Genomic DNA, 115011 nt, shown 5'->3' with positions numbered 1-115011 from the left:
CAAGTTCAGCAAGCAGCCGGTGCCATGGCTAGGGAATTGGCCCGGGGCGAAGACGGATCCACTGCACGAGCCAGCGGTGAACGATTAGCAGGGAACAAGGCCAGTTTTACAGTCTCTAACGGAGGCGGATTTTCTAAAGTTACCGTCCGCAAAGCGATGCAGATTCCCATTGTTGGAAACGTGCAAATACATGGCGAGGCAAGTGTCGCTATGGAAAGAAGCGACAAATGAAATCGTTGAGGGAGGACCGAGGCAGCGGCACGGTCATGACTACAGCGTTAGTGATCGTTGCTCTGCTTCTGACAGGGGCACTGCTAGCGTGGGCAGCTGCAGTGCGTGCGGCTATGACCGCCGCATCGGCTGCAGACTTAGCTGCGTTAGCGGCAGCAGATACCGCTCGTGGACTGCGCCCAGGAGATCCTTGTGGAGTGGCAGCAGAACTGGCCGCGGCCAACAAAGCTCATCTAGATTCGTGTCTAGTTGAAGCAGACGGGCAAACAGCAGCGGTCACCGCAAGAGTCGGAATCGCCTCTGAAATCATGGGGTTCGAAATCTACTCTGCGACGGCTAGGGCACGTGCCGGAGCGCCACCATTAGATCAGCCCTAGCTTGGACGGGCGCAGGTTACTTACCCAGGGGACTACCGATGATGTCTTGGCTCGACATCATCAAGGACGGCGGTGAGTAGCAAGATGGCTCCGGCCTTGTCCAGCGGATTATTGCGGTTGCCACATTTGGGGGATTGCACGCAGCTAGGGCAGCCGTACTGGCATTCGCACGCCTGGATCGCGTCTCGGGTTGCACGCACCCAATCGATGAACCGTTCGAATCCGCGTTCGGCAAATCCGGCACCGCCGGGCTGTGCATCATAAACAAAAATGGTTGGTTCACCGGTGTCCATATGCAGCGCGGTAGAAACCCCTCCAATATCCCAGCGATCGCTGGTGGCCACCAACGGAAGTAGCCCAATCATCGCATGCTCGGCTGCGTGTAGTGCCCCAGGAAATTGATCTACCATCAGACCAGCGCGCAACAATCGTTGTTCGGTCAGTGTGAACCAAACAGACTTGGTATTTAGGTCTCTGGCCTCTAGCTCAAGAGGTTCTTCGGAAAGTACTTCGTTAGAAGCCACAGATTTTCTTTGAAACGAAACGACTTGAGTGGTCACGGTGACTTCGCCAAAGAAGATGTTCAGTTCTCGGTGGCTGCTCTTACGTTCTTCAGCATCGATGGCAACCGTGGTTAGGTCTCGGGCAGTGGTGTAGTAATCGGGGTTGACTCTGCTCACGACGACCACGTGGTTCTGCTCATCGAGTTCTTCTACAAAGTAGCTGGCACCTTGATGGACGTAGATGGCTCCCGGATGAGCCTGATAGTGCGTTTGAGGTGAGTCCATGGTTCCAAGCAGGGCGCCGGTCTGGGCGTCAATGATATCTACGGGGCCTCCGCCGTCCGCACGGATTGAGAACATCGCTGCCGCGTGCTGGGGATGGGTCCAGAACCAGCCGGCCGGACGACGGCGCAGGTATCCTCTCTGAACTAGAGACTCAAGTAGCTGTTCGGTGTGCGGGCCAAACAGGTCAAGTTCTTCCGGGCGTAGGGGAGACTCTTGGGCAGCAGCACACAAATGTCCGCTGAGCACATACTTATTGTGAGGATCAAAAACAGTGGCTTCCACACCCAGATCGAAAATGGCTTCCGGATGATGAGCAAGGTAAGTATCTAAAGGATCTTCGGCTGCGACAAAAATAGCCAACGCATCTTGCCCGGAACGACCGGCTCGACCAATTTGCTGGAAGAACGAAGCACGAGTACCTGGCCAACCGGCTACGACCACGGCATCTAGCCCTGCAATATCGATGCCCAGCTCGAGGGCAGAAGTTGAGGTAACCCCCAGCAGTTCGCCGCTACGCAATTGTCGTTCAACTTCGCGACGCTCCGTGGGCAGATAGCCAGAACGGTAAGCTGCCAAACGTACTGAGAGCTCGGGGGCGAATCGTTCTAAATGTTTGCGTGTGAGCGTTGCAATGGTTTCAGCTCCACGGCGAGACTTGATGAAAACTATGGTGCGAACGTGATCCGCCATCAGATCAGTCAGAATTGATGCGCTCTCAGCAATCGCCGTGCGGCGAACAGGTGCACCGTTTTCCCCCTTGTGTTCCGTTAATGGTGGTTCCCATAGCCCAATGACTAACTCACCACTGGCAGAAAAATCATGAACGACGGCTTTGGCCTCAGCACCGATAAGGCGACCAAAGGACTCTTCTGGATCCGAACTGGTAGCCGAGGCGCCAATAAAAATCGGCGTGTTGCCATAGTGTTCGCAGATTCGCCGCAAGCGGCGCATCAAATTGGCGACATGGGCACCAAAAACACCTCTATAAGAATGCGCTTCATCTATAACGATGTATCGCAAGCGCTTAAAGAATCTTGACCATGCGGGATGGTTTGGCATGATACCCCGGTGCAACATATCCGGGTTCGTGAAAACAAAGTTGGCGTGCTGGCGGACCCATGTACGCGTTGCCTGATCCGTGTCGCCGTCATAGGGTGCGGCGCGAACACCAGGAACGTTCAGTGCCTCAACGGCAGCGAGCTGGTCGGCAGCCAGGGCTTTGGTGGGGCAAATATAAAGCACAGATGCGGCAGACCCTGCGTCATTAAATCCGCTGTCCCGGGCTTTGAAAAGCACGTCTAAACTCGGCATCAGGTAAGCCATCGACTTTCCTGATGCAGTGCCGGTAGACACGATGGTGTGCTGTCCCTCGTGGATGAGATTAGCTGCTTGAGACTGATGCAGCCAAGGCTTCTGAATTCCTAGGCCCTGAAAGATCTCGATCAGTTCCGGGCTGAGCCACGAAGGCCAGTCGCTGGTGACTTCATCTTTTGCTGGGCGTGAGCGACGATGCAAAACCGCATCCGGATCGTTCGTCCGGTCGTATGGATCCAGCAGGGAACGCACTGATTTCACGTGAACGCCTTTCGGAACCAAGAATTGCTGAGGTTAAAGACTATCGCCGCACCCTACACTTTCATGCGTTGGGTGCGGCGATAGAAAAGTATGTGGTGGTTTATGCCTTGAACATGACAACTTTGCCCAGCGAGGTCCAACCCAGAGATGCATAGAGTTGCTGACCGTCCACGGAGGCAATCAAGAGTCCTTCGTCGACATCATGTTCCTGAGCCAAGGAAGCGAGGGCGCGCATGATCAGGGTTCCTAGACCCCTGCGACGGAAGTCCGCACCGGTGATAATACGGTCAAAAATTGCCACACCCTCAACGGCCGATACATGACCGGAAGCGGCGACGATCTCTTGGTTCTCCTCGGGATGCAAGGAGACATAAGCATGGGTGCCATCGCGCTCGATCTGGAAGACAAAACCGTCCAGTGGCAGAGGTACCTCAACGTCATGCACTGCCAATTCCGTGACCATTAGTGCTTCGTCGTCAGCGGTAACTTGTAGACCGACTTCACTGGCGAATGCGACTAGATTTTCGGCCGAATCATCAAACGCCGTAAGACGACGGTTTGGGTGCTTTTTTAAGGTTTCAGCGACCGCGGCCAGTTCCTCTTTTGAGGGACCGTAGATGACGTATTCCCAGTCTTCGGTGGTGTCGTGACGCAGGGCAGCATGGACTCGTCCCTCGTTACGAGTTTCGTAGCCTCGAGCTCCAGCCCAGCCGGTGACCCAGGTGCCGATCAGTTCATCGCTTGCGTTTGATGCCATAATTTGACCCTACCTTGTCTTTACTAGGAATTTGCTGACATCGACCTAATCGTTGCCTAGTTGAAACCATTGGACCACCGGACCACTGGAAAATTCGCGACGAATCAGTGTGACGTTGCTCTTCTACTCGGCGTTTCGCGGCCAAAAGCTACTAATATTATATGGTGGCCATTCATCGCATTGTTCTGTATTACGCATTTACCCCGCTTCCCGACCCAGAGGCTATTCGCCTGTGGCAACGCTCTTTGCTGGAACGTTGGGGACTACGCGGACGTATCATCATCTCCAAAGACGGCATCAACGGTACTGTCGGTGGCGAGATCTCGGCAGTTAAAGCTTACGTCAAAGCTACCCGCGAACTTCCTGCCTTCAAGAAAATGGACATCAAATGGTCCGAAGGCTCCGCTGAAGACTTCCCACGTATCTCGGTCAAGGTCCGCGACGAGATCGTCACCTTTGGTGCCCCTGGCGAACTTGAGGTCGACGAAAACGGTGTTGTTGGCGGCGGAACCCACTTGCGCCCCGAAGAACTTCACGAGTTGGTAGATGAGAAGAAAAAGTCCGGCGAGAAGGTTCACTTCTTTGATGGCCGCAACGCGTTTGAAGCGCAGATCGGCAAGTTCAAGGACGCCATCGTTCCGGATGTGGACACCACCCGTGACTTCGTCGCTGAACTAGATTCTGGCAAGTACGACCATCTGAAAGACCAGCCAGTGGTTACCTACTGCACCGGTGGTATCCGTTGTGAAGTACTCTCCGCATTGATGGTGAAGCGTGGCTTCCAAGAGGTGTACCAGATGCAGGGCGGCATCGTCCGCTACGGCGAAAAGTACGCTGATGAAGGTCTCTGGGAAGGCTCGCTCTACGTCTTCGACAAGCGCATGCACACTGAGTTCTCGGAAGATGCCGTGACCATCGGTAAGTGCGTTGGCTGTGAAGGCCCAACGAATAAGTTTGAAAACTGTTCTAACCCAACCTGTCGCAACCTGCGCTTGTTCTGCGAGGACTGCGCCCACGACGATCAGCTACGTCGTTGCCCAGATTGCAGCAGCGTAGAGGCATAATCGTTTTCGGCTGACTTTGCTCGGCAACAACTTCCATGTGAGGTTGTTGCCGAGTTTTTTTATTTCGCGTTCTCTGGCCACAGCCCGACCGAAGCATCCGAGATCTCGGAGTCTTCAACCTCGGTTCGGTACACCTTGAGCCCCCGGGCAAGATAATTAGGAAGTGCAGCGTCCGAGTCCAAGGAGCAGGTGTGCAGCCAGACCCGACTGACCTCGGGCAGCGAAGGCCATCGTCGTGTTAGGTTCCATGCTTGAGTGAGTGCCTCGGTGAGCAATGCCCCTCCAAGACCTTGACCGGTAGCTTCAGGGAAGAGACCGAAATAAAAGATCTCCACTTCGCTCTTACCCGTTGCCGTTTCCGTGACTAGCTCAAAGTACCCACGTGGGGCGCCGGCTTGGTAGAGAACCCACGTTTCGGATCCATGACGTTCCAGAACTTCTTTCCATTGATCTCTGGTTGAAGTAAGACGATCCGTCCAGTTCAAGTCACTGCCAACACTTTGATACAAAAAGCGCGAGTACTCCGGGGAGATGTGCTCAACCAATTCAATGCTTGCCGTTGCCGGAAGGGGCTTGGACGAGCTGATGAGCTCTTGTGCAGACAGCTGTTGCAGGAAAGTAACGGTCACGTGAGTCATGCCCACATCTTATGCGTACTGGTTGGTGCAACCTATCTGCGCACAGTTGCATGACTAGGTAGACTTGAAGGTGTGAATGCCGCTGAATTTTCTGCCCTGGACGATACCCCTCAAAGCTCTAAACAGTCATTGATTGACTTGTTAGCTGCTGACTTAGCTGCAGTCGGTTATGGCTATGAAAACGTGGCTGAATTGCTCGGGGATGAAGCGGCTGCAGCATTTGCACGGGATCAGATTCATCCGGCTCTTCGAATCCTAGATCGTCAAAAGCCTGATACTGCTCTAGTGACTGTGGTGCGCCTCTTCCAGTTGGGTCAGACAGTAGCTGAAGCTGCCATCAATCAGGCATTTAGCGATGTGAAGACCGAGGGACTAATCAAGTTGGGTCTCATAGAATCTTGGGCCGCTGGATACCGTGCCACTATCGCCTTGGCGCTACATTCCTCTGATGCTGATGGCGAGCTGTGGGTAGCCCACGATCTAGGTGCTCATCAGCGACCGGGCGTCTTGCGCACCGACCATGTGCTGGGTATTGGGCAGGCGTCGCGGACTCTGGCGCAGCTAACCATTCGTGCTGATGTCCAGCGAGCCTTAGATCTTGGAACTGGTTGTGGAATCCAACTGTTTCATTTGCTCTCGCATGCTGAACATGTCACCGCCACCGACCTCTCTGCCCGCGCCTTGGGGTTCGCTCGCTTTAACTTGTTGTTGAACCACCGCACGCTGAACTTAGATCCAAACAATCTTGAAGCGCGCGTGACCTTGTTGCAAGGCAGCTTATTTGAGCCGGTGGCATCTGAGCGATTCGATCTGATTGCCAGCAATCCACCGTTCGTTATTACTCCTCGTAGCTCCAACGAGCGTGCCAAGGATCGTTTCACCTATCGTGACGGTGGAATGGCAGGAGACAACTTGGTCAGTACCCTGATCAGTCAGGCGCCTGAGTTCCTGACCCCGGGTGGGTCGATGCAGATGCTCTCAAACTGGGAGATTCATCGCTTAGGTGAGGAATCTGATACTGCCTGGGATCACCGCGTCCGGCAATGGTTTGGCGATGGCCTGGACGTGTGGGTTATTGAACGAGAGCAGACCACTCCTAGCGGATACGCTGAGACGTGGTTACGCGACTCTTCGCAAACTGAAGACACCAGCTCCTACATTTCCGCCTACAACGCATATCTTGATGATTTTGAGTCCCGCTCGGTGGCTGCTGTCGGGTTTGGTTTGGTTTACTTCCGCAAGCCAGTTGATGGCCGACCGGTCATGCAAAGTTTTGAGCAGATCACGCACCAAGTGGAGCAGCCACTGGCGCCGACCTTGCAGCGTGACATCGCCATGGCTGATCAGCTGGCTGCCGCGGGGGAGGACTTCAAAAATTGGCACCTCCTAGTGGCTGACGATGTTACCGAAGAGCGCCATCAGCGCCCGGGCGCGGAGCATCCAGGGGTGATCTTGTTGCGCCAAGGTGCAGGTCTGCGTAGGACTGAACTTCTTGATACTGCCCAAGCCGGTTTTGTTTCCGCATGCGACGGTGATTTGTCTGTAAATCAGCTAGTCAATGCCCTAGATTCATTAATCGGTGAGGAGGAGGAGGACTTCGCGGAACGACTTTATGAAGCAGTGAAGCGCCTCTTACTACACGGCATGCTTCGTAAAATGTGAAACAAGCGCTAAAGTTTTTCCCTATGACACGCAACACAACGCAGGAGCAGGCTTCGGAAGCCTCGAGCGCGACCGGCGAATATCCGCAGGTTGTCTCCATTACGGACCCACAGGCTATTCGCGCTTTGGCCCACGACGCACGACTCATCGTTTTAGATGAGCTCTTTGCCTCGCAAACAACTCGAACGGCAACCGAGCTTGCTTCGCTTTGTGACCTGACGCCTAGCGCCATGAGTTATCACTTACGGGCGCTTGAAAAATACGGATATGTGATTCGTGCGGCAAGCGAAGGCGATGCACGCGAACGCCGGTGGCGTGCTGCCGGAGAACGTTTGGAACTGAACACTCAGATCGACTCGTCCAATGCAAAGACTGCCTATCTCAACGTGCAATTAAACGCATTTAGAACTCGGTTGAATGCTGAAGTGCAGCGACGTCAAAATGAAGCCGCCGCAGGAATCACCCCAGATCCTGACCGACCGCCCATGCTAACAAGCGGTTTGGTGTTCCTCTCAGAGGACAAGCAGCGTGAGTTCAACCGCAGAATGTTGGACTTGGTCTATGAGTACGAGGCGAAAGCTACTGCCGAGGAACGAAGCATTGACTCCCGTCGTATGTTCTACTTAATCTCGTTGCTTCCTGAATATCAGAGTTCCGGAGAAGCAGCCCTGTAATAAGCTTGGCTCAAACCACAACGATCCTTCGGTGTAAGATCATCGGGAAATGTGGCTATAGAGTAGGCACAAAGAACGAAGTTGCGATGGCGGACTGATAAAGGGTCATAATCTGACTCCAATAGTCCGGACTGTTTAAAAGGAGTGCTGTGCCCCCGAAGGCCAAAGAAAAGACTGGTAAGAAACTCGTTATCGTGGAGTCTCCTGCCAAGGTGAAGTCGATCGCCAAGTATTTGGGCGAGGGCTTTGACGTTGATGCTTCGGTGGGGCACATTCGCGATCTTCCACAGCCATCTGAACTACCAACCGAGTTAAAGAAGACTTCGGTTGGCAAGTTTGCTGTTGATCTGGATAACGACTTTGAGCCGTATTACATGGTCTATCCAGACAAGAAAAAGCGTGTTTCTGAGCTGAAAGCCAAGCTCAAAGAAGCCGACGAACTTTACCTCGCAACCGATGCGGACCGCGAAGGTGAAGCCATCGCGTGGCACCTGTTGCAGGTCCTGAAGCCAAAGGTCCCGGTACGCCGTCTGGCCTTTACCGAAATCACCAAGGAAGGTATTTCTCGCGCGCTGGATAACATGCGCGAACTGGATACCGACCTAGTTGATGCCCAGGAAACCCGACGCGTCCTGGACCGCCTTTACGGCTATGAAATCTCACCAGTGCTGTGGCGCAAGGTAGCTCGCGGTCTGTCTGCAGGTCGAGTGCAGTCCGTGGCGACCCGTCTGGTTGTTGAGCGTGAGCGCGAGCGTATGGCGTTCATCCCTGCCGGATATTGGGATGTGAAGGGTAACTTCGCAACCAAGGAAGGGGAAGCTTTTGAAGCGAAGCTGGCATCTGTTGACGGTGCACGCGTCGCCTCGGGACGTGACTTTGACGACCGCGGTGTCCTGAAGACCTCGCGCAACAAGCTTGTTCACCTAGATCAGGAATCAGCGCAGTCGCTGGTCACTAATCTTGCTGACACTGACTTTGCCGTGACCTCGGTTGAAGACAAGCCTTACACCCGTCGACCGGCCGCGCCATTCACCACTTCAACCTTGCAGCAGGAAGCCTCACGCAAGTTGCGTTGGAGCTCCAAGCTGACCATGCAGATCGCTCAGCGACTGTATGAAAACGGTTATATCACCTACATGCGTACGGACTCGGTCTTCCTCTCCCAGGAAGCAACCAACGCTGCGCGTAAACAGGCTACCGAACTTTACGGTGCCGACTCGGTTCCAGCTAAGCCACGTGTTTACAAGGCAAAGTCTGATGCTGCTCAGGAAGCGCACGAAGCGATCCGTCCAGCCGGTGACATGTTCCGTCGCCCCAAAGATGTGCGCTCGTCGCTGTCCAAGGATGAAAACGCCCTATACGAGCTGATCTGGAAGCGCACAGTTGCTTCGCAGATGGCTGACGCCAAGGGTTTCACTGCCACAATCAAATTGCAGGGCACGGCCAGTGATAGCCGCGTGGCTGAGTTCTCGGCCTCCGGCACCGTCATCACCTTCCGCGGTTTCCTTTCTGCCTATGAAGAAGGCAAGGATGAGCAGGCTGTAGAAGCTGCTGCAGCGGACGCTGAGGCTCGCTTGCCACAGCTGAGCGTCGGACAGTACCTCGCTGGAGACGAATTGTTGGCTTTGGGTCACGAGACCACACCGCCAGCACGCTACACCGAAGCTTCGATTGTTGCTGAGTTGGAAAAGCGCGAAATCGGTCGCCCCTCGACCTATGCGCCGACCATCTCGACCATCATGGATCGTGGGTATGTCACCAAGCGTGGCGGAGCCCTGGTGCCAAGCTGGATTGCGTTCTCCGTGATCCGCCTGCTCGAAGAGCACTTCGCCAAGTACGTTGACTACGACTTCACTGCCCGGTTGGAAGATGACCTAGATGAGATCGCTAAGGGCCACCGAGCTCGTACCGACTGGTTGAACCTTTTCTACTTTGGCAAGGGTGCAGAGTCTGAGGCTGAAGGCTTGAAGCATGTTGTCGATAACCTCGGCGACATCGACGCACGTGCCATCAACTCCATCCCGGTCACCGACGACATCACCTTGCGTGTGGGCAAGTTTGGTCCGTACCTGGAGCGTGCCATCCCAGAAGGCGCAGAGGAAGGCACCGAACCACAACGTGCCAACGTCCCTGAGGACTTGGCACCGGATGAGCTGACTGCGCAGAAGGCGGAAGAGCTTTTTGCCACCTCGCAGGTCTCAGAAAATGAACTAGGTACCGATCCGGAAACTGGTCGCAAAATCGTGGCCAAGGATGGTCGTTACGGCGCCTACGTCACCGAGATCATTCCAGAGCCTACTGCCGAAGAACTGGCCGCTCAGCCGGTGGAATACTACAAGAACGGCAAGCCGAAGCCACCTAAAAAGCCGGTCAAGGTTAAGCCTCGTACTGCTTCTTTGTTCAAGAACATGAGCGTTGAAACGGTGACCCTTGACGAAGCGTTGAAGCTGATGAGCCTTCCGCGCGTTGTGGGTGCCGATGCTGAGGGTGAAGAGATTACCGTGCAGAACGGTCGCTTTGGCCCGTACCTGAAGAAGGGGAGCGACTCGCGCTCCATCGAGAGCGAAGAGCAGATCTTCACTATCACTCTTGAAGAGGCCCTAGAGATCTACTCGCAGCCTAAACAACGAGGACGTCGTGCAGCCGTTCCACCGTTGGCGGAGTTTGGCGTAGATCCAACCAGCGAAAAAAACATCGTGGTCAAGGATGGTCGCTTCGGTCCGTACATTACTGATGGCATCACCAACATCACTGTTCCGCGAGCAACTTCCCTAGAAGAGCTCACTCGTGAACAAGCCATCGAATTGCTGGCCGACAAGCGAGCCCGCGGACCGGTAAAGCGAACTGCCAAGAAAGCCCCTGCGAAGAAGGCAGCTGCAAAAAAGGCTCCGGCCAAGAAAGCACCTGCCAAAAAGACTACGACCAAAAAGACGACCGCAAAAAAGACTGACTAGTAGATTTTGCCAGGCCAAATGAGGAGCGCACCATGAGACTAGGTGTACTGGATATCGGTTCGAATACCGTTCACCTTTTGCTCGTCGATGCATATCCAGGAGCCCGCCCGGTTCCCTACGCGTCGCACAAGCGTCCACTGTCCTTGGTGCGCTACCTCAACGAATACGGTGCCATCACCGAAGAGGGCCAGCAGGAACTGATTTCATTCATTGATGAAGCAGTGAAGTTTGCCGGGAGTCACCAGGTAGAAGACTTTATGGCCTTCTGCACTTCGGCGATCCGCGAATCTTCAAATGGTGCCAGTGTGCTGGACCGGGTGAAAAGCGAAACTGGCGTGAGCCTGATGGAACTGTCCGGCGAAGAAGAAGCAGGCATGACCTTCTATTCAGTTCGTCGTTGGTTCGGTTGGTCTTCTGAATCGATCTTGAATTTGGATATGGGTGGCGGCTCTTTGGAGCTTGCCTGGGGGACAGACGAATTCCCACAAGCCGCATTTTCGGTTCCCCTTGGCGCTGGACGCTTGACCCGTGAATGGTTGCCCAACGACTTGCCATCCATCAAGGAAGTCAAAGAACTGCGTACCTACGTTCGCGACGTTCTCAATGATCCAGCCACCGAACTCCGGCAATATGGAAAACCAACCCTAGCCACGGCAACGTCAAAAACTTTTCGCTCTCTTGCCCGGATTACCGGAGCTGCTCCGAGCGATGAAGGCCCGTATGTTAAGCGGGTACTGAACCGCGATGCTCTGAAGTTGTGGACCAATCGATTGACCGCGATGAGCTGGTCCGAACGTGCTGAACTGCCGGGTGTTTCAGAGATTCGTGCACCTCAACTACTCGCTGGTGCCATCGTGGCTCACGAAGCGATGAGCGCATTGAAGCTGAAGTCAATCCGAATCTGCCCTTGGGCTATTCGCGAAGGTTTGATGTTGCGCCGTTTTGATCATGTGATGTTTGCTTCTGCGACACCGCTCAGTAGTAGCGTGGGTGTGGGAGAAGTACCCTTGGCTTACGAGAAGGATCAGTTTCTAACTGAGCCGAGTAGCTAGAGTTTCTCAGTGATACAGGTGCCATTGACTGGGGCACCGTAACAGGAGGCAGAGGCATGGAAGAACAAAAGAGTACTCACCGGGTGCCGGTTACCCTCTCCAGCGCGTCGGTCTACCCGCTATCGGTTCATGACGCGTTCGCAATGGCTAAAGACGTGGGCTATGACGGGATTGAAGTCCTGATCACGGGAAATGCCGCTAGTCAGTCAGCTGACGCGCTTAAGGCGCTGATGGATAAGTACCAATTGCCCATTATGGCTATCCATGCGCCCACCTTATTATTGACCCAACAGGTATGGGGCTCGGCCTGGGCCAAAGTGGAACGCTCGGTGATTCTTGCCCAAGCAGTAGGTGCCAGCGTGGTCGTGGCACACCCACCGTTTCGTTGGCAGGGCACCTACGCGGAAGAATTCGCCGACGGGGTGCAGCGACTCATTGATTCGACCGGGATGAAAATCGCTGTGGAGAATATGTACCCATGGCGTGCTCGCGGACGTGAGGCAAAAATGTATTTGCCACATTGGAACCCGGTTCCGCAAAATTACCAACACGTCACCTGGGACTTTTCCCACGCGGCCATCGCCAATACCGACTCGCGCCAAGCTGTGGAAGATCTCGGACAGCGGTTGACTCACGTTCATCTGTGCGACGGTCTTGATAACGGCAAGGATGAGCACTTAGTCCCTGGCCTAGGCACTCAACGGGTGGCGGAAACGCTGCAATATTTGCGCGACGTTCAATGGTCGGGAACTATGGCTGTCGAAGTCTCAACCCGTAAGGCAAAAAACGCCGGTCAAAAAGAAGAATGGCTGGCAAAGACCCTAGAATTTGCTCGTGAGCACTTAACTGCAAGCTCTGAGCACGACTCAATGAAACAATGAACTTATGAGTGAAGCTACAAAAAACCTTAAACTGTCCTTCCTCGGCACCGGATCCATGAATGGTGCCATCCTTCGTGGCATCGTTGCTTCGGGCCACGATCCCAAGCTGATCACGGCAACCATCCGCAGTGATAAGCGCGCTGCAGAACTTCGCGAACTAGGCATCAATGTCTTGATCGGTGAAGAAGTTGCGGAGGCCAACGCGAAGGCCGCTGCTGCCACGGACATCATTTTCCTAGGTGTGAAACCAGTTGGCATCACTGAGCTGTGTGAGGAGATTTCAGGATCCCTTACCGCCGACAAGGTCGTTGTTTCTGTCGCCGCCGCCATCACCTTGGCCAGCATGCAGGCACATTTGCCAGCCAACCAGCCAGTGATTCGTTCCATGCCCAACACCCCCCTGATGGTCGGCGCCGGCGTGGTTGGTCTGAGCCCAGCAACGAGTGTTAGCGACGAGCAGACCAAGCTGGTCAGCGACCTACTTTCTGGCTCCGGCGACGTGCACGTTATTGACGAGTCCCAGCAGAATGCGCTGTCTGCCATTTCAGGATCAGGTCCTGCCTACGCGTTCTACCTGGCAGAAGCTATGGCTAACGCTGGTGTCGCGATGGGACTCGATGAGAAGCTTGCGGTTGACCTAGCCCGTGCCACCGTCGCAGGGGCTGGAAAAATGCTCTCGGATCCTGCAGCTAACCCGGGCGAACTGCGCAAGGCTGTGACCAGCCCCAAGGGTACCACCGAGCAGGCTATCTTGACCTTTGATGAGCAGGGTATCCCAAAGATTATTGCGGCCGGCACTCAGGCTGCCGCAGCCCGTGCAGCCAAGCTGAGCGAAGAACTGGGCTAGTCACCGCTAGAAAATACGACTAATAAAATTTGGCCGGTATCCGTGAGGATACCGGCCAAAACTTTGCCCACAGCGTACTTCCATGAGCCGAGCTATGGACGGGCCGCAAATCTTTCGAGCAGGTCCACATGGCCCGAAACGATCAGCACGTCTCTGCGCGTCACGATGGTATCGGGAACCGCGTACGTGAAATCTTCGCCCGGCGCCTTCACACCAACGATGGTGACACCGTACTTTGAACGAACTTGAGATTGGGCGAGCGTGAATCCCTGAGTTTCCTTGGGCGGATACATCTTCACGATCGCGAAGCCATCTTCAAATTCAATGAAGTCCAGCATTCGTCCGCCGACCAAGTGAGCAGCGCGCACTCCAGCGTCAGCTTCCGGATAGATCACGTGATTGGCACCGATACGCGTGAGGATTTTGCCGTGGGAGGGCGTAATTGCCTTGACCCAAAGGTGTTCAATACCCAGGTCCACCAGATTCACGGTGATCAGCACGGAGGACTCAATCGAGGTACCTACACCGACCACGGCCGAAGAGAACTCTTGAGCACCCAGCTGGCGTAGCGCATCAATGTTTGTGGCGTCGGCGGCCACTACGTGGGTGAGTGTACTGGCCCACTGCTGAACGAGTTCGGGACTACGTTCAATTGCCAGTACTTCACGGCCCTGTTTGACCAACGTCTCGGCGACTGAGGCGCCAAATCGTCCCAGACCGATCACCAATACGGGGGCATTGTGGTCAATATTCTTATCAGCCAATGAGCGGCCTCTCTTCTGGAAGTCTGAACAGGGAATTACGGTGACGCATGGTCAGTGCGCTGGCCAGGGTAATACTGCCGATTCGTCCGGCAAACATCAGGATACTCAGTACATATTTACCGGCCGGCGGCATCTCTTGGGACACGCCGGTACTCAGGCCAACGGTGGCGAAAGCAGAGATCGATTCGAACAGGGCACGCGAGATGCCGACCGACTCATCGATGCTTACCAAGACGCCTGTGGCCACCATAACCAACGAACCACCCATGGCGACCACGGAGATCGCAACGCGCATGGTTCCTTGCGGGATTTGACGACCAAAGGCCGTCACCTCCGTATCGCCTCGGACTTCGGCCATAATGGCCAAGAACATGACAGCAATAGTGGTGACCTTAATACCGCCGGCTGTGGACGCTGAGCCACCACCGGCGAACATCAAGGCATCGGTGAGCAAAACGGTTACCTGGTGGATGTCATTTTGATCCACCAAGTTGAAGCCGCCGGATCGAGTCATTGTTGAAGCAAAGAGCGCATGGATGACCTTATCGCCGACGGACATTTCGCCTAAGGTGCGCGGGTTGGACCACTCAAAAACTAACCACAATAGTGCACCAGCAAAGAGTAGCAATGTGGTGACCAGCATGGTCAGCTTCGTGTGGAGGTTCCATTTTCTGACGTTGAACTTATGCGCCAGCAACACCATGATCACTGGGAAGCCCAATGATCCGGCGTAAACGCCGACCATCAAAGGAATCAAAATCCACAGGTCGGTTTCATACGGCACTAAACCATCAGAGTGCGGAGTGAAGCCGGCGTTGTTGAAGGCCGAAACGGCGTAGAAGATCCCGTGCCAGATGGAAGACAAGAAGCTTTCACCCAAGATGAAGAAGCGGGGGATCAAAAATAGTGCAATCAGTGCCTGAAGGCCGATTGCTGTGGTGATCACGATGCGCAACAGCGAACTGATTTCACCTAAGGCCGAGGCGCCGGAGCTGTCCATGGACTGCTGAGCCATCAATTTGGCTCGCACGCCCAGTTTGCGGGAAACCGCCAAGGACATGATCGAGGCCAACGTCAGAATGCCCAAGCCGCCCATGAAGGAAGCGATGAGCATGATGAGCTGACCGGTAAAAGACCAGTGTACGGCGGTAGAAACAGTGGTCAAGCCGGTGACGCAGACCGCTGATACGGCAGTGAACAAGGCATCATGCAAAGGCGTAATTTCGCCGCTCGCGGAAGAGAATGGGGCAGCAAGCAATGAGGTAAAAAGTGCGATCGCCAAGAGGAAGACGCTGAGCGTTAGACGCGCAGGGGAGCGGACGGTGATGTCGGCGATGCGCGTTCGAAACTGTAATCGTTTCTTGCGACGCCTTTCACGCAATTCGGCTGCCCGGGCGTGGGGGCCCAGCTCACTGCCAATGCTCATCAATAACTCGCCGTTTCTTCTGGACCGGTGGAATAAGAGTGCGGAAGTTGAAGTCCTCCTAGTAATTTACGCGTTCTGAGCGCTAAACGCTTGTCTACTCGACCTAAAGAATCGCTAGCTTGGCAAATACGCCATATATACATGAGTTGGATCACCATCCGGTAGCCTGAAAAAGTGTTAGATCCGCAACAAGCTCCGCGCCCAACCATGCTCATGTGGGATGAACAGTATCTGAAGTATAAATTCAGTGACTGGCACCCAATGCACCCTTCGCGCCTTGAGCTGACGTACCGTTTGAGTCAAGAACTTGAAGTTCTTAGCGAAGAGAACATCCAGATTCATGCACCAGAAATTGCCAGCGACGAGTTAGTGCAGACAGTGCACGACCAGGCTTACATCGATCAAGTGCGTCGCGTGAGCGAGGACCCGAGCCTGATAGCTGTAGAGTTTGGGTTGGGGACCGAAGATGATCCTGTCTTCGCCGGGATGCATGATGCATCGGCACGGATTGTTGGTGGCTCCGTTATCGCTGCACAGGCCATCATGGACCAAGACGTGGTGCGGGCGGTCAACTTCGCTGGCGGGATGCACCATGCGGCACGAAATAAAGCTAGTGGCTTCTGTATTTACAATGACGCGGCGGCCGCGATCCAACGCATGCTCGATCAAGGAGCGCAACGGGTGGTGTACATCGATGTTGATGCACACCACGGGGATGGCACCGAGTCGATTTTTTGGGATGACGAGCGGGTATTGACTATCTCGATCCACGAATCCGGGCTCTCGTTATTTCCTGGAACCGGATTTGCCAACGACATTGGAGGCAAAAAAGCCGAGGGTAGCGCAGTGAACGTGGCACTACCGGCGATGACGGGGGACTCGGGATGGATGAGAGCCTTCCACGCGATCGTGCCTCAGCTGGTTCATGCGTTCAAGCCAGAAATCATCGTTTCTCAGCACGGCTGCGATGCACACCGAGATGATGACATGACCAACCTCAAGCTTTCGGTTGATGCCCAGCGTCAAGTTGCCTTGGATATTTCCCAGTTGGCGGATGAGGTTTGTGAGGGACGCTGGTTAGCTACCGGTGGCGGAGGTTACAACGTCCATGCCGTGGTACCGCGGACCTGGACGCACCTGACCGCGATTGTGGCGGGAAAGCCTGTGCCGTTGCGAACATATGTCCCGGAGACTTTCCGACGATATGTCCTAGAGCGTTACGGCCGTGCCACCCCGTACTTGATGGGTGATGACGCACAGCTGTGGTGGCGCAACTGGGAAGTTGGTTATGACCCAGCTGATCCGATTGACCGCACCGTGATCGCTACGCGCAAGGAAGTTTTCCCGCTCTTTGGCCTCGACCCGTGGTTCGATTAGACGTGGCGGGGCGCCCGATACATCCGTAGCCGCGAACTTCACTAACGATAAGCACGTGAAATCAATGGTGTGAAGGTCATATGCCGTTAGGGTTATGTGTGTGGCAATTGATGAAGTATTTTCGGCTTTGGCAGAACCAACCCGACGCAAAATAATTGAAGCTCTCAAAAGCGAACCGAAAGCGGTAGGCGCCTTGGTGACTGAGCTGGAAATTTCCCAGCCCACGGTATCTAAGCACCTCAAAGTCTTACGTGAGGCGCAATTGGTGAGTATGGCTGCTGCCGGGCAGCGCCGTATCTACAGCATTGACACCGCTGCCTTGGAACAGCTTGTCGGTTGGTGCGCAGATTTGCTACCTGAACAAGAGCTCGAAGAACAACATGATCTTCAGGAGCCGGAAGCAGGTTCCGAGATGGCGATGAATGCCAATCCGACTGCGCAACAAATCGGTCGAAGCGTGGGCCGTGGCCTAGAACAAGTAACTGGGCGTGCTCAAGAATTCTTGGAGAGACTTCCCCGCTTTGGCCGTCGCCGCTAATTGATCTCGCGGTACTTCACGTTACGACGGTGTTTCTGATTTTTAACGCAGAATTTTATCCCGGTGTGTTCTCCGTGACATTCTCGACAGTGGGTTAGTGGCGCCTAGTGTGAGTTTCCTAGTGCGCATGTTCCTGGCCCACATGATGAGGAGAGAAACTTGGATACGCACTTAGCGACAATTCGCGATGAAGTTTTCCGACGTAACCCCGGCGAAGCAGAATTTCACCAAGCGGTCACTGAAGTATTTGAAAGCCTAGAAGCAGTATCGGTGAAAAATCCCGAATACGCTGAAGCGGCTATTTTGCAACGCCTGTGCGAGCCTGAGCGTCAGATCATCTTCCGTGTGCCTTGGGTCGATGACCAGGGCCGGGTCCAAATCAATCGTGGCTTCCGTGTCGAGTTCAACTCCGCGTTGGGCCCATACAAGGGCGGACTGCGTTTCCATCCTTCCGTGTACTTGGGCATCGTTAAGTTCCTTGGGTTTGAACAGATCTTCAAGAATTCCCTGACCGGTATGCCTATCGGCGGCGGTAAGGGAGGATCCGACTTTGATCCACGCGGCAAGTCCAACGGTGAAGTCATGCGCTTCTGCCAGTCCTTCATGACTGAGCTTTACCGCCACATTGGTGAGTACACCGATGTGCCGGCCGGCGATATTGGTGTAGGTGGCCGAGAAATCGGCTACCTCTTTGGACAGTACAAGCGCATCACCAACCGTTACGAGTCAGGTGTCTTGACCGGCAAGGGCTTGAGCTGGGGAGGATCGCTGGTTCGTCCAGAGGCCACCGGTTACGGTGCGGTGATCTTCACCCAAGAAATGCTCAAAACCCGCGGGCAATCCTTTGACGGCCAGCGCGTTCTTGTGTCGGGCTCGGGCAATGTCGCGATCCACGCCATTGAAAAGGCTCAGTCGTTGGGCGCGAAGGTCGTGACCGCTTCCGACTCGGCAGGCTTCATCGTTGATGAGGACGGCATTGATCTTGAGCTGTTGCGCCAGATTAAAGAAGTAGAGCGCGGACGAATCTCTGAGTACGCGCAACGTCGTGGCACCGACCGAGTCAACTACGTTGAATCTGGCAGTGTGTGGGATGTTGCTGGAACCGTTGCACTGCCATGTGCAACCCAAAACGAGCTGGATGACAAGGCTGCTAAGAAACTGGTGGAAGCCGGAATCATTGCGGTGGCTGAGGGTGCGAACATGCCAACCACGGCTGAAGCGACCTCGCTCTTCCAAGAGGCTGGAGTTCTCTTTGGTCCGGGTAAGGCAGCCAATGCTGGTGGCGTTGCTACCTCGGCCTTGGAAATGCAGCAGAACGCTAGCCGTGACTCCTGGAGCTTCGAGCACACCGAACAGCGGTTGACCGAGATTATGGTGGGTATACACGACCGTTGCGCAGCGACAGCTGACGAATACGGCACCCCAGGCAATTACGTTGCGGGCGCCAACATCGCCGGTTTCGTTAAGGTTGCTGACGCCATGCTGGCCCAAGGGGTCATCTAGTCAATCGCTACGTTTCAATCCGTGCCAGGCTCCATGAATAACGGGAGCTGACGCGCGGATTGTCTCGTTTTGACAACAAAATTTTTGATTCGGGAGACACCCAAAGTGTTTCGTGATGCAAAAGTTACTTGAGTGCGATTAGACTAGGACAAAGCGAACGTGAACCTGATCGCCGATGTTGATCCAAAGTCGTGTAAGTTCACCTTCGCTAGTAACGCGACGAAATAGAGATCAGCGTCAGGAGACTATCCCGCATGACGGATAAACAGAATTTTGCAGGAGCCCGTTTCATGACGGTAGCCGAGGTGGCTGACATGATGCGTGTTTCCAAAATGACGGTTTATCGGCTGATTCACGCCGGCGATTTGCCTGCCGTTCAATTCGGTCGCTCCTATCGTGTTCCAGAGAACGCTGTGGAATCCTACCTAAGCGCCGCGGCTATCGATCCGCAGCACGGTACCGGTTCTTACGGTCGTTAGTCCGCACGATGGTCAGAGCATGACCGAAAAGCGGGTAATCTATTAAGGAACGTTTAACGTCCGGTCAACCCTGTGCTTGCACTTAGGTGCAAGCAGTTATTTTGGGTTGACGCATTTATTAGTTTGTGAGGAACCATTATGGGCTCTGTTATCAAGAAGCGCCGCAAGCGTATGTCCAAGAAGAAGCACCGCAAATTGCTTCGTAAGACTCGCCACCAGCGTCGCAATAAGAAGTAAATCTACTTCGAGCACTTTGCCGTTAGGCAATCATCGCCACCGATATGCAGTTGAACTGCAAACGGTGGCGATTGCTTTATGTGGAAGTACTCTCAGTCTCGCTAGGAGCCGGAACGGCGCAGAATAGAGCGTCTGGCCGCCCACAAGGCACCGAAGACACCAGCAGCTCTTAGGCTGAGTTTTGCCGCTCGCTGACCGGTTCGGAAATCGTAGACCTGCCAGCCTCGACGCTTGGCATAGGCACGCAACCGAGCATCGGGATTGATGCACACCGGGTGACCGACTGCCTCCAACAACGGAACGTCGTTATAAGAATCTGAGTATGCCCAGGAGCGTGAGAGGGAGATCCCGCGAGCCTTGGCCAGAGACCGAACAGCCTGAGCTTTTTCAGCCGCGTGAAGAATTGGGCTGGCCAATGCGCCGGTGTATAAACCGTCCCGACTTTCCACCACGGTGCCCAAAGCACCGGAAAGACCGAGCCGATCCGAGATGACATTCGCCACTTCTAAGGGAGTGGCAGTCACCAGCCATACCTCTCTGCCAACATGAAGGTGCTGACGAGCGATGGCGACGGTCCCGGCCCAGAGCTTGGGCTCGATGAACTCGTCGTAAATCTCGTTGCCGATTTCTTCAATCTCTGCCACTGAAATTCCGCGAACCATCATGAGCGCACGATCACGAATCTGATGAATATCACCCAAATGCTCACCACGAGCAGCAAAACGAAGTTGCTTCAGCGCGAACCAAATGATTTCACGGAACTGAAAGAATTTGTGCTCACGCATTTTGCGCGCCAGCAGGTAGAGCGAAGCGCCACGGACCAAAGTATTGTCCACATCAAAAAAGGCAGCGACAGTGTCAGGTGCCACAGATGCTGGCTGCGTGGAATCAAGTTCTGAAGAAGACATTTGAATCAGTTTATTTCATCGTAAAGTTCAAGCGTGGTTACGGCTCGTGAGATTATAGATACGTGAGTACTTTGCATGAAGTTCAGCTGTTGGTCCGAAAAGATTGCCATCTTTGCCACGCCGCTCGGGCAACGGTGTCCGAGGTGACGAGCCGGCTGAAGATGGAATTTACTGAGGTTGATATTGACCAGAACCCGGAGCTCCTGGCAAAGCACAACGAAGAAGTTCCAGTGCTCTTCATTGATGGGCAGGTCCGAGATTTCTGGACCATAGATCCCCAACGGCTTGAGCGTCTGCTGACCAACTAGCGGTTGTATTAAACATGACGAGGCGCCCGTACTCGCCTAGATCATTTGAAAGTGCAGGAATAGAAGATGTCTGAGCTAGAGGCCCGTGTCCTGCCTGAGGCCACCTTGGCTCGTTTGACTCAATATCTGCGCGCACTAAACACCCTGGAATCGCAAGGACGCGAACGTACCAGTTCAGGTGTGCTGGCTAAAGAAGCGGGCGTGAACCCTGCGATCCTACGCAAGGATCTGTCGTGGCTTGGCTCCTACGGCACTCGGGGAGTGGGCTATGTGGTGCGTGAACTGGCCGAACACATCAGCCGGACACTGGGACTGAACCAAGACTGGAAAGTCGCAATCATCGGTGCAGGTAACCTCGGCCGTGCGCTGAGCGGCTACGCCGGTTTCACTTCGCGTGGGTTCAACGTCAAAGCCATTTTGGATGTTGACCCGGGGTTGATAGGTGAAGCTGTAGGTAACTTGAAAGTCGAAGCCATCGCGGATCTGGCGCAGGTGGTCAGCCGGGAAGAAATCAACATCGCGGTCTTGGCTGTGCCCGGTGAAGCCGCTCAGGATCTCGTCTACGAGCTGGCAGAGAACTCTGTGAGATCAGTGTTGTCGTTCGCACCAAAGCCGCTAAAGGTACCGTCCGGAATGAACCTTCGGCGCGTTGATCTGTCTACAGAACTACAGATTCTGGCGTACCTCGCAGTTCAGGGCTAGTGCGCTTTCAGGTACGCAAAAGGCGTTGTCGCTTCAGTCTGTGAAGACGGAAGCGACAACGCCTTTATCGTTGCCCCGATTCCGGTGATTACTGGTGTTTACCGGTAACCTGCGCGGCGTGCCATGCGGCGTGCAGCGATGTATTCCGAAGATGGGCGAAGCCAAGCGAAGACCACGCCGGCGATGCCCAGCAATACACCGATGATGTAGACCGCGCTTAAGGCACCAGCCTGAGAGTCACCGAACATGCCAATCATGGTCACGGTGGAGAACATACCGAACAGCGACAGTACTGCCAGAATTGTCGCGATAATACGCATCGCGCCGACCCCTCGTCCGACAAAGAAACCGACCAGGAAGTACAAGATCACCGAGATGATCGCGCCAACCACGGCAATGCCCGTAATCATTGAGCTGGCTTGTTCCATGAACGCTTCAGGACTGTTCATCATTTGCTGCAGGGTTGGATCATTGGCCATCTCGGGCGAAGCTTCCATCTGCGTCTGCAACTCTTGCTGCACGGCTGCCCACTGCGATGACATCATGTTGGCGACCATATTGGAGGTAGACATCATGTAGCTAGCGATGGCACCAACAATTCCGGAAAGCAGAATCATAATAAACGCGATCTGCAAAGTCTTTGGACGAGTTGCTGGTGGCTGGACCGCAGCGTAGCCACCCTGATTAGGGAACTGGTTGTAGCCAGGAGTTACTGGAGCCTGACCGTACGGCGCCTGTTGAGTCCCAGGCGCTTGTCCATAAGGATTCTCTCCATACGGTGAAGGCTGCTGAGCGTAAGGGTTTTCGCCGTATGGTGTGGGATTTGCTCCCGACGCACCAGATTCTGGATTGTAGGGTTGGCCCGGTTGATTCGGATCGTAGTTACTCAAGAATCATCATCCTTTGGGTCGAACGGTCGTTGTATCTAAGACTAATGCTTAGCCTTTGTGAGACACCCCATCCGAAAGGATGGTTTTTCTATATGGGAATCCCATGCGTGTGCTGTGAATAGTTGATGGTGGACACAATATGCCTAATTTGCACTGAACATTTGAGACACTGGAAGCATGCCTTTAACGACCGTCCATTTGTTGCGCCACGGGGAAGTTTTCAACCCTGACCGTATTCTCTACGGACGGATCCCCGGTTACGGGCTCTCCGAGCTGGGATTCACCATGGCTGATGCGGCAGGCGAATTCTTCGCCCAGCGTCAGGCCGAGGGAGCCAAGGTAGTACGTCTGGTCGCCTCTCCCTTGATCCGTGCTCAGCAAACCGCCGCTCCAACAAGCCAGGCATTGAACTTGCCGATCCATACCGACGACAGGGTCATCGAAGCCGGAAACAAACTTCAAGGCCTATCTAAGGTCGCCCAACATTTGCGCCAGCCAAAGTACTGGCCACTGTTGACCAATCCGCTAAAGCCCTCCTGGGGCGAGCCTTATGCGGAGCAAGTCGCGCGCATGCGTGAGGCCATGGATGATCATCGCCGGGCCGCGGTGGCTGAGCATGGCGAAGGGGCCGAAATAATTATTGTCAGCCATCAGCTGCCGATCTGGGTGACCCGTAGGGCTGCCGAGAACAAACCGTTGTGGCATGATCCTCGTCAACGCGAGTGCACCTTGGCATCGGTGACCAGCTTTGATTTTGAGGGGGACGAACTAGTCTCCGTGCGATACACCGAACCAAACCCCGAGCTACTGGCCGGCGCAGCAAACATTCCTGGAGCATAAGTAAATGACTGGTCCTTTGCCTACCCCAAAGAATCTAAGCCGACGCACGATGTTGCGTTCGTTGATGGTTGCTGCCGCAATTGTTCCGTTGGCCGCTTGCGCCAAAGAAGATACCTTGACCGCTCAAGCCAATAATGGTGATGGCAAAAACTACATCGCTGGCGACGGAGCAGTTCAAGAATATGAGGTAGCCAAGCGCACTGAACCGGTTCAGATCCAGGCAGAAACCTACCACGGCACGAAAATCGATTTCAGCCAGTGGGAAGGCAAACCGATCGTCTTGAACTTCTGGTACGCAGCCTGTGCACCATGCCGTATTGAAGCGCCTGATTTGAAGAAGCTCGCAGACCACTTTGGCAACAAGGTGGAGTTCCTTGGCGTCAACGTGCGTGATGAAGCAGAAGCCGCCAAGGCATTCGAGCGCACCTTTGATCTTCCATACGAGTCGATTCAGGACACCTCAGGGGATATCCAACTGGCGATGACCAAGTACGTGCCATTGCAGGCGGTTCCTTCCACTTTGGTATTGGACCGTAAGGGACGGGTGCGCGCTCGCGTGATTGGTGCCGCTGATCCGAGCACTTTGAAGTCGTTGATCAATACCGCGTTGACTGAGAAGTTGAGCTAGGCGTTGACCTCTAATCCTTTTGCCGACATAGTCCTTGACGGGTCGTTACTTCTGGCCTCACCGGTTGCGGTACTGGCGGGACTGGTGTCCTTCCTTTCACCCTGCGTATTGCCACTAGTTCCGGGCTTCCTTGGCTATGTCACCGGGTTGACCGGAGCGGATTTGAAAGATCACCGTCGGGGACGGGTAGTAGCTGGAATTCTGCTGTTCGTTTTGGGCTTCTCCGTCGTTTTTATCGCCGCCGGAGTGCTCTTTAGCCAGGCCACCGCATGGCTGAGGTTTAACGGCTCCTGGGTCACCCAGCTATTGGGCGTTGTAGTCATCTTCATGGGTGTGGTCTTCATGGGTGGCTTCTCTTGGATGCAGCGCGACCGCAAGATCCACAAGAAACCACCTGCAGGACTGTGGGGTGCACCAATCTTGGGCCTGACCTTCGGGCTGGGCTGGGCACCGTGCATCGGCCCAACACTGAGCGCCGTGCTGATCATGTCCACCGGCAGCGGAGCCAACGTCGCACGAGGCACGGTGCTCACCGCGTTCTATTGCCTAGGCCTGGGGCTGCCGTTCATCCTGATTGCTTTGGGACTGCAACGCGGCATGCAAGCACTAGCGTTCTTCCGCAAACATCAGGTATTCATCATGCGCTTTGGCGGGGCCATGCTCATGGTGTTGGGCCTGGTCATGGTGACCGGCCTGTGGGGCACGTGGGTATCGGAACTGCAAAACTGGTTTGCCAATGAAGTGAGGTTGCCAATTTAATGGCGAAAAAACAACGGAAGTCCAAAGAGATCCAAGACGCTCCAGCCCTGGGGTTCGTAGGATCCCTGCGCTGGATCTGGACTCAGCTCACCTCGATGCCAACAGCACTATTCCTGTTGCTGTTGCTGGCGGTGGCCGCTGTGCCGGGGTCGATTTTCCCGCAGCGCCCGTCAGGTCCGGAGAATGTCGTGGCCTACCTGGATCAGCATCCAGTGGCAGGTCCGTGGCTCGACCGCTTCCAGATGTTCGACGTCTATTCCTCGGTCTGGTTCTCAGCAATTTACATTTTGCTGTTCGTATCGTTGGTTGGCTGCATCATTCCGCGTGTGAAGAAGCATGCTCAAGCTTTGCGCACGCCGCCTCCACGTACCCCAGCGCGTCTGGATCGCCTGCCGCAGTACGCTTCGCACGAGATTCTCGAAGGCGAATCCGATACTCCGGATGATGATCAGATCATCGAAGACTCGTGCAAGATTCTGAAGAAGCGTGGCTACCGCGTTGAACGACGCGACGATGCTACCGGACGCTCCGTAGCAGCAGAACGTGGCTACTTCCGCGAAATCGGTAATCTTGTCTTCCACATTTCATTGATTGGTGTGTTGGTTTCGGCCGCAGTGGGTGGGGCCTTCGGTTACACCGGTCAGCGCGTGGTGGTTGAGGGAGAGACCTTCGTGAACTCGTTGGTCGCCTATGATTCCTTCACTCCGGGTACTGCCTTTGACGCTGATAAGCTGCCTGGCTATTCGGTGAAGCTGGATAAGTTCGACATTGTTTTTGATCGTGAATCAGAATCGCACTTCGGCCAACCACTAGATTTCACGGCTCACGTGCAGGTTCGCAAGACCGCACAGTCAGATCCCGTGAAACAGGAATTGAAGGTGAACCATCCACTACGAATCAACGGGGCGGATGTTTACCTGGTAGGTAATGGCTATGCACCGGTGATCACCGTGCGAGATGGCAATGGCAAGGTTTCCTATTCTGGACCGGTCGCTTCGATTCCGCAGGACTCGGTTTTCACCTCCATCTTTGTTCTGAAGGTCCCTGATGCCAAGCCTGATCAACTAGGCTTCCAAGGCTTCTTGCTACCGACCGCGCTGGTGGACGAAAACGGTTTTGGCATTTCCGGTGACCCTAACGCGATCAACCCGCAGCTTCACCTGAACTCGTTCTACGGCGACTTGGGTCTGGACAACGGCGAATCACAAAACGTATTTGTCTTGGATACCGCAAAGATGAAGGCACTGAACAGTCGCGATCTGGATGCCGGGGGTATTCGCCTCGAAGCAGGCCAGACCTATCAGCTACCGGATGGCAAGGGAAGCATCACCTTTGACGATCTCAAGCGTTACGTAGCCCTGGACGTAAACTACGACCCGGGCAAGCTTCCGATCGGTATCTTTGCCGCATTGGCGCTGATTGGATTGGCGATTTCGCTCTTTACCCCGCGTCGTCGTGTTTGGGTCAAGCTGAAGCATGAAGACGGCAAGCGTAGTATCGAATATGCGCTGTTGGCCCGTGGCGAAGATCCACGACTTGAACGCGAAGCTGGCGAACTACAAAAAATCTTTGACAAGGCTTGGCCATTGGCCAGCGAAGAGCAGAACCAAGGAGCAGTAAATGGGTAACGCTGGGGCATTAGCACCAATCAATGAATCGCTGGGTGAATACAGCCAGCTGTTCATGCTGCTGGCAGCCATGGTCTATGGTGTTGTCTTCGTCATCTTCGCTCTCGACTTGGCCAAGACCAACAAATCCATTTCTGAGATGGATTCCGCTGCGCTCAAGCGCGACGAAGAAATGCTTGTTGGAACCGGTGCCGCTGTCGCAGGCGGCAACCGCAAACGCCGTGGCGAGGCCGGCCGAGCCGATAACATCAGTGAAGAGATCGTCACCGACAAGATGACCTACACGAGCTTCTCGGCAAAGCGTCCGATGGCGCGAGTTGCCGTGATCCTGATGTGGATGGCAGCTGCCCTGCATGGTTTCGGTGTGGTCTCCCGCGCACTGGCGGCACACCGTGTGCCGTGGGGCAATATGTATGAGTTCTTGACTACCGGCGCTTTCCTGGTCGCTCTGGTCTACCTGATCGTATTGATCATCAAGGACCTGCGCTTCATGGGCTCATTCATCTCCGGTCTGGTGACCTTGATGCTGTGTGCAGCAACCATTGGTTTCCCAACTCCCGTAGGTCACCTGGTTCCTGCCCTGCAGTCTCCTTGGATCATCATTCACGTTTCTATCGCGGTGCTGGCTTCTTCGCTCTTTGCCATCAGCTTTGCAATGAACGTCTTGCAGTTGCTGCAGCATTCGCGGATGAACCGTCTGGCTGAGGGCTTGAGCGACAAGCTGCCGTTTATGCGCGTGGTTCCTGGAGCAGGTGCCCTAGAAAACTTTGCTTACCGTATCAACACCATCGCCTTCGTGATGTGGACCTTCACCGTAATTGCCGGCGCGATCTGGGCTGAAGCTGCCTGGGGACGCTACTGGGGCTGGGATCCTAAGGAAGTCTGGTCATTCGTGATCTGGGTTGTTTACGCAGGTTACCTGCACGCCCGAGCCACCGGTGGCTGGACTGGCCCGCGCTCAGCATGGCTGTCGATCATCGGCTTCCTCTGTGTAGTCTTCAATTTCACCATCGTGAACATTTTCTTCAACGGTCTGCACTCCTACGCGGGAGTATAAGCAACTAGTTCACTTCATAAAGCAGCGTGCGGTACCCCCGATTGGGTATCGCACGCTGCTTTTCTGTTGGGCATAGTTTCGGACCAGCAACAGCGCAGGTACGAAAAAAGCCCCGGTTTCCCGTAACTGGCCGTTTGGCGGGTTCTTTGTGGGAGAAAACGGGGCTGGAAGTTTTCGGAGGTTCTAGGGGCGCTGGTGGCTTCTAAGCCTTGGTATCTGGGGTATCGCTGTCGGTGTCGTCAGCGTCCGGCTTCTTCTTGGCCTGATCTTTGAGTTCTTGCTCACGAGCTTTGGCATCGGTTTCACGTTGTTGCTGACGTCGCCAGACTTCGAGCTGACGCAAAAAGTCTTCATCGTCGTCGGGGGCTTTTTGCTGCCCGGTGCTCTGGGAGGTTGAGCTTTGTGGGCGTCCCAAAACGAACCACAATACTGCGCCGATCAGTGGTAAGAGGATAATCACCACGACCCAAGCCGACTTCGGCAAAGAGCGCACTTGGTGCTTCTCTGCGCGGCTGCATTCGATCAAGGTATAGATCATGAGTGCGACCGAAACGACTGCTGCGAATATTATGAAGCGAACCATGAATCCATTCTAGTGATAATCGAGTTCACAGGTTCACCGGTAGAATTAGAACTATGCAGTTTTTGAAATATACAGTTCTTCGCCTGGGCATTTTCTGCGCAGTATTTCTAGGCCTCTGGTGGGGTCTGAACTGGCCAATCTTCGTTTCTGGAATCATCGGTCTGATTTTTGCCTTCGCCGTGGCGTACCTGTTCTTCAACAAACTTCGCCTACAAGCGAACGAGGACGTGCGTAAAGCTTTCGCTAAGACTTCGGCTAGCAAGACTAAAAAGCAGCTGGACGATGAGGCTGTGGAAGACAATTTTGATGAAGCGCAACGTCAAAATCACCGGAGCGCTGAATAACTTTCCCAGATCTTTCTGGGCAACAACAAAGCCTTGGCTGGTCTTTCCTGAAAGGAATGATCCGCCAAGGCTTTCTTTTGTATGAAACTACCGTGCTGTCAGGCGAGGTATTAGAACCAAACTTGAAGCACGATGGCCAACGCGAAGAGTACCGCGTAAACCATATTCAAGATGCCCGTTTGCTTCAAGACCTTGACGAGTTTTGGAAGCTCGTGCTCTCGCAACATCAACAACGATGGGGCGATGGCGGGAACGAAAGTTAGCAGGACCAACCATAACCATGGGAAGGTTCCGGTAGCTAGTAGCGGTAGCAGGATCGCCACAGCCAACATCAAGACGTAGCTCAGGCGGGCATTGTGCTCTCCGAGACGCACGGCCAGAGTAATCTTGCCAACCTCTTTGTCGGTAGGGATATCACGCACGTTATTGGCCATAAGCAACGCACAGCCAATGAGGCCTGTACCAATGGCACCAAGGACTGAAGCGAGCGTCAGTTCATTGATCTGCGTGAAGGTAGTACCTAGGGTGGCGACCAGGCCGAAGAAGATGAAGACATAGATATCACCCAGTCCGCGATAGCCGTACGGGTTCTTACCGCCCGTGTAGCCCCAGGCCGCGAAAATTGCTGCCACGCCAACAAGCAACAACGGCCATGAAGCGGAGACGACTACCAAGGTCAGACCGGCGATTGCTGCCAGAGCGAAGCAGGCAAAGGCGACGTTGCGGACGTTTTTTGGTGCAGTGAGTTTTGAGCCTGTCAGGCGCAAAGGACCAACACGATCGTCATCGGTGCCGCGGATTCCGTCGGAGTAATCGTTGGAGTAGTTCACGCCAACCTGCAGTAGCAAACCGACGATCAACGCCAAAACAAAACGGACCCAGTGAAGGGTTCCGGTTTCGCCCACCGCGGCAGCGGTGCCAATGACTACGGGAGCGATGACGATAGGCAAGGTGCGCAAACGTGCACCGGAGACCCATTGGGAAAGTGTGGCCACTTTCAGTCCTTTCAGGGCAAAAGAAAAACTCGTACCCTTTAGTTTCCCGCGAATCGTCGGGCAAGGCGAATCGAGCTAGTCTCGCAAGCTAAGTTCACTGATAATCAGTTGGCGGTCGAACTTGCCGTTAGGCAGCTGTGGAAGCCCGTTGGGGTAGTGACGAACATGTTTCGGCACCGCTTCTTTGCCCAAAGTTCGACGGACCGCTTCAAATGCGTCCTCGGTCCGGGTAGGGCCAGAATAGGCGAACCCAACGCTTTGACCCCACTGTGAATCTGGGACGGAGAGCACCAGGGTCTGGGTGAAGAATTCTTCAAGTATCCCGTCGATTTTTGAGGCCGAAAGTTTGATGCCACCTGAATTGATCACGTCATCCACCCGGCCAATGATGCTCAGGCGATGACCTGTTACCGTTCCTAGATCGTCGGTAACGTACCAGCGTCGAGAATCGTGGTGAACAAAATGTTCCGCGGTGGCTTCGGGGGAGTCGAGGTAACCGTCCGAGAGCATCGGGCCCGAGACCCAAATGCGTGAGTCGTGTTCCGCTAAGTGCACCCCTGGCAAAGCCGTTCCGTTGTACACCAGCCCGCCGGAGGTTTCCGAAGAGCCGTAGGTTTGGAAAATTTTCAGCCCATGGTGACGAGCATTGGCCAGCAAGTCTTTGCTGGCTCGGGCGCCTCCCAGCAGAATCGCGTCAAAGCGTTTCAGCGCGTTGAGAGTGGCTGGATCAGCGTCATCAAGTAGGCGGGCTAGCTGGGTGGGGACCAACGAGGTCAAGCGATGTTTTTCAACCATCTGCTCGGCAGCTTGGGTGAATGCGGTGGCAGAAAAACTCCCGGTAAGATCCATGGCCACCGGCTTGGTGCCAGCGAAGAGCGAACGAGTCAGCACGCTCAGTCCTGCGACATAATGCACCGGCAACGCTAACAGCCACTGTCCTTCAAACCCTAGGTACTCGGCCGTCGCCTGAGCGCTGGAAGCCAGTGCCTCAACGCTCAGGACAGTACGCTTAGCGCGTCCGGTGGACCCCGAGGTGCGCACAACAACCATTGGTTGCTCGAAGCCGGGCAGGTCCTGATCGTTCAGGTACGTGATACGCCAGCCGTTGCTGTTGTTCTCATCGATGATGACTTCTACTGCTGGACCTTCATCGTTAGCAGCATTGGCCAGAGCGGCGAGAAGTTCCTGAAGTTGTGCGTCCATGAAATTCCTTGGGCTGGTGCCGGTGATTAGAAGTAGTAAGGGTAGTTGGACCAGTCAGGATCCCGCTTACCCAAGAAGGCGTCACGTCCTTCGACAGCCTCATCGGTCATGTAGGCCATGCGGGTCGCCTCACCTGCGAAGACTTGCTGGCCTGCCAACCCATCATCGGCCAAGTTGAAAGCAAATTTGAGCATTCGAATGGCTTGCGGAGACTGGCGTGCAATGTCTGCTGCGTATTCCAAGGCAACTTCTTCGAGGCGTTCGTGCTCTACAGACTCGTTGACAGCGCCCATGCGGACCATGTCATCGGCAGAGTATTCGCGGGCGAGGAAGAAGATCTCACGGGCGGTCTTTTGACCTACCTGGCGGGCCAAGAGCGCTGAACCGTATCCGGCATCAAAGGAGCCGACGGTAGCGTCGGTCTGCTTGAATTTACCGTTTTCCTTGGAGGCGATGGTCAGGTCGGAAACCACATGCAGGGAGTGTCCGCCTCCGGCAGCCCACCCGTTGACTACGCAGAGCACCACCTTGGGCATGGTGCGCATCAGGCGCTGAACTTCCAAGATGTGTAGGCGCCCGGCGCGGGCCGGATCAATCGATTCGCGAGTCTCGCCCTCGGCGTAGCGGTAGCCGTCGCGGCCACGGATTCGCTGGTCGCCACCCGAGCAGAAGGCGTGTCCGCCGTCCTTGGGCGATGGGCCATTTCCGGTGAGGATCACGGTGGCGACGTCGCTGGTCATTCGGGCATGGTCCATCGCACGGTAGAGCTCGTCTACGGTGTGCGGACGGAAGGCATTGCGTACCTCTGGGCGGTCAAAGGCAATGCGCACCGTAGGAAGGTCGCGCACGATCGCGCCTTGTTCATCGCGTTCTACCTGTCGGTGGTAGGTGACGTCGGTGAAATCAAAGCCTTCAACCACGCGCCAACGCGTTGGGTCAAAGACATCGGAAACCTTCGGGGGCAATGCGGAATTATTCAGGCTACTCACCCTATGAATGCTAGTCGGTTTGGTACGGATCTCTAAGAATCTGAAATCTTCGAAGCCTATGACTTTATTATTGAACGAATGGTCGGTAAGTTTAGGTGTTGAGGATCACTTAGTACTTTGGCGCAAGGAGCAAGAAGATGACCGAGGCATTTCTCGTTGGCGGAACTCGCACACCCGTGGGTCGATACGGTGGAGCACTCAGCGCGGTACGTCCAGATGATCTGGCGGCCCTGACCATCAAAAAGCTGGTTGAGGATTCGGGAATTGACCCGGCGGCTATCGATGAAGTCATCCTGGGCAATGCCAACGGTGCCGGGGAAGAAAACCGCAACGTGGCGCGCATGGCAGCACTGCTGGCAGGTCTGCCGGTGAGCATTCCGGGCATTACCGTCAATCGCTTGTGCGCCTCGGGAATGAGCGCCATCACCATGGCCAGCCACATGATTAAAGCTGGTGCAGCAGACGTTGTGATCGCCGGCGGAGTCGAATCTATGTCGCGAGCACCATGGGTAATGGAAAAGCCGGATAAGGCCTTTGCTAAACCGGGCACGGTGTTTGACACCTCGATTGGCTGGCGTTTCACCAATCCGCAGTTCCTCTCCGGCGAACTGTCCCGTGAGGGCAAAGCTACCTATTCCATGCCTGAAACGGCTGAAGAAGTCGCTCGGGTATATGGCGTCAGCCGTGAAGACTGCGACCAGTTTGCTGTGCAGTCTCACCAGAAGGCTATCGCTGCCATCCAAGCAGGGAACTTTGTTGACGAAATCGTTCCGGTGACCGTCAAGCACCGCAAGGGTGAAACTATCGTGGACACCGACGAAGGCCCACGCCCGGGAACCAGCATGGACGTGCTCTCTGGGCTACGCCCAGTGGTCAAGTCAGGCAGTGTTGTTACCGCGGGTAATGCCTCCTCGCTCAATGACGGGGCCTCAGCCATCCTTGTAGTTTCGGAACGCGCCATCAAGAAGTTTGGCCTGACACCACGTGCTCGCATCATCGATGGACAGGCCACCGGCCTAGAACCCGAAATCATGGGCATGGGTCCGGTCTCCTCCACCCGTAAGGTATTGGATCGTGCGGGGCTGAACATCGGGCAGATCGGCGCCATGGAAATCAATGAAGCCTTCGCCAGCCAATCCTTGGCCAGCATCCGTGAACTGGCGGTAGACCCGCAGATCGTCAACCGTGATGGAGGGGCTATCGCGCTGGGTCATCCACTGGGATCTAGTGGCTCACGCATCGTGATCTCCTTGCTAGGCCGCATGGAACGTGAACTGACTTCGCCTAGCCGCAAATTTGGTGTGGCCACCATGTGTGTGGGTGTTGGTCAGGGCTCGGCCATTCTCTTGGAAGGGGCCTAAGCGTGGAAAATATCAGCGAGCATTTCGAAACCCTACTGGTGGATGAAAGCACGGACCGGATTTGGGTTCGCCTGCACCGGCCAGAGGTACGTAATGCCATTGATCAGGCGATGGTCGATGAACTACACGCGGTGTGCTCATATTTGGAGCGTAACCCAAAGATCCTGATCCTGGCTGGCACACCGGGCCAAGCACCTACCGATGAACATCCGAAAGGTGTCAAAGGGATTTTCGCCTCCGGGGCTGATATCTCCCAATTACGCGAACGGCGACGTGATGACGCGTTGGCTGGAATCAATTCAGGGATCTTTGAGCGTATCGCCAAGCTCCCCATGCCGGTTATTGCCGCCTTGGATGGCTTTGCCCTAGGCGGCGGAGCTGAATTGGCCTATGCAGCCGACTTCCGAATCGGCACACCGGAGCTTCGTATGGGTAATCCAGAGACCAACCTAGGGATTATCGCTGCGGCCGGTGCGACCTGGCGGCTCAAGGAACTCGTGGGCGAACCGCTGGCTAAGGAAATACTCATGGCCGGTAAAGTGCTCACCGGACAGCAGTGCTTGGACGCTGGATTGATCACCGAATTACATGATGCCGCTGAGTTGGACACCGCGGCGCAAGCGTTGGCTGATCGAATCGCAGCCCAAGATCCATTGGCAGTCCGCATCACCAAGTCGGTGTTCCACACCCCGCGCCAGGCACACCCGGTTATCGATACCTTGGCACAAGGAATGCTCTTTGAATCCCAAGCCAAGTTTGATCGCATGCAGGCATTTCTTGATCGAAAGAAGAAGTAAGAATGAACGCAGAAAACAGCATGATTCTCACCGGCGACTTACCGCAACGTAGCGGAGTGCTTGGCGGCGGTCGAATGGGAGCTGGCATTGCTCACGCACTGCTCATTAGTGGCAGCAGCGTTGTCGTCGTGGAACGCGACGAGGCATCCGCGCAAGCAGCCTTCGAACGAGTATCGCAGTCAGTGGACAAATCCATTGAGCGCGCCGTAGTCAGTGAATCCAAGAATGAACTGATGCAGCGTTTTAGCGTCAGCACGGACTATGAGCAGTTCTCCGAAACAGGACTCGTTATTGAAGCGGTTCCCGAAATTTGGGAATTAAAAGTCGCCTCATTGCAGGCAGTGGAAAGAGTACTCGATACGCAGGCCGTCCTAGCATCGAATACTTCCTCCCTGTCCGTCAGCGGGCTGGCCAAAGAGCTTAGCCGACCAGAGAAGTTCCTCGGGCTGCACTTCTTCAATCCAGTTCCTGCCTCAACTTTGATCGAGGTAGTCATTGGTGAGCAGACGGACAAGGCGTTGATCGAGGCTTCGCGTGGCTGGGTTCAAGCGCTGAGCAAGACTGCAGTGGTGGTCAATGACGCTCCGGGTTTTGCCTCCTCACGGCTCGGGGTAGCTATCGCCCTAGAAGCTATGCGCATGGTGGAAGAAGGCGTGGCCAGTGCAGAAGATATCGATAACGCTATGGTGCTGGGTTACAAACATCCAACCGGACCGCTAAAGACTACCGACATTGTTGGACTAGATGTACGACTTGGAATTGCCCAGTACCTACACGAGACCTTAGGGGAGCGTTTTGCCCCGCCACAGATCCTCAAAGACCTGGTAGCCGAAGGCAAACTGGGACGAAAAAGTGGCCAAGGCTTCTATAGCTGGTAAACCCTGAGCAGCTGAACCCAAAAATTTCAGTCCCGTCGATCGCTGGAGATCGACGGGACTGAAATCTTATTCTCTGCTAAAACAGATGCCCCAGAAGCGAGGCAAATAGCTCATCAGGATCATGCTCCAAGCCCTTGGAGGCGAACCATTCGCACAGATTCACACAGTCGCGATGCAAGAAGTCCATGCCGTTGGGGTTGCCTGCCAAATCCACGCACTGTGGAACATCGATGACCACTAAGCGCTCGCCGGAGACCAAAAGATTGTAGGCCGATAAGTCGCCGTGTGCCACTCCTAGTTGCGCAAACTTTTCCAAGGCATCAACTAGCTGATCCCACAGGGACGGTAGGCGTGGGTCAAAACGAGAAAGCTGTTGCAGCCGGGGTGCGGCCGCAAATTGATCATCTGGGTCGGCAATGAATTCCATCAGGATTTCGGTACCGTCAATCTGCACCGGATAAGGTACCGGGATGCCTGCTTCGTAACAGCGCAACAAATATGTCCACTCGGCGTTGGCCCATTGCAAGGCAGCGATGTCTCGCCCGTAGGCCGAGTTGTTGCGGATTGCTCGATTGTCACGAGAACGGCGTGCAGAACGACCATCGCTGTAGGCCTGTGAACGACTGAACTGCAGGTGGTCGCGACTGCGGTAGCGTTTGGCTGCCAGTAGGCTCTGCCGCTGCCCGATGGCTCGTTCCAGCAAGAAGACGTCGCCTTCCTTGCCCGTTTTGAGGATGCCTAATTCGGTATCGATTGCCCCGGCATCTTCAATCAGCCACAAAGGATAGGGGCGTGGTCCACGTAAACCCTTCTCAACGAAGGGCCAGGTGGAGAAGCGCTGGCCAGCCGGAGGTTCATCGGTGTGCGATTCATTCCAGACCGGTTTGTGCTTGCGGAACTTGAGTTGTGTTTCGGAATCAGTGCTGGCTGAACGTGTCAGCTGCGCGCTGGTAGAAGATTCTCCCTCAGGAAAATGCATTGGGTGGAGTCCTTAGAAAAAGAGATAAATGACTGGGAACGGCGGTAAACAATCATCGTTACCCCTCCTTCGATAGACTGATTGACTTTTGTCAATGACTAGAACTCTACAACAGGGGATCAATATGTTGCAATGGGAACATGAGCCAGCGTCTGAACTATCGCAAGCAAGTAGGAGACCTGTCGTGGCAAGGGGCGGTGAATGCCCGAGAAATTTGCGGAAACTTTTATCGCATGGGCCGACATGAGTGGGTGAGTGCGCTTGGCTGGCAACAGATGCATGAAGATGGGGTACGCAAAGTTGTCGACTTGCGTAATCCCGCAGAGATCCAGCGGCGTGAACATGATCCAGCTGTCCCCGCGGCGAGTTTGGCCCAAATTGAAATGGTGAACCTTCCGCTAGAAACTTCGGGCAATGAACGCTTTGAGGCTGTTGCCGTGCCCTATATGAACCATACGAACATGTATCAGTTGGTCTGTGAGGAGTTCGGTGATCAACTTCGAGCCGTGTTCGAAAATTTGGCAAACTCGCACGGATCTACGGTGATTCATTGCTCGGCAGGTAGGGACCGCTCGGGGCTGGTTGCCACACTTTTACTAGACCTAGCCGGTTGTGGCGACCAGATTCTGAGACATGACGAACTAGCGGTGCGTGGCATCAATGAGTGGCACCGAGTCTCACCTCGTAAGCATCCCTATGAGCGCTTTCACGAAGCTCGGGAACTGCAAGGCATTATTGACGAACGGGCACAAGCGCTGCGCGAATTCTGCGCTTGGATGGGATCGACGCAGGCGTATTTGGAGCGTCAAGGTATGGACCCGAAGGTGATCGAACGCGTGCGTGATTTGGCTCAAAACTCTAGTTGAGTGTACCGAGCTGATGGTGTCACAGATCACTGTCTTCCTGCTATGGTTGATATTAATACTGACCGACCGTTCAGGAAGGAATTCTGTCAATGTCGACAAAACAGATTAGCGCGGTACCCAGCTTTATCGCTGGCCAATGGTGGACTCCCGAATCTGCTGAAGGCACCGAAGTTCGTGATGCCAACACCGGAGAGGTGCTTGCATCGGTAACCAATCAGAAGCTTGATGTCGCCTCAGCTGTTGCCTATGGGCGCGGTACCGGGCACCGTGAGCTAGCTAAGCTCACCTTGCATGAGAGGGCACTTAAGCTCAAAGAACTAGCGCTGTATCTCAATGAGCGACGGAAGGACCTTTACGAGGTCTCCTTCAAGACCGGTGCTACCAAAACTGACTCCATGGTCGACATCGATGGCGGTATTGGGGTGCTCTTTACTTTCTCTTCCAAAGGACGCAGAGAGCTGCCTAATAACAATGTCATTCTTGATGGTCCTACCGAGCCGCTGAGCAAAGATGGCTCTTTTATCGGAACGCACATTTACACCGCAATGAGCGGTGTCGTAGTACAGGTGAATGCCTTTAATTTCCCGGTGTGGGGCATGCTGGAAAAGTTTGCCCCCGCCTTTATTGCCGGCGTTCCAACGATCGTCAAGCCAGCAACCCCTACCGGTTATCTCACCGAGGCTGCGGTGCGAATCATGTTGGACTCTGGCATTCTGCCCGAAGGATCCCTACAGCTTCTCTCGGGACCTGCTCGCGACATCATGGACCACCTGGATTACCGGGACATGTTTGCCTTTACCGGATCGGCCGCGACGGCGAACAAACTGAAGTCCCATCCAAATGTCATTGACGGTGCTGTGCGTTTTGCGGCCGAAACGGATTCGCTCAACGCGGCCATTCTCGGTCCAGACGCTGAAGAAGGAAGCGCAGAATTCGACGCTTTCGTCAAAACTGTTGTCACCGAAATGACCAGCAAGGCCGGTCAAAAGTGCACGGCGATTCGCCGCAACATCGTTCCCTCACACCTGGTGGATCCGGTAATTAATGCTATCGGTCAACGTATCGAAGACCGTGTAGTCATCGGTGATCCGCGCGTGGATGGCGTGACAATGGGAGCCTTGGCCTCACTTGAGCAACTGGCCGATGTGCGTGCCGCTGTTGAAGACATGTTGGCTGCTGGCGGCGAACTGGGCTATGGACGACTGGACGTACCTGCTGTGCGAGTTGCCCCGGAAAAGGATGCTGTCGCTGAATCGGGGGCGTTCATGTCACCCGTGGTGCTTCGCTGGAATGATGCGCGTAATCCATTGGTACATTCGCGCGAAGCTTTCGGGCCAGTGAGTTCGGTCATCGGCTACGAAAACCTCGAAGAAGCCATCGAATTGGCGGCCATGGGTGCGGGCTCCTTGGTCGCCACCGTGTGTAGTAATGATGCAGAAACGGTGCGTGAACTAACTTTGGGTATCGCCGCCCATCACGGCCGCGTCCACATTCTTAATCGCGAAACAGCACGCTCAACTACGGGGCACGGTTCGCCGGTGCCACACCTTGTTCACGGTGGCCCAGGGCGCGCTGGCGGCGGTGAGGAGCTGGGCGGAATTCGTTCGGTGAAGCACCACATGCAACGTACAGCGGTGCAGGGATCACCGAATATGCTCACCGCACTCAGTGGCGTCTGGCACACAGGAGCACAGCAGCGGTTGGCCGGCAGTGAAAAATTCGGTGGCCAACCACAGCATGTTCACCCCTTCCGGAAATCACTTGAGCAGCTTCGTGTGGGTGACGGATTTGCCTCTGACCTGCGCATGGTCAGTTTGGAAGAGATCAGCGAATTCGCGGAAAAGACCGGCGATACGTTCTACGCCCACACCGACTCCAAGGCCGCAGAAGCTAACCCGTTTTTCCCGGGGATCGTTGCACACGGATACCTCCTGGTGTCGTGGGCGGCCGGGCTATTTGTGGAACCAGCACCGGGGCCAGTGCTGGCTAACTATGGGCTGGAAAATCTACGCTTCATCACTCCGGTCGCTTCAGGGGATTCAATCCGGGTCACGCTAACTGCAAAGAAGATCACCCCGCGTGTGACCGATGAATACGGTGAAGTTGCCTGGGATGCGATCTTGCATAATCAGAATGATGAGATCGTGGCAACCTATGATGTGTTGACATTGGTCGAGAAGCAGAATATTACTTACGCGAACTTCGGAAACTAGCTCCTCGCGTTCCCGAAGGTGGGCGTCGCAGATGCGACGCCCACCTATTTGCGTCGCGTAGATTCGTTATAAGCAATAATGGAAACGTTTCCAATCTTGATGCGCTCAAGGGGCGCTTTGAAAAAATTTAAGGTCATTTAGGCGTGAAATATTGCTGATTTAAGGTGTTTACAAAAATTGATCTCTTGGCGAAAGTGAAGAAAGCGTTTACAGTTATGTCGCAGGTCACACATTGATGGGGGGGATGCGTGGCTGACTGCTCCGGTGCACAAAAGTTGCACGGTCGGAGCGTAATCATCACATCAAAGGAGCATTTCTGTGGGACTCTTTTCAACACATGCCAAACTAAAACGACGACGTGACAGAGCCTCAGCGGCCAAACCCGGTCTCGCACTCTGCGCTTCGCTAGCGTTGTTGGCTGCCCCATTGTTCGCCGCACCCGCCCAAGGTGCTACACCATCCAACGATGGCAAGGATGTCATCCTTAACCTGTTCCAATGGAACTGGAAATCTGTAGCGCAGGAGTGCAAGTCAAGCATTGCGCCAGCGGGATTTGGCTACGTTCAAGTTTCGCCGCCGGCCGAGCACCTCCGGGGCGCAGCATGGTGGACTTCCTATCAACCCGTGAGCTACAAAGTGGACTCCAAACTGGGCAACCGAGACGACTTCTCAGCCATGGTCAAAAGCTGCAACGACGCTGGCGTAAAAGTCATTGCTGACGCCGTGGTCAACCACATGGCCGGAGCTGGACAATCAGGAACTGGAACTGCTGGCTCAGCATTTTCGGAGGACAATTTCCCGGAATATTCTGCACAGGACTTCAACGATTGCCGAACCAACATCTCCAATTACTCTGACCGCTGGCAAGTACAGAACTGTCGTCTGGTAGGACTGCAAGACTTGAAGACCTCCAGCAGCTACGTGCAACAAAACATCGCTGACTACCTCGACGATCTCGTCTCACTGGGCGTCTCCGGTTTCCGAATCGACGCATCCAAGCACATTCCCGCAACAGATCTTGAAGCGATCAAATCAAAGATGAAAAACCCGGGTGTCTTTTGGGTCCATGAAGTCATCGGTGCTGCTGGCGAACCCATCCAAGAAAGCGAATACCTAGGCAGTGGTGACTCGTTTGAATTCGACTACGCACGTCAGCTCAAGAGTGACTTCGATTCTCAAATTGCTAACCTGCGATTCATTGGTGACGGCAAACTGACCAGTGACCGTGCCGGCGTGTTCGTGGCCAATCATGACACGGAACGCAACGGCGAAACCATGAACTACAAATGGGGTGCCAAGTACCTTTTGGCCAACGTCTTCATGCTTTCCTGGCCCTATGGCTCCCCATCGGTGTACTCAGGATATTCTTTCACCGATAAAGACGCCGGAGCTCCTGGAGCCAGCGATGCTTCAGTACCTAACGCTAGCTGCGATTCTTCGGCTTGGACCTGCGAACAGCGACAGGACGAAATTACCGGAATGGTCGGCTTCAACAATGCGGTCGGAGACGCAGCAGTGAGCAACTGGTGGGACGATGGGAGCAACCAGATTGCCTTCGGTCGAGGCAATAAAGGTTTTGTTGCCATCAACAACACCGGTAGTTCAACTACCCGTGAATACTCCAGCTCATTAGCCGCCGGAACCTACTGCGACGTCGTCGCCGGTGCCGACTGCTCGCAAAAAATCACCGTAGGATCAGACGGCAAGTTCAACGCGACTGTGCCTGCTTATGGCGCGCTAGCCTTGCACGTCGGTGCTCTAGGAGACGGCTCCAATGGCGGGGGAACTGACCCATCCGAAGAACCGGTAGAAGAGGCCTCGGATGTCAGCGTGGCTGTAACCGCAGAAACCACGGTGGGACAGAATATCCGCATTGTTGGAAACCAGACAAAACTAGGCAACTGGAATCCATCTCAAGCACCGCAACTCTCTGCCGTAGGCTACCCGAGCTGGACAGGCACGGTGGACCTTCCTGCCGGGACGAAGTTTGAGTACAAGTACGTCAAATATGACCAGAGTGGAAAGGCTACGTGGGAATCGGGTGGAAACCGGAGCGCCACCGTACAGTCTGATGGGTCGCTGAAATTGAGTGATACCTGGCGTAACTAGCTCCAACGCAAAAGATCCCGTCCATTTTGGACGGGATCTTTTGAGTGAATAACTTACTTCTCGGAGTTGGTGTTGAGCTTGTTCAATGTTGCTTGTTTTGCCTTTTCCAGCGCGAGTTGTTCATCGCTGAGTTCCGCACCAGCAGTTTCGGAAACAACCTTCAGGCCGCGCCACAGATAGAAGCCATAAAGAGCTGCCAATGCGATAAAGACGTACAGGCCGATCATCCCCAGCATTGGGGAGATCATGAAGTAAATAACCAGATCAGCGATAGCAGCTACGGCCAGCAGCAGCCATCCCTCACGCACCCCGCGAGAGATCATGACAAACGATGCAAAGATCGCTGCGTCAGCAAAGTACATGACCCAGATTTCTGGAGTCGCGCTCAAGAAGGTGGAGTTGAACAAGAACGGGCCGAAGCGCAATGCGACCAGCAGGATCAGGCCAACAATCATGCCCACTGCGGACCAGAGGGTCAGGGGAGTACAGGTCACCTCGCGGGTGAACTTGCCGTTCAGTTTGTACTGCGAGAAACGCCAAAGTCCGAAGATTGGTAGCAGCAAGAGTGGGATGCCATAGATCAGTCCGAGCAGGTCAAACTGCAAGGCAGTGATTAGTGGGCCGACAAAAACGGCCAGGATCAGAGTCCACCAACCCAGATCGTTACGGTGTGCCAGCAACACCGCGGAGACGAAAACTAGCAACATACTTGCGGCAGACAGCAGGATTTGAACATAGGAGCTATTGCTGTCAGCAGTAGCCATGAACAGGGTTTGTAAGATGGAATCCACGGTGCTCTTCACTCGATCGGTTGGCAACGGCAGGTGCACGAAGCACCCCTTAGATGCTAGCGGTGATTCCTGTGAGTCCGTGAATCCTGTCAGGGTTGGTTGCAACACAGTGCCAGCTCCCGATAGCTCGAAGGCACCAAGATACGCGCTTCCCCCGTGGAGAGAATGCCGTATCTTGGTGCCTTCCTGCAGTGCTATTTTTGTTCAGAGTGCAAGCCCTTGAACAATAACGAGATGGCCTGTTCCTCAAGCGTATTGGCCTCTATTGGACCATCGACTTTGTACCAATCCACCAGTGAGTTGATCATGCCAAACAACAAACGTGCGGTGCTACGTGGGTCGAGATCTCCGCGTAGCTTGCCATCACGTTGTGCCAGGGTGACTAGTTCAGCAAGCTGACGGTCCATGGCGCGACGACGCTGGAGCGCTTGACGTTCGAGGTCGGTGTTACCGCGCAAGCGGAGCAACAAGGTAACGTACAAACGCTTGCTGATCAGGATTCGAATCGTTGAGCGCAGGAAAAACTCCAAGCGTTCATCGGCACTTCCCGCATGTGACTGCACATCAGCGATCACGGCCTCTAAGGGAATCAGCGCTTCATCCAGAGCTAGGCGCAAGAGATCTTCTTTGGAGGGAACGTGGTGATAAATCGCAGACTTGCTGATGCTCAAACGCTCGGCAAGTTTACCCATCGAGGTCGCGTCATAACCGTATTCGTTGAACGCCTCAACGGCGATGCGCAATACGGTTTCTTGGTCGTATCCTGGGCGACCTCGTTTAGCCGGTCGACTTGCAGTGTCAGTGGTGTCCATGATGTATCGATTATTCCATGTCCCCGCTCGAATTATTGATTACGTAGGTCATAGATGCGCTTGAGTTTACCCATGGAGCGCTCTAACGATTCTGGTTCGAGAATATCGATGGCACAAGAGGAACCAATGTGGATTTTGATTAGCTTGGCCAGTTCCTTGCCACCGATTTCGGCCTGTTCGCGTGAGCTGTCCGACCGGCGCTCCACCTTGACCGCCAATTGATCCATGCGGTCGGGGCGAGTGAGAAGTAGCTGGAAATGTGGAGACAGAGCCGGTACCTTCAAGATCAACTCTTCGATCTGGCTAGGGAAGAGATTTACTCCGCGCAGGATGATCATGTCGTCGCTGCGACCGGTAATGCGTCCCATACGACGGTGCCCTGGACGCGCACTACCTGGCATGAGTCGAGTGAGGTCGTGGGTGCGGTAGCGAATGATCGGCAGAGCTTGTTTTGTTAGCGAGGTAAAGACCAGCTCTCCGTGTTCGCCGTCGCCCAGAACTTTTGACGGATCAAAAGCGTCAATGATTTCGGGCCGGAAGTGGTCCTCCCAGATGTGGCTACCGTCCTTGCGCTCACTGGATTCGCCAGCAACTCCTGGCCCCATGACTTCGGAGAGTCCGTAGATATCGCAGGCATCGATGTTAAACATCTCTTCTAGCTCATGTCGCATTTCTTCGGTCCACGGCTCAGCACCGAGCACGGCAACTTTTAGCGAAGTACTACGTGGGTCGATGCCCTTGCGTTGCATCGCATCGCCAATGGTCAGCAAGTACGTCGGTGTGCAAAGAATGGCATCGGGTGCGAAGTCTTGGATCAGTGAGATCTGCTTATCGGTTTGTCCGCCGGACATTGGGATGACAGTGGCACCGAGTCGTTCGGCAGCTGCATGGGCACCGAGCCCGCCGGTGAACAGCCCGTAGCCGTAGGCGTTGTGAACTTTCCATCCTGGCTTGACTCCAGACAGGCGCAGACACCTAGCACCGAGTTTGGCCCAGTCATCCAAGTCCTGTTGGGTGTATCCCACAACGGTGGGCTTGCCTGTAGTACCAGAGGAAGCGTGGATTCGGGCAACCTCGTGCTGCGGTACAGCGAACATGCCAAATGGGTAGGTTTTTCGCAGGTCTTCCTTCTCGGTGAAGGGGAAGATTGAAAGATCACTGAGTTCTTTAAGGTCGTTCGGGTGAACGCCGGCGGCATCGTACTTTTGCTTGTAGTGAGGCACCTTGTTGTAAGCCAGATGAAGGGTGTCTTTCAAGCGTTCCAGCTGGATCGATTCGATCTGATCACGGCTCATGGTTTCTTCGTTGTCGAGCGGATTTGGCAGCTCAACACGGCGGGAGGTCTCAGACATGCTCGAACTTTCGTCAGAAATTGAATGGGGGATTAGCTATTTTTGGGCTTTGGCACGGTGCGTGAACGGCCACGGAATTCTGCAATGACTTCCGTCGACCCGTCCGTACCCTCTTGGGCTACGGTGATGTCGTAGAGTCCGCTACGTCCTTGTTGCGAAACTCGGGTGCCGGTGGCGGTAAGCTTTCTGCCCAGAATTGCTGGTTTGAGAAAATTGATATCGGCTCCGGAAGCCACAGTGATGGTTTCCTCGGAACCTTCAACCGCATTGCAGCTCATGGCGAATGCGGTGTCGGCCAAGGTGAAGATCATTCCGCCGTGACCAATGCCGAAGCCGTTGAGCATTTCATCTCGCAGTTGCATGGAGATTACGGCGTGACCTTCACGAGCTTCGATCACTTCGATGCCTAGCCATCGGGCAGTCGCGTCATCGCGGAGAATCTCGTGAGGTAGCGGCTCTTCTACTTGAGTATTGGTCATCATTGTCCTTCGCCGATTTATTTACCGAACGATCATTAGGTAATAACAAAATGTGAGCTAAGTCAAGTTATTTAGACTTGGGCCTTGCTATGTTGCGAACGGCAGCACGACGAAACTAGGAAGAGAAAAGACGAGCGTGTAAGGCAAGGATGAATGGTTCCTTGATTCGGTTGTAGTCCATGACCAAAGCATCCTGGCCATCGGTGGCAGTAATCTGGGCTGCGGCTTGACGCTTAACCGAAGCATAAGCAGCTCGGTCTGACTCATTACGACGCAAATGATCTCTGAAAATCATCATTCGTAAGTACTCGGGGCTACCGGCTGAAAACACATGAATATTCGCCTCTGGAAGCCCTGAGGTAACCGATGGCTTAAACATCCGATGTGCGTACCAGCCGGGTTCGCGATGCCAAAAAATGAGACCGGCAGTGTGTAACGCTGGCGCGTAGCTAGACTCATCATTGGCGTCGAGAACTACAAGGGTGATGTCAATGAGTGGTTTGGCAGGAAGACCTGCCACCGAGGTTGAACCGGTGTGCTCCACTGCCAGTGCTTGTTCGCCTAAGGCGGTGGAAATCAGATCCGCAAGAGTCTCAAAATCATGGACCCAGCGACTTTGCGGTTCTTCGATACGAATATTTCCGCGCGTCAGTTGACCTCCGACCGCTTCGTATTCTGGATCTTCGTCCGGCTGGGAGCGCAACAGCGGGTAGTACGGCAGTGTGCACAGGTACCGAGCGATACCGGGCCAGCGCCGGTCCTGTGAAGAGTCCGAAATGACGCACCCCAGTGCACGGTAGAAGTCGATGGCATCCGCATCCGTGGTTGCCCATACGCTCTTTTGATAAATATCGCGCAGCTGATGCACTAATGCTCGACCAAGTCCACGACGATGAAAATCTGGTAACACCGCAAGGTAGTGAAGGCACAACGAATACTTGTCGCTGTGCTGGAAAACGGCCAATGCCGTGATGCTGCCATCCGGAGCAAAGCAGGCTATCGCTTCGTGCCGCTGGCACTCATCGAGTAGTTGTTCTAAAGCCTGCTCATCAATGGGGTCAGCGGCCAGCACCAGCAAATGGCGTATCGCAGGATCATCACGGTAGTCCTTGATACTTATATGGTGCATGGCCGCTGAGTTCCTTTCTGGCAAATCAGATCAGTTTAGTGCATCCCAATGCGTCAAGCGCGAACGCGTAGTCCCATGCGCGCGACTTCCAAGACTCATAGCGACCTGAGGCGCCACCATGACCGCCATCCATTTCCGTCTTGAGTACGATCGGGGCATCACCGGTTCCAACTTCGCGAAGTTTGGCCACCCACTTGGCCGGCTCAACGTACAGCACACGGGTGTCGTTCAAAGAAGTCACGGCGGCAATCTTCGGATAAGCCTGTTCGGTGACATTTTCATACGGCGAATACGACTTCATGTAGTCGTAGACTTCCTTGCTTTCAATCGGGTTACCCCATTCTTCCCATTCCAAAGCCGAGAGCGGCAGCTCTGGGTCAAGGATTGAGGTCAGTGCATCAACGAATGGAACCTGAGCGATGATTGCGGTGTACAGCTGAGGGGCCATATTGGCGATGGCACCCATCAGCAGTCCTCCAGCGGATCCGCCTAGTGCCACTATGCGCTGTGGATCAGCGACACCTGAATCAATCAGGTATTTAGTTGAGTCAATGAAGTCGGTGAACGTGTTTTTCTTGTGAAGCTTCTTGCCCTTCAAATACCAGTCACGACCTAGCTCTCCACCGCCACGTACATGGACGATGACAAAAACAACTCCGCGATCCAAAACGCTTAGGCGTGGAATGCCAAAACCTGGATCCATGGATGCTTCGTAGGAACCATAGCCATAGATCAATACCGGCTGCGGCACCGAGGTATCCAGATCTGCGCGACGCATGACGGTCAATGGAATCTTGGTCCCATCCGCAGCGGTGGCCCAGTCCCGAGTAGATACATACTTGCTCGCGTCGAAGTTGTTCACCGGGGTCTGCTTACGCAGCACCAAGCTCTGGTCCTGTAGCCACAGATCATAGACCCGCGCTGGGGTGAAATCAGCGGTGTAACTGATCCGAATCAATGGGGCATCAAGTTCAGCAAAAGTAGGCGATGCGGTGAATAGCTCATCGTCAAACTCTGGTTCGATCGGGGTACCCTGTTGCTGCGTACCTAGTCCTTCTAGGGGCAATAATTGAACCCGCTCGCAGGTATTACGACGGACCGAGAGCACCACGTGGGAACCGGTAAGGATGGTTCCTTCGATCTTCACGGTGTCTTCATGGGCCACCACCGTCTGCCACTGCTGCGGGATGGTGTCTTTGCCCAACTGATCAAGGTTAGCCAACGACACCATATTGTTTGGTGCTTCAAAGTCGTGGGTGATTAGTGCCTGACCCGAAGCAGGCGTCAGATCGATACCGTGTAGCAAACGCAACTCACGAGGTACTAACAAGCTGACCGATGCGGTGTCGTCGGTCAAATCCAGCATGCTGGTCTCCGAGTACTCAGAGTTACCGCTGGAGATCATCAGGGTCTTGCGATCCGGGCTCAAATCAAAGCCGAGCCACATTCCTGGGTCATTTTCTTCAAAGATCAGCTGGTCTTCGGACGCGTCGGTGCCCAAGCGGTGCGCGCGAATCTGGTTCGGCCGCCAAGTCTCGTCCACCACTGTATAGAACACAGTTGCAGAGTCCGGCGAGAATGCCAGACCATAAAACACGCCCTCGATGGTATCGGGCAGCAATTGCCCGGTGCTTAGGTCTTTGATGTAGAGGGTGAAACGCTCATCGCCTGCGTTATCGACGCAGTAGGCCAAGAGGTTTCCTTCTTCATTCAGCGCCATGCCACCCAAGGAGAAGAATGGCTGACCTTCGGCCAGCGCATTGCCATCAAGCAAGACTTCTTCGGCCGGCAGGCTGTGCTGCGGGTCAATCACTGGGGGAGTCCAGTCCGCTATTGGGTCCGAAGATTCGTTGGCCTTGACGCGGCACTGCACGGTGTATGGCTTGCCTTCGGCCGAGCGTGTGAAGTACCACCAGCCGCGTCGGCGAACCGGTACCGAGAGGTCGGTTTCTACCGTGCGTGATTTGATTTCGCCGAATAGGTCTTCGCGTAGAGGCTGCTGATCTGCCGTGATTACGTCGGTGTACTCGTTCTCGGCATTAAGATAATCGATGACTTCCGGGCTGCTCTTCTCTCGTAGCCATTCGTAGTTATCGATGAAATCATCACCGTGAAAACTGCGGGTGGTGGGGCGCTTGGCTGCGACGGGAGGATTCTTAATCAACGATGCATCAGTCATACCCCTATTCAATCTCACCGTGAGTGGTTGTGGGCACTGGCTATGCTCAGCGCGGACAGATCGTGGTCGAGTTGGGTTACCACTGGGTCAAGAACCGGTGCCAATACTTCCAGCCTGACCCTATTGCGCCTAGGCTTGCAGGAATAGGAAGTTATCTACAACGTGGGCCACTCGCCCTTCAGTTTGAGAAAGCGATCATCAGTGAAAAATAAACAGAGAGTTGCCCGCCACGGGCGCCTGAGTCGATGGGTTGCCGCGGCAGCCATCGGTTTGATGGCTTTGGTCATCGGTGCGCCGTCGGCCATGGCCCAAGGCAATGAAAAGGTCGACGGCCAAACTTACGTCATCGGCACGGACACTACCTTCGCACCTTTCGAATTCCGTCAGAATGGGGAACTGACCGGCATTGACATGGACATCTTGCAAAAAATTGCGGATGACCAAGGTTTTAAAGTTGAGGTACGATCCCTTGGCTTCAATGCTGCACTTGCTGCCCTGTCCTCTAACCAGGTGGACGGCGTGATTGCAGGTATGTCGATTACCGATGAGCGTAAAGAAATTTACGACTTCTCGGAGCCGTACTTCGAATCCGGGGTACAGATGGCCGTTGCTAAAAACAACGATGACATCAAGGCCTACGAGGATCTCAACGGCAAAACCGTTGTTGCTAAAACCGGCTCTGAAGGTGAAACCTATGCCAAGTCCATTGCTAAAAAATATGGATTCACGGTCAAGTCCCTAGACCAGTCGGCCACCATGTATGAGTCGGTGAAGGCCGGTTCAGCCGTAGCAGTGTTTGATGATTACCCGGTGCTGGCCTACGGCATCGCTCAGGGCAACGGGCTGAAGACCGTCACCGATAAGGTGCCAGGCGGCTCTTATGGTTTCGCCGTGAATAAGGGCAAAAATACCGCCCTATTGGCAGCGTTCAACGACGGTCTTGCGGAGATGAAGGCCAATGGTGAGTACCAGGAGATCCTGGACAAGTACCTTTCTGATCCTAGCGCTTCGACCCCAGGCAACTTCTTTGACCTAGCAGCCAAGTCCTTCCCAGCGTTGATGACTGGTCTGTGGCACACACTGTTGGTTACTGCGATTTCCTTCGCGATCGCGATGGTGTTGGGCCTAGTCTTCGGCTTCATGAAGCTCTCGGGCAATATCGTACTTCGCGGTATCGCTACGACATTTGTGAACATCTTCCGCGGTACCCCGCTGTTGCTGTGGGCCTTCATGTTCTACTTCGGTCTGCCGCAGCTGACCGGCTGGGAAATCTCCGTCTGGACCGCTGGTGTGCTGACCTTGTCGCTGAACGCTGGCGCTTACGTTGCTGAAATCGTTCGCGGTGGCATTCAATCCGTGGATCCAGGACAGTTGGAAGCCTCTCGCTCCCTGGGCCTTGGCTATGGCAAGTCCATGCAAAAGGTTGTGGTTCCGCAGGCCTTCAAGATGATGACTCCATCTTTGATCAACCAGCTGATCATCAGCCTCAAGGACTCCTCGTTGCTGTTGGCCATTGGCTTTGGTGAACTGCTCTACCAAGGTCAGCAGATCTACGCAGCAAACTTCCGTGTTACCGAAACCCTGATCATCGTGGGTGTCATTTACTTCATTGCCATCATGGCCCTGACCAAGTTGGCTAACTACGCCGATCGGAGGTTCAACAAGTGAGCGCCGTAACCGAGCAAAGCTCTCAGCTAAAGATCCAGGTGAAGGACCTACACAAGTCCTTCGGATCAAATAACGTACTTAAAGGTATTGATCTGGATATCCGTGAAGGTGAAGTAGTGTGCGTGATCGGGCCCTCGGGTTCCGGTAAGTCCACGCTACTGCGTTGTCTGAACAAACTGGAAGACATCACCTCCGGCCAGGTGATTGTGGATGGTTTTGATGTCACTGATCCCAAGGTGGATATCAATGAGGTGCGCCGCCATGTAGGAATGGTGTTCCAGCACTTCAACCTCTTCCCACATATGACCGTTGCGGAAAACATCATGTTGGCTCCCGTGGAGCTCAAGAAGATGGATAAGGCGCAGGCGCGGACACGTGCGCTGGAACTTCTTGAACGCGTTGGGCTTAAGGACAAAGCGAATGCTCGTCCGGCTTCGCTCTCGGGCGGTCAGAAGCAGCGCGTAGCGATTGCCCGTGCGTTGGCCATGGCTCCAGGGATCATGCTCTTTGACGAAGCAACTAGCGCCCTTGACCCTGAGATGGTTGGCGAGGTGCTTCAGGTGATCAAGGAACTAGCCGATTCAGGCATGACCCTAGTCTTGGTGACCCACGAGATGGGCTTTGCCCGCGAGGTCGGTGACCGCGTGATCTTCATGGCTGATGGCGTGGTCTGCGAACAGGGTGAACCAGAACAACTCTTTGGCAATCCACAGCAAGAGCGTACTCGCGACTTCCTGTCGAAGGTGCTGTAGGGCTAAAAACCGCAGAAAATCAATACCGCGCTTCTCGAACTGGCATCATGCTGGATTCGAGGGGCGCGGTTTTTCGTGGCCAAGGTTACCGATTTAGCGCGAGAATGTACTTGAAGCTTCAAGTTGATCCGCATAGTGTGGTGTAGGAAATCGAGCAGGAAGACCCCTGACCGGCTGACGTTTCTGAGGAGCTAGATCTTGAATAATCTGGAAAATAATCCCCGCCTACTTGCCGCTGCGCAGAGCGTTTTGCGCCTTGCTATCGGATTTCTATTTGCCGCCCACGGGTGGCAAAAGTTCTCCCAATTCACCATCGACGGAACCACTGCCAGCTTTGCTCAGATGGGTGTGCCCGGGGCAAGTTTCATCGCCCCGGTGGTGGCAACACTTGAATTGGTTGGAGGTATCGCACTGATCCTGGGAGTTGCAACCCGCATCTTCGGCGCCTTGCTGGCGCTGGATATGGCTGGAGCAATTGTGCTGGCTCATGCGCAGAATGGCGTTTTTGTCGCCAACGGTGGATTTGAGCTTGTACTGGCCCTCGGTGCAGGCGCGCTGGCGCTGGCCTTGATGGGTCCAGGTCGTTGGGCCGTGGATCATTTGATTTTTGGTCGCAAGCGCGCAAAGCGTGCAGCGGTCAGCGCCTAGTCTTAGGGCGCTAATACAAAACCCCAGGGCGAGATCCTTGGGGTTTTGTTGTACCTTGCGCAGTTCATGTTGACGTGACTCAAGCCACTCTGACATACTGAACGAACGGTCAGTATGTAATTTGTTTTCGAAGAGGTGAACCCATGGCACCGAGTGCGTCGCAGGAATCGGGACTCAGCGCTGTTCCAAGCTACGAAGAAGAGCAATCCCAAGCTCGTTTTGATGCCTTGATCGGCAAGGACTCGCGCGTGGAACCACGCGATTGGATGCCAGAGGCCTACCGAAAAACGTTGACTCGCCAAGTCTCACAGCATGCCCACTCCGAGATCATCGGTATGCAACCTGAAGCCAACTGGATTACGCGCGCACCATCGCTGAAGCGCAAGTCCATTCTGATGGCCAAAGTTCAGGATGAGGCTGGGCACGGGTTATACCTTTACTCGGCCGCCGAGACATTGGGAACCAGCCGAGACGAACTGAACGATCAGTTGCTGACTGGCCGTGCAAAGTACTCGTCCATCTTTAACTACACCGCGCGCTCATGGGCAGATATGGGAGCGATCGGCTGGCTCGTAGACGGGGCCGCCATTGCAAATCAGGTGCCATTGTGCCGCGCTTCCTATGGTCCCTACGGGCGCGCGATGGTGCGTATCTGCAAGGAAGAATCTTTCCACCAGCGACAAGGATTTGAGATCCTGCTTGCGCTCTCGCGTGGAACCGAAGCACAGAAAAAGATGGCTCAAGATGCCATCAACCGCTTCTATGAACCATCGTTGATGATGTTCGGTCCGCCGGATGATCAGTCACCCAACTCGCAACAGTCCATGGCCTGGAACATCAAACGGTTCTCCAATGACGAATTGCGCCAACGCTTTGTTGGCATGATTGCCGAACAGGTCAAGGTACTGGGGATGACCTTGCCAGATCCGGAACTGCACTTCGACGAAGAGAAGAAGCAGTGGATCCACAAGGATCTGAACTGGGACGAATTTATGAACGTCATCAAGGGCAACGGCCCAGCTAACTCCCAACGACTAGAACGTCGCCGCGAAGCGCACCGTGAAGGTGCTTGGGTTCGTGAAGCTGCATCTGCCTACGCCGCAAAACAAGCACAAAGTGAGGTTGCCTAGGATGAGCCAACAAAACAACTGGCCCCTGTGGGAAGTATTTGTCCGTTCCTCCCGAGGACTCTCGCATGTGCACGCCGGATCTCTGCATGCACCTGATGCACAGATGGCCGTGCGCAACGCCCGCGATCTTTACACCCGACGCAACGAAGGCGTTTCGCTCTGGGTTGTGAAGTCCAGCGACATCATCAGCTCTGACCCAGATGAAAAAGATTCCTTCTTTGAATCCCCACAGGGCAAAGACTACCGTCACGCCACCTATTACAAAGCCAGTGAAGGAGTGAAGCATCTGTGAAGCATGAAGAATTGGATGCAGAGCTCGACAGCTTCGGCGACGCACTAGCCTCGGCAACGCGAGTGACTCCGGGCAATGCACTTCGGCCAGAAGACATTGCCGTGAACGGGCAAGCACCCAGCGAACAAGTTGCGAAGTACGCGCTAACGCTCGGGGATGACTCACTGATCCTGGCTCAACGCCTGGCGCACTGGATTTCACGCGCCCCTGAGCTTGAAGAAGACGTCGCCCTGGGTAATATCGCTCTAGATATTCTCGGACATGCGCGTTCGTTCCTCACTTATGCCTCACTAGCGTGGGACAAAACCGAAGATGACTTAGCGTACTGGCGAGAGGAAGAAGAATTCACTTCGCTGTGGATCGTCGAGCAACCCAATGGGCACTTCGGGGTCACGATTATTCGCCAGCTGATCGTTTCAATCTTCCAGCACCTGCTCTACCGAGAGCTCACCGCCTCGACTGATGAAACCTTGGCAGCTATCGCGGCCAAAGCGGTCAAGGAAGTTGACTATCATCGCGACCATGCGACCGCGTGGACCATCCGTTTGGGGCAGGGAACCGAGGAATCGGCGGAAAAGATGCGTCATGCGCTAGAAATTCTCTGGCCATACGTCGATGAAATGTTCCGCGACGAACAGATCCACCAAGATTTGGAAGGTGTGGCTGTATTGCCATCGACCCTTCGCCAGGCTTGGGATGAACAAATCGGAGCTGTGCTGACCGAGGCGGGTTTGCAGATTCCGGCTACCGGGCAAGCGATGGCCCATGGTCGAATCGGTGAACACTCCGAACATTTGGGTTATCTGCTCGCTGAAATGCAAGTACTGGCACGTAAACATCCCGGCGCCAGCTGGTAACTACTGATCACTTCCTGAGAGGGGAGCAGTCTTGAACAAACTTGTTTCTGAAACCAACGAGCTGTTCGCCATCGCTGCGAAGGTGAACGACCCGGAGATCCCAGTGCTGTCCATCGCGGACCTAGGGATTTTGCGAGACGTCACCGTCACTGAAGATGGCGCGGTGCAAGTGGTTATCACCCCTACATATTCGGGATGTCCAGCAATGGACGTGATCAGTGAAGATCTCCATTCCACTTTTAGGGATGCCGGATATCAGAAAGTCGAGATCAAGCTGGTGCTCACACCAGCTTGGTCTACGGACTGGATGAGCGAAGAAGGCGCACAAAAACTGGAAGCGTATGGGATCGCTGCCCCTACAGGTCGTGCTCACGCTGGCCGGATCACCTTGGGCATGAGTGTGAAATGCCCTCGTTGCCATTCACTCAATACCCGTGAGCTCGCCCGATTTGCTTCCACCTCCTGTAAAGCGCTCTACACCTGTAAAGACTGTCTAGAGCCCTTCGACTACTTCAAGGTACTGTCATGACCGAACAACTTTCCTCCACCCGACGTAGGGCTTCCTTTCACCGGCTGACCGTCAGCAATGTGCGGCGCCTGACCAAAGACTCCATCGAAGTAACCTTCGCTATTCCTGCGGAACTGAGCGATGAGTATGACTACGTCGCAGGACAGTACGTGGCATTGCGTAAAAAGCTACCCAACGCCGAGGGCGAATTGGTGGAACTGCGTCGTTCCTACTCAATCTGTGCTGCACCCAATGGGCAGGAGATCAAGGTAGCTATTAAGCGCGATCTTGGTGGCCTGTTCTCCACCTGGGCCAATGAGCAGCTGGCCTCCGGGGATGAAATCGACGTGATGAGTCCGGCCGGCGCTTTTATTTCCAAGCACAAGCTGACTGAGATTAATGACCCCTCCAGTATCGACACAACGAGTCAAGACCGATTTGTCGCAGTCGCTGCCGGATCAGGAATCACTCCGGTCTTAGCTATTGCGCGCACGATTCTTGAAGCGAACGAGCACAGTCGCTTCGACCTGATTTATGCCAACAAAGCCGCCATGGACGTGATGTTCTTAGAGGAATTGGCAGACCTCAAAGATCGGCATCCATCACGAATGGCGTTGCACCATGTGCTTAGTCGTGAACAGCGTATCTCGCCATTGCTTTCCGGACGCATAGACGCAGACAAACTCAACTCGTTGCTCACCAATGTCCTGCAGGCAGCCAGCGTTGACGAATGGTTCTTATGCGGACCTTTCGAGCTAGTTCAATTGGTCAGAGATCAGCTCACCGCTTTAGAAGTGCCAGCTCAGAAAGTACGTTTTGAGCTATTTACCACCGGTGAACCAACCAAGCCGCAAGGACATATCGGCAGGCCGGTCGTGGTGGACGAGAATGAGGAAAGCTATGAAATTAGCTTCAATCTGGATGGCCTCAAGGGTGAAGTTACTTCCCCCGTGCGTGCCAATGAAACGGTATTGAACGCTGCACTTCGCGTTAGACAAGACGTGCCTTTCGCCTGCGCAGGCGGTGTGTGCGGAACATGTCGTGCCAAGGTGACCTCGGGATCAGTGACCATGGCGGAGAACTACGCACTTGAGCCTGAGGAAGTTGACGCTGGATATGTGCTCACCTGCCAGTCTCATCCAACCAGCGAAAAACTATCCGTCGACTTTGACGCGTAGGGAAGTTAGGCAGAACTGATGATTGAACTGATAATTGCGGAATCGATTGCGAGGATAACGCTCAACGCCCCGCAAAAAATGAACTCGCTGAATGTGGCAGCACTCGAAGAGTTGTCCGTGGCCTATGACAAAGCAGCCGCTGGTGTCGCCGATGGTAGTGTCAGGGCGTTGGTTCTCACCGGGGCTGGGCGGGGCTTTTGTGCGGGCCGAGATATTTCCGCCGTGAATCCGGCAGATGATGATGTCATTGGGTACTTGGGTGGCGCGGTGCAGCCATTGCTGGAAAAAATGTCGAACTTCCCGGCGCCTACCTTTGCCTTGGTTCAGGGCGCGTGTCTTGGGGTGGGATTGGGCTTGGCTATCGCCACTGACGTGGTGTACGTGGCCGATAATGCAAAAATTGGTTCTCCCTTTGCCAATCTTGGAGCGACATTAGACTCGGGAGGTCATTGGCTTTTCACCGAGCGACTTGGAGCGCATCGAACCCTGGACATGATCTACACAGCAGAACTGATCTCTGGCGCTGAAGCGGTCAGGTCAGGCCTGTTCTCCCGTTCCTTCCCAGCAGAAGAGTTGGTTGAGCGCGGCGAAGAGATGATTAGCAAAGTAGCGCTGGGGGCGACCCAAGCCTTTGTTGAATCAAAGCATTTGGTTCAAGAAATTCGGGATCATCGTGTTGGTCTGTGGGCTTCGATGAACAACGAAAACCGTGCACAAGCAGCCTTATCCGATACCCCCGACTACGCCGAAGGTTTCAAATCTTTCCAAGAGAAACGACCACCGGTCTTCTTCGGGAGGAAATAAAAAAGCCCACCTCCTCAGCGGCTTCGTTAAATCCGAAGCCGCCGAGGAAGTGGGCCTCTCGCGTTCTAGCGAGTGTCCGTATCTTCAAATATCAGGTGCGTCTGGGTATCCAACACCGTAGGCAAGGCCTGTAATTCTTCAAAAACTACGCGGCGTAAGTCCAAATTGTCCTTGGCGCGCACTAGTAGAATCACGTCAAAGTTTCCTCCGACCAGACCAATGTGCTGCACTTCGGGGATGGACGCTAGATGGTCACGCAACTCCCGCCAGGAATGCTGACGTAGCTTAAGCGTGACGTAGGCGCTGGCTTTCAACCCAGCTTTCACCGGGTCGACAACGGCCGTATAGCGCGTGATTACCCCAGCTTCTTGCAGCTTGGCAATACGTGAATAAGCGTGGGCGCGCGAGACATGAACCTTCTGCGCAACGGTCGTCACTGACTGGCGACCGTCTTTGGTGAGTTCGGCCAAAATGGCGCGGTCAACCTCATCCAGTTTTAACTCCGCTTCCGCGGTCATGACTCTCCTTATCGATGTGTCTGACGGCTCAGGCCAAAACACATTTTTGTGAAACGATTCGTCTACGAGTATACGTATCTGAATCACAACTTTCCACGATTTAACCGCGGACTGGATACGGAATGCAATCCATACGCATAATTGGTTGCAAATGATATTGGGTGAACTGGGTCACAAGGGCGTGTGCCTGAGAGGACAGTCCAAAAGTAGGAAGGTGGGAGAACATGAGTGCGGAAGCAACCTTTGGACGCATCTCTGAAGTCAGCAAGAAATTCGGTATTACTCCCGAAGATTACATGTTGCCAGCTAGGCACATGATCAACCTATTAAATCCAGACGGGTCACTCCGTCCGGAGAATGAGCAGGGAACCGAACCTGGTCATGAGTATCCGTTGCCGAGCCCCGCTCGACTCATGGAAGCATACGCGGCACTGGTGAAGGGGCGTCGAGTCAACGACCAAAACTCTGCACTGGTCCGTCAGGGGCGCATGGCTGTCTACCCATCAAGCCATGGTCAAGAGGCCTGCCAGGTTGCTGCGGCCTTGTGCTTGGGGGAGAACGATTGGCTGTTCCCCACCTATCGAGACACCGTGGCAGTCTTGACCAAGGGTGTTGCACCAATGGAAGTCATGACGAGCTTCCGCGGCGAATGGCACTGTGGCTACGATCCCAAGGCCTACAAGTGTGCACCGATGTCCACTCCGTTAACTACCCAGTTGCTTCACGCGGTCGGCGTTGCTCACGCTGCCAAGCTCAGGGGAGAAGACACCGTTGTAGTTGCCATGTGTGGTGACGGTGCTACCAGTGAAGGCGATTTCCACGAAGCATTGAACTTCGCTGCGGTGTTCAACCTGCCGGTGATTTTCTTTGTACAAAACAACAAATATGCCATTTCCGTTCCGCTCTCGCAGCAAAGCGCCGCCCCCTCTCTAGCGCATAAGGCGGTGGGATACGGAATGGCCGGTGAGCGCGTTGATGGCAACGACCTCATGGCGCTGATGGCCATCATGACTCGCGCAGTACGTATGGCACGCGAGGGTAATGGACCGTTGCTCATTGAAGCTCACACCTATCGCATGCAAGCGCATACCAACGCGGATGACGACAAGCGCTACCGTGAGGACTCAGAAGTTCAAGGCTGGATCGCCAAAGACCCGGTCACTCGCATGAAGGCCTACTTGGAAGACGCCGGACTGCTTACTGATGCTGCGCTCAGCACCATCGCTGAAGACGCAGAAGTAGTTGCCAAGGCCCTGCGCGACGGCATGAACCAGGATGCTAATACTGATCCGCGTGAACTCTTCGAGCACGTTTATTCCGTTAAGAGCACTCAGCTCACCGAACAGCAAGCGTTGCTTGTTGACGAACTAGACCGCGAGGAGGCCTAGAATGACTGCCACGACATCGCGAGTTAATCCCAACGTTAGCGCCGCAACCGCACGTGCTGCGGCCAAGGCTGCTAACGAAAACCAGCCCGTCACTTTCGGCAAGGCACTGAATACCGCGCTGGCTGATTCTCTGGTCGCGGATGACTCTGTAGTTATTTTTGGTGAGGACGTAGGAACCCTTGGCGGGGTCTTCCGTATTACCGACGGGCTCACCGCCCGCTTCGGACCGGAACGATGCTTCGATACGCCACTGGCCGAGTCCGGCATCGTCGGAATGGCAGTGGGCATGGCCATCAACGGTATGCGCCCGGTCATTGAAATGCAGTTTGATGCTTTTGCTTACCCGGCCTTCGAACAGGTCGCCTCGCATGTTGCCAAAATGCGCAACCGCACCCAAGGCAAGCTGAGCCTGCCGATGGTTATTCGAATTCCTTATGCCGGCGGTGTCGGCGGGGTAGAACACCACTGCGATTCATCCGAAGGATATTACGCACACACCCCAGGGCTCAAAGTCTTCACGCCATCTTGCGTTGAAGATGCTTACCTGATGCTGCGTGAAGCGATCGATTCTGATGATCCAGTGGTGTTCTTTGAACCAAAGAAGCTCTACTGGTCCAAGGAACAAGTGGATCTTGAACAGCTGGCCCGGGATTACGACGCGAAAAAGAGCGCAAAGACTGAAGGTCAAGCCCGCATCGCCCGTGCAGGTAGCGACGCAACTTTGATCACCTACGGACCCAGTGTCTCCACGGCACTTGAAGCTGCAAAACTGGCCGCCGAAGAAGGCATCAACCTTGAAGTTGTTGATGTGCGAAGCATTGTGCCTTTCGATGACGATACGGTTTGCACCTCGGTGCGCAAGACTGGTCGCGCGATTGTCATCGCGGAAGCTCAAGGCTTTGCATCGGTAGCTAGCGAAATCGTGGCCCGTGTCCAAGAACGGTGCTTCCATTCTTTGGCTGCGCCGGTGTTGCGCGTGACTGGATTTGATATCCCATACCCGGCACCAACTTTGGAAAAGTTCCACCTGCCCAGCGCCGAACGAATTCTCGACGCTGTTGATCAACTCCAGTGGGAGGCGTAAATGAGTATCAAGACTTTCCTATTGCCTGACCTCGGTGAAGGGCTAACTGAGGCGGAACTTGTCCGTTGGATGGTTGCGTCCGGGGATAGCGTTGCCGTGGACCAGCCCATTGCTGAAGTTGAAACTGCCAAATCCTTGGTGGAAATACCATGTCCTTTTGAGGGAGTGGTCTCAACCCTTCACGGTGAAGCCGGGCAAATGATGCTGGTGGATGAGCCGTTCATCTCTGTGAACACTGGTGGCACCGGCGCAGTGTTTGATCAGGAGTCGGCCGGCGAGCGCGCGCAGTCCTACCGCGAGGAGGAGCTGGCAGGAACCCAAACGCCTAAGGATGATGCTGCGGTTGCTGGCGCTGGAGAGCAAGAGGATGAAGGTAGCGGCAATGTTTTGATCGGCTATGGGACTGGTTCAGCTCAACGGAAAACTAGCCGGCGACGTAAGCCACGTGGCCAAGGGGCAGGGGCAGCGGCCACGGTCCAGAGCCCGGTTGAAGCTGTCCGTGTCATCAACCCGCTGGTTCGTAAGCTAGCCCGCGAGCATGCAGTGGATATTTCCACAGTTCAGGGGACAGGTCCCGAAGGGCTGGTCTTGCGTACGGATGTCCAAGCGGTAATCTCCGGGACAAGTGAACAGAATATCCAGCAAAGTCCTCCTTCTGAACCAAATGTTGTCAGCTCTTCGACGAAGCCGGATGACTCCTCGAACACTGCAGACACGGATACACGTACAGGATTGCCAGTGGCTTCCTCGCAGGTTCTTTCAGGTGTACGTAAAACTATTGCTAACGCGATGAGCACCTCTCGTCGCGAAATTCCTGAAGCGACCGTCTGGGTGGATGTAGATGTCACAAAGCTGTTGAAACTGCGTTCAAAGATTAAAGAATCTGAAGCCCAGGCACCAAGTGTCATGGCGTTGATTTCGCGTTTCGCGGTGGCAGGGTTGCAACGCTTCCCAGAGCTGAATAGCCGTATCGATATCGAAGGCGATGGAAGTCTGCGCCATACCGTGTTTGAGGGAGTGAATCTTGGATTCGCTGCTCAGACCGAGCGCGGACTAGTGGTCCCCAACGTACGGGATGCCCACAAATTGAACGCGCAGGAGCTTTCGGCAGAGTTTGCTCGACTCGCTACAGTTGCCAGGGAAGGCAAAGCTGGGATCTCAGATTTGTCAGGTAGCACCTTCACCATCAATAACTATGGGGTGTTCAACGTTGATGGTTCAGCTGCGATCATCAATTATCCGGAGGCTGCAATTCTGGGGCTGGGACGGATCATTGAGAAACCGTGGGTGGTCAATGGAAAACTCAAGGTTCGTTCCATCTGTGAGCTGACGCTGAGCTTTGATCACCGTGTCTGCGATGGCGGAACCGCTGCTGGATTCTTGCGGTTTGTCGCTGACGCAATGACCGATCCTCAACGCGCATTGATTGCGCTGTAGTTAGTATTTCATTGATGCCCGTCGAACCTGTTGGTTTGGCGGGCATCATCCATATTGCTGATATTTCATTGGTTCTTGGTTATTTGTTTCCTAGTCATATCCGTATTGATAGGATCGAATGATAAGTATTTTGGTGCTCGGCGAACGATGAAGGACAGGTAATAGATGAGCCAGGCAAGACACGAAGTGCGAAACCGTCCATGGCTGTATACCTTGCTGTTCTTTCCCCTTGGCCTTGTCCTAGGCATTTACTTCCTAGTCGCTCACCAACTGCCAGATCTAACAGCGACGCACTGGACCGACAAATATCCTGATCAGTTCACTGACACCTCTGTCTTCGTATCAACGTGTATTGGCCTTATCGTGGTTGGTTCGGTGATCGGTCTGATTGCCTTGAGCCAGAGTCGTAAGCCTGGGCTGCTTCTGACCCTCCTCTTTGTCGGCAGTCTGCTGTCGTGGCTCACCGCTAGTGTTTTTATTGGATCTGCAGTGCCAACTGCACTCGCCGAAACACCTCAGAGTGCAGTGATCGGCTTGTGGATTCTGCCCATGATTGCGTGCTCACTAATTGGCCTGCTGCCGCTATGGATCTGCGGGGTGTATCAGTCTTATGCGAAGGAACTGCACAGCAAACGACAGGCACGGATTAACCAGGCCAGCGGCATCGCGACAGAACAGCCGAAGCAACCGCAACCGGCCCAGAACGGCGAGTTCAACGAAACCATGAAGGCACCATGGTGGCTATGGCTATTGGGCATTGTGATCGCGGGCGTGGGAATCTTCATTCTGATTCAACTGATCGTCCAACCGCACAGCGCTGATCTGGTGTCCGCAACATTTGGAATGGTTATTTCCTTGATTGTTTGTGCTCTGGTGCTGGGACTGTGCAGGGTTAGAGTGACGATATCTGATGACCGAGTAAGAGTTTCGTCAGCCGTTTTCGGATTCCCCTTGCGAACAATCAAGACCAACGAAATCATCTCCGTTGACAGTACCGAAATTGATCCGATGTCTTGGGGTGGTTGGGGCTGGCGATTCTTCCCTGGCGGGTCGGCAGTCGTCTTGAAGCGCCATGAAGGACTGGCCTTCGAGCTGAAGAATTCGACGCGATTTGCTGTCACTATCCCTAACTCGCAACCGGGTGCAGAGAAGATTCGATCGCTGCTACCGGCTGATAGTTAGGAGCCAGCGAACCGGTCCGGGATCAAGACGTTACTTCTTGAATGTTCTATGCGGTCCAAGGACTACAGAGCGCAGAACCAATCCAGAAGCTAAGGAAGCAGTGACGACGTGCGCAATGCCCAGGACTGCGTAGGTCAGTTGCAGGGGCTCAGAAATCTTTTGAATATGCGGATGGGGTAGCAGGAAAGATAATCCAATGATGGCGGCCCAGATGATGATGCTGGCTGCACCGACGTGCCTTGACCATCCGGTCTTGTTTACCTCGTGGCTCAGCGGTTGAATACGTTGTAGCACCGCGCTAGCAATAACTAGCCATAGGGCGGTGACCAAGAAACCAGCGGCAATGTCGCTGGGGCGATGCCAACCACAGATCAGTGTGGCTACACCGGTGATAGTGGCAAAGAGCCAAGCAACGGGTTGTATCACCGGGCGGAGTCTTGGCGGCGACATCAAATACATCAAACCCATGGATGCCGCCGCGGCCGCGGTGTGACCCGAAGGGAACGAGTTGCCCGTGGTGCCGAAATTGAAGTCTGGGCGAGTAAGAAATTCGTGCTTGAGCAATTGTGTTGAGCCCATGGCGGCTACCACGGAGATAATCGCGACGATCGCTCGAAGGAAACTTCGGTCACGAATCACCCGATAGAGCAAAAAGATTCCTGCAATGACTCCACAGATCACCGGGAGAAGATCAAGGAACTGGCGTATCGGATTTAAGAGTTCGGTGCGTGGCCACCATTGAGACCAAGCCATAAAACTTGCCTGATCAGCCCATTGGCCGCTTCTAAGCAGTACAAAGAAGGTGTACTCAATACAGAACATAGCAATCAAGAGCACTAGCGCCCACCACCACCGAATGTGGTGAGGGCGAACGGCTGTTGAATGGCGTGGCATGTATCTAGACTGTCACAAATACTGGTGCAAAGCTCACCCAAGAGCCCTGTAATGATGCCCACGCTCGCTAGGCTTAGTACATGAGCATTGAACTTCCACCATTAGCAGAAGTCTTGGCAAACTCTCATGTTGTTCGCCTACCTATGCGGGTCAAATTCCGTGGAATCTCCCAGCGAGAAGCGCTGCTCATCAAAGGCCCAGCAGGGTGGGGCGAATTCTCTGCATTTGGCGAATACGAGGCCGAAGAAGCCTCGCGATGGCTGGCTGCTGGAATTGAAGCTGCCTATCAGCCCTTCCCAGAACCGTTGCGCACCAAGATCCCGGTCAATGCCACCCTGCCAGCTGTCCCTGCCAACGAGGTAGGTTCGATTCTTGACCGCTATGATGCGCCACATACGATCAAGATCAAAGTGGCAGAACATGGACAAGACCTCCAGCACGATGTTGCCCGAGTCGCCGAAGCGCGCCGGCTCTACCCGGATGCGGCTCTCCGGGTAGATGCCAATATGGGCTGGGACATTGATGAAGCAGTACACGCACTGAGAAAGCTCAGCGAGTTTGACCTGCAGTACGCAGAGCAGCCGGTCCCAGGCATTATCGGTTTGGCTCAAGTTCGTGAAAAGCTGCGCAATGCCGGTATTGAATTAAAAATCGCTGCCGACGAAGCAGTTCGCAAACACACCGATCCACTCGAAGTCTCCCGGTTGGGCGCCGCTGACCTAATGGTGATCAAGGCACAACCATTGGGCGGAATCCAAGCCGTATTGGAGATTGCCAAGCAAGCCGAACTCGACGTTGTGGTCTCCAGCGCACTAGATACATCGGTCGGACTGGCTCAGGCAGCGGCACTGGCCAGTGCGTTACCAGAATTGCCCTACGCCTGTGGACTATCTACCGGAACATTGCTGGCCGATGACGTGTGTGCAGATCCTTTGCTTGCCACCGCAGGATTCCTTCCCGTGCGTCGCATCGAAGCTGACGTTCAAAAACTACAACAACACCGCCCTGAGGATTCGCGGATTCAGTGGTGGGAAAAAAGAGTTGCGCAGTGTTATGAGCAACTGACTCGCGCCTAGTGACACCCGGTACGGAGCACCATCAATTTCCCTGTCGTTTACCTTGAGGTCGTGTTTTGCACACTTCCAGGTGAAAGCCTCATATCGCGTCATTCCCCTGACAGCGAGCCCCAACTGAGGAAGTGATGGATCATGAATCCAACCCGTACCCTTTTGCCAATGCTAGGCCACACCCGTGGAGGTCGTTCCGCAGCTACATGCCACTTCAAGTGTGGAGATGCCTGCGTTAAACCGGATTGCAATACTTCAGACAACAGCTACTTCAAGGACATTGCCGACAAGGCGATGTCGCGTCGAAATATCCTTGGCCTAGGCGCTGTCGGTGCATCAGCGCTAGTAGTTGGACCACAGTTCTTCGGTGCGTCGGAAGCCAGTGCAGCTACGTTAGTTCCGATGAAAAACGGCTCCAATAAAGGTGGCAAGCTCGCTTTTGACGCTATCGAAGCCGTATCGCGGTCGGTCGATGACCTGACTGTGCCTGAAGGCTACGACTGGGCTCCAATTATCCGTTGGGGTGATCCACTGTTTAAGAACACCGCACAGTTTGATGCGAACAAGCAGAGCGCCAAGAAGCAGGCCGAACAGTTCGGCTACAACAACGATTACTTGGACATCATCGTTGATAAGTACTCGGGCCGTACCGGCGTCTTGGTGGCTAACCACGAGTACACCAACGAAGACATGATGTTTGACGCGGCATGGTTTGAAGCGAACAAGGACGAAGCACGCCGCATTGCCATGAACGCCCACGGCTTCTCCGTGGTTGAGGTTAAGCGCAAGAAGAATGACAAGCAGTGGAAGTACGTTCAGGGTGGGGAGCGCAACCGTCGCATCACCGCACAGACTGAATTCAAGGTTGATGGGCCAGCAGCGGGCAGCGACCTGCTCAAGACCGTGGCTGACCCAACAGGAACCAAGGTTCTAGGTACGCTGAACAACTGCTCTGGCGGCACCACCCCATGGGGCACCGTACTTTCCGGTGAAGAGAATATCGACCAGTACTTCCGCGGCAAGGGCACTGCTGAGGAAGCCCGCTACGGCATCGGCGCCAAAGCTACCGAACGCGGTTGGGAAGACACCGACCCACGCTTTGGCCTGAATCACGAAGGCTACGAGAACGAAGCCAACCGTTTCGGCTGGGTCATTGAAATTGATCCGCAGAATCCAAAGTCCACCCCGGTCAAACACACCAACTTGGGTCGCTTCAAGCACGAGGGCGCCAACGTACGCATTGCCAAGAACGGCAAGGCCGTTGCTTACTCGGGCGATGACTCCCGCTTTGAGTATCTCTACAAGTTCATCTCCAAGGGCACCTATTCCAAGCATGATCGCAAGGCGAACATGAACCTTCTTTCCGAAGGTGATCTGTACGTTGCCAAGTTCTCCGGCAACTCACCAGTCAGCGAAATTGATGGCAGCGGACAGCTTCCTTCAGACGGCGCTTTCGACGGCACCGGAACCTGGCTGCCACTGGTCAAGGGTGGCGTCTCTAAAGTTGAAGGCATGAGCGTTGAAGAGGTCTTGGTCTACACCCGCCTGGCCGCAGATAAGATCGGTGCAACCAAGATGGACCGCCCAGAGGACGTGGAGCCAAGCCCCGTCTCAGGCAAGCTCTACGTAGCGCTGACCAATAACTCGGACCGTGGCAAGGAAGGCAAAGAAGGCGCCACCGAGCCCAACCCGCGCGTCTCCAACCGCGATGGCCACATCCTGGAACTGACCGAAGCCGGCAACGACGCCACCAGCACCAAGTTCACTTGGAACATTCTGCTGGTAGCAGGTGACCCAAAGGTCAACGGCTCTACCTACTTCTCGGGCTACCCGACCGATAAGGTTTCGCCAATTTCCTGCCCAGATAACCTGGCCTTTGATTCCAAGGGAAACCTGTGGATCTCCACCGACGGTGCACCAAGCACCATCGGCTACTCCGATGCTCTGCACAAGGTGACCCTGACCGGCAAGAACCGGGGCCGTGTTGAACAGTTCTTGGCTGTACCAACCGGTGCCGAGACTTGTGGACCTCTGATTCACGACAAAGACAACTCGGTGTTCGTCGCGGTGCAGCACCCCGGAGAAGGCGGAACCTTCGCTTCTCCAGCGTCACTCTTCCCTGATTTCCTTCAGAACCCTGCAGCCTCCGGTGCTGGCAAGTTCTACGGCCCTCGACCAACCGTGGTGCAGGTCTTCAAGAATGTGGATAACAACGGTAAGGGAAAAGGCAAAGGTAGGAACAAGTAGCCTCACCCTTCGCACAAACTAATGCACCAACGGCCTCCGAGAATTTTCCCGGAGACCGTTGGTGCCTTGGCGTATCGTCACACTGCCACCAAGCGCGGCAAGGCATAGACTGGGACTACTGCCTGAGTTGAGGGATCAAAGGAGTCATACCGCGTGGGAATGCAACAACCCAAAGAGCAACTTGCCATGACCACGGCGCGTGAAGTTCTCTCAACGCTCATCAGAGCCGGATTCCATGACTTGGTAATTTCTCCAGGATCTCGAAGCGCACCACTTGCCTACGCCGCAGCTGAAGCAGAATACGCAGGACTCATCAGGATCCACGTGCGAATCGATGAACGCTCAGCGGCTTTCATGGCGTTGGGCTTAGCGCAGAGTACCAAGACTCCGGTGGCAGTAGCTGCCACCAGTGGCACCGCTATTGGCCAGATGCTGCCGGCTGTTATGGAAGCCAACCACACCGCCACACCACTACTTATATTGTCTGCAGACCGTCCCGATGAACTTCACGGGACCGGTGCCAGCCAAAGTACCAAACAAAAAACTCTGTTCGGTGAGCACGCCCGTTTGGCCTTGAACGTATCGGCGGGCCAGCACCCTGCTGAGCAATTACGCCAAGCCCTAGCTGCGCTCGCCGGTGATGACACCACTCCGGCCGGGCCGGTTCAGCTGAACTTGCAGTTCCGTGATCCGCTAATTCCTGAAGAATCCGAGCGCATTGATGATCAGCGATGGACGAACATTGAACCGGGGGACTGGTCGATGGGTCGACCAGAGGCAACGCAGCAAGCTACGGTGAGAACATCCACCCTCATAGATGATTTGCTGCGACGACGCACCGTGGTGGTAGCCGGGCATGATGCGGGGGAGCAGGCTCAAGAATTTGCGCGGCTAATGGGCCTTCCGCTTTTTGCTGAACCATCGTCCAACGCACGTTTTTCCGCTCACGCTATCACCCACTATCGCCCCTTGATTTCCGTGGGGGCACAATATATTGATCGTGTTGTACTCTTTGGTCGTCCCACGCTCAGCCGACCGGTGGCCAAACTCTTGGACAACCCCGAAATCAAAAGCGTTATCTGGCAGCCACAGCCGGTTGCTTGGTATGAGTCTGGACGTCGACGCGAGAAGCCGGTGGATGATTGGGCAGAACTCCAAGAATTTGCTGGGGTAGCCGAACCCGGCTGGCTGACCGCCTGGCAAAGCTTGGACACCCAAGCAGAAGCCCTGAGAACTCAAGTGCGATCAGAGAACGGCATCAACGGCTTGGCTGTTGCCCAGGTGATTTGGGAGGACCAGCCGGAAACTCTGTTACTAGGCTCATCAAATATCGTGCGCGATTTCGACCTAGCGGCCAAAAGTCTGGAAACTTCGCGATCACAGATTTTTGCGAATAGGGGATTGGCTGGGATTGACGGAACCATCTCAACTGCCTTGGGCCTAGCCGTGGGAAGCGGACAGCGCACCGTGGCGGTGATGGGAGATATTACTTTCACTCATGACGCTGGCGCTCTGGCTTGGACCCCGGGTGAGACTGAGCCACGGTTGGATGTGGTGGTGTACAACGATGGTGGTGGCGCGATTTTCTCCACCTTGGAACATGGGGCCGTTGATGACTCCGGCCGGTATGCCACCGCGGTGGAGCGATTGTTCGCCACCCCACAACGCTTGAACCTTCAGGACCTAGCCACCGGTTATGGATGGGAATACGAACAGGTATCTTCCGCTAGGGAACTTGCACAAATTCTTGATGCGCCAAGCACGAAGCCACTTCGACTGATCGAAGTGCCAGCATCACGGCAAAGCCTTCGGGCAGAGAATCTGGCGCTGAATGAAAAGATCGGTCAACTTCCGTGGCCGCAAGGCTAGCGACTTGCCTATCGGAACCAAAAAAATCCCCTGTTGCGAACACCGGATGTGAACTGCAACAGGGGATCTGTACTCATAGGCTTTCGAACTCGGCTGACTAAATGTCTACGTGAGTCGGATCCAAGACTCGACGCAAGAAGTCCTGAGTACGAGGCTGCTGAGGGTTACCGATGACCTCCGAAGCCTTACCTTCTTCCACAACAACACCGCCGTCCATGAAGACCACACGGTCAGCGACTTCCTTGGCGAAAGCCATTTCGTGAGTCACCACCAACATGGTCATGCCGGCCTGCGCTAGGCTCTTCATGATGGCCAAGACTTCACCCACGGTCTCCGGGTCCAACGCACTAGTTGGCTCATCAAAGAGCATCAGGGTTGGTTCCATGGACAGTGCGCGGGCGATCGCCACACGCTGTTGCTGACCGCCAGAAAGCTGATCCGGGTAGCGCTCACCAAAATCGCCTAGACCTACGCGTTCAAGGTGGCTTTTAGCGATCTTTTGCGCATCAACCTTCTTCCGCTTGAGCACCTTGATGGGTGCGACGGTGCAGTTTTCCAACACCGTGAGGTGCGGGAACAGATTGAACTGTTGGAAAACCATGCCCACCTTTTGGCGCATCTTATCCAGGTTCACCTCAGGGTCAGTGGCATTAAAACCACCGACCAGAATGCTGCCACCGTTAGGCTGCTCCAGAAGATTCACGCAACGCAACAAAGTGGACTTACCGGAACCAGAAGGACCGATCAGGCAAACCACTTCACCCGGGGCAACGTTTAGATCAATGCCCTTGAGAACCTCATTTGAGCCGTAGGACTTACGCAGTCCAGAGATTTCCACGCCGGCGGCGTTGACCGAAATTTGATTTGTGTCAGTCGACATTTTGAATTCCTAACTACCGCTTGGTCTTCGCTGCGCGGGATTCGAATTTACGAGCTACCAAGCTCAGCGGGATGGTGATCACCAGGTAGAACAAACCAGCAACCACCAAAGGCGTGAGCCCGGCGTCCAGCTGAGAGATGCCGTCGCGACCGAATTTTGTCATCTCGTACTGCGCCATTGCAGCGCCAAGAATGAAGGCCAGCGAGGTGTCCTTGGTGAGCAAGATGATTTCGTTAGTCATCGGCGGCAGAACAATCTTGAACGCCTGTGGAATCACGATGGTGAGCATGGCGCGCCACGCGGGCATGCCCAGCGAGCGTGCTGCTTCAGTCTGTCCCTTAGGCACAGCCTGTAGGCCAGCGCGGAGGGTTTCGGCGATGTATGCGGCGGAAACTAGACCCAAAGCGCACATCACATTGACCGGCTGTGGCCACTGAGTTCCAAAGGCCTGAGGCAAACCAAAGCCGAAAGCAAGCAGTACCAGAATGGCCGGGATGCCACGGAAGAATTCAATAAACGCGGTAGCGAACCAACGGTAGGGCGCAAAGGACGCCATCTTCATCAGAGCCAGCAAAAGGCCCAGAGCAAGGCCAAAAGCGAAGGAAATGATGGTGTAGAAGATCGTATTCTTCAGACCGACCAGAATCATGTCTGGGAACATCGGGCCAAGTTTGTTGAAGGAGAAGAAAGCATAACCGGCTTTCTTCCAATCAACGATCGCAATCAACGCAATGATGATGGCGACGAAAAGAACTATTTGAATAGTCTTGCTCATGCGGGCACGTTGACTAGTCGTCATTGCCATGGGGTGAACCTCTCGTAAAGGTAGCGGGGGTTCGGCCAACAACGAAGTTCGTGTTTCTTCGTTGGGCTTGAACCCCCGCCTGGTAAATCTAAAGTGAAGCTAGCGAAGAATTACTTTTCGCCGAACCACTTCACGGTTAGTTCTTCCATGGTGCCGGCATCGGTTAGGCGCTTGAGGGTGCCGTCAACGAGTTTGAGGGTGTCTGCCTTGTCCTTAGGCACAGCAACGCCCAGCTGCTCGCCGGTCTTGAAATTGGCCACAGCTTTGTAATCTGGCTTGTCCTTCACTGCGTAGCCAAGAACTGACTGGTTACCTAGAACTGCATCAACCTGACCTGCCAGCAATGCTTGGGTCTGTAGGCCCGCATCTTCGTAGCCAACCAGGTTCTTCAGACCCTTTTCCTTGCCGTATTTTTCACCGGTGGTGGCCTGCTGGACGCCGACTTTCTTGTCGGTGGCTGAAGCCAAATCGGTGATGCCCGAGCCGTTCTTGGCGATCAGAACAAGGTCATCGTCCATATATGGCGTGGAGAAATCCATCTTGGCCTTGCGGGCATCGGTGATGGAGATCGACGAGATAGCGATATCGCACTGGGTGCTGAACAGACCTGATTCGATGGAGTCAAAGCTGGCGTCGATGACGTTCAGATCCAGCTTGGCGTCCTTGGCAATTTCTGCGGCGACGTCCATATCGAAGCCGACGTTCTTGCCGTCCTTGACGAATTCAAATGGCTCGTACGGAATATCCGAGCAAATGGTCAGCTTGCCCTGATTGAGCGGGAATCCTGAAGCATCCGCAGATGGTTCGGAGCTGCTATCGGAACCGCAGGCGGTTAGTGCCATCAGGGCTACTGAGCTCAGAGCGATAGCGGCGGCGAATTTTTTCTTAGGGCTACGCATAGGATCAAAACCTACTTTCGGTTATTGCGAGTGGATCACTGCGATGCCACAATCATAACCGCGCTAACACCACCACGAGACGCACTTCACACAAGTGTCATCGAGGGCAAGGAAAATTTACGCTGATGAAACATGGCCCGAAACATTTGCGTACAAACGTGAGCTGCGTCCTACTCCGCACCTAATGCTTGGCGCATGGGGCGCATCTTTGCCCAAGACTCCGCCAATTCATCTTCCGGCACTGAACCGGGAACAATCCCGCATCCGGCGTACAGGCGCATCAGCTTTTCGTCTTCCAAGATTCCGCCACGAAGTGCAATGCCAAATTCACCGTCGCCTCGGCTATCGACCCAACCCACAGGCCCGGCATACGGTCCGCGGTCCAGGCCTTCTAGCTCACGCAATAGCACTCCAGCCTTCTTGGTTGGAGTTCCGCAGACTGCGGCAGTGGGATGGAAAATTTCGGCCACGTCTAGAGCCGAAGGTAAGGAGCCGGTTGCATCGGCACGCAATTGTGCCCGAACGTCGCTGGCCAAATGCCAGACGTTGGGTAGCTGGAGAATAAATGGTTCTTTGGGTGCGCTCATGCCATGGGAAATGGGATTTAGGGAATCAGTGAGCGAATCAATGGCAAGCTGGTGCTCGTTGCGCTGCTTGGGATCCTCAAAGAGTCGGTGCTGGGCAAATTCTGGATCCTTCGCACCGGCGGCCGCGCGATCCAAAGTGCCGGCAAGCACTCGCGCTTCGGCCAGCCCATCGGTGACGCGAACCAACATTTCAGGGGTGGCGCCAACCAAGCCATCAACGCTGTAGGTCCAGCAGTCCGCGTAGCGTTCGGTCAGAGCATGAACCACGCCCGAGAGGTCAATGGGTGCAGAACTTTGCGCCAGAACGTCGCGAGCCAAAACAAGTTTGGAAATGCCACGTTCTTCAAAATGTCCCAGCGCTTTGCGTACGGCCTCAACGTAGGACCCGGCGGTGAGTTGACCGCTGGTGAGTTTGATGGCTCCCGGAGTCGTTGCGGGGATGGCAGCATCGCTCATGGCTGCGGTAGCACGGGCCAATGCCTGATCGTAGCTGATGCCTTGAACTTCATCGGGCGTCCCGGTAACGGTGATCCAGGCCCCGTGTTCGTCCTTGCCGATCACCAATTGCGGAATGATCATGCGTGATTCAAAGACGCTCGTAAAGGAGAAGGCGAATGATCCAAAGCTGAGAAGACCGCTGCCTGGACGACTGATGGGGTCAATGATCTGCGCGTTCTCTACGACCTTGGCAAACCATGCGCGAGCCCGGGCAAAGCGTTCTTCACCATGGGTGTGCAAGCGTGCAGCTGTACCAAAACCAACCAAGCCGTGAGAGTTACGGGTCCACACTAGGCTTCGGTGACGCAATGAGTCGCTAAGCAACGTTTGTGGTGCGTCACGGTATTCGAACGTGACGCTGGTGAGGCTTGGAGCTATCAGCTGGTGGGCGCTGGCGCTAAGAACGGACGAATCTGCAGACATGATATGGCTAAGCCTACCGCGGGATGCCGGGGGATTAGGGGCGCAGGTGTTCCCAGTCACGAGTGTGAGATATGGCGGGTCTGGCTACATGTGCCCTGTTGAGCCGGTAAACTCGAGCACGAACTGCTAGGGCGCTGGTCAACGGACCTGTTATCGGTACGTCGTGCCAACAACCAGCGGTGGACAGCATCGGCTAGAGTGAAGAGAAGTTTGTCTGTATTTTTACAGATGTAGAAGTCTTCGCATTCCGCGATGGCCGCCCCGATGAAAGATAAGTAAGCCGTAGAACAGTGACTGATTCCAAGAGCAACTGGACCGCAGCCGGGCATGAAGTGTCTGACTCGATTGAGCTGAATCCTGAAACCGCTGCATTAGCTGCGGCTATCAATCTTCCCTCGGGCTTTGCCATGCTAGCCGAGGACCCGGACTTTGGACCGGCAATTTCCATCGGTATGGCAAAGGTCGAGAAGCTTTTGCGCGATGCGCTAGCTAACTCTGATCCCTTGATTGATGCCTCCAGCCGACACCTGGTTGAAGCGGGCGGAAAGCGCGTGCGCCCACTGCTGGTGTTGCTGACTTCGCTATTAGGCCACGGTGTGACCGACGAGGTGATCAAGTCTGCTGCCATCGTAGAACTCACTCATCTAGCCACTCTGTATCACGATGACGTAATGGACTCAGCTCCACTGCGCCGAGGTGCACCCACTGCCCACGAGGTTTGGGGTAACTCCGTTGCGATCTTGGCTGGCGACCTGATCTTCGCTCGCGCTTCAGTTTATGGTGCGGATCTTGGCCCGGAAGCGGTCATGTGGCAGTCGCGGACTTTCGAGCGTTTGTGCCTGGGGCAGCTACACGAATCCATTGGCCCGCGCGAAGGCGACGACGCCATCGAGCATCACATTCAGGTCATTAGCGATAAGACCGCCTCCTTGCTTTCCACTTCGGGCGCTTTTGGTGCTCGTTTTGGTGGCGCTCCAGAATTTATCGACGTGCTGCGTGAATATGGTGAGAAGGTCGGTGTGGCCTTCCAAGTTGCTGATGACGTTATTGATCTGTCATCCGCCAAGGCTGATTCCGGTAAGACTCCGGGCACCGATCTTCGTGAAGGTGTTCCGACGCTGCCAATTCTGCTTCTTCGCCAGGCTGCTGACGCAGGAGACGAGCAGGCGCAGGCCGCCGTTGCTCTGGTCGATTCGGATCTAACATCCGATGAAGCACTAGCTGAAGCAGTAGCGGCTGTGGGCGCCCACTCGGCATTGCATGACGCGTGGAAGGTTGCTCGTCAGTGGGCCGACTCCGCCATCGAAGCATTGGCGCCACTGCCTGAAGGTACCGTCAAGCAGGCCCTGATCTCCTTCGCTGACGCAGTAGTGACTCGCGACGCCTAAATAATTCAAAACAGAAATACCCTTGAAAACCGTAAGGTTTTCAAGGGTATTTCTGTTTTGGATGATCTTTAGATCAACGAACGATCATCGATGTATCAAGTGATTCGGGATGCTCCGGGCTGAACAGAGCCTCGCGTAGTTCCCGAGCTTTCACCGCGCGCTCTTGGACGGAAACTCGGTGACGGAGCTGTTGGTACAACTGGTCATCGTGATATCGCGGAAAAACGTGCTGATGGTAATGCCAGACATGCTGATTACCCGCAGGTTCATTGTGCTGACGGGTGCTCGTGCCCTCAGGATTCCAAGCCAGCTTCATGGCTAGGGCCACGCGCTTGGTTTCCTTCATGATGGCCGCACTGGTGGCGTCATCCAAGTCGTAGAGGGCTTCCAGATGTCCGGTGGGAATGACCATGGCGTGCCCACCGTAGTTCCCAAACCCATCACAGGCCATGATGACCGCTACCAAGTCCGTCTGATAAATCAGATCACTAGGCGCGCAAAGGTTATCGCGGCTGAACGGCAAGTCCAATACCAGCTCACAAAAGGGGCATTGGTAACCGTCTGGTTGATGGGAATGGTGGAGCACTAGTCCTCCAGTTCGGCTGCCAGCTCGTCAAAGACCCAGGTGAACATGTCTAGCGTAAATTCGCTGAAGGTTCCTTCTTCGCTAGTCCAGGTACCTTTGGCGTTGTTGCGACGGTAGACGATTGGATCTGGAACATCTAGCTGGGAAGCTTTGAAACCCCAGACAAATTTCTCTTCTTCATCTTCCAAGAACAGCAGGTATCCGTCTTCAATCTCCAACTCTTCAGGGTCGAAGAAGTAGTGATAGGCCTCCATGAAGTCTTCATTGTTGCCTAGGGCGCGGAAGAACTCTTCGAGGACAAAAGGAATCGACACCTTGGACTGGGCGAGGCCTTCGCTCAGCTCTTCGCTGTTCAACCCGTCTGCTTCATTCCACTGGTCCTCCAAGTATTTGGGAACCAGGGAGCAGAACTTCTCTAGAAACATGTCAGCCATGTCTTTATCCTATCGAGATTAGCCAAGTTCTAGTGCGCTTAACGCGATCCAGAGCTGAACTCGGTCACTTGTCACATTTGGGTCGTAGCCTGAAAGCTCAGAGATCTGTTGCATGCGATAGCGCACCGTATTGCGGTGCAGCCCCAAGGCATCTGCCACGGCGCCGACGGACCCATCTCTGTTTAGGTATTCACGCAAAGTCAGCAGCAAGTCCGATTCATGGGTGGAATCAAAGTCTTGTAGTGGTCCGAGGGCCTCTGCAGCCAAGTCTTGTAATGGAACATCGCGGGCGGCAAGCAGCAAAGAGGTCAAAGAAAGTTTGGTGGGCACATTCACGCGTTCACCGTGGCGCAGAGATTCCAGCGCTTCAAAGTAGCTCCAACGAATACCGGTGGTATTCGAATACCGTCCGCCATAGCCCACACGTGCAGGAATTCCGGCAGCCACCAAGTACTCGTCTAGGTGCTTGATGGAAAGCTGCACCTTGCTATGCGCAACGATCACCGCCAGCCTGCCCTCCATCATGGCAGAAACTTGGGACGATAAATCTGCTGGTAGGGGGAGCGTCTGAAGTCGTTCGGCCTGTGCTGAAGCCTGAACCAGGATCACCGCATGTTCGCGTTGTGGGTTCAGCCCCAACGCACCGAGACGCCCTGCAGCATCGGCGCCAACTAAGGTGCCGGCTGCAAGGTCGGCCAGAACCTGTCCGTTGGCCTGGCGCTGGGAGGCTCGAAGGCGCGACTTATTAGCCATTTCCAAACCAATGAGGGATTGTGCGTAGTCCACCACCGGGTCATGGACGTAAGGCTCGGCTAGGTGGAGGATGCACTTGTCACGTTCACCAGTCGCCACCGGACGTTCATGCCAGGTGCGCTGCGGGTCGTAGTCGCCACTGATCACTTCCCCGTGCAGGCTCAACGCCACATCGGTGCGGATCATCTTTGCCAGTTCCTCAAGCATGCTGTCTAAATCAGAGGAGAGGAGTGAGCGAGCCAATTTTTGGTGAGCCTTTAGTAGGCTCTCAACTCGCTTGAGGTGATCGGCATTGAGCGCCTCGGCGATCAATCGGGTAATTGATGCAAAGGGAATCTGATACGGGACTTCAAAGACCGGCAGGCCGACTTCGCGGGCGGCAACCAAGGTAGCTTCTGGGACGGCGGCATGTTCCAATCCGGTGCCAAAGCCCAGTGCAACAGCATCATTGGCCGCGAGGATCCGAACGAATTCACGTTGGGCCGCCTTGGTTTTTTGACGCACTCCGGTGGTTAGTACGATTTCTCGACCGGTGAGGAAACGAGAAGGGTCGAGCTGCTCGGTGATGGCGCCCCAAGTGATAACCATGGTGTCTCGATGAGCGTGCTCGGTCATCGGCTTAAGGTTGAGCTCGTCATGCTCTAAGAGTCCGCGTAAACTAATTGCCATGCAGCTATTCTAGTTGGGTCACGGATAGTTCCCATTTCAGCAAATTGCTCAAATAATGGACACACGGGGCTAAAAATTGACCACAATGTGAACTTTTTGCAGTAGCTTGGATTCATGAGCACTCCATCTTCAACACAGGGCGCTCCACTCGCATCTGAAAAGCGTGAGACTTTCTCATCCCGAAAGCTCTTCATCCTTTCTGCGGTTGGTTCGGCCGTTGGTCTGGGAAACATCTGGCGTTTCCCCTACGTTGCCTACGAAAACGGCGGCGGCGCATTCCTGATCCCTTACTTGGTTGCAATTCTTTGCGCCGGTATCCCACTACTCTTCCTCGACTACTCCATTGGTCACCGCTATCGCGGTTCGGCCCCGCTGGCGTATCGACGCGCAAATCGTAAGACCGAAATGCTCGGTTGGTGGCAGGTATTGATCTGCTTCGTGATTGCCATCTACTATGCAGCGATCATTGCCTGGGCTGCCATGTACTGCTGGTTCTCGATCACCAAGGCCTGGGACAAGAACGCTGACGGAGCCGAAGGCTTCTTCATGCAGGACTTCCTACAGGTCTCGGATACCGTGGGCGTCTCCTTCGACTTTGTTGGCCGCATCTTCGTGCCAATGCTGATCGTTTGGCTGGTCACCATGGTGATCATGATTGCCGGTGTGAACAAGGGTATTTCTCGCGCCAACGCGGTCTTCATGCCACTGCTGATCGTCATGTTCGTGATTCTGGTTGTTCAGTCCGTCTTCCTGCCAGGAGCTATCGACGGCCTGAATGCCTTCTTCACCCCGAACTTCGAAGCGCTGCAAAACCCGGCTGTATGGGCTGCGGCCTTTGGCCACATTTTCTTCTCGCTATCGGTAGCCTTCGGCATCATGGTCACCTACTCCTCATACATGAAGCGCAAGAGTGACTTGACCGGTTCTGGCTATGTTGTTGCTTTCGCTAACTCGGGCTTCGAGCTGCTCGCAGGTATCGGTGTGTTCGCTGCCTTGGGCTTCATGGCACACAATGCCGGCTCCAGCGTTGATGATGTGGCCACCAGTGGTATTGGTTTGGCGTTCATCGCTTTCCCAACCATCGTGTCCCAAGCACCACTGGGCGGTTTGATCGGTGTGCTGTTCTTCGGCTCCCTGGTTTTCGCCGGTTTGACTTCACTGATCTCCATTCTTGAAGTGATCGTCGCAGCCTTCCAAGACAAGCTGGGTTGGAAGCGTACCCCGGCCACCTTGGTTGTTGTTCTTCCTGTCGCACTGATTTCGTTGATTCTCTTCCCAACCACCACCGGTTTGTACCTGCTGGACACCATGGACGCATTCGTGAACCAGTTCGGCATCCTCGCTTGTGCACTGGTCATGGTGATCGTCTTTGGTGCGGGTCTTGGCATGCTGCCAAAACTGGCCAAGCACATGAACCGTCACAGCTCCATCAAACTGGGCACCGGTTGGAAAGTCTTGGTTGGTGGCATCGGTCCGGCAGCGCTGGGCTACATGCTCATCAATGAAGTGCAGTCCAAGATCAACGAACCATACTCGGGCTACCCAACCTGGTTCAACGGGATCTTCGGTTGGGGCATGGCTGGCGCACTGATCGTTGGTGCAGTACTGATGTCTTTGATCCCATGGGGCAAGAACTCGAAAATCAATGATCCAGAGTTTGATCAGCACAAGGCCAATGTCAACGCTGAAGAACTTCCCGAACCAGCCGGAAAGGAATACTAGTCATGAGCGGTATCGCAATTGTCTTCATGATCATTTCCATGCTGACCATCTGGGGCGGCCTGGCTGTCTCACTGATCAACTTGTCTCGTCACCCCGAAAAGGATGATGACCACGTGATTGAAACAGCTGAAACTGCGGGCAACCCAAGCCTGTAAATTCGGCACCAAAATAGCAACGCCTCCCTGTTCCAAATCCGATTTGGAACAGGGAGGCGTTGCTGTGCAAATGCACTACCAAAAGCAGAGCTAATTGTGCCAATTTTGCTAGTGGCATAAGGCCGCAAAGAATAGTCTGTTGGTAAGAACACAGTGAGCTGCAAGCTCATAAAACCATAGTGAGAGGACAAGCAGGTGGACGTTACCTACCGCATTGAACAGAAGCGCAAGATCAATGGGCCATTCCCCGGCCCCAAGTCGGAAGAACTCGCCGCACGCCGCGCCAAGGCAGTTGCCGCCGGCGTTGCTTCCAGCCTGCCTGTTTACGCAGCTGACGCAGACGGCGGCATCATCGTTGATGTTGACGGCAACCAGCTGATCGACCTCGGTTCGGGCATTGCGGTGACCACCGTTGGTGCATCCAACCCAGCAGTGGCAAAGGCCGTTGCCGAGCAGGCACAGCGCTTCACCCACACGTGCTTCATGGTCGCTCCTTACGAGAACTACATCGCACTGGCTGAGAAGCTAGCCTCGATAACCCCAGGTGGCTTCGAGAAGCGTGCAGTCTTCTTCAACTCGGGCTCCGAGGCAGTAGAAAACGCTATTAAGGTTGCTCGTGTAGCTACCGGTCGCCAGGCAGTTGTAGCCTTCGATCACGCCTACCACGGCCGTACCAACCTGACCATGGGTCTGACGGCTAAGGCTGCCCCATACAAGCGCGGCTTCGGTCCACTGGCACCGGAGATCTACCGCATGCCAATGAGCTACCCATTCCGCGAAGAGAACCCAAACATCTCGGGCAAGGAAGCGGCAGAGCGCGCTATCTTGGCTATGGAGAAGCAGATCGGTGGCGATCAAATCGCCGCGATCATCATCGAGCCAATCCAGGGCGAGGGTGGCTTCATCGTTCCAGCGACCGGCTTCCTGCCACGTGTTGCTGAATGGGCCAAGGAAAACGGCATCGTCTTCATCGCTGATGAGGTTCAGGCCGGCTTTGCACGCTCCGGTGCATGGTTCGCTTCGGACATCGAAGAGATCGAACCGGATATCGTCACCGTAGCTAAGGGCATCGCCGGTGGTATGCCACTCTCGGGCATCGTGGGCCGCGCCGAACTGCTTGACTCGGTTCACGGTGGTGGCCTGGGCGGCACCTACGGTGGTAACCCAGTTGCTGTTGCTGCTGCGCTGGAGAGCATCAAGTTCATGGAAGAGCAGGACCTGCCAGGTCGCGCCCGCGAAATCGAAGAGAAGTTCTTCGCTCGCTTCACCGCTTTGCAGTCTGCCTTCCCAGCTATCGGTGAAGTCCGTGGCCGTGGTGCGATGATCGCTCTTGAGTTCGTCAAGGCAGGTGGCAAGCAGCCAGACGCCGATCTGACCAAGGCTATCGCTGCTGAGTGCTTGGCTCAGGGTGTTGTGATCCTTACCTGTGGTACCTACGGCAACGTCGTTCGCCTGCTGCCTCCACTGGTCATCGGCGACGAGCTGCTCAACGACGCCTTCGACGTGCTCGAAACTGCGATCCGCAAGCTTGCTGCCTAGGGACTAGCACCTAGCAAATGGATAAAGCTTCGGCCGTTCAACTAGAACGGCCGAAGCTTTTTGCTATCTCTGGTGTGTTTTGAAGGGGTTAGTTGATCTCTACCGGTGCACTCACACGCGGGCCTTTCGGCGCTCGAATCATATCGACCAAGACGAAGATGACAGCGATCCACACCAGCACAAAGCCGATCCAACGTTCGAAAGGCATGTGCTCATGGAAGACCAGCACACCTAAGATGAACTGCAGTAGAGGTGCAATGAACTGCAAGGAGCCGACCGTGCTCAATGGCAGTCGACGGGCCGCACCGCCGAAGAGCAACAGCGGCACTGCGGTGATGATGCCACTAGAAGCCAGCAACAGTACACCGGCGAAGTTGCTATCCAATAGCGTGGAGCCCGAGGTCTGCGACAGCCAGATGACGTAGATGATGGCTAGGGGAGTGAGCCACACGGTCTCGACGGTCAAAGCACCCAAAGCAGTACCCTTGCCGCCGACCTTATTCTTCACCAAGCCGTAGAAGCCGAAGGAGAAGGCAAGCCCCAAAGAAATCCATGGGACCCGGCCGAGGCCAATGGTCAGTACGATAACCGCGATGGTAGCCAGAGCAACAGCGGCCCACTGCAATGGGCGCAGCTTTTCCTTCAACACCAGTACGCCAAGCAAGATCGCGACAATAGGGTTGATGAAATAGCCCAGTGAGGCTTCAAGTACGTGTCCGGTCAGTACAGCCAATGCGTACAGGACCCAGTTACCGGCGATGAGCACGCTGGCCAAAGCCAGCTGCAACATCGTCTTGGAGTCTTTGAACATGGCGAGGAACTGGTGGATTTGCGAGGTGGCCGCAAGCAAGATCAGGCAGAAGATCAACGAGAAGAGAACACGCACGGCGACAAACTCGACGGCGGAAATTTCAGGAAGCAGCAAGAAGTACGCGGGGAGCAGTCCCCAAATCAGGTACGCAGAGGTGCCTTGGATCAAACCATAGCTATGTTCGGAGCGGACGGGTTTGGTAGTGCTTGATGACATTGCGAGTGTACGCTTTCGAGCTTAGGCAAATCAGAATAGGTGGAGATCAGGGGCAAAAATTGCACCTTGCAACTATCAAGGTACAACGTTCAGCAACTCTGAGTATTCCCCGCTGAGCGAACTCTGGGTTGTTGTTCACGTTGGATCAGTCACACCAGTGCAATAAACTGCCTGAACTGGAACGAAGTCACCGTCTGAAACGTTGACTAGACTAGAAATAAGAAAATTTCTCTGAGTCACTTTCAAGGAGTGCGTCACGGTGCATGGACACAATAACGGACTGAAAACAGCCCTGTTGCTCGGTGGAATGTTTGCCCTGCTGCTGGCTATCGGTTCGCTCATTTCGGTGGGGACCGGACGGTCCATGTTCATCTGGGTCTTCGCCCTAATCGGTGTGGGAACTACTGCTTATGGTTACTGGAACAGTGACAAGCTTGCCCTGCGCTCAATGCATGCTTATCCAGTGAGTGAAGCTGAAAATCCGATGATGTACCGGATCGTGCGCGAGTTGTCGATGAACGCTCAACAGCCAATGCCGCGACTGTACATCTCGCCAACCTCCTCACCGAACGCTTTTGCGACCGGGCGTAACCCGCAGAACTCGGCGGTATGCTGCACCGAGGGAATCCTGCAGCTACTCGATGAGCGTGAGCTGCGCGGTGTTTTGGGTCATGAACTGATGCACGTTTACAACCGAGATATCCTCACGTCCTCGGTTGCAGGTGCCATCGGCGGTGTGATTACCTCTATCGCCCAGTTCTTGATGTTCTTCGGTGGTGGCGGCAGCAATGAGAACCGTAACGTGAACCCGATTGCCCTGATCGCTTTGTCGCTCCTAGCGCCATTGGCTGCATCGGTGATTCAGATGGCAGTGAGCCGTACCCGTGAATACGATGCGGATGAGGACGGGGCAAAGCTGACCAATGATCCGCTGGCGCTGGCTAGTGCGTTGCGCAAGCTTGAGTCGGGCATCTCCCAAGCGCCGTTAGCTGCCAATGACCAGAAGCTGGTCAACAGCTCGCACTTGATGATTGCGAACCCATTCGGCTCGCGTTTGAAGCAGATGTTCTCTACCCATCCTCCAATGGATCAGCGTATCGCTCGCCTAGAGGCTATGGCTGGTGGCCGCCAGTACTAGGAACCCACTGAACAAATCGAATAAAGGCTATCTCTCAAGTTTTCTGAGAGATAGCCTTTGACGTTAACAGATGCATCTTTCAACGTAGTGGGGAGGAAGAATATCTCTCGATCTAAAGCGCAATTCCCGGGCCTGCATCATTCCATCATTGGTCGCTTGACCACAGGTATCTTCAAATTTGGGCTCGCAGCGTTGCTCCTTTGGGGTGTCAGAGAATTCATGAGTAACCAGCGGCCACTGGATCAGCTGATGCTCACCCTGCTAGTAGCGTTCCTTATTGCGGAGATATCAGCCGTCTTAGTCGAACGACCTATCGTGGTCAGAAGAAATCGGTCCAACCCAGGTGGATGGGTTTACGCCACTGCTCCACTCGTAGTGGTTGCGATCATCAGTTTCGTTGTTTCCTATCTCGTAACTCAATCGCTGAGCGACACGATACTCATTACCGGTGTTCTTTTGGTCTGCAATGTCACCGAGATGCTGTTTCTCAAGACCTGGGTCCCGGGGCCAACACCAGAAGAAGAGCATGAGAAGTTCAATGAATTTCGAGCGATGACCAAAGAACACTTTGCTGACGATGTCGAGGAAATCAAGCGCCGTGCCCGCAAAAAGTCACGAGAGTAGGTACTACGCAACGAGAGATCCAGATGAAGCTAAAGTCAAAGGCCCCGATAGCGAATAAGTTCGTTGAATACAACTATGGAGACGGCCTTCCACCAAAAGGTGGTAGACCGTCTCCATTGAATTACCAGCTATAAGCAGCCGCTAGAGACCTAGCGGAAGTTCACGAACTGGAGGTCTGCTTCTTCGAAGTCACGCAACAGTGCCATGGTGGTCTGTAGATCATCACGCGACTTTGAAGAAACGCGAAGCTCGTCACCCTGAATGGTGGACTTTACGCCCTTAGGAGCCTCATCGCGGATGAGCTTGTTGATCTTCTTGGCGACATCTTGTGCGATGCCTTCCTTGATGCTGGACTCAATGCGGTATTCCTTACCGGAGGCAAAAGGCTCTCCGGAATCCAAGGACTTCAGCGAGATGCCGCGCTTGACCAACTTGGACTGGAAAACATCAAGTACCGCGTTGACGCGTTCTTCTGAGTTTGCCTTCATTAGGATCTTCTCGCCGCTGAAATCAACTTCAGCGCCAACACCCTTGAAGTCGTAGCGCTGGGCAATTTCTTTCTGCGCCTGGTTCATCGCGTTAGCGACTTCCTGGCTATCAACTTTGCTGACGACGTCGAATGTGGAATCACTAGCCATGTGAATACTCCTAGCTATAACGGGTCTTATTCGTTTCATAGCCTACCCGTTTTAGGCCTCAAATTCGGGCTGTGATCAGGCTTACAGGCAAAAGGGGCTCCTCGATTTCACATCATCGAAAATCTCCTGTAGAGTTATTTCTCGTTCCGACAAGAACAAACGTTCTTCAACGAACCATCTCGGCAGATTACCCGAGTGGCCAAAGGGGGCTGACTGTAAATCAGCTGGCAACGCCTTCACTGGTTCGAATCCAGTATCTGCCACAAAAACTCCCGGATCTTTGATCCGGGAGTTTTTTGCATCTCCGCAAGTTTTCACCGTGATGTGGATCTATTCCCGGACTCAATCAAGATCACTTTTCTACGTATTTCACCTAAAGTTCGGATACCGTATAGGCATGGCTACTAGAAATGTGAGCGAAGATGACTTCGCACAGGTGATTGAAGACAACGATATCGTCCTCGTGGATTTCTGGGCAGACTGGTGCGGACCGTGCAAGCAGTTTGCGCCTGTTTATGATCAGACCTCAGATAAGTTCACTGACGTTGTTTTTGCCAAAGTGGACACCGAAGCTGAACAGGGTCTTGCACGTGCAGCGAACGTGACGTCGATTCCAACCATCATGGCTTTCCGTGAACAGGTACTAGTCTTCTCGCAGGCCGGTGCTTTGAACCAGCCACAGCTCGAAGATCTCGTCACGGCAGTTAAAGGCATCGACATGAGTGAAGTGCATAAGCAGATCGCTGAAGAAGCAGCCCAGGCCGACTCCTAAAACCGCCGTCAAGTTTCGGGCCTTACCTCTGGCGGTGATCCAACGGGGCATAACGTGGCCCGAAGCTTTGTTTGCGTTCACCGGAGAGCAATAATAGCCGCACGATTCGCTGTCGATGCGGTGCGTAGGGAGCTAAAAGCTCCAACATTTGCTGATCAGTAATTCGCTTGCCGGTCAGAACCTGACCAACAAAGTGGGCCAAGTGAAAGTCGCCCACCGAAATATGGTCTGAAGAACCGTGGGAGCGCTGGAGTATCTCTGCGATGGTCCACGGGCCAATGCCTGGGACGGAGCCTAATGCCGCTTCCAAAGTCCCCGGCGCTTTGGCTGATGGCTTTGCCTGACCCAGCGGCTGATCTGCCCACCAGTTAACTGCACGAGCTACCGACACAAATTTTCTGATGGTCGTGGCTCGTTGTCCTTCCACCCGTGCCTGCTGCCAGTCCCAGCGCTGCATCTGTGCCAGATCTTGCGGGGAAGGAAAAATCTTCAGTCCCTCCGGTGCTGGACCAGGGGCGGGCTGACCGAAGTGGTGAATGAGCCAACGCCATGCATGGTTGGCTTCTATGCCAGTGACACGTTGCTCAAGGATGGCACCTATCGCGTGTTCAAAGATTCTTCCGGTTTTTGGAAACACAAGATCTGGATGCTCGGCACGGGTCCTGGCAACTATTTCTGGATAGAATCCGGCACTAATAGCTTCATCAAATTCGCTCCAGTCATCCGAGGCGCCCAAAAGATTCGGTGCTGAATCGATAGCCCATGGAGCACCTGGCCCCCAGGCTTCGAAGGTAGCGGTACCTTGGCGCAGTGGTTTAGAAATATGTAGGGTTGCCGGGCCAAGTTCAGTGGCAAAGGCCAACCACGCTTCGCTCTCTGAGAGCCGAATCGTCGGGTCTGAGATGCCGCGACGCAGAATGCCCAAGGACTTGGTCAGCGATACTGGACCCTCGGGGGTGAAGCTTGCGCTCCAAGATTTCTGCATATTACGCATCCTATAACCGGAACCTGAAAAGTGTTTTCAGGATTTGCTCTAGCACTGATAGAAACATCACGTCTACTGCATGACGTTTCACTACGATCGGCAAGGACAAGTGTGACAACCGCCGGTAAAGTTCTTGACATGAAGTATGCTTCCACTGTTCTTGATCTGATCGGTAATACGCCACTTGTAAAGCTCAACAGCGTTACCGACGGAATCAAAGCCACCGTATTGGTCAAACTCGAATACCTGAATCCAGGCGGATCCATCAAAGACCGCATTGCGTTGAAGATGGTCGAACGCGCTGAACAGTGTGGCCAGCTCAAGCCCGGAGGCACCATCGTGGAGCCAACCAGCGGCAATACCGGCGTAGGCCTTGCAATGGTCGGCCAGCTCAAGGGCTACAAGACCATCTTCGTTACTCCGGATAAGGTGGGCGAAGAAAAGCGTGATGTGCTTCGTGCCTATGGTGCCGAAGTGGTGGTCACTCCTACCGCTGTCGCTCCCGATTCTCCAGAGTCCTATTACGGTGTCTCTGATCGTTTAGTCACCGAAATTGACGGCGCCTACAAGCCTGACCAGTTCTCCAACCCTGGTGCACCGGACAGTCACTTCGAATCCACCGGACCAGAGATCTGGAACGACACCGACGGCAAAGTAACCCACGCGGTCATCAGCGCCGGCACCGGAGGAACCATTACCGGCACCGGACGCTACCTCAAGCAGATCTCCGCAGACCGCGCTTCGGGACCAGTGAAAATTATTGCTGCCGACCCCGACGGCTCGGTCTACTCCGGTGGTACCGGACGTCCCTACTTCGTTGAGGGCGTTGGCGAAGACATGTGGCCCGGAAACTATGACCCTTCGGTACCCGACGTGGTTGAGGCGGTCAGCGATGCTGAATCATTTGAAATGACCCGTCGCCTAGCGAAAGAAGAAGGACTGCTACTTGGCGGTTCCTCGGGCATGGCCGTGGTCGCTGCCCTGCGTACAGCCCGTGAGCTGAGCGAAGACGATGTTGTTGTAGTGATCGCTCCCGATGGTGGTCGTGGCTACTTGGCCAAGATCTTCAACGACAGCTGGATGCTGGAACAGGGATTCACTACCGACGAATACTCGGCTCTTGACTTCATCGGCTCAGCGCTCTCAAAGCAAGGCACGGAAATAATCGACGAGAACGCGACGTTGTTAGAAGCAGCAAAAGCTTTACGTGAAAACGGTGCCGACGCACTGGTTGTGGCAACCTCAGCGTTGCCAGCACGCATTGGCGAAGTACGCGGAGTGATTGGTGCCAGCAGCATTACCGACGCATTACTCGGCGGCGCAGAAGCAACGAGCACCATCAAGGATCTTGGCGATCTGCCCAAGCCGCTCATCGGGGTCGCTGACACCCTGGAGAACGCCCAAGAACTACTCAAAAGACATCCCGCAGTGCTGCTGACCAAGGGTGGCGAGGTCATCGCCGGCGCCACCGCAGCAGACCTGTTGGCCTACACAACTCGCTAAAGAATTCACCAAAGGACTGATATCGATGACTGAAAATACTCAAGGATCAAACACTCGCTTCGTCCACGTGGGTCAGGAATTTGAGCCGAACACCGGTGCGGTAGTTCCACCACTGCATTTCTCGACCACCTATGCGCAGGACGGCATTGGTAACTTGCGCAACGGCTACGAATACGGCCGTGGCGGCAACCCCACTCGTGATGCACTGCAGGCTCAGCTTGCTGGCGCCGAGTTCGGCACCCATGCGTTCTCTTTCGGTTCCGGCTTAGCTGCCGAAGACTCCTTGATTCGTGCCATTCTGCGCCCGGGGGACCACATTGTTCTTGGTAACGACGCCTATGGTGGAACGTTTCGTTTGATCGACCGTGTGCTCGGTGACTGGGGCATTGGTAATACTCCGGTAGACATGAGCAACGAGGCTGACTTGGCTGCGGCAATTGAAAAGAACAAGGCCAAGCTGGTCTGGGTCGAGACCCCATCGAACCCAATGATGACCATAACCGACATTGCTAAGGTTGCGGACATTGCTCACGCAGCCGGCGCACTGTTGGTTGTCGATAACACCTTCGCCAGCCCCTTCCTTCAGCAGCCACTGACCTTGGGCGCTGACATTGTGGTTCACTCAACCACCAAGTACATCGGTGGTCACTCCGACGTTGTGGGCGGTGCGGTTATCGTCAAGGACGCTGCGCTGGCCGAGAAGATCGGGTTTATCCAGTTTGCCGTTGGTGCAGTTTCTGGCCCAATGGATGCCTTCCTGACTACCCGTGGTCTCAAGACCTTGGGCGTTCGTATGCGTGCGCACAGCGAAAACGCGGCGCAGGTGGCCCAATGGCTTCGTGAGCGCAGCGAAGTTGAGCGGGTCCTGTACCCAGGGTTTGAAGATCACCCGGGCCACGAGATTGCTAAGAAGCAGATGAGCGACTTCGGCGGCATGGTGTCGGTACAGTTCACCGGTGGTGAAGCGGCAGCACGCAAGATTGCCGAGAGCACCAAGCTGTTTACCTTGGCTGAGTCCTTGGGTGGTATTGAATCATTGATGAACTACCCGTCTGAAATGACCCACGCTTCGGTGAAGGGGACTGAATTGGCAGTTCCAGTGAACCTGCTGCGCCTGTCGGTAGGCATTGAAGATCCAGCGGATCTGATTGATGACCTTGAGAAGGCGTTTAGCCAGCTCTAAAACGTGCGCAAAGGGCGTGCGGTGCTCTACTTTGGTAGGTCACCGCACGCCCTTTGTCGTACCTGGCTTTGGTATTTGTGCTCTAACGCCGGCGCCGTTTGGGCGGCTTAGGGGAGACGATCTTGAAGTAGTGGTTGCTGCTGGGCAGCCACATGAGCGCCACACAAAACATGATGATGGCAGCTAAAAGTGAGTAGCGACCAAAACGCATCAGTAGTGGGACCGCGGTGATCACCCCGAGCCAAGTCAAATTGGCCCTAGCTGCCCGTTGCCCGGTGAATAGGCGATAGCCCAGCACCCCGCAGGCACAGCCGGCGGCAGCAAAAAATATGGCCAGGGCGATGGCCCCGAACTGCACCGAAACGCCATCGGTTTGCTCATAAATGAGGAATCCGCCAAAGCCTAAAAACAGCACTCCGGCCACTAACCACAGCGTCTGCGCAATGAACAATCCGCTGGGTACAGGCTCATCTGGACGAGATGGCAAAAAGGGAATTTTCACACTATTAACACTACGCGGTTGCTCGCGGTGCCCGATCTCACACGCTCTGGGCACTGACAATTACTGGGCCGACACGTTAGTGTTAAGTGTTCGCGAACATCAGGGTATCCCTTGCATCCAGCCCAATATTTGAGGCTAGAGCCTTCTCGTGTTGTATTTCCGCAAAGTGTGTGCGGTTTCTTATGTCATAGGGGAGCGCTTGATGAGCGTGACTTGTATCTGACTGTGTAGCCTATACGTCGTTTCTTTGGGGACGGCCAAGGCCCATCCCCAACGAATGAGGTAATTCTTCGTGTCTTCTGACATGCCCGTAAACACCGACGACAACCAGACCCCAGAAGAACCAACGGTTCTTTTCTCCGAACTTGGTCTGGATGCCCGTGTGCTTGCATCCCTCGCTGACCTTGGCTACGAAAAGCCATCACCAATTCAGGCAGCAACCATCCCACTTCTTCTCGAAGGCCGCGACGTAGTTGGTCTGGCTCAGACCGGTACCGGTAAGACCGCAGCTTTCGCACTTCCTGCCCTGTCCCGCATGGCAGAACTGGCTGACACCAATGGTCCAGCCAAGACCCCACAGATCCTAGTTCTTGCTCCAACCCGCGAGCTGGCACTTCAGGTAGCTGAGGCTTTCACTTCTTACGCAAAGTACCTGCCAAACTTCACCGTTTTGCCAGTGTACGGTGGCTCGCCATACGGCCCACAGCTCAACGGCCTGCGCCGTGGTGCACAGGTTGTTGTTGGTACCCCAGGTCGTGTTATCGACCACATCAACAAGGGTTCTCTGGACCTGTCCAACCTTCAGTACGTTGTACTGGATGAGGCCGACGAAATGCTGCGCATGGGCTTCGCCGAAGAGGTCGACAAGATCTTGGAAGCAACCCCAGCAGAGAAGCAGGTTGCCCTGTTCTCGGCCACCATGCCACGCACCATCCGCCGCATCGCTTCGGAATACCTGCGCGATCCACAGGAAATTTCGGTTAAGTCCAAGCAGTCCACCGGCACCAACATCACCCAGCGTTACCTGCAGGTTATGGGAGCTCACAAGCTTGACGCCATGACCCGCATCCTCGAATCCGAGTCCTTCGATGGCGTGATCGCCTTCGTTCGTACCAAGATGGCTACCGAGGACCTGGCTGACAAGCTGAAGGCTCGTGGCTTCACCGCGGCAGCAATTAACGGTGACATCCCACAGCAGCAGCGTGAGCGCACCGTGGAGAACCTGCGTTCGGGCAAGATCGACATCCTGGTTGCTACCGACGTTGCAGCTCGTGGTTTGGATGTTGAGCGCATCAGCCACGTCATCAACTTCGACATCCCTCACGACACGGAGTCCTACGTTCACCGCATTGGCCGTACCGGCCGTGCCGGTCGTTCCGGTGACGCGATCTTGTTCATGACCCCACGCGAGAAGTACTTGCTGCGTGCCATCGAAAAGGCTACCCGCCAGCCGGTGACCCAGATGCAGCTTCCTTCCTTGGATTCGGTCAACAACCGTCGTATCCAGAAGTTCACCGATCGCATCGATCAGACCATCAGCGGTCAGGACCTAAGCACCTTCCGCGAAATCGTTGAGAAGTTCGCAGCTGAGCACGAAGACCTGGACCAGCTGGAAATCGCAGCTGCACTGGCTTTGATGGCTCAGGGCGGTCGCCCACTGCTGATGACCGAACCAGTGATTCCTCCTTCTAAGAAGGCCCGCATGGAACGTGGCGACCGCAACGAACGCGGCGGCGACCGCGGTGAGCGTGGCCCACGTCAGCGCAAGACTGCTGCTGAAGGCAACGCCATGTACCGTCTGGCCATCGGCCGCCGCAACCGCGTGCAGCCAGGCTCGATCGTTGGCGCTTTGGCTAACGAAGGTGGCTTCAACTCCTCAGAAATCGGTGGCATTGAGATCCGTTCGGATCACACCCTGGTTGAGTTGCCAGCAGAGCTGAGCAAGGACCAGTGGCGTGCGCTGTCCAAGACCCGTATCGGTGGCGAGCTGATCAGCATGGAGCTGGACTCCGGCCGTAAGCCACGCAATGATGACGATGGTGACCGCGGTGGATTCCGTGGTGGCCGTGGCGGGGACCGCGGTGGATTCCGCGGCGGACGCGGTGGCGGATTCAACGACCGTCGCGGTGGCGGCGAGAAGCGCTTCGGTGGCCGTGGAGGCAAGGATCGTTTCGGTGATTCGGGTCGTAGCGGTGGACGTCGCGACTACTAAGTCATTGCGCTTGAGCTAACTAGCTAACAACGTATAACGCCCCTGGGCAAGCCGAAAGGCTTGGCCAGGGGCGTTATACATATCTGGACGATCTACAGCCGCGAAGAACCTTACGAGGCGGTGCTGCCTACCGGAATCTCGTCACCGAGATAAACTTTTCCGCCGCTCTCAAGGAACTCTTGGCTCTTGGCCGCCATGCCCGCCAGAGCGGCTTGAGCTTCGGCTGAGCCGTACTCGTCACGGATATCTTGGGAGATGCGCATCGAGCAGAATTTTGGCCCACACATCGAACAGAAGTGTGCGGTCTTGGCCGGCTCAGCAGGCAAAGTTTCATCGTGGAATTCTTGGGCCGTGACCGGATCCAAGCTCAGCGAGAACTGATCATTCCAGCGGAACTCAAAGCGTGCCTTGCTTAGCGCATCATCACGGGCGCTGGCTCCAGGATGCCCTTTGGCAAGATCCGCAGCATGCGCTGCAATCTTGTAGGTGATTACACCAGTTTTTACATCGTCACGGTTGGGTAGCCCGAGGTGTTCTTTAGGCGTAACATAGCACAGCATGGCGGTGCCATAGCGAGCAATTTCGGTAGCCCCGATGGCACTGGTGATGTGGTCGTAGCCCGGTGCGATATCGGTGACCAATGGGCCCAATGTGTAGAACGGGGCACCATCGCAGAGCTCTTGCTGGCGTTCAACATTTTCACGGACCTTATGGAACGGAATATGACCCGGCCCCTCAACCATGACCTGAACGTCAAAGGCCCAAGCCCGTTTTGTCAGTTCCGCCAGGGTATCCAACTCAGCGAACTGCGCTGCGTCGTTGGCATCAGCGATGGAACCGGGGCGTAGGCCGTCGCCCAGCGAAAACGCTACGTCGTACTGTGCAAAGATTTCACAGAGCTCATCAAAGTGCGTGTACAAGAAATTCTCTTGGTGATGAGCCAAGCACCAGCCGGCCATAATTGAGCCACCGCGAGAAACAATCCCGGTCACACGGTTGGCTGTCAACGGAACATAGCGCAAGAGAACGCCCGCGTGAATGGTCATATAGTCCACGCCTTGCTCGCACTGTTCAATTACGGTGTCTCGGAAAATTTCCCAGGTTAGCTCGTTGGCTTCGCCGTTGACTTTTTCCAGAGCCTGGTAGATCGGAACGGTACCGATAGGTACAGGGGAGTTACGAAGGATCCATTCACGTGTGGTGTGGATGTCATCCCCGGTGGACAGATCCATCACGGTATCGGCGCCCCATTTAGTAGCCCACTGGAGTTTGGAGACTTCCTCAGCGATGGAACTTGTCACTGCCGAGTTGCCTATGTTGGCGTTAATCTTCACGAGAAATGCTTTTCCGATGATCATCGGCTCGGATTCGGGGTGATTGATGTTGGAGGGGATGATGGCTCGTCCCGCTGCAAGTTCACTGCGCACCAGTTCTACGTCGCATTCCTCCCTGAGGGCAACGTACTTCATTTCTGGGGTAATCACACCAGCCCGGGCGTAATGCATTTGGGTTACTCTGGCACCGTCTACGGCCCGCAAGGGCGGAGCAGAACGTCCAGCCCACTCTTCACTGGCCGTGCCTCGGCGGACCGCCGACCGGCCGTCATCGTGCAGATTTCGTTCGCGGCCTTGATAGACCTGAACATCTTCACGCTCTAAAATCCAAGCTTCCCGAAATGGTTGGAGTCCTTGTGTGGGTTCGCTTCCTGGTCCGCTGGTGCGATACACCTGTAGCGGTTCATTGGGCTGGCCATTGGGGGACTCCGCAAGTTCGATTTGCGTGACGGGAACTGATATCCCATCTGATTCGCGCAAAGCGAGGCTGTGGGCAGGGTGCTGTTCAAATTGTTCCATTAAGAAACTCACTTCCTTCGCCGGCATTACCCGGACAGGTTCAACGGTCGCGGACAGCTGCAGTCCGATCTCAGCCCATGCCATGGGGCTCCCGTGTGGTCGCAGACGACACTAGCATGAAAAAATCTGCCAGAGAGAATGAACGCTAAAAATTGACGACATGTCCGGATCAGGAAGTGTTCAGCTAAACGAAAAGAGAGACAATCTGATGTCAGATTGTCTCTCTTATTTCGAGCCCCCTGCCGGAATCGATCCGGCGACCTCGTTCTTACCAAGAACGCGCTCTACCACTGAGCTAAGGGGGCAACGAGTAAATACTCTACACAGGTTTTTGGTGATTGCAAAATCGAGAATCAGTTTGTATCTGAGGTCACAAGCCTCCTACTCAAGACGGGAAAGCATAGATTCCAGGAAGTGCTGAAACGCCAGCGATATTTCCCTGCTGGGTGCATCGAAAATCAATGATTCTTCTTCCCAATGGCCGAGGTGCATGACATGGTGCGGTGGAATCGAGATTGGCTTGTGAAGCCTTCGGGTGGTCGTGGCTGAGGCGAAGCGTTGCACGCTTCTCGTTGGCGCGTCCCTCAATGGCCATGTGGACTTATTCGTTTTAGATACCGCCATGCAGAGTGTTCAAAAAAATCCTCTCTGACCGCAGAATTTCGTTCCGTGAGTAGCGTCACCTAGGCAATTTTGTCCCAGTCGTCGTCCCACCCCGCCCGAAAATTGTTTGATACTTGCGTCTGACTTGGGAAGATGCTTTGAAATTGCCCGGTCAGCTAAGGCAACTAGTGAATTTTTGTTTGAGCCAGAATCCGTGTAGAGTATTTACTCGTTGCCCCCTTAGCTCAGTGGTAGAGCGCGTTCTTGGTAAGAACGAGGTCGCCGGATCGATTCCGGCAGGGGGCTCTGAGTGAGAAGTCGTCTTGGCTTCTACTGGATTGCTTCTCACTTGTGGCGGCGTAGCTCAGCTGGTTAGAGCGCACGACTCATAATCGTGAGGTCCCGGGATCGAGTCCCGGCGCCGCTACAGATTTAGCCCCGAAATCCTTATGGATTTCGGGGCTTTTTCATGTTCTGGAGAGTTAAAGTCTGAAGCGGTAGAAAGCTGAAGACCGCCCGAAGTCAGCACTAGTGATGCTGTCCGTCGGACGGCCTATTGCCTACTCAGGCGATTACTGAGCCTGGTCCTGTGGATCTATCGCATCCTTGGGATATTGTTCCCCCAAAGACGAAGCTTCCTTGGCCAGCATGAGCAGTCCTTGGATGATGTCTGAATCCATCTCATGGTCATCGGGCTGGTCGTTGTTTGCGTCGTGGCCGTGGACTTCGGTATGTAGTCTTTGCATCTGCATGTCGAGCTTCGTGGCGACTGCAGCGGCTTCAGCTAATTCGGTGGCTAGATGAGCTGGGACTTCACCCTCGTACTTGTAGAAAATTTTGTGTTCCAAGCTGGCCCAGAAGTCTTGGGCGATGGTGCGGATCTGTAGTTCAACAATGACGTTCACTGGACCGTCAGAGAGGAACACTGGGATCTCAACTATTGCGTGAACACTCTTGTAGCCGCTCGGTTTCGGATTCTTGATGTAATCCTTGATTTGAATAACGCGGATGTCGTTCTGCGCGGTCAAAGTATTGAGAACTTTATAGATGTCCTTCACGAAACTGCAAGTGATTCGAACACCTGCGATGTCGCTAATGTTTTCTCTGATGGCTGTCAGTGAAGGATGAATCTTTCTCTGGCTCACTTTGCGCATAATGCTCTCGGGAGTTTTCACCCGAGAAGTAATGTGCTCTATGGGGTTGTACTTGTGCAGATACAGAAACTCTTCGCGCAAGATGGAAACCTTTGTGAGGACTTCGTCAACTGCAAATTGGTACTCCATCATGAACCGCTGGAACTGTAGGCGAAACGCCTGAGTCATTTCTTGCAGTTCGGCCGGGCCAACGTTGGGAATCGACGGCAGCGGAACAACATCTTGCCGGTCTTCTTGGAATGGCGTAGAAATCCTAAATCACCTCTACAGGTTGTGGCTATGCCTCAAGACATGAGCACTCTCAACTTAAAGGTTAGGGCAGTCGCCTAAGAATTTGGCAAGAAGACTTCGAGAATCTATCGGGTGTTGAGGCAGTACTGGCCCAAAGAACTCTCGGTCTTCAAATGACGTTGCCTGTCGGCATCCCGATCGTCGTGGCCTATGGTTGATAGGGCAACTTCAGAAAGGTCCTGATGGAATTCGAAAGCGCTGCCCGGCAACTATGTCACGGCATCAGTTTCTCTGAGCACGAGAAAGCCCCCATGCTCCGACTGCGTAAGGTCGAAGAATGGAAGACTGAGTATCTTGAGCTCAACCGTTCTTTGCGCATGGACGTTGGGGACCTGAAATTTTGCCTCGGCTACATCACCATGAACAAAGATGGTTCTCGAAATACTTTGCCGTGTCCTAAGACCAAAGCTCTACGAACCGGCACACAATGCGATAGCTGCCGCAGGTTGGACCATTCAAAGTTCATGCACCACTTCCATAAGACCGGGGAAGCGCCCGAAGGCATGCGTAAATATCTTGAGCAGCCACACTTCCTATACGTGGCGAGCTTTGCTCATGGGGCTACGAAAGTTGGCACCACTTCGACGCAAAGCAAATGGACTCGACTGGCTCAGCAAGGAGCCGTCGTTGCGCGCTATATTGCTCGGGCGAATGATGGCACCGCGATTCGCGTATTGGAAGACCTCGTCACCGAACATGTTTCGCTGACGCAACAGGTGCGACAAAAATCTAAAGTTAAGGGCCTGGTGAGTTGGGAGCTAGATCATGCCCAACTTGATGCCATCAACGAACAAGCAGCAAACAAAGCTCGCGACTTCCTTGGTGCCCAACGGGGTTTGGATACCTACGGCGTACAACTACGTGACCAGGTGTGGCAGCAACCAGCATTTGCTCAGCCGGTGATTGACGCATGGAATAACAAGACTCTGCACGCATGGAATTCTTCACTTCCTGGCACCACCGCCAATTTGCGCATCAGGGGAGTGATCGGTCAAAGCATCATGGCCGATAGCGGAGAGGGAACGACCCTCCGACTACTGGACGCCGCAGAACTCAAAACTCGAGAAGTTCAGTTGCAAGAAAAATATGGAGAATTCCACGAAGAACAGTCAGCGCTGTTCTAAACGGTTATTCTTCGCTGTCAGTGGAGTCACGAGGAAATCTCTGTGATCCAACCAGCCCACAAGCACGAGCTGAACTAGACTTGATCTATGACCAATACTCCCTGGGAAGCTGCCTCACCACGCTATAAGAAGCTTGTCTTTACTGCCATGGCGACCATGGGTGTAGGCATTATCTTGGCGATCATTGGTGCCAACATTCACTCGCTACCCACGGTCTACACGGCGATTGCGATCATGTTCCTGGGCATGCTCGGACATGTTGGAGCAATGATGATCCGGGCCAAGGATGCCCGCCAATGGCGCATTGACAATGGTCTAGCCGCGCCGCGAAAGAAAAAGAACGCGCAGCACGACGGTCAGTAAGACTTAGCAAGACCCAAACATCGATAATGATGTGCTGATTTCAGCGCACCAACGCTGCATCACGTCATTTTCAGTTACACCAACGTTCAGGAGAATCCATGGGCATCAATCCAGATCTGGTGGGGCGAATCTTCCCCGCTGGGCAGTCCTACCAAGTAGGACGCGAAAAGATCCGAGAGTTCGCCACAGCCACCAAGGCCACTTCGCCTGCTCACTACGACGTAGAAGCAGCAAAGGAACTGGGGTATAGCGATGTAGTCGCTCCGCCAACTTTTGCCATCATCGTCGCCCAACGCGCTGACGCACAGCTGATTGCAGACCCAGCATCAGGAATCGACTTCTCACGCGTAGTCCACGCCGATCAGCGCTTCACTCATCACCGCCCGATTGTGGCCGGTGACGAACTGCTAGCTGAACTCTATGTAGACCAAGTCCGTGAAATGGGTGCCGGCGCCATGATCACCACACGCGCCGAAATCACTACCGTAGCCGGCGAAAAAGTCGCAACTACCGTTTCATCGCTACTGGTACGAGCTGAGGACTAAGCATGATTGAATTCGAAACTCTTGAAAAGGGCACCGTCATTGGTTCCCACACTGTGCAGGTCAACCGTGCGGACCTGGTCCGTTACGCGGGTGCCTCAGGCGACTTCAACCCGATTCACTGGAATGAGCGCTTCGCCAAGGAAGTTGAGTTGCCATCGGTGATCGCTCACGGCATGTTCACCATGGGTTCAGTTGTAGATCTTGTCTCACAGTGGGTAGGAAATCCCGGAGCCATCATTGACTACCAGACTCGCTTCACCAAGCCAGTTGTGGTCGAAGATCCTGAGGGAAGTAACCCTGGGGATTATGAAGGCACCAGCATTTTTGTCGAGGGCAAAGTGGGGACGCTGGATGCTGAAAAGCGCACCGCACGCGTTGACTTAGCAGTAACCGCAAATGACAGCAAGGTACTGCTCAAGTGCCAGGTTGTAGTGCAGCTCTAACGATGCCCCTTACCGGTAATGCGCATCCGCCAGTAACGCACTGGCGCAACGCCTTGATGGCCGCCTACCTGGCCAGCGGTCTATTGATCTCCGCCCTGGTATCGAGGCTGCCAGCGGTCCGCGACGCACTAGGACTCGATCACGCCAGCGTGGGACTGCTGCTGTTGTGCATGAGCGCGGGATCATTCCTTTCCGTCTCTGTTTCGGGTCAGCTGGTACTGCGTCTGGGCGCGGCCAACGTGATGCGCATTGCCGCCACACTCAGCGGTGGATCACTGGTCTTTGTCGGCATGAGCACTGGGGTCCTTGAGAACACTTGGGCCGCCGGTATCTTCTTGTTCCTGCAAGGACTAGGATCTGCCTCGTGGAACGTCGCCTCTAATGTCCAAGGTGCAGCGATGGAGCGAGCGCTGGGCAAGAGCATCATGCCGGCACTGCACGGATTCTTCTCTATCGGAACCGTGGTAGGTGCAGGTATTGGCGCTGGGGCTGCGGCCATGAACTTGCCGTTGCAATACCACTATGGCCTTATCGGTGCGATCATTATCGGCACCGTCCTTTATAGCTCTCGGTTCTTCGGTGAAGACTTTAGCCGTACTCCACGTACTTCCGGAGGACCATCGCTATCCCGTGCGTGGAAAGAACCACAAACCGTGCTACTGGGCGTCTTGGTCTTGGGTATGGCGCTCGCCGAAGGTGCGGCGGGGGACTGGGTAGCCTTGGCCCTGGCCGATGGTTATGCAACCAGTGAGGCCACCGGAGCGATCGGCTACGGTGTTTTTGTCACCTCGATGACCACAACCCGACTGCTTTCCGGAGACCTGATCCTGCGGTTGGGACGAGTCATCATGATTCGCGCGAGTGCCGTCTTAGCTTTTGTTGGAGTGCTGCTTTTCGCCTTCGGCCAGAGCCTACCTCTGGCATTTCTCGCGTTGGCCATCTGGGGCATGGGTGTGGCGTTAACCTTCCCACTGGCCATGAGCGCAGCCTCGGATGACCCGATTCATTCGGCAACTCGTGTGGCCGTGGTGTCCACCATCGGCTACGGAGCGTTTTTGGGCGGACCGCCACTGTTGGGACTGCTGGCCGGCGCGATCGGTCTCTTGCCAGCTCTTGGTTCCATCTCGCTGTTGGTGGTGCTTGCCTTTATGCTGTCCAAGAACGCTGCCGGGTACCCACCAGAGCCACACCCGCGCGAAAACTAATACTGTTGACTTGGCGTGAACTTTACGTCTCGACACCGAAAGTACATTGATTCAATGCTGAAGAACCTGACTACCACCCACGTGGGTGGACCGGCGACCCAATTGGTGAGCGCATCCAGCGAAGCGGAGCTGGCCCAAGCCGTGGCTGCCGCAGACAGCGCTGGCCACGACGTTCTACTCATTGGCGGTGGATCCAATTTGGTGATTAGCGATGAAGGCTACGGCGGCGTTGCGGTACAGATTGCTACGCGCGGACTACACACGGACGAGCAACCAAATGGCAAAGTTCTGCTGCGTGCCGCCGCCGGCGAAAGCTGGGACGCGACCGTTGAATTCAGTTTGCTTCAAGGCCTCAGTGGGCTAGAAGCGCTCTCGGGTATCCCGGGAAGCGCCGGAGCGACGCCAGTACAGAACGTTGGAGCCTACGGTGCCGATGTCTCACAGAGCCTGGCCTGGGTGCGCTTGTACGACCGTCAAACCAGCCAAGTGATCAAGTTAGATAACGCAGAACTTGAGTTTGCCTACCGTGACTCGGTGATCAAGCGAACCAGTAACAATGGATCACCACGATATGTGGTGCTTGAAGTAGCATTCCTGTTGGAGCGGACTAGCCAGTCGGCACCAATCCGCTATGCAGAGTTGGCTCGCCGTCTCGACGTTGAGGTAGGACAGAGCGCCGATGCCTTGCTGGTACGCCAGACGGTACTTGAACTGCGCCGCTCCAAGGGCATGGTGTATGACCCTAAAGACGCTGATTCGCATTCCACCGGCTCTTTCTTTACCAACCCAATTGTGGATGCCTCGATTCTGACTTCACTGCCGGAAAACGCACCAAATTATCCGGTGGCTCAAGAAGGTTTGGTCAAGCTGTCGGCCGCATGGTTGATCGACCAGGCAGGCTTCGCTAAGGGCTACGGCCTTGAAGGAACCGACGGATTCGAGATCGCAGGTGGGCGGGCTTCGCTGTCCACTAAACACACCTTGGCAATCACCAACCGTGGCGATGCCAGCGCGACTGACATTGTAGCCATTGCCCGTGCCGTGCGCGCAGGAGTGAACCAGCGCTTCGGCATTAGCCTAGTTAACGAGCCGTTGCTGATTGGCCTGAAGCTCTAGGCTTTCGGACAATCTTTGAACCGATAACTCAACCAAGGAGCACCTGCATGGCTGAACTTACGTTGCGGAAACTTACCTCCGAAGACATCGACTTGCTTGAGGCCAACTTTCAGTCGGTCCACGGCGCCGGTGAAGCTCAGTGGTTCGGGTTCTGGGACACAACCAAACTGCGCACTAGGCTGAGCCAAGATCAATTTATTGGGAGCAATGATGGCGCCCTAGCCGTTTGTTTGGGGGAGCGAACCATCGGCAAGGTCGATTGGTTCACCGTTACCAATTGGGGACGCGCCAATACGTCGGCCTGTTGGGAAATCGCTATTGGTATTTTCGCTGAGCATCGAGGTCGAGGTTTCGGTACACAAGCCCAACGCCTGCTCATCGATTACTTATTCGCGCATTACCCGCGGCACCGGATTCAGGCCACCACTGCGATAGAAAATATAGCTGAGCGCCGAAGCCTTGAGAAGCTTGATTTTGTACAAGAGGGCATTATTCGTCAGGCGCAGTGGCGTGCCGGTGCGTGGCACGACCAGGTGATTTACTCTGTACTACGTGAGCAGTTCGCTGGCTAACGTTATTTGTGACCAAACGGCACAGGCCGGAACAGAATTCGAGTTCTGTTCCGGCCTGTGCCGTTTGTGAAGGTGTCTCTAAGGCTTAGAGGCGGCCCTGAGCAATCGCCAGCATACGGCGAAGCGGCTCAGCGGCGCCCCAGAGCAACTGGTCACCCACGGTGAAAGCCGAGATGTACTCTGGACCCATTTCCAATTTGCGGATACGACCTACAGGAATGTCCAGGGTGCCCGAAGCGGCCACGGGGGTGAGCTGATTCATGGTTGCGTCTTTTTCGTTGGGAACAACCTTGGCCCACTGATTATCCGCTGCCAACAAAGATTCGATCTCAGAAACCGGCAGATCTTCCTTGAGCTTCAAAGTCAGTGCCTGCGAATGTGATCGCATGGCGCCGATACGAACGCACAGTCCATCCATGATGATGTTGTTCTCCGCCGAGGTCTGCAGAATCTTATTGGTTTCTACACCGGCCTTCCACTCTTCCTTGGACTGGCCATTTCCTAGATCAGCATCAATCCAAGGGATCAACGAGCCGCCCAAGGGAACGCCAAACTGTGCTGCGTCCAGGCCACCACGCTGGGTTTCAAGAACCTTGCGGTCGATCTCCAAGATCGCACTAGCTGGGTCGGCAAGCTCAGCTGCTACCGAAGAGTTGATGTCACCGAACTGGGTGAGCAGTTCGCGCATGTGGCGCGCGCCGCCGCCCGAGGCAGCCTGGTAGGTCATCGCGGTGCCCCACTCAACCAGGTTGTTCCTAAATAGACCGCCTAAGCCCATAAGCATGCATGAGACGGTGCAGTTGCCACCAATGAAGTCTTTGACACCGGAGGTCAACGACTGGTCGATGACGTTGCGATTGACCGGGTCCAAAACGATCACGGAGTCATCGTTCATGCGCAGGGTCGAAGCAGCGTCAATCCAGAGCCCATCCCAGCCGGACTTACGCAGTTCTGAGTGAACCTTGGTGGTGTAGTCTCCGCCCTGTGCGGTGACAATAATTGGCAACTTGGCCAGCGTCTGGATGTCATAGGCATCCTCCAAAGCGCCGGCTCCTTCGGCGAATGATGGGGCCTTGCCGCCAGCATTTGATGTCGAGAAAAACACCGGGTCAATCGAAGCGAAGTCGCCCTCGTCTAGCATGCGCTGCATCAGCACGGAGCCGACCATGCCACGGTAACCTACAAAACCAACAGATGAAGTCATTCATCCATCGTAGGGGCGTTTGGCCAACGGAGCCCGATTCGTTACAGGAGTTAAAGCAGAATCACACCCAAGCCCCAGAAGGGTTCAGGTGTGATTCGGTACAGAGAAAGTATTACTTTTCCTCAAGAGCTCTCTTGCGATTGTTGATCGCCCAGACCGCGGCGAAGATGAAGATCTGTGCAGGTACCAACAACAAGATCAGGCCAAATATCTTGTGCCCACCTAGCACCATGAAGAAGCCCAAAACCGCAACAACAAGTGCTAACAGAGGGAAGAGCATATAGCCCAAAACAAACAGCGCTTCAGGGTGCGTCTTGAGTTCGCCAATGTATTTTTTCATGGTGGTATTAGTCTTTCTTCCGCAGCCAAGTTTCAAAGCGGTAGCCAATACCGCTGGAGGAGGAGTGCCAAGCTGATTCAGTTGACTCAACTGAAGGATCGCTGGTTCCCATTACGAAGTCTTCGGAAAGGACTGGGGCAGAAGTGTCACCCTCAGGAGTCAGATCCAATTTGGTAATCACCGCAACATCCAGCAGGGGTAGCGCTTGAGCATAGACCTTTCCGCCGCCAATGATCCAGATTTCTTCAGATCCCGCAGTCTTTCGTGCTAATGATAGGGCTTCGTCGAGGCTAGTTGCTACCACCGCCCCATCCGCGCGAAGCTGAGCGTGAGCGTCTTTCTGAGAAGTTAAGACGATGTTGGTGCGTCCTGGCAGTGGTCGGAACTTTGCCGGGAAGGAATCCCACGTGGCTCGTCCCATAATGACCGGGTGTCCGGCGGTAATACGCTTAAAGTGTGCCAAGTCCTCTGGAACGTGCCATGGCATGGAACCTTGAAAACCGATTATTCCATTGGTTGCCTGGGCCCAAATAGCACCGAGCACTGGTTCGAGCTGATCCGCGTGGCGCGAAACTTGGGTCATACGGCGACTTTTCCCTTGATCGTCGGGTGATGCTGGTAATCGTTGATGCTGAAGTCTTCCAGCGTGTAGTCGAAAATCGACTTAGGCTTTGAATTGAAGCTCAACGTTGGGTACGGGTATGGATCGCGGGAGAGCTGTTCCTTTACCTGCTCCAAATGATTGGTGTAGATATGAACGTCACCGCCGGTCCAGATAAATTCGCCTGGCTCAAGATCGAGCTGCTGAGCAAGCATGCAGGTCAGTAGCGCGTAAGAGGCGATGTTGAATGGTACGCCCAAGAACATGTCCGCACTGCGCTGGTACAGCTGGCAGGAGAGCTTGCCGTCTGCTACGTAGAACTGGAAAAACACGTGGCACGGTGGCAATGCCATGTTTTGGATTTCGGATACGTTCCAGGCCGACACGATGTGTCGACGGGAATCTGGGTTGTTGCGTAGTGCTTCAACGAGTTCCGAAATTTGGTCGATATGACCGCCATCTGGGGTTGGCCAGCTACGCCACTGGACGCCGTAAACCGGGCCGAGTTCACCATCTTCATCGGCCCATTCGTTCCAAATGCGTACGCCGTTGTCTTGTAGCCACTTCACATTGGATTCCCCACGCAGGAACCACAGAAGTTCAGCCGCTACAGACTTAAAATGCACGCGTTTGGTGGTGATCAACGGAAAAGAATCCTGAAGATCAAAGCGGATCTGACGACCGAAGACTGAAAGAGTTCCAGTGCCTGTGCGGTCTTCTTTAGAAGTGCCGTTTTCCAGCACGTCTTTGAGCAAGTCTTCATATGGAGTCGCGATGTTCACGCAACCTAGTTTAGTTCACCGCGCACCATGCCGACACTACGAGAAGGATGATACGCGTCGCACGGCTGCACATTAGCTCGGCTTGACAACCATGTCGTTATATTCCGGGTATCGACGCAGGTAGTCCTGGACATAGCTACATTCTGGAATGATCTTCAGCCCTTGGCTTCTGAACTGATCCAGCACCAAGGTCACGAGTGCTCGGGCGTATCCACGACGGCCGAACTCTTCATTGACAATCGTGTGCTGGATGGTGACTACATCATCTTCTTGGTGGTAACCGATGAAACCAATAAACGTGGAACCGTGCCAGAGTGAAAAACGTCCGCGACTGGCATCATGATCAAGACGCAGGCCGTGGTGAACGACTTTATCAACTGGCTTCTGTGGCTGTTGCTCGGTCATTGCGGTTCCTCGATTTCGGATGGGGGAGAAGTGCTTAGTACAGTCTTATCCCTAATCGCAGCCACATGCAACGGGTTGGAGAACTTCGTCCGGATACAGCTTTGCCCGGCAAAATTGCCGGGCAAAGCTCAGGGCTAGTCGTGGAATGGAGTATGGATTTCGAATGACACTATTCGTGGCTTGGCACCAGCAACCTGTTGGGCCACGATGATGGACCCCGGCTCTAGATAAGGATTAAGTTCGGGCAAAGCCTTGGCTAGTTCAGCTGTCGAATTCTTCGCCAGTACTTCTATGACTATGGGCAACACCGGACGGTGCGTGCAGATGGCCTGCGAGCGGTACTTATTAAGCAGTTTCTGCACAGCCCTGCGAGCACGCTCTGGGTGACGATTGGCCGAGTGCTCGGTCAGCGCCTTAACGCTCTTGATCTTCATCGCGTGCAACGTGGCGTAGGGTGCCACGGTCTGAACGCACCGTATCCAAGGGGAAGAAGCGACGTTGGCAGGTTGCCAAGCTTCGAGCATGCGTGAAAGGGCTTGGGCCTGGCGTCGCCCGGTGGCGGCCAAAGGTCGATCCCCTTCAGCCTTGGTCCAGTTTCCACGAGGCTTGGCCTTGGCATGGCGAACAATCAACACCGGTTGGGCGTTGAGCGTCCCATTCTTATGCGCCTTGGCCAGATCCGCCAGAGGCTGAGCATCGGTCGGGTTGCTCAACATTTCCCGCGCCCTTTTTACGCTCACCCACTGAGTCTGATCGCATTCTGCGCCATCAGGTTCAACGATCGTCTGAGGATCAGTTTTCGCTGCCCAGTAGTACACAACCTTGGACTTGTTCTTCACTGAGTACGCTGTGGCGGAAAGTGGCAGCCCCAAGGTGATACGAAGCCCTATTTCCTCACGAACTTCACGGATAGCGCACTCGGCAATGGACTCACCGGCATCTAGTTTGCCTTTGGGCCACGACCAGTCATCATACTTCGGACGATGAATGAGTAGGACTTGTAATTTTCCATCAACTATCCGATAAGGGATCGCACCGGCAGCGATGATTTCGTAATCGCCGAGGGCGATCTCTTCAGCATCAGTTGAGCGGATTATTTCACGAACTCGAGCATGAGAATCGCGTAGTTCAAGATCGTTCACTAGCTGTTACGCCCACTATTGCGTCGGCGTGCATGCTCGTCGATCAGCCAGAACTGAACGTCAGTCAGTGGCTTACCTTCATCATCTTGGTAGTGACGGATCCATTCGCCTTCAGAGTTCAGATGCCACGAAGCGGTCTTGTCGTTCATGTAGAGCTCAAGCTGGTGAATCAGATCATCGACGTCGTCTTTGTTGCTCAGGGAGACAAGGGCTTCAACGCGGCGATCTAGGTTGCGGTGCATCATGTCTGCCGAACCGATGTAAACCAGCGGGTCACCGCCGTTGGCAAACATGAACACTCGACTGTGTTCTAGGAACCGGCCCAAGATGGAACGTACTTCAATGTTTTCACTGAGCCCTGGTACTCCTGGGCGCAGGGCGCAAATGCCACGAACAATAACTTCTACCTTGACCCCGGCTTGGCTGGCTCGGTACAGCGCATCAATGATGACTTCATCAACAATTGAGTTGACTTTGATGACTACCTTGGCGTCGATTCCAGACTTGGCGTTGGAAATTTCGTTCTCAATATGAGTGAGTAGGCCGGTACGTACCGAACGCGGTGCGACCAACAAACGGCTGTATGTGGAACGCGGGGCATAGCCCGAAAGCTGGTTGAACAGCTTCGAAACGTCTTCGCCTACGGCATCATCACAGGTGAGCAACCCGAAGTCCTCGTAATAACGGGCGGTACGTGGGTGGTAGTTACCGGTACCGATGTGGCAGTAGCGGCGCAACTTATCGCCCTCGCGGCGAACAACCAATGACAGTTTGGAGTGGGTCTTCAATCCAACAATTCCATAGACCACGTGCACGCCGGCTTGTTCTAGCTTGCGGGCCCAGCTGATGTTTGCCTGCTCATCAAAACGAGCCTTGATTTCCACCAAGGCCAAAACCTGTTTGCCGGCCTCTGCAGCATCAATCAACGCATCAACGATCGGTGAATCACCACTGGTGCGGTAGAGCGTTTGCTTGATAGCCATGACTTTAGGGTCAGCTGCAGCCTGCTCCAAGAACGCTTGAACGCTGGTAGAGAAAGAATCATAGGGGTGGTGCAACAAGATGTCGCGGCGACGTACGGCGGCAAAGACGTTGGCTGCCTTGGCGGTTTCCGACTCGTTGAGGTAACGAGAGGTGTGGCCGACGTGCTTGGGGTAATGCAGCTCGGCACGTTCCAGGGAAGCGATGACGCCTAGTCCGCGCAGATCCAACGGGGTTGGCAGTTTGAAGACTTCGTCTTCCTCAACGGCCAATTCCCTGGTGAGCAGCTCCATGATTTCCGGGTTGATGTCATCGGCGACTTCAAGACGTACCGGAGGACCGAAGCGGCGACGCAACAGTTCCTTTTCCAAAGCCTGCAAGAGGTTCTCGGCGTCATCTTCTTCAACTTCCAGATCTTCATTGCGGGTGACGCGGAAGAAATGGTGTTCGACAATTTCCATGCCCGGGAAGAGCAGCTCTAGGTGTACGGCGATCAGTGCCTCAAGCGGAATAAAACGAGCGGTCTTGTGGGACGAATGTGCCGCACGGGTACCATCGATGCTGATCAAGCGACGGATGGTATCGGGCACTTTTAGTCGGGCAAAGAGCTGCTTTCCGGTGAGCGGATTGCGCACCACAACAGCCAGGTTCAATGACAAACCGGAGATGTAAGGGAACGGGTGGGCTGGGTCAACGGCTAGCGGGGTGAGGACCGGGAAGACCTGGGAGACAAACCACTTGGAAAGGGTATCGCGCTCGGTAGCGGAGAGCTGATCCCAGGTGGTGATACGGATGCCTTGCTCCGCTAGGTCGGGGGAGACCGACTCGGAGAAGACGTTGGCATGGCGGGTCTGCAGTGCGTGAGCGGAGGAGAGCAATAGCTCCAGCTGATCCACCGGGCTCATGCCGTTAGGGGCCGGGACCGCAAGACCAGCGGCAATGCGTCGTTTCAATCCGGCCACGCGAACCATGAAAAATTCGTCAAGATTGGAAGCGAAAATCGACAAGAAGTTCACGCGTTCGAGCAACGGCAAGGTGACATCTTCTGCCAACTCAAGAACTCGCGCGTTGAAGTGCAACCAGCTCAGTTCACGATCAAGGAAACGCTCGTTGTGGAACTCTCCATCCGGGTGTAAATCCGGAATGATATCGGCTGGTTCTATTCGGTCCTCATTGACCTTGGAGGAAGGAACATCACTTAGTCGAGGAGTAGTTTCCTTGGGGGAGCTATTCATCTGCCGAACTCATTTCTTCTTGCCAGAAGTGCTAAAAACACCTTGTGAAGGCGGTCCCATTTAGTACACAGGACCGCCAGTATCACTATTCTATCGGCTGGGGACCGTACATAATGTCTGCATCCCAAAGTGTGAAGCCAAGGGAACGGTAGAGCTTCACGGCCGGCTCATTTTCGGCATCAACGTAAAGGATGACAGAGTCCACGCCCTGCTCCAGAAGGTAATTGATTCCGGTCGTTGTTAGCGAGCGACCCAGACCCAGCCCCTGGGCTTGGGGAAGCACACCAACGACGTAAACTTCCCCGGTGGGGCGAATGGAATCGCCCGAAGCCTGATGGATTTTGGTCCAGTGATAGCCGACAAGTTCATGCTCGTCGTTGAAGGCGAGGAAGAAACCGGAAGGGTCAAACCAGTCCTCGTTCATTCGAGCCTCAAGGTCATTAAGTGTTAACGATCCCTGCTCGGGGTGACGAGCAAAGGCCTGCGAATTAGATTCCAACCATGCCGGTTCGTCTTCGCCAACGCGGAATGAACGTACGGTGATGCGGCGATCCAATGGAGCTTCCTCAAGGAAGTCGGTGCCTTCCCGGCGCATACGGTACAGCTCGCGCACTCGGTTCATTCCGATACGTGAGGCCAGCTTCTTTGCCGCTTCGTGGTCTCCATGCGCCCAGGCCTGTACCTGAGGTAGATCGATAAGTTCGCTGAGCTTGGTCAGCAGTGCGCGACCAATGCCGGTTTGGCGGTGATCTGGATGCACCACTAATTCGAGAACCCATGGCTGATCGGCCGCTTCGCGCACGACCACGGCGATACCCGCGAGCGCGGAATCGGTACCTTCGCCGACTTCAGCTAGCAAAGTGAGGATATTTTCGCTGGGGTCTTCTGCAGCAAGGGCGACCAGAGTTTGATCGCTTAGCGGCGGATTCCCGTCAGCATTCAATGAATCCTTAGCAAGCTGACGCACGTCACTAAGCGTGCGCTCATCAAGGTCCAAAGAGACTTGGCGAATCGTTACTGTGGTTTGTGGCAGTTCACTCATATCTTCACGATAGTCGGTGAAGGAATGAACCCGCCATAAATTAGCTGAAAGTTATGATTCAGTGTGGAAACGGTATCCGACGTTACGAACTGTTCCGATGAGTTGTTCGTGATCAGTACCCAGTTTTGCGCGAAGGCGACGAACATGAACGTCAACCGTACGCGTGCCCCCGTAGTAGTCGTAGCCCCAAACTTCATGGAGCAACTGTTCGCGGGTGAAAACTCGACCAGGGAACTGAGCCAGATACTTCAGCAGCTCAAATTCTTTGTACGTCAGATCCAGCATGCGGTTATCGATGCGCGCGGTATAGCTCAGCTCGTCGATGCGTAGCCCAGAGGTATTTTCCGTGGGCTCCGGTGCGACAGTGCTGGTTGGAATGGTTGCGAGCATCAAGCGGATACGTGCATCAAGCTCAGCGGGAATAGCTGAAGGCAACAAGAAATCTGCTGCGTGCCATTCCGCATTCAAAATTCCCAATGCCCCTTCACTTACAACCAAGAGAAGCGGTAGGTTCAGATTTGCGTGCAAGAGCTGGGCCAGAGAACGCGCTGGAATGAGTTCGGTGCGAGCATCCAAAATGACTGCGTCACATTCCGGAATCTGGCTCAACGATTCGGTCGTTGCCGGAAGAAAAGAAATCTCATGCAGTAGTAATTCGAGCGCGGGAAGAACTTCGGCCGCGTTTTCGGCATGATTGCTAAGTAGCAGTAGGTGGGCCAATAGGTCGTCCTCCTACCAAGTTGTTGCGATTAAATGTTCTTTACGTGTCACAGTATAAAGAACGAATCACTTGAACCTTGCATGTGAACACGCAGATGCAGACACATTACCGTCAGGAATCCTAGTTTGAGAATCAAAGTCCTATTGTGCGGGCTCGTCGCAGTCGCCCTATTGGCCGGGGCTGCAAGCCTTTCGTCGTTGACGTGGCCAATGGGAGTAGTGACCGCAATATTACAACTGATTTTTGCTTTCACATGGCCTCGGATGGTCCGCTCAGATGCGCCGTGGCCGATCTCCATCATCATCGCTATATGTTCCCTAGCGGCGACCGCGGCAACGATCTTCATGCCAGGTTCATCCGTGATGTCACATGGCGTAGAAGTTATCGCTGTTGGTGTGCTGCTGGTCTTCATCTCTCAGGTACTTCGAGGAGCAGAAGCTGAAGGCCGACTTGCTGGAGTGGTCTCAGGTGTGACTGGCATGGTGCTTGGCGTTCTAGGTTCAGCCTGGGCTGCCAGCGCACAAGTTTCCTACGGCTTCGGTATCGCAGTGGTCACCGTCATTGCACTTCTTGGCGCCGGCGCGATTGGTGTGACTCGACTTCCTAATCGCATCACCATGATCTTGGCTCCGCTGGTAGCAGTGGCTCTGGGTGCTGCCGCCAGTGCGCTGCCCATTGATATTCTCTGGTACCAAGGCGCCGTGATCGGATTGATTGCAGGACTTCTTGTCGGATCATTACGAGCTTTGGCGTTGGCTAGTCGAAGCGTCAGGAATCTGAGCGGCATTCTGGGCCTGTCCTCGGGAATTATCTTGCTCAGCGGGGCCTCCAGTTGGTACATCATGGAAGTTCTTGCCTTCATCTAGAAGCAATTTGAAAGAACTGGGTGCGGGCTACGTCACGCGTGTCGAAGTTCTCCTTCGTATCGCGCTAAGATGAAGCCATGAATGAAAATTATCTTGCACTCGAAATTTTCTTCCAGGCACTCGTTGTGATCGCCGGTCTTGGTATGGCGGGCTTTGCAGGCTTGGTAGTGAAGCGTCTCTTCCAGGGTCAGAAGTAGGTCAAAAGCAAAAGCAGCGCACACAATAACGTGTGCGCTGTTTTTCATTTCACCAATGAATTAGAGGAAGCGAGCAGTCCATGGCATTTGATCTCCCAACGGACCTCACCCCCGAACTCGTACCTTTCGCTTGGCTCATTGGCACCTGGGAAGGTGCTGGTCGGCTTGGTGAAGGCGAGGCTGAGGACGAATACTTTTGGCAGCAAGTCACCTTCCGTGACATAGGCGGCCCATATCTTGAGTACCGTAGCGAATCATGGCTTACCGAAGCCGATGGCACTAAGCTACGCATCCTTGCCGTTGAAAACGGATTCTGGTCCCTGGACCGCGAACAGCAAGAAGCTGATGCAGGTCCTGGTATGACCCCAGGAGATGTCTTCCCTGTACTTCGTTCAGCCGACGACGTACAGAAGCTGCACACCGATGAAGGGTTCAAGATTCAGGCGCACATCGTGCACCCTGGTGGCCTGTCGGAGTTGTACTACGGATTGATTGACGGACCACGCATACAACTGGCCACTGAAGGTCTGTTGCGTAGCAAAAACGCCAAGGACTATGCCTCATCGACTCGCATCTATGGGTTGGTTAACGGTGAATTGTTCTGGCGTTGGGATGTATCGCAGGGCAACTTGGACTTGCAGGCTCACGCCTCGGCAGCACTCAAACGCGTTGCCGTTGAAGATTCGGTGAACGAGGCATGATCGAAAACTACCGCTCGGTCTTGCTTTCCCGGCAGGGAGCTGTGGAGGCAGGAGGCGTCGATGCAGGCGTCGCGGCCCACTACGGTGCACCCACTCGTGAAGCACGCAAGCTAGCTGAAGGCCAGGCCATTGCTGATCTAAGCCATTTCGATATTCTCGAAATTCGTGGCGAGGACCGTCAAAGCTGGCTTGATACGCTCAGTACTCAACGCATCAACACGCTCAAACCAACGCAGAGCACTCAGACGCTGTTGCTCTCCGTGCAGGGCCGTATCGAGCATGAGATGAAGGTGCTGGCTGACCAGGACCGACTGCTGCTCATCGTTGAACCAGGCGCAGGTGTAGCTCTGGAGCAGTTCTTGAACTCCATGCGATTCATGCTGCGTGTCGAGGTGAATAACCTGTCTGCGAGCCATGGTGTACTCGCCGCTACCCGCCAAATCCCTAGTGCCGGATCCCTTGTGTGGGTCGACCCGTGGCCAGGGGTTGTTGAAGGAGGCTGGGCCTACTCACGTGAGGAGCACCCGGGCAACGACCGTTCGTGGTTATTGCACGTGGTGGCACTGGAGCAGCTTGAAGATGCTGTAGCCGATGAAGAATTGGCCGGCATGATGGCAGTTGAATCCTTGCGCATTGCCGCATGGGAACCACGCTTTGGTTCTGAGATCGATGAGAAAATCATTCCGCATGAACTGGACTGGTTGCGCACTGCGGTGCACCTTGAAAAGGGTTGTTACAAGGGGCAGGAAACTGTGGCCCGAGTGCACAACATTGGTCACCCGCCACGTCGTGTGGTCTTCCTAGACCTCGATGGTTCAATGCATACCTTGCCTGCGAGTGGCGCCGAGGTGAAACTCGGTGAGCGCACCGTCGGCCGCATCACCTCGGCAACCTTGCACTATGAGGCAGGTCCGATAGCCCTGGCCGTGATCAAACGCAATGTTGATCCAGAGGCTGTGCTCACCGTTGTTGATGGAGAGACCAGCTATCCAGCATCACAGGATGTCATTGTGACTCCTGACGCTGGGCAGGTCGCAGGACGTTTCACCGGCTTCCTACGTACGCCACCACAGGGCTAACGAAGTAAGATTCAGCGTGCACGACGTATCGTCTGTTTTATAAAGAGCTAGGGCCGAGAATGCACAGCGTTCTCGGCCCTAGTTCTATGCTGAGGTTGCTTATCCGAACAGGACCGCTGCCTCTTCATAACGATCCATTGGAACGCGCTTCAGGTTGTTCAGCGCAGCGCGCAGCGGCACACGTAGAACCTTGGTGCCGTGCAGGGCCACCATGGTGCCCCAAGCGTTCTCGTTGACCGAGTTCACCGCAGCCATGCCCAAGCGGGTAGCCAATACACGGTCAAAAGCGGTAGGGACGCCGCCGCGCTGGATGTGGCCAAGCACAGTTGCGCGGGTTTCGATTCCGGTGCGCTCTTCAATAACTGGCGCCAGCATTTCACCGATGCCGCCCAAACGAGCACGACCGAAGGTATCAACGCCACGCACCGAGAAAGCTTCTTCCATGCCTTCGGGCACAAAGCCTTCAGCCACCACTACCAATGGAGCACGTCCGCGTTCGTGTGCTTCTTCTACCCACTGGCAGATCTGCTCCATTGGGGTCGCCACCTCGGGAATGAGGATGGCGTGGGCGCCCGATGCCATACCGGCGTGCATGGCGATCCAGCCAACGTGACGACCCATCACTTCGGCCACCATGCACCGGTGATGCGAATCGCCGGTGGTACGCAGGCGGTCAATAGCTTCGACAGCGATCTGGTTAGCGGTATCAAAACCGAAGGTGTAGTCGGTAGCGTCTAAGTCATTGTCGATGGTCTTGGGAACACCAACGATGGGTAAACCCTCGGCGCACAGGCGCTGCGCGCCGGCTAAGGTTCCTTCGCCACCGATGGCGATTAATGCGTCGATGTTGTTTTCTTTGAGTACCCGTGAGATGTTCTCAGCCCCACCGAGCTCACCTTCAAACGCGTTGGTGCGAGAAGTGCCAAGAATGGTTCCACCTTGCTTCGCGATGCCGCGAACTGCGGTACGTGGCAGGTCGAAGAGGTCTCCTTCTTTGACTCCGCGCCAGCCGTCCCGGAAACCTACGAATTCGTAGTCGTAGCTTTTGATGCCGTTGAGTACGGCACCGCGGATCACAGCATTTAGACCAGGGCAGTCTCCGCCTGAAGTCATGATTCCAACGCGCATGAGGCCTCACTAAGTTAAACATTGGAAAGTCTCGTGCACTAAGTGGTGCGCAGTTTCGACGAAACATTGCTAGAGCAGCAGAGATTTCCATTCGGATGTCAATTAATTGCCGCGCGCCTTTGAGCATCAATTCTGCATGACAGTCTACGTGCTTAAAGCCACAAGGGCGAGTTGCAGGTCACCGAAATGACCGCGTCTCGCCCTTATTTTGGAGCTATGCAAGTGAAATCCGCGAAACATTGCGGAAATCTTGGGTGCTTAGAACTTGCTCAACCATTTCTGCAAGATGATGCTGCCGTCCTGTGCGGGAATCAAGATCCACGCGACGATGTAGGCGGCGATGCCGATGAAGGGCAGCAAGAACGAAAGCAAGAGTCCGATACGGACTAGAGTGACATCCCAACCGAACTTGTCAGCGATGCCGCCTGCGATTCCACCGACCATGCGTGAAGGGCCTCGGCGGATTGGCATTGAGCGAAGAGAATTGAAGAAAGCGTCCATGGTGGTACTCCTTAGGTTGGTGTATTGAACAATTGAATGTTTACAGATTTGGGTCGGCTGGTGCTGGGATCTCAGATTCGCGATTGCGACGTTTGCCGGCTGAAGCGATCCCAGAAACGATCATCGCAAGTCCAGCAAAGGCCACCACGATAATAAAGAACAACGGCATGTCGAGAGACCAGTTAAGTATCGTGCGACTCAATGTGGCTACGGCGACAACAATCAGAATCAGCCCGAAGACCAAAGTTCCGGTGGGGAACTTCTTAGGCTGAGTTGAATCAGTATTCATGGTTGTTCACTCCTTAGAATTCGGGATTAACGGTCACGGCAGAACCGGTGGTGACTACTTCAGTATCGAAAGCGGAGAAGAGACCATCAACTTCAACGGTCAACACTGGAGCGTCGGCCGGGAAGTTGCGTTCATCCTGCGGTAGCTCGCCATCCGAGTGGGAATTGAATACGCCGTCGTTGACAATTCGAACTGGAACATCAGCAGGCAACTTCAGATCAAGTTTCGAAAAGACTGAATCAACTTTCACCGTCGTGGGGGAGGTGATGGAATTCAGGTAGGTCAGATCCACGTCAGACTTGCTGAAGACTGCACTGTATTCGTTGCTTGATGAATCTGAACGGACAACGTTTCTCTCTGATGTGCCAAGCGTTGATCCTGAAAAGACCAGAGTGAGCACCAGCAATGGAACGGCAATACCGTGAAGCCCACCGGTGGTACGTCCGGCAATTGACGCAAGCACGATCGTTAAGCCAGTGACAAAGAGCCCCGCTGCTAGTGCTACGCTCCAACCAGCTCCTGGAAGCTGAACGAAGTTCAGGTAATCCGCGCAGAGTACGCCAGCCATGACGAGGATGACCAGACCGATCACTGTGGTGGACACCCAGTTTGGAATTGGAGGGGCTAGCCGTGCTTTGTTCGGAGGCTTTGGCTTCGAATTTTTCTGCGTATACGGGTGGGTCTGTGCTGAGTCCGTACCGTACGAGTAGTCATAGCTGTAGCTATAACCGTTCTGTTTTGGCTCAGATGGGTCAGATGCCATGACTTGTTCCTCCTGATTGGTGCTCCCCGTAGAGGAGGTGCCATTCGAAACTGCTGCGCTACTGCTAAAACTTTGTGCGTCAGTGCGCCAGGTCTTCTCCATGGCTGTCGTATGTGAGGTTGGATCCGGTGTCTTCTTTGCCGTGCGAGGCTGATAAGGCCGCGGCTTATCAAACTTGGTGTTCTTGCGACTGAAAATGATGAACAAGATTCCCGCTGCAATGGCCAGCGGCCAGACGACCGGAGTTACGGAATCCAAGATCCACTGAGCGGGGAAGATTCCCAGAAAAACAACTACCGTTGCGCCAGTCATTCCACTGGTCCAGTTCTTCTTCAGCGCCTGCTCAAAGTGAATGCGTCCCTGTTCATCTGGAAGGAACGCCCAGGCCAATCCATAAAGGATCAGCCCCAAGCCACCAAGGAAGCTGAGCACCACCACGATGCCACGTGCCAAGATCACGTCGATCTTGAAATAGTCTGCGATTCCGGTAGCGACTCCGCCTAACCACCGTGATTCCTTGCGGATTATTGGTGAATTGCCCAGCTGATGAAAAAAGCCGCGACGCCCGGACTGAGAATTGTTCATGTCTCTATGATCTCGTGCGCACTGTGTCTGCCGCTATGAGGGGATACCCTGAACTTCCCCTAGGGGTCACCCTAGATGTGCTGATCAAACACCAAAAATCGAAGATAACGTGCTTGACTTAGTCCTATGGAATCTCCAGAACGTCGCCCCTTAGTGCGCAGTGAGAAGCGCATGATTGCCGGCATTAGCGGTGGGCTCTCGGAACATCTGGGTATTCCACTGAACTACGTCCGTCTAGGGTTCATTGCCCTGACCGCCCTTGGCGGGGTGGGTGCGGTGCTATACGCCTGGCTCTGGGTTTTTGTTCCTAGTGCCGAAGAAGCCCAAGCCGATGAACTTCGTTCGTGGGGGACTCGCACGCGCAGCTTGGCTGAAGAGATGACGCGGGTTCAACAAGGAATTTTTCGTTCGCGCGAGGGCTTCGAAGCTAATTCCTCGTGGCGCGAAGTTCTGATCGGTAGTGGGCTAGTAGTCCTGGCAATTCTGGCATTGGCTCAATGGTCCGGGTGGAATATTCGGTGGGACCTAATCTGGCCTGGATTGGGAATTCTCGCCGGCATTTTATTGGCATGGCTACAGCTTGACGAACAGTCCACGAAAACCACCAAGAAATATTCTCGTCCAGTTCTGATCAGGTTGGGCCTGGGCCTGCTGCTGGTGATCGGTGGTTTACTGACTATTCTCAGTGGCGCCGTTGGAATCTCGGACTTGCTCGGCGGGATGTGGGCGGCGCTGGCGATCATCGCAGGATCGGTCGTAGTTCTCTTGCCATGGGGCACAAGACTTTGGCGCGATTTCTTGGCAGAGCGCAGTTCGAGACAAGCCGCCGCGCAGCGGGCCGAATTTGCCGCCCACCTGCACGACTCAGTACTGCAGACCTTGGCCGTCATCCAGAAACGCAGTGACGACCCGGCCGCCGTACGGACTTTGGCCAGAATTCAAGAACGAGAACTACGGCAGTGGCTTTATGGAAACCAAGACCTTGACGATGAAGATGTCGTAGTTGAGATTCAGCATGAAGCCAATGACATTGAGCAATTACTCCTCCGCGACGTGGAAGTCATCGCCGTAGGTAACGCTCAAGGATTTGATGGTCAACAGGCCTTGGTCGCCGCTTCCAGAGAAGCCATGATGAATGCTGCCAAGCATGCAGAAGGAAAAATTTCTGTATATGTTGAGTGTTCTAAGGAATCCGTGGAGGTCTTCATTCGTGATCGTGGTCAGGGCTTCGAGATGGACGAAGTTCCTGAGGATCGTCACGGCGTACGCGAATCAATTATCGGACGGATGCACCGGGCTGGCGGCACAGCGGAAATACGCAGCAGCGAAACTGGTACCGAAATACAACTGAGCATGCCACGGAGCACAACGCAGGAAGAGCAAACATCATGAGCACGGAAAATAATACTCAGAGCTATCGTGTTGTCCTGGTGGATGATCACGCCATCTTCCGCTCTGGACTCAAGGCAGATCTTGCTAGTGACATGCATATAGTTGGAGAAGCTGGAACCGTGGAAGAAGCCATCACGGTGATCAATGAGCAGAAACCTGACGTTGTCTTACTGGATGTACACCTACCGGGAGGACGAGCGGGCGGAGGAGCCGAAGTACTCAAAAATTGTGCGGACCTGCTGGCCACCACCAAATTCTTGGCCCTCAGCGTTTCTGATGCTGCTCAAGACGTGGTGACGGTCATCCGTGCTGGCGCCCGAGGCTATGTCACCAAGAGTATTTCGGGCGCTGAAATCTCGGATGCAGTACGACGGGTAGCTGCCGGAGACGCGGTCTTCTCACCACGCTTGGCAGGCTTTGTCTTAGATGCTTTTGGCAGCAGCTCCGCGGTCTCCGATATCGATGAAGAGCTGGACTTGCTCTCGGATCGGGAGCTGCAGGTGATGCGTTTGATTGCACGCGGTTACAGCTACAAAGAGGTGGCTAAAGAATTATTTATCTCGGTCAAGACCGTGGAATCGCATGTCTCTAACGTTTTGCGCAAACTACAGCTTTCTAATCGGCATGAGCTTACGCGCTGGGCTGTGGACCGCAAGATTCTCTAAGCCCCAAGTGTTCTAACCCAACGTGTAGGTATGTATAGATAGGGCGGGGTTCGGCAAGTATTTACTTGCCGAACC

General features: G+C 54.6%; 112 protein-coding genes, 4 tRNA genes and 1 riboswitch (1 of these 117 only partly in view). Of the genes, 69 read left to right on the top strand and 47 right to left on the bottom strand.

Annotated features, from left to right (window positions below; translation table 11 throughout):
* Both FJV47_RS08510 and FJV47_RS08505 read left to right on the top strand, forming a co-directional pair.
* On the top strand, nt 1-231 hold the 3' portion of the coding sequence (locus tag FJV47_RS08510) for a TadE family type IV pilus minor pilin (protein ID WP_159611982.1). Its footprint begins 117 nt before the window's first position; the window shows 231 of its 348 coding nt (coding positions 118-348); the start codon falls outside the window, past its left edge; it ends in the stop codon at nt 229-231.
* Nucleotides 228-608 carry an Rv3654c family TadE-like protein gene (locus FJV47_RS08505; protein WP_159611980.1) on the top strand — a complete coding sequence of 127 codons (381 nt, stop codon included), beginning with the start codon at nt 228-230 and terminating at the stop codon, nt 606-608. Before FJV47_RS08510 ends, FJV47_RS08505 begins: the two co-directional genes overlap by 4 nt.
* Before the next feature lie 32 nt (nt 609-640).
* On the opposite strand, the gene FJV47_RS08500 is transcribed toward FJV47_RS08505, so the two are convergent.
* Together FJV47_RS08500 and FJV47_RS08495 are read right to left on the bottom strand one after the other, a co-directional pair.
* On the bottom strand, nt 641-2971 hold the full coding sequence (locus FJV47_RS08500) for a DEAD/DEAH box helicase (RefSeq protein WP_159611978.1): 2331 nt from the start codon (nt 2969-2971) through the stop codon (nt 641-643).
* Between the two features lie 100 nt (nt 2972-3071).
* A complete protein-coding gene (locus FJV47_RS08495) occupies nt 3072-3728 on the bottom strand; it encodes a GNAT family N-acetyltransferase (RefSeq protein WP_159611976.1) in 657 nt (218 codons plus the stop codon).
* Nucleotides 3729-3892: 164 nt separating this feature from the next.
* On the opposite strand from FJV47_RS08495, the gene FJV47_RS08490 reads away from it, so the two are divergent.
* Nucleotides 3893-4792, top strand: coding sequence for a rhodanese-related sulfurtransferase (locus tag FJV47_RS08490; protein ID WP_159613093.1), 900 nt, complete (start codon nt 3893-3895; stop codon nt 4790-4792).
* A gap of 59 nt (nt 4793-4851) precedes the next feature.
* Here the strand turns inward: FJV47_RS08490 and FJV47_RS08485 are convergent, their stop codons facing one another.
* Nucleotides 4852-5430: a GNAT family N-acetyltransferase gene (locus tag FJV47_RS08485; RefSeq protein ID WP_159611974.1), complete on the bottom strand. Its 579-nt coding sequence runs from the start codon at nt 5428-5430 to the stop codon at nt 4852-4854.
* A 72-nt stretch (nt 5431-5502) separates the two neighbouring features.
* On the opposite strand from FJV47_RS08485, the gene FJV47_RS08480 reads away from it, so the two are divergent.
* From FJV47_RS08480 to proC, 6 genes are all read left to right on the top strand, one after another.
* The gene (locus FJV47_RS08480) at nt 5503-7092 is read left to right on the top strand and encodes a methyltransferase (RefSeq protein ID WP_159611972.1); all 1590 of its coding nucleotides are present in this window, start codon (nt 5503-5505) and stop codon (nt 7090-7092) included.
* Between the two features lie 23 nt (nt 7093-7115).
* On the top strand, nt 7116-7766 hold the full coding sequence (locus tag FJV47_RS08475; protein ID WP_159611970.1) for a helix-turn-helix transcriptional regulator: 651 nt from the start codon (nt 7116-7118) through the stop codon (nt 7764-7766).
* Between the two features lie 149 nt (nt 7767-7915).
* Nucleotides 7916-10720, top strand: a complete 2805-nt coding sequence (gene topA, locus FJV47_RS08470; RefSeq protein WP_159611968.1) for a type I DNA topoisomerase — start codon at nt 7916-7918, stop codon at nt 10718-10720.
* 32 nt (nt 10721-10752) lie between these two features.
* The gene (locus FJV47_RS08465; RefSeq protein ID WP_159611966.1) at nt 10753-11772 is read left to right on the top strand and encodes a Ppx/GppA phosphatase family protein; all 1020 of its coding nucleotides are present in this window, start codon (nt 10753-10755) and stop codon (nt 11770-11772) included.
* Nucleotides 11773-11828: 56 nt separating this feature from the next.
* Nucleotides 11829-12653, top strand: coding sequence for a sugar phosphate isomerase/epimerase (locus FJV47_RS08460; protein ID WP_159611964.1), 825 nt, complete (start codon nt 11829-11831; stop codon nt 12651-12653).
* Between the two features lie 4 nt (nt 12654-12657).
* Nucleotides 12658-13500: a pyrroline-5-carboxylate reductase gene (gene proC, locus FJV47_RS08455; protein WP_159611962.1), complete on the top strand. Its 843-nt coding sequence runs from the start codon at nt 12658-12660 to the stop codon at nt 13498-13500.
* A 92-nt stretch (nt 13501-13592) separates the two neighbouring features.
* On the opposite strand, the gene FJV47_RS08450 is transcribed toward proC, so the two are convergent.
* Together FJV47_RS08450 and FJV47_RS08445 are read right to left on the bottom strand one after the other, a co-directional pair.
* Nucleotides 13593-14264: a TrkA family potassium uptake protein gene (locus tag FJV47_RS08450; protein ID WP_159611960.1), complete on the bottom strand. Its 672-nt coding sequence runs from the start codon at nt 14262-14264 to the stop codon at nt 13593-13595.
* Nucleotides 14257-15690, bottom strand: coding sequence for a TrkH family potassium uptake protein (locus tag FJV47_RS08445; RefSeq protein WP_159611958.1), 1434 nt, complete (start codon nt 15688-15690; stop codon nt 14257-14259). Before FJV47_RS08445 ends, FJV47_RS08450 begins: the two co-directional genes overlap by 8 nt.
* A 207-nt stretch (nt 15691-15897) precedes the next feature.
* On the opposite strand from FJV47_RS08445, the gene FJV47_RS08440 reads away from it, so the two are divergent.
* The 5 genes from FJV47_RS08440 (at nt 15898) to FJV47_RS08420 (ending at nt 19824) form a co-directional block, all read left to right on the top strand.
* On the top strand, nt 15898-17067 hold the full coding sequence (locus FJV47_RS08440; RefSeq protein ID WP_159613091.1) for an acetoin utilization protein AcuC: 1170 nt from the start codon (nt 15898-15900) through the stop codon (nt 17065-17067).
* Between the two features lie 100 nt (nt 17068-17167).
* Nucleotides 17168-17605 (top strand): helix-turn-helix transcriptional regulator, encoded by a 438-nt coding sequence (locus tag FJV47_RS08435; RefSeq protein ID WP_159611956.1) that lies wholly within the window; start codon nt 17168-17170, stop codon nt 17603-17605.
* 159 nt (nt 17606-17764) lie between these two features.
* Entirely contained in the window at nt 17765-19108 is a 1344-nt protein-coding gene (gene gdhA / locus FJV47_RS08430) for an NADP-specific glutamate dehydrogenase (RefSeq protein ID WP_159611953.1), read from the top strand.
* Between the two features lie 254 nt (nt 19109-19362).
* On the top strand, nt 19363-19587 hold the full coding sequence (locus tag FJV47_RS08425; protein WP_022874253.1) for a helix-turn-helix domain-containing protein: 225 nt from the start codon (nt 19363-19365) through the stop codon (nt 19585-19587).
* 138 nt (nt 19588-19725) lie between these two features.
* The gene (locus tag FJV47_RS08420; protein WP_005504750.1) at nt 19726-19824 is read left to right on the top strand and encodes a 30S ribosomal protein bS22; all 99 of its coding nucleotides are present in this window, start codon (nt 19726-19728) and stop codon (nt 19822-19824) included.
* 101 nt (nt 19825-19925) lie between these two features.
* Here FJV47_RS08420 and FJV47_RS08415 read toward each other — a convergent pair whose 3' ends face one another.
* Nucleotides 19926-20732 (bottom strand): HAD family phosphatase, encoded by an 807-nt coding sequence (locus FJV47_RS08415; RefSeq protein WP_159611951.1) that lies wholly within the window; start codon nt 20730-20732, stop codon nt 19926-19928.
* A 62-nt stretch (nt 20733-20794) separates the two neighbouring features.
* Here FJV47_RS08415 and FJV47_RS08410 point away from each other — a divergent pair, with 62 nt between their 5' ends.
* Nucleotides 20795-21040 (top strand): glutaredoxin family protein, encoded by a 246-nt coding sequence (locus tag FJV47_RS08410; protein ID WP_370515008.1) that lies wholly within the window; start codon nt 20795-20797, stop codon nt 21038-21040.
* Between the two features lie 66 nt (nt 21041-21106).
* A complete protein-coding gene (locus FJV47_RS08405) occupies nt 21107-21742 on the top strand; it encodes a redox-sensing transcriptional repressor Rex (RefSeq protein ID WP_159611949.1) in 636 nt (211 codons plus the stop codon).
* Between the two features lie 98 nt (nt 21743-21840).
* Here FJV47_RS08405 and FJV47_RS08400 read toward each other — a convergent pair whose 3' ends face one another.
* Nucleotides 21841-22632: a hypothetical protein gene (locus FJV47_RS08400; RefSeq protein ID WP_159611947.1), complete on the bottom strand. Its 792-nt coding sequence runs from the start codon at nt 22630-22632 to the stop codon at nt 21841-21843.
* Nucleotides 22633-22809: 177 nt separating this feature from the next.
* Here FJV47_RS08400 and FJV47_RS08395 point away from each other — a divergent pair, with 177 nt between their 5' ends.
* Genes FJV47_RS08395 through ccsB form a run of 5 tightly spaced genes read left to right on the top strand, consistent with a single transcriptional unit; the run spans nt 22810 to nt 27544 of the window.
* Nucleotides 22810-23472, top strand: coding sequence for a histidine phosphatase family protein (locus FJV47_RS08395; RefSeq protein ID WP_159611945.1), 663 nt, complete (start codon nt 22810-22812; stop codon nt 23470-23472).
* 4 nt (nt 23473-23476) lie between these two features.
* On the top strand, nt 23477-24100 hold the full coding sequence (locus tag FJV47_RS08390) for a TlpA disulfide reductase family protein (RefSeq protein ID WP_200831978.1): 624 nt from the start codon (nt 23477-23479) through the stop codon (nt 24098-24100).
* Between the two features lie 3 nt (nt 24101-24103).
* Nucleotides 24104-24859, top strand: a complete 756-nt coding sequence (locus FJV47_RS08385) for a cytochrome c biogenesis CcdA family protein (RefSeq protein ID WP_159611942.1) — start codon at nt 24104-24106, stop codon at nt 24857-24859.
* Nucleotides 24859-26487 carry a cytochrome c biogenesis protein ResB gene (locus FJV47_RS08380; RefSeq protein WP_159611940.1) on the top strand — a complete coding sequence of 543 codons (1629 nt, stop codon included), beginning with the start codon at nt 24859-24861 and terminating at the stop codon, nt 26485-26487. The genes FJV47_RS08385 and FJV47_RS08380 overlap by 1 nt, the downstream gene beginning before the upstream one ends.
* The gene (gene ccsB, locus FJV47_RS08375; protein WP_159611938.1) at nt 26480-27544 is read left to right on the top strand and encodes a c-type cytochrome biogenesis protein CcsB; all 1065 of its coding nucleotides are present in this window, start codon (nt 26480-26482) and stop codon (nt 27542-27544) included. Before FJV47_RS08380 ends, ccsB begins: the two co-directional genes overlap by 8 nt.
* Before the next feature lie 202 nt (nt 27545-27746).
* Here the strand turns inward: ccsB and FJV47_RS08370 are convergent, their stop codons facing one another.
* Entirely contained in the window at nt 27747-28127 is a 381-nt protein-coding gene (locus FJV47_RS08370; protein ID WP_159611936.1) for a PLD nuclease N-terminal domain-containing protein, read from the bottom strand.
* 53 nt (nt 28128-28180) lie between these two features.
* Here FJV47_RS08370 and FJV47_RS08365 point away from each other — a divergent pair, with 53 nt between their 5' ends.
* Nucleotides 28181-28471, top strand: coding sequence for a DUF4229 domain-containing protein (locus FJV47_RS08365; RefSeq protein ID WP_159611934.1), 291 nt, complete (start codon nt 28181-28183; stop codon nt 28469-28471).
* A gap of 110 nt (nt 28472-28581) precedes the next feature.
* Here FJV47_RS08365 and FJV47_RS08360 read toward each other — a convergent pair whose 3' ends face one another.
* From FJV47_RS08360 to FJV47_RS08350, 3 genes are all read right to left on the bottom strand, one after another.
* Complete coding sequence (locus FJV47_RS08360; protein WP_159611932.1) at nt 28582-29466, bottom strand: 1,4-dihydroxy-2-naphthoate polyprenyltransferase; 885 nt, start codon at nt 29464-29466, stop codon at nt 28582-28584.
* 75 nt (nt 29467-29541) lie between these two features.
* Nucleotides 29542-30669 (bottom strand): AMP-binding protein, encoded by a 1128-nt coding sequence (locus tag FJV47_RS08355; protein WP_159611930.1) that lies wholly within the window; start codon nt 30667-30669, stop codon nt 29542-29544.
* Between the two features lie 26 nt (nt 30670-30695).
* Complete coding sequence (locus tag FJV47_RS08350; RefSeq protein ID WP_200831977.1) at nt 30696-31658, bottom strand: 1,4-dihydroxy-2-naphthoyl-CoA synthase; 963 nt, start codon at nt 31656-31658, stop codon at nt 30696-30698.
* 137 nt (nt 31659-31795) lie between these two features.
* Between FJV47_RS08350 and FJV47_RS08345 the strand changes: the two genes are divergently transcribed.
* The 3 genes from FJV47_RS08345 to FJV47_RS08335 are packed head-to-tail and all read left to right on the top strand — an operon-like array spanning nt 31796 to nt 34694.
* On the top strand, nt 31796-33019 hold the full coding sequence (locus tag FJV47_RS08345; protein WP_159611928.1) for an acetyl-CoA C-acyltransferase: 1224 nt from the start codon (nt 31796-31798) through the stop codon (nt 33017-33019).
* A 2-nt stretch (nt 33020-33021) separates the two neighbouring features.
* The gene (locus FJV47_RS08340; protein WP_159611926.1) at nt 33022-33816 is read left to right on the top strand and encodes an enoyl-CoA hydratase/isomerase family protein; all 795 of its coding nucleotides are present in this window, start codon (nt 33022-33024) and stop codon (nt 33814-33816) included.
* Between the two features lie 2 nt (nt 33817-33818).
* Nucleotides 33819-34694: a 3-hydroxyacyl-CoA dehydrogenase family protein gene (locus FJV47_RS08335; protein ID WP_159611924.1), complete on the top strand. Its 876-nt coding sequence runs from the start codon at nt 33819-33821 to the stop codon at nt 34692-34694.
* A gap of 76 nt (nt 34695-34770) precedes the next feature.
* Here the strand turns inward: FJV47_RS08335 and FJV47_RS08330 are convergent, their stop codons facing one another.
* A complete protein-coding gene (locus FJV47_RS08330; RefSeq protein ID WP_159611922.1) occupies nt 34771-35673 on the bottom strand; it encodes a serine protein kinase RIO in 903 nt (300 codons plus the stop codon).
* Between the two features lie 140 nt (nt 35674-35813).
* On the opposite strand from FJV47_RS08330, the gene FJV47_RS08325 reads away from it, so the two are divergent.
* From FJV47_RS08325 to FJV47_RS08315, 3 genes are all read left to right on the top strand, one after another.
* Complete coding sequence (locus FJV47_RS08325) at nt 35814-36539, top strand: tyrosine-protein phosphatase (RefSeq protein ID WP_159611920.1); 726 nt, start codon at nt 35814-35816, stop codon at nt 36537-36539.
* An 89-nt stretch (nt 36540-36628) separates the two neighbouring features.
* Complete coding sequence (gene paaZ, locus FJV47_RS08320; protein ID WP_159611918.1) at nt 36629-38752, top strand: phenylacetic acid degradation bifunctional protein PaaZ; 2124 nt, start codon at nt 36629-36631, stop codon at nt 38750-38752.
* Nucleotides 38753-39070: 318 nt separating this feature from the next.
* A complete protein-coding gene (locus FJV47_RS08315; protein WP_159611916.1) occupies nt 39071-40861 on the top strand; it encodes a carbohydrate-binding module family 20 domain-containing protein in 1791 nt (596 codons plus the stop codon).
* Between the two features lie 53 nt (nt 40862-40914).
* Here FJV47_RS08315 and FJV47_RS08310 read toward each other — a convergent pair whose 3' ends face one another.
* The 6 genes from FJV47_RS08310 to FJV47_RS08285 all read right to left on the bottom strand — a co-directional run bounded on the left by FJV47_RS08310 (nt 40915) and on the right by FJV47_RS08285 (nt 47603).
* Entirely contained in the window at nt 40915-41760 is an 846-nt protein-coding gene (locus tag FJV47_RS08310; protein WP_159611914.1) for a nicotinamide mononucleotide transporter family protein, read from the bottom strand.
* Between the two features lie 86 nt (nt 41761-41846).
* Nucleotides 41847-42464: a TetR/AcrR family transcriptional regulator gene (locus FJV47_RS08305; protein WP_159611912.1), complete on the bottom strand. Its 618-nt coding sequence runs from the start codon at nt 42462-42464 to the stop codon at nt 41847-41849.
* Nucleotides 42465-42496: 32 nt separating this feature from the next.
* Nucleotides 42497-43816, bottom strand: coding sequence for a phenylacetate--CoA ligase family protein (locus FJV47_RS08300; RefSeq protein ID WP_159611910.1), 1320 nt, complete (start codon nt 43814-43816; stop codon nt 42497-42499).
* Nucleotides 43817-43848: 32 nt separating this feature from the next.
* On the bottom strand, nt 43849-44295 hold the full coding sequence (locus FJV47_RS08295) for a hotdog fold thioesterase (protein ID WP_159613083.1): 447 nt from the start codon (nt 44293-44295) through the stop codon (nt 43849-43851).
* Nucleotides 44296-44410: 115 nt separating this feature from the next.
* Nucleotides 44411-45424, bottom strand: coding sequence for a GNAT family N-acetyltransferase (locus FJV47_RS08290; protein WP_159611908.1), 1014 nt, complete (start codon nt 45422-45424; stop codon nt 44411-44413).
* Nucleotides 45425-45449: 25 nt separating this feature from the next.
* Complete coding sequence (locus tag FJV47_RS08285; protein ID WP_159611906.1) at nt 45450-47603, bottom strand: S9 family peptidase; 2154 nt, start codon at nt 47601-47603, stop codon at nt 45450-45452.
* A gap of 273 nt (nt 47604-47876) precedes the next feature.
* Here FJV47_RS08285 and FJV47_RS08280 point away from each other — a divergent pair, with 273 nt between their 5' ends.
* The 9 genes from FJV47_RS08280 (at nt 47877) to FJV47_RS08240 (ending at nt 55440) form a co-directional block, all read left to right on the top strand.
* Nucleotides 47877-49271 (top strand): amino acid ABC transporter substrate-binding protein/permease, encoded by a 1395-nt coding sequence (locus FJV47_RS08280; protein WP_159613081.1) that lies wholly within the window; start codon nt 47877-47879, stop codon nt 49269-49271.
* The gene (locus tag FJV47_RS08275) at nt 49268-50023 is read left to right on the top strand and encodes an amino acid ABC transporter ATP-binding protein (RefSeq protein WP_159611904.1); all 756 of its coding nucleotides are present in this window, start codon (nt 49268-49270) and stop codon (nt 50021-50023) included. Before FJV47_RS08280 ends, FJV47_RS08275 begins: the two co-directional genes overlap by 4 nt.
* 198 nt (nt 50024-50221) lie before the next feature.
* Nucleotides 50222-50671 (top strand): DoxX family protein, encoded by a 450-nt coding sequence (locus FJV47_RS08270; protein WP_159611902.1) that lies wholly within the window; start codon nt 50222-50224, stop codon nt 50669-50671.
* Between the two features lie 143 nt (nt 50672-50814).
* Nucleotides 50815-51801: a 1,2-phenylacetyl-CoA epoxidase subunit PaaA gene (gene paaA, locus FJV47_RS08265; RefSeq protein WP_159611900.1), complete on the top strand. Its 987-nt coding sequence runs from the start codon at nt 50815-50817 to the stop codon at nt 51799-51801.
* Between the two features lies 1 nt (nt 51802).
* Nucleotides 51803-52093: a 1,2-phenylacetyl-CoA epoxidase subunit PaaB gene (gene paaB / locus FJV47_RS08260; protein WP_131088861.1), complete on the top strand. Its 291-nt coding sequence runs from the start codon at nt 51803-51805 to the stop codon at nt 52091-52093.
* The gene (paaC, locus tag FJV47_RS08255; RefSeq protein WP_159611898.1) at nt 52090-52950 is read left to right on the top strand and encodes a 1,2-phenylacetyl-CoA epoxidase subunit PaaC; all 861 of its coding nucleotides are present in this window, start codon (nt 52090-52092) and stop codon (nt 52948-52950) included. The genes paaB and paaC overlap by 4 nt, the downstream gene beginning before the upstream one ends.
* Before the next feature lie 31 nt (nt 52951-52981).
* Entirely contained in the window at nt 52982-53479 is a 498-nt protein-coding gene (paaD, locus tag FJV47_RS08250) for a 1,2-phenylacetyl-CoA epoxidase subunit PaaD (RefSeq protein WP_159611896.1), read from the top strand.
* Nucleotides 53476-54636 (top strand): 1,2-phenylacetyl-CoA epoxidase subunit PaaE, encoded by a 1161-nt coding sequence (paaE, locus tag FJV47_RS08245; protein WP_159611894.1) that lies wholly within the window; start codon nt 53476-53478, stop codon nt 54634-54636. The genes paaD and paaE overlap by 4 nt, the downstream gene beginning before the upstream one ends.
* A gap of 18 nt (nt 54637-54654) precedes the next feature.
* Complete coding sequence (locus FJV47_RS08240; RefSeq protein ID WP_159611892.1) at nt 54655-55440, top strand: enoyl-CoA hydratase/isomerase family protein; 786 nt, start codon at nt 54655-54657, stop codon at nt 55438-55440.
* A 65-nt stretch (nt 55441-55505) separates the two neighbouring features.
* Here the strand turns inward: FJV47_RS08240 and FJV47_RS08235 are convergent, their stop codons facing one another.
* A complete protein-coding gene (locus FJV47_RS08235; protein WP_159611890.1) occupies nt 55506-55958 on the bottom strand; it encodes an Lrp/AsnC family transcriptional regulator in 453 nt (150 codons plus the stop codon).
* A gap of 224 nt (nt 55959-56182) precedes the next feature.
* Between FJV47_RS08235 and FJV47_RS08230 the strand changes: the two genes are divergently transcribed.
* The 4 genes from FJV47_RS08230 (at nt 56183) to FJV47_RS08215 (ending at nt 61049) form a co-directional block, all read left to right on the top strand.
* Nucleotides 56183-57346: a thiamine pyrophosphate-dependent dehydrogenase E1 component subunit alpha gene (locus FJV47_RS08230; protein WP_159611888.1), complete on the top strand. Its 1164-nt coding sequence runs from the start codon at nt 56183-56185 to the stop codon at nt 57344-57346.
* Nucleotide 57347: 1 nt separating this feature from the next.
* Nucleotides 57348-58430 carry an alpha-ketoacid dehydrogenase subunit beta gene (locus FJV47_RS08225; protein WP_159611886.1) on the top strand — a complete coding sequence of 361 codons (1083 nt, stop codon included), beginning with the start codon at nt 57348-57350 and terminating at the stop codon, nt 58428-58430.
* Entirely contained in the window at nt 58431-59867 is a 1437-nt protein-coding gene (locus FJV47_RS08220) for a dihydrolipoamide acetyltransferase family protein (RefSeq protein WP_159611884.1), read from the top strand. It abuts the gene before it with no gap.
* A 165-nt stretch (nt 59868-60032) separates the two neighbouring features.
* Nucleotides 60033-61049: a DUF3093 family protein gene (locus FJV47_RS08215; RefSeq protein ID WP_159611882.1), complete on the top strand. Its 1017-nt coding sequence runs from the start codon at nt 60033-60035 to the stop codon at nt 61047-61049.
* 30 nt (nt 61050-61079) lie between these two features.
* Here the strand turns inward: FJV47_RS08215 and FJV47_RS08210 are convergent, their stop codons facing one another.
* Nucleotides 61080-61943 (bottom strand): phosphatase PAP2 family protein, encoded by an 864-nt coding sequence (locus FJV47_RS08210; protein WP_159611880.1) that lies wholly within the window; start codon nt 61941-61943, stop codon nt 61080-61082.
* A gap of 80 nt (nt 61944-62023) precedes the next feature.
* Between FJV47_RS08210 and FJV47_RS08205 the strand changes: the two genes are divergently transcribed.
* The 3 genes from FJV47_RS08205 to menD all read left to right on the top strand — a co-directional run bounded on the left by FJV47_RS08205 (nt 62024) and on the right by menD (nt 67126).
* Nucleotides 62024-63019 (top strand): o-succinylbenzoate synthase, encoded by a 996-nt coding sequence (locus tag FJV47_RS08205; RefSeq protein ID WP_159611878.1) that lies wholly within the window; start codon nt 62024-62026, stop codon nt 63017-63019.
* A gap of 132 nt (nt 63020-63151) precedes the next feature.
* Complete coding sequence (locus tag FJV47_RS08200) at nt 63152-65257, top strand: PhoX family phosphatase (protein WP_159611876.1); 2106 nt, start codon at nt 63152-63154, stop codon at nt 65255-65257.
* Nucleotides 65258-65416: 159 nt separating this feature from the next.
* Nucleotides 65417-67126, top strand: a complete 1710-nt coding sequence (menD, locus tag FJV47_RS08195; protein ID WP_159613079.1) for a 2-succinyl-5-enolpyruvyl-6-hydroxy-3-cyclohexene-1-carboxylic-acid synthase — start codon at nt 65417-65419, stop codon at nt 67124-67126.
* A gap of 97 nt (nt 67127-67223) precedes the next feature.
* On the opposite strand, the gene FJV47_RS08190 is transcribed toward menD, so the two are convergent.
* From FJV47_RS08190 to FJV47_RS08175, 4 genes are all read right to left on the bottom strand, one after another.
* Nucleotides 67224-68006, bottom strand: a complete 783-nt coding sequence (locus FJV47_RS08190) for an amino acid ABC transporter ATP-binding protein (protein WP_159611874.1) — start codon at nt 68004-68006, stop codon at nt 67224-67226.
* Between the two features lie 13 nt (nt 68007-68019).
* Nucleotides 68020-68811: an amino acid ABC transporter permease gene (locus FJV47_RS08185; protein ID WP_159611872.1), complete on the bottom strand. Its 792-nt coding sequence runs from the start codon at nt 68809-68811 to the stop codon at nt 68020-68022.
* Nucleotides 68812-68921: 110 nt separating this feature from the next.
* Nucleotides 68922-69710: an ABC transporter substrate-binding protein gene (locus tag FJV47_RS08180; RefSeq protein ID WP_159611870.1), complete on the bottom strand. Its 789-nt coding sequence runs from the start codon at nt 69708-69710 to the stop codon at nt 68922-68924.
* A 170-nt stretch (nt 69711-69880) separates the two neighbouring features.
* Complete coding sequence (locus FJV47_RS08175) at nt 69881-71218, bottom strand: isochorismate synthase MenF (RefSeq protein ID WP_159611868.1); 1338 nt, start codon at nt 71216-71218, stop codon at nt 69881-69883.
* Between the two features lie 290 nt (nt 71219-71508).
* Here FJV47_RS08175 and FJV47_RS08170 point away from each other — a divergent pair, with 290 nt between their 5' ends.
* Nucleotides 71509-72606, top strand: a complete 1098-nt coding sequence (locus FJV47_RS08170) for a polyprenyl synthetase family protein (RefSeq protein ID WP_159611866.1) — start codon at nt 71509-71511, stop codon at nt 72604-72606.
* Between the two features lie 73 nt (nt 72607-72679).
* On the opposite strand, the gene FJV47_RS08165 is transcribed toward FJV47_RS08170, so the two are convergent.
* Genes FJV47_RS08165 through FJV47_RS08155 form a run of 3 tightly spaced genes read right to left on the bottom strand, consistent with a single transcriptional unit; the run spans nt 72680 to nt 75048 of the window.
* The gene (locus FJV47_RS08165; protein WP_159611864.1) at nt 72680-73192 is read right to left on the bottom strand and encodes an HIT family protein; all 513 of its coding nucleotides are present in this window, start codon (nt 73190-73192) and stop codon (nt 72680-72682) included.
* Entirely contained in the window at nt 73192-73626 is a 435-nt protein-coding gene (locus tag FJV47_RS08160; protein WP_159611862.1) for a hypothetical protein, read from the bottom strand. The genes FJV47_RS08165 and FJV47_RS08160 overlap by 1 nt, the downstream gene beginning before the upstream one ends.
* An 18-nt stretch (nt 73627-73644) precedes the next feature.
* Nucleotides 73645-75048 (bottom strand): PucR family transcriptional regulator, encoded by a 1404-nt coding sequence (locus FJV47_RS08155; RefSeq protein ID WP_159611860.1) that lies wholly within the window; start codon nt 75046-75048, stop codon nt 73645-73647.
* Nucleotides 75049-75162: 114 nt separating this feature from the next.
* On the opposite strand from FJV47_RS08155, the gene FJV47_RS08150 reads away from it, so the two are divergent.
* The 3 genes from FJV47_RS08150 (at nt 75163) to gabT (ending at nt 78464) form a co-directional block, all read left to right on the top strand.
* Nucleotides 75163-76770, top strand: a complete 1608-nt coding sequence (locus FJV47_RS08150) for a sodium-dependent transporter (protein ID WP_159611859.1) — start codon at nt 75163-75165, stop codon at nt 76768-76770.
* Nucleotides 76771-76772: 2 nt separating this feature from the next.
* On the top strand, nt 76773-76925 hold the full coding sequence (locus tag FJV47_RS08145; RefSeq protein WP_159611858.1) for a methionine/alanine import family NSS transporter small subunit: 153 nt from the start codon (nt 76773-76775) through the stop codon (nt 76923-76925).
* Nucleotides 76926-77120: 195 nt separating this feature from the next.
* Nucleotides 77121-78464 (top strand): 4-aminobutyrate--2-oxoglutarate transaminase, encoded by a 1344-nt coding sequence (gene gabT / locus FJV47_RS08140; protein WP_159611857.1) that lies wholly within the window; start codon nt 77121-77123, stop codon nt 78462-78464.
* Between the two features lie 88 nt (nt 78465-78552).
* Here the strand turns inward: gabT and rarD are convergent, their stop codons facing one another.
* The gene (rarD, locus tag FJV47_RS08135) at nt 78553-79491 is read right to left on the bottom strand and encodes an EamA family transporter RarD (RefSeq protein WP_159611856.1); all 939 of its coding nucleotides are present in this window, start codon (nt 79489-79491) and stop codon (nt 78553-78555) included.
* Between the two features lie 259 nt (nt 79492-79750).
* Between rarD and htpX the strand changes: the two genes are divergently transcribed.
* Both htpX and FJV47_RS08125 read left to right on the top strand, forming a co-directional pair.
* The gene (gene htpX, locus FJV47_RS08130) at nt 79751-80629 is read left to right on the top strand and encodes a zinc metalloprotease HtpX (RefSeq protein ID WP_159611855.1); all 879 of its coding nucleotides are present in this window, start codon (nt 79751-79753) and stop codon (nt 80627-80629) included.
* Between the two features lie 219 nt (nt 80630-80848).
* Nucleotides 80849-81253: a hypothetical protein gene (locus tag FJV47_RS08125; RefSeq protein WP_159611854.1), complete on the top strand. Its 405-nt coding sequence runs from the start codon at nt 80849-80851 to the stop codon at nt 81251-81253.
* Nucleotides 81254-81402: 149 nt separating this feature from the next.
* On the opposite strand, the gene FJV47_RS08120 is transcribed toward FJV47_RS08125, so the two are convergent.
* The gene (locus FJV47_RS08120; RefSeq protein ID WP_159611853.1) at nt 81403-81891 is read right to left on the bottom strand and encodes a YajQ family cyclic di-GMP-binding protein; all 489 of its coding nucleotides are present in this window, start codon (nt 81889-81891) and stop codon (nt 81403-81405) included.
* 181 nt (nt 81892-82072) lie between these two features.
* Here FJV47_RS08120 and FJV47_RS08115 point away from each other — a divergent pair.
* Nucleotides 82073-82154: transfer RNA gene (locus tag FJV47_RS08115), tRNA-Tyr, on the top strand.
* A gap of 134 nt (nt 82155-82288) precedes the next feature.
* Nucleotides 82289-82663, top strand: coding sequence for a thioredoxin (trxA, locus tag FJV47_RS08110; RefSeq protein WP_159611852.1), 375 nt, complete (start codon nt 82289-82291; stop codon nt 82661-82663).
* 22 nt (nt 82664-82685) lie between these two features.
* On the opposite strand, the gene FJV47_RS08105 is transcribed toward trxA, so the two are convergent.
* Nucleotides 82686-83648: a DNA-3-methyladenine glycosylase gene (locus FJV47_RS08105; protein ID WP_159611851.1), complete on the bottom strand. Its 963-nt coding sequence runs from the start codon at nt 83646-83648 to the stop codon at nt 82686-82688.
* Nucleotides 83649-83786: 138 nt separating this feature from the next.
* Here FJV47_RS08105 and FJV47_RS08100 point away from each other — a divergent pair, with 138 nt between their 5' ends.
* Entirely contained in the window at nt 83787-85151 is a 1365-nt protein-coding gene (locus FJV47_RS08100) for a cystathionine beta-synthase (RefSeq protein WP_159611850.1), read from the top strand.
* A 25-nt stretch (nt 85152-85176) separates the two neighbouring features.
* The gene (locus FJV47_RS08095; RefSeq protein ID WP_159611849.1) at nt 85177-86334 is read left to right on the top strand and encodes a cystathionine gamma-synthase; all 1158 of its coding nucleotides are present in this window, start codon (nt 85177-85179) and stop codon (nt 86332-86334) included.
* A gap of 82 nt (nt 86335-86416) precedes the next feature.
* Here FJV47_RS08095 and FJV47_RS08090 read toward each other — a convergent pair whose 3' ends face one another.
* On the bottom strand, nt 86417-86836 hold the full coding sequence (locus tag FJV47_RS08090; RefSeq protein ID WP_159611848.1) for a hypothetical protein: 420 nt from the start codon (nt 86834-86836) through the stop codon (nt 86417-86419).
* A gap of 304 nt (nt 86837-87140) precedes the next feature.
* Here FJV47_RS08090 and FJV47_RS08085 point away from each other — a divergent pair, with 304 nt between their 5' ends.
* Entirely contained in the window at nt 87141-89048 is a 1908-nt protein-coding gene (locus tag FJV47_RS08085) for a DEAD/DEAH box helicase (protein ID WP_159613078.1), read from the top strand.
* 110 nt (nt 89049-89158) lie between these two features.
* Here FJV47_RS08085 and thiC read toward each other — a convergent pair whose 3' ends face one another.
* Together thiC and FJV47_RS08075 are read right to left on the bottom strand one after the other, a co-directional pair.
* Complete coding sequence (gene thiC, locus FJV47_RS08080; protein ID WP_159611847.1) at nt 89159-90901, bottom strand: phosphomethylpyrimidine synthase ThiC; 1743 nt, start codon at nt 90899-90901, stop codon at nt 89159-89161.
* A riboswitch (TPP riboswitch) is annotated at nt 90897-91006 on the bottom strand. Its footprint overlaps the gene before it by 5 nt.
* A gap of 128 nt (nt 91007-91134) precedes the next feature.
* A tRNA-Thr gene (locus tag FJV47_RS08075) sits at nt 91135-91206 on the bottom strand.
* Between the two features lie 532 nt (nt 91207-91738).
* Here FJV47_RS08075 and FJV47_RS08070 point away from each other — a divergent pair.
* Nucleotides 91739-91810, top strand: a tRNA-Thr gene (locus tag FJV47_RS08070).
* A gap of 47 nt (nt 91811-91857) precedes the next feature.
* A tRNA-Met gene (locus FJV47_RS08065) sits at nt 91858-91931 on the top strand.
* A 145-nt stretch (nt 91932-92076) separates the two neighbouring features.
* Here the strand turns inward: FJV47_RS08065 and FJV47_RS08060 are convergent.
* Nucleotides 92077-92826 carry a GTP pyrophosphokinase family protein gene (locus FJV47_RS08060; protein ID WP_159611846.1) on the bottom strand — a complete coding sequence of 250 codons (750 nt, stop codon included), beginning with the start codon at nt 92824-92826 and terminating at the stop codon, nt 92077-92079.
* A gap of 305 nt (nt 92827-93131) precedes the next feature.
* Here FJV47_RS08060 and FJV47_RS08055 point away from each other — a divergent pair, with 305 nt between their 5' ends.
* The 7 genes from FJV47_RS08055 to FJV47_RS08025 all read left to right on the top strand — a co-directional run bounded on the left by FJV47_RS08055 (nt 93132) and on the right by FJV47_RS08025 (nt 98317).
* Nucleotides 93132-94073: a DUF2797 domain-containing protein gene (locus FJV47_RS08055; protein WP_159611845.1), complete on the top strand. Its 942-nt coding sequence runs from the start codon at nt 93132-93134 to the stop codon at nt 94071-94073.
* 87 nt (nt 94074-94160) lie between these two features.
* Nucleotides 94161-94436 carry a hypothetical protein gene (locus FJV47_RS08050; RefSeq protein WP_159611844.1) on the top strand — a complete coding sequence of 92 codons (276 nt, stop codon included), beginning with the start codon at nt 94161-94163 and terminating at the stop codon, nt 94434-94436.
* A 98-nt stretch (nt 94437-94534) separates the two neighbouring features.
* Nucleotides 94535-94981, top strand: coding sequence for a MaoC family dehydratase N-terminal domain-containing protein (locus FJV47_RS08045; RefSeq protein WP_159611843.1), 447 nt, complete (start codon nt 94535-94537; stop codon nt 94979-94981).
* A gap of 2 nt (nt 94982-94983) precedes the next feature.
* The gene (locus tag FJV47_RS08040; protein ID WP_159611841.1) at nt 94984-95424 is read left to right on the top strand and encodes a MaoC family dehydratase; all 441 of its coding nucleotides are present in this window, start codon (nt 94984-94986) and stop codon (nt 95422-95424) included.
* Nucleotides 95400-96629, top strand: coding sequence for an MFS transporter (locus tag FJV47_RS08035; RefSeq protein ID WP_370515004.1), 1230 nt, complete (start codon nt 95400-95402; stop codon nt 96627-96629). Before FJV47_RS08040 ends, FJV47_RS08035 begins: the two co-directional genes overlap by 25 nt.
* A gap of 54 nt (nt 96630-96683) precedes the next feature.
* A complete protein-coding gene (locus FJV47_RS08030) occupies nt 96684-97745 on the top strand; it encodes a UDP-N-acetylmuramate dehydrogenase (protein ID WP_159613074.1) in 1062 nt (353 codons plus the stop codon).
* A gap of 47 nt (nt 97746-97792) precedes the next feature.
* Complete coding sequence (locus FJV47_RS08025; protein ID WP_159611839.1) at nt 97793-98317, top strand: GNAT family N-acetyltransferase; 525 nt, start codon at nt 97793-97795, stop codon at nt 98315-98317.
* A gap of 85 nt (nt 98318-98402) precedes the next feature.
* Here the strand turns inward: FJV47_RS08025 and asd are convergent, their stop codons facing one another.
* The 9 genes from asd to FJV47_RS07980 form a co-directional block, all read right to left on the bottom strand.
* Nucleotides 98403-99521, bottom strand: a complete 1119-nt coding sequence (asd, locus tag FJV47_RS08020; protein ID WP_159611837.1) for an aspartate-semialdehyde dehydrogenase — start codon at nt 99519-99521, stop codon at nt 98403-98405.
* A 112-nt stretch (nt 99522-99633) separates the two neighbouring features.
* Complete coding sequence (locus tag FJV47_RS08015; RefSeq protein WP_159611835.1) at nt 99634-99861, bottom strand: NF038396 family protein; 228 nt, start codon at nt 99859-99861, stop codon at nt 99634-99636.
* A 7-nt stretch (nt 99862-99868) separates the two neighbouring features.
* Nucleotides 99869-100444 (bottom strand): dihydrofolate reductase, encoded by a 576-nt coding sequence (locus FJV47_RS08010; protein ID WP_159611833.1) that lies wholly within the window; start codon nt 100442-100444, stop codon nt 99869-99871.
* On the bottom strand, nt 100441-101244 hold the full coding sequence (locus tag FJV47_RS08005; RefSeq protein WP_159611831.1) for a thymidylate synthase: 804 nt from the start codon (nt 101242-101244) through the stop codon (nt 100441-100443). The genes FJV47_RS08010 and FJV47_RS08005 overlap by 4 nt, the downstream gene beginning before the upstream one ends.
* A 72-nt stretch (nt 101245-101316) precedes the next feature.
* The gene (locus tag FJV47_RS08000) at nt 101317-101649 is read right to left on the bottom strand and encodes a GNAT family N-acetyltransferase (protein ID WP_159611829.1); all 333 of its coding nucleotides are present in this window, start codon (nt 101647-101649) and stop codon (nt 101317-101319) included.
* A 134-nt stretch (nt 101650-101783) separates the two neighbouring features.
* Nucleotides 101784-102791 (bottom strand): NUDIX hydrolase, encoded by a 1008-nt coding sequence (locus tag FJV47_RS07995; protein ID WP_159611827.1) that lies wholly within the window; start codon nt 102789-102791, stop codon nt 101784-101786.
* Nucleotides 102791-105007, bottom strand: coding sequence for an RNA degradosome polyphosphate kinase (locus FJV47_RS07990; RefSeq protein ID WP_159611825.1), 2217 nt, complete (start codon nt 105005-105007; stop codon nt 102791-102793). Before FJV47_RS07990 ends, FJV47_RS07995 begins: the two co-directional genes overlap by 1 nt.
* A gap of 85 nt (nt 105008-105092) precedes the next feature.
* Nucleotides 105093-106049 carry a mycothiol synthase gene (mshD, locus tag FJV47_RS07985; RefSeq protein ID WP_159611823.1) on the bottom strand — a complete coding sequence of 319 codons (957 nt, stop codon included), beginning with the start codon at nt 106047-106049 and terminating at the stop codon, nt 105093-105095.
* Between the two features lie 51 nt (nt 106050-106100).
* On the bottom strand, nt 106101-106769 hold the full coding sequence (locus tag FJV47_RS07980) for a response regulator transcription factor (RefSeq protein WP_159611821.1): 669 nt from the start codon (nt 106767-106769) through the stop codon (nt 106101-106103).
* Between the two features lie 219 nt (nt 106770-106988).
* On the opposite strand from FJV47_RS07980, the gene FJV47_RS07975 reads away from it, so the two are divergent.
* The 3 genes from FJV47_RS07975 to FJV47_RS07965 all read left to right on the top strand — a co-directional run bounded on the left by FJV47_RS07975 (nt 106989) and on the right by FJV47_RS07965 (nt 109613).
* Nucleotides 106989-107636: a hypothetical protein gene (locus FJV47_RS07975; protein WP_159611819.1), complete on the top strand. Its 648-nt coding sequence runs from the start codon at nt 106989-106991 to the stop codon at nt 107634-107636.
* 277 nt (nt 107637-107913) lie between these two features.
* A complete protein-coding gene (locus tag FJV47_RS07970) occupies nt 107914-108534 on the top strand; it encodes an FABP family protein (RefSeq protein ID WP_159611817.1) in 621 nt (206 codons plus the stop codon).
* The gene (locus tag FJV47_RS07965) at nt 108531-109613 is read left to right on the top strand and encodes a folate-binding protein YgfZ (RefSeq protein WP_159611815.1); all 1083 of its coding nucleotides are present in this window, start codon (nt 108531-108533) and stop codon (nt 109611-109613) included. The genes FJV47_RS07970 and FJV47_RS07965 overlap by 4 nt, the downstream gene beginning before the upstream one ends.
* 99 nt (nt 109614-109712) lie before the next feature.
* On the opposite strand, the gene FJV47_RS07960 is transcribed toward FJV47_RS07965, so the two are convergent.
* From FJV47_RS07960 to FJV47_RS07945, 4 genes are all read right to left on the bottom strand, one after another.
* Nucleotides 109713-110741 carry a 6-phosphofructokinase gene (locus tag FJV47_RS07960; protein WP_159611813.1) on the bottom strand — a complete coding sequence of 343 codons (1029 nt, stop codon included), beginning with the start codon at nt 110739-110741 and terminating at the stop codon, nt 109713-109715.
* Between the two features lie 258 nt (nt 110742-110999).
* Nucleotides 111000-111242, bottom strand: a complete 243-nt coding sequence (locus FJV47_RS07955; RefSeq protein ID WP_159611811.1) for a PspC domain-containing protein — start codon at nt 111240-111242, stop codon at nt 111000-111002.
* A gap of 40 nt (nt 111243-111282) precedes the next feature.
* A complete protein-coding gene (locus FJV47_RS07950) occupies nt 111283-111531 on the bottom strand; it encodes a hypothetical protein (RefSeq protein ID WP_159611809.1) in 249 nt (82 codons plus the stop codon).
* A gap of 13 nt (nt 111532-111544) precedes the next feature.
* On the bottom strand, nt 111545-112879 hold the full coding sequence (locus FJV47_RS07945) for a PspC domain-containing protein (protein WP_159611807.1): 1335 nt from the start codon (nt 112877-112879) through the stop codon (nt 111545-111547).
* Between the two features lie 126 nt (nt 112880-113005).
* Here FJV47_RS07945 and FJV47_RS07940 point away from each other — a divergent pair, with 126 nt between their 5' ends.
* Complete coding sequence (locus FJV47_RS07940) at nt 113006-114271, top strand: ATP-binding protein (RefSeq protein WP_159611805.1); 1266 nt, start codon at nt 113006-113008, stop codon at nt 114269-114271.
* Nucleotides 114268-114936 carry a response regulator transcription factor gene (locus FJV47_RS07935; RefSeq protein ID WP_159611803.1) on the top strand — a complete coding sequence of 223 codons (669 nt, stop codon included), beginning with the start codon at nt 114268-114270 and terminating at the stop codon, nt 114934-114936. Before FJV47_RS07940 ends, FJV47_RS07935 begins: the two co-directional genes overlap by 4 nt.
* The last annotated feature ends 75 nt before the right edge of the window (nt 114937-115011 follow it).

This window comes from Glutamicibacter sp. JC586 (assembly GCF_009805585.1).
GTDB lineage: Bacteria > Actinomycetota > Actinomycetes > Actinomycetales > Micrococcaceae > Glutamicibacter.
The sequence above is the reverse complement of the archived record's forward strand: the minus strand, read 5'-3'. Positions and strand labels throughout refer to the sequence as shown.

Coding starts and splice junctions, on each gene's coding strand:
- FJV47_RS08505 (WP_159611980.1), top strand. CDS start 228: ATGAAATCGTTGAGGGAGGACCGAGGCAGCGGCACGGTCATGACTACA.
- menD (WP_159613079.1), top strand. CDS start 65,417: ATGCAACAACCCAAAGAGCAACTTGCCATGACCACGGCGCGTGAAGTT.
- FJV47_RS08015 (WP_159611835.1), bottom strand. CDS start 99,861: ATGAAAAAATACATTGGCGAACTCAAGACGCACCCTGAAGCGCTGTTT.
- thiC (WP_159611847.1), bottom strand. CDS start 90,901: ATGGAACAATTTGAACAGCACCCTGCCCACAGCCTCGCTTTGCGCGAA.
- FJV47_RS08445 (WP_159611958.1), bottom strand. CDS start 15,690: ATGAGCATTGGCAGTGAGCTGGGCCCCCACGCCCGGGCAGCCGAATTG.
- FJV47_RS07955 (WP_159611811.1), bottom strand. CDS start 111,242: ATGGACGCTTTCTTCAATTCTCTTCGCTCAATGCCAATCCGCCGAGGC.
- FJV47_RS08225 (WP_159611886.1), top strand. CDS start 57,348: ATGACTGCCACGACATCGCGAGTTAATCCCAACGTTAGCGCCGCAACC.
- FJV47_RS08460 (WP_159611964.1), top strand. CDS start 11,829: ATGGAAGAACAAAAGAGTACTCACCGGGTGCCGGTTACCCTCTCCAGC.
- FJV47_RS08285 (WP_159611906.1), bottom strand. CDS start 47,603: ATGACTGATGCATCGTTGATTAAGAATCCTCCCGTCGCAGCCAAGCGC.
- FJV47_RS08395 (WP_159611945.1), top strand. CDS start 22,810: ATGCCTTTAACGACCGTCCATTTGTTGCGCCACGGGGAAGTTTTCAAC.
- FJV47_RS08345 (WP_159611928.1), top strand. CDS start 31,796: ATGACCGAGGCATTTCTCGTTGGCGGAACTCGCACACCCGTGGGTCGA.
- FJV47_RS08185 (WP_159611872.1), bottom strand. CDS start 68,811: ATGGCAATGACGACTAGTCAACGTGCCCGCATGAGCAAGACTATTCAA.
- trxA (WP_159611852.1), top strand. CDS start 82,289: ATGGCTACTAGAAATGTGAGCGAAGATGACTTCGCACAGGTGATTGAA.
- FJV47_RS08330 (WP_159611922.1), bottom strand. CDS start 35,673: ATGCATTTTCCTGAGGGAGAATCTTCTACCAGCGCGCAGCTGACACGT.
- FJV47_RS08215 (WP_159611882.1), top strand. CDS start 60,033: ATGAGCCAGGCAAGACACGAAGTGCGAAACCGTCCATGGCTGTATACC.
- FJV47_RS08085 (WP_159613078.1), top strand. CDS start 87,141: ATGCCCGTAAACACCGACGACAACCAGACCCCAGAAGAACCAACGGTT.
- FJV47_RS07990 (WP_159611825.1), bottom strand. CDS start 105,007: ATGAATAGCTCCCCCAAGGAAACTACTCCTCGACTAAGTGATGTTCCT.
- FJV47_RS07945 (WP_159611807.1), bottom strand. CDS start 112,879: ATGAACAATTCTCAGTCCGGGCGTCGCGGCTTTTTTCATCAGCTGGGC.
- ccsB (WP_159611938.1), top strand. CDS start 26,480: ATGGGTAACGCTGGGGCATTAGCACCAATCAATGAATCGCTGGGTGAA.
- proC (WP_159611962.1), top strand. CDS start 12,658: ATGAGTGAAGCTACAAAAAACCTTAAACTGTCCTTCCTCGGCACCGGA.
- FJV47_RS07960 (WP_159611813.1), bottom strand. CDS start 110,741: ATGCGCGTTGGAATCATGACTTCAGGCGGAGACTGCCCTGGTCTAAAT.
- asd (WP_159611837.1), bottom strand. CDS start 99,521: ATGACTTCATCTGTTGGTTTTGTAGGTTACCGTGGCATGGTCGGCTCC.
- FJV47_RS07940 (WP_159611805.1), top strand. CDS start 113,006: ATGGAATCTCCAGAACGTCGCCCCTTAGTGCGCAGTGAGAAGCGCATG.
- FJV47_RS08230 (WP_159611888.1), top strand. CDS start 56,183: ATGAGTGCGGAAGCAACCTTTGGACGCATCTCTGAAGTCAGCAAGAAA.
- mshD (WP_159611823.1), bottom strand. CDS start 106,049: ATGAGTGAACTGCCACAAACCACAGTAACGATTCGCCAAGTCTCTTTG.
- FJV47_RS08030 (WP_159613074.1), top strand. CDS start 96,684: ATGCTGAAGAACCTGACTACCACCCACGTGGGTGGACCGGCGACCCAA.
- FJV47_RS08440 (WP_159613091.1), top strand. CDS start 15,898: ATGCTCATGTGGGATGAACAGTATCTGAAGTATAAATTCAGTGACTGG.
- FJV47_RS08210 (WP_159611880.1), bottom strand. CDS start 61,943: ATGCCACGCCATTCAACAGCCGTTCGCCCTCACCACATTCGGTGGTGG.
- FJV47_RS08280 (WP_159613081.1), top strand. CDS start 47,877: ATGGCTTTGGTCATCGGTGCGCCGTCGGCCATGGCCCAAGGCAATGAA.
- FJV47_RS07970 (WP_159611817.1), top strand. CDS start 107,914: ATGGCATTTGATCTCCCAACGGACCTCACCCCCGAACTCGTACCTTTC.
- FJV47_RS08335 (WP_159611924.1), top strand. CDS start 33,819: ATGAACGCAGAAAACAGCATGATTCTCACCGGCGACTTACCGCAACGT.
- paaA (WP_159611900.1), top strand. CDS start 50,815: ATGGCACCGAGTGCGTCGCAGGAATCGGGACTCAGCGCTGTTCCAAGC.
- FJV47_RS08425 (WP_022874253.1), top strand. CDS start 19,363: ATGACGGATAAACAGAATTTTGCAGGAGCCCGTTTCATGACGGTAGCC.
- FJV47_RS08095 (WP_159611849.1), top strand. CDS start 85,177: ATGACTGAAAATACTCAAGGATCAAACACTCGCTTCGTCCACGTGGGT.
- FJV47_RS08190 (WP_159611874.1), bottom strand. CDS start 68,006: ATGTCGACTGACACAAATCAAATTTCGGTCAACGCCGCCGGCGTGGAA.
- FJV47_RS08390 (WP_200831978.1), top strand. CDS start 23,477: ATGACTGGTCCTTTGCCTACCCCAAAGAATCTAAGCCGACGCACGATG.
- FJV47_RS08235 (WP_159611890.1), bottom strand. CDS start 55,958: ATGACCGCGGAAGCGGAGTTAAAACTGGATGAGGTTGACCGCGCCATT.
- FJV47_RS08105 (WP_159611851.1), bottom strand. CDS start 83,648: ATGCAGAAATCTTGGAGCGCAAGCTTCACCCCCGAGGGTCCAGTATCG.
- rarD (WP_159611856.1), bottom strand. CDS start 79,491: ATGTCATCAAGCACTACCAAACCCGTCCGCTCCGAACATAGCTATGGT.
- FJV47_RS08050 (WP_159611844.1), top strand. CDS start 94,161: ATGACCAATACTCCCTGGGAAGCTGCCTCACCACGCTATAAGAAGCTT.
- FJV47_RS08380 (WP_159611940.1), top strand. CDS start 24,859: ATGGCGAAAAAACAACGGAAGTCCAAAGAGATCCAAGACGCTCCAGCC.
- FJV47_RS08465 (WP_159611966.1), top strand. CDS start 10,753: ATGAGACTAGGTGTACTGGATATCGGTTCGAATACCGTTCACCTTTTG.
- FJV47_RS07935 (WP_159611803.1), top strand. CDS start 114,268: ATGAGCACGGAAAATAATACTCAGAGCTATCGTGTTGTCCTGGTGGAT.
- FJV47_RS08355 (WP_159611930.1), bottom strand. CDS start 30,669: ATGGACGCACAACTTCAGGAACTTCTCGCCGCTCTGGCCAATGCTGCT.
- FJV47_RS08305 (WP_159611912.1), bottom strand. CDS start 42,464: ATGGACACCACTGACACTGCAAGTCGACCGGCTAAACGAGGTCGCCCA.
- FJV47_RS08100 (WP_159611850.1), top strand. CDS start 83,787: ATGAAGTATGCTTCCACTGTTCTTGATCTGATCGGTAATACGCCACTT.
- FJV47_RS08495 (WP_159611976.1), bottom strand. CDS start 3,728: ATGGCATCAAACGCAAGCGATGAACTGATCGGCACCTGGGTCACCGGC.
- FJV47_RS08045 (WP_159611843.1), top strand. CDS start 94,535: ATGGGCATCAATCCAGATCTGGTGGGGCGAATCTTCCCCGCTGGGCAG.
- FJV47_RS08420 (WP_005504750.1), top strand. CDS start 19,726: ATGGGCTCTGTTATCAAGAAGCGCCGCAAGCGTATGTCCAAGAAGAAG.
- FJV47_RS07950 (WP_159611809.1), bottom strand. CDS start 111,531: ATGAATACTGATTCAACTCAGCCTAAGAAGTTCCCCACCGGAACTTTG.
- FJV47_RS08475 (WP_159611970.1), top strand. CDS start 7,116: ATGACACGCAACACAACGCAGGAGCAGGCTTCGGAAGCCTCGAGCGCG.
- FJV47_RS08010 (WP_159611833.1), bottom strand. CDS start 100,444: ATGACCCAAGTTTCGCGCCACGCGGATCAGCTCGAACCAGTGCTCGGT.
- FJV47_RS08175 (WP_159611868.1), bottom strand. CDS start 71,218: ATGTCTGCAGATTCGTCCGTTCTTAGCGCCAGCGCCCACCAGCTGATA.
- FJV47_RS08040 (WP_159611841.1), top strand. CDS start 94,984: ATGATTGAATTCGAAACTCTTGAAAAGGGCACCGTCATTGGTTCCCAC.
- FJV47_RS08295 (WP_159613083.1), bottom strand. CDS start 44,295: ATGACCAATACTCAAGTAGAAGAGCCGCTACCTCACGAGATTCTCCGC.
- FJV47_RS08180 (WP_159611870.1), bottom strand. CDS start 69,710: ATGCGTAGCCCTAAGAAAAAATTCGCCGCCGCTATCGCTCTGAGCTCA.
- FJV47_RS08160 (WP_159611862.1), bottom strand. CDS start 73,626: ATGGCTGACATGTTTCTAGAGAAGTTCTGCTCCCTGGTTCCCAAATAC.
- FJV47_RS08145 (WP_159611858.1), top strand. CDS start 76,773: ATGAGCGGTATCGCAATTGTCTTCATGATCATTTCCATGCTGACCATC.
- FJV47_RS08485 (WP_159611974.1), bottom strand. CDS start 5,430: ATGACTCACGTGACCGTTACTTTCCTGCAACAGCTGTCTGCACAAGAG.
- FJV47_RS08415 (WP_159611951.1), bottom strand. CDS start 20,732: ATGTCTTCTTCAGAACTTGATTCCACGCAGCCAGCATCTGTGGCACCT.
- FJV47_RS08290 (WP_159611908.1), bottom strand. CDS start 45,424: ATGCACCATATAAGTATCAAGGACTACCGTGATGATCCTGCGATACGC.
- FJV47_RS08155 (WP_159611860.1), bottom strand. CDS start 75,048: ATGGCAATTAGTTTACGCGGACTCTTAGAGCATGACGAGCTCAACCTT.
- FJV47_RS08300 (WP_159611910.1), bottom strand. CDS start 43,816: ATGTCTGAGACCTCCCGCCGTGTTGAGCTGCCAAATCCGCTCGACAAC.
- FJV47_RS08000 (WP_159611829.1), bottom strand. CDS start 101,649: ATGACCGAGCAACAGCCACAGAAGCCAGTTGATAAAGTCGTTCACCAC.
- FJV47_RS08205 (WP_159611878.1), top strand. CDS start 62,024: ATGAGCATTGAACTTCCACCATTAGCAGAAGTCTTGGCAAACTCTCAT.
- FJV47_RS08150 (WP_159611859.1), top strand. CDS start 75,163: ATGAGCACTCCATCTTCAACACAGGGCGCTCCACTCGCATCTGAAAAG.
- FJV47_RS08370 (WP_159611936.1), bottom strand. CDS start 28,127: ATGGTTCGCTTCATAATATTCGCAGCAGTCGTTTCGGTCGCACTCATG.
- FJV47_RS07965 (WP_159611815.1), top strand. CDS start 108,531: ATGATCGAAAACTACCGCTCGGTCTTGCTTTCCCGGCAGGGAGCTGTG.
- FJV47_RS08120 (WP_159611853.1), bottom strand. CDS start 81,891: ATGGCTAGTGATTCCACATTCGACGTCGTCAGCAAAGTTGATAGCCAG.
- paaZ (WP_159611918.1), top strand. CDS start 36,629: ATGTCGACAAAACAGATTAGCGCGGTACCCAGCTTTATCGCTGGCCAA.
- FJV47_RS08200 (WP_159611876.1), top strand. CDS start 63,152: ATGAATCCAACCCGTACCCTTTTGCCAATGCTAGGCCACACCCGTGGA.
- FJV47_RS08055 (WP_159611845.1), top strand. CDS start 93,132: ATGGAATTCGAAAGCGCTGCCCGGCAACTATGTCACGGCATCAGTTTC.
- FJV47_RS08060 (WP_159611846.1), bottom strand. CDS start 92,826: ATGACTCAGGCGTTTCGCCTACAGTTCCAGCGGTTCATGATGGAGTAC.
- FJV47_RS08325 (WP_159611920.1), top strand. CDS start 35,814: ATGAGCCAGCGTCTGAACTATCGCAAGCAAGTAGGAGACCTGTCGTGG.
- FJV47_RS08240 (WP_159611892.1), top strand. CDS start 54,655: ATGATTGAACTGATAATTGCGGAATCGATTGCGAGGATAACGCTCAAC.
- FJV47_RS08025 (WP_159611839.1), top strand. CDS start 97,793: ATGGCTGAACTTACGTTGCGGAAACTTACCTCCGAAGACATCGACTTG.
- FJV47_RS08365 (WP_159611934.1), top strand. CDS start 28,181: ATGCAGTTTTTGAAATATACAGTTCTTCGCCTGGGCATTTTCTGCGCA.
- FJV47_RS08125 (WP_159611854.1), top strand. CDS start 80,849: ATGAGTAACCAGCGGCCACTGGATCAGCTGATGCTCACCCTGCTAGTA.
- paaB (WP_131088861.1), top strand. CDS start 51,803: ATGAGCCAACAAAACAACTGGCCCCTGTGGGAAGTATTTGTCCGTTCC.
- FJV47_RS08405 (WP_159611949.1), top strand. CDS start 21,107: ATGTCTGAGCTAGAGGCCCGTGTCCTGCCTGAGGCCACCTTGGCTCGT.
- FJV47_RS08220 (WP_159611884.1), top strand. CDS start 58,431: ATGAGTATCAAGACTTTCCTATTGCCTGACCTCGGTGAAGGGCTAACT.
- paaE (WP_159611894.1), top strand. CDS start 53,476: ATGACCGAACAACTTTCCTCCACCCGACGTAGGGCTTCCTTTCACCGG.